The 115343-nt window shown below is 48.9% G+C and carries 102 protein-coding genes and 4 riboswitches (1 of these 106 only partly in view); of the genes, 21 read left to right on the forward strand and 81 right to left on the reverse strand.

All coding sequences use genetic code 11. From position 1 onward, the window contains the following. Window positions 1–176: 176 nt before the first annotated feature. Window positions 177–908: a polyphosphate kinase 2 family protein gene (locus GLV97_RS06435; protein ID WP_160889322.1), complete on the forward strand. Its 732-nt coding sequence runs from the start codon at window positions 177–179 to the stop codon at window positions 906–908. Between the two features lie 56 nt (window positions 909–964). On the opposite strand, the gene GLV97_RS06440 is transcribed toward GLV97_RS06435, so the two are convergent. Further along, complete coding sequence (locus tag GLV97_RS06440) at window positions 965–1522, reverse strand: class I SAM-dependent methyltransferase (RefSeq protein WP_160889323.1); 558 nt, start codon at window positions 1520–1522, stop codon at window positions 965–967. 139 nt (window positions 1523–1661) lie between these two features. Further along, a complete protein-coding gene (locus tag GLV97_RS06445) occupies window positions 1662–2366 on the reverse strand; it encodes a uracil-DNA glycosylase (RefSeq protein ID WP_160889324.1) in 705 nt (234 codons plus the stop codon). A 256-nt stretch (window positions 2367–2622) separates the two neighbouring features. Here GLV97_RS06445 and GLV97_RS06450 point away from each other — a divergent pair, with 256 nt between their 5' ends. From GLV97_RS06450 to GLV97_RS06480, 7 genes are all read left to right on the forward strand, one after another. Continuing rightward, window positions 2623–2868, forward strand: coding sequence for a hypothetical protein (locus tag GLV97_RS06450; RefSeq protein ID WP_160889412.1), 246 nt, complete (start codon window positions 2623–2625; stop codon window positions 2866–2868). Window positions 2869–3090: 222 nt separating this feature from the next. Further along, window positions 3091–3945, forward strand: coding sequence for a hypothetical protein (locus GLV97_RS06455; RefSeq protein WP_160889325.1), 855 nt, complete (start codon window positions 3091–3093; stop codon window positions 3943–3945). A 38-nt stretch (window positions 3946–3983) separates the two neighbouring features. Then, the gene (locus tag GLV97_RS06460) at window positions 3984–5105 is read left to right on the forward strand and encodes a toxic anion resistance protein (RefSeq protein WP_160889326.1); all 1122 of its coding nucleotides are present in this window, start codon (window positions 3984–3986) and stop codon (window positions 5103–5105) included. 217 nt (window positions 5106–5322) lie between these two features. Beyond that, the gene (locus GLV97_RS06465; protein ID WP_160889327.1) at window positions 5323–5667 is read left to right on the forward strand and encodes a PadR family transcriptional regulator; all 345 of its coding nucleotides are present in this window, start codon (window positions 5323–5325) and stop codon (window positions 5665–5667) included. Continuing rightward, complete coding sequence (locus GLV97_RS06470; RefSeq protein WP_160889328.1) at window positions 5654–6688, forward strand: HAAS signaling domain-containing protein; 1035 nt, start codon at window positions 5654–5656, stop codon at window positions 6686–6688. Before GLV97_RS06465 ends, GLV97_RS06470 begins: the two co-directional genes overlap by 14 nt. A 544-nt stretch (window positions 6689–7232) precedes the next feature. Further along, on the forward strand, window positions 7233–8816 hold the full coding sequence (locus tag GLV97_RS06475; protein ID WP_160841343.1) for a BCCT family transporter: 1584 nt from the start codon (window positions 7233–7235) through the stop codon (window positions 8814–8816). A 180-nt stretch (window positions 8817–8996) separates the two neighbouring features. Then, window positions 8997–9686, forward strand: coding sequence for a hypothetical protein (locus GLV97_RS06480; RefSeq protein ID WP_160841342.1), 690 nt, complete (start codon window positions 8997–8999; stop codon window positions 9684–9686). Between the two features lie 135 nt (window positions 9687–9821). Here the strand turns inward: GLV97_RS06480 and cudC are convergent, their stop codons facing one another. The 3 genes from cudC to betB all read right to left on the reverse strand — a co-directional run bounded on the left by cudC (window position 9822) and on the right by betB (window position 13704). Continuing rightward, on the reverse strand, window positions 9822–10379 hold the full coding sequence (gene cudC / locus GLV97_RS06485) for a choline uptake/conversion transcriptional regulator CudC (protein WP_160889329.1): 558 nt from the start codon (window positions 10377–10379) through the stop codon (window positions 9822–9824). Between the two features lie 140 nt (window positions 10380–10519). After that, window positions 10520–12205 (reverse strand): choline dehydrogenase, encoded by a 1686-nt coding sequence (betA, locus tag GLV97_RS06490; protein ID WP_160889330.1) that lies wholly within the window; start codon window positions 12203–12205, stop codon window positions 10520–10522. 38 nt (window positions 12206–12243) lie between these two features. Further along, complete coding sequence (gene betB / locus GLV97_RS06495) at window positions 12244–13704, reverse strand: betaine-aldehyde dehydrogenase (protein WP_160889413.1); 1461 nt, start codon at window positions 13702–13704, stop codon at window positions 12244–12246. A 405-nt stretch (window positions 13705–14109) separates the two neighbouring features. On the opposite strand from betB, the gene GLV97_RS06500 reads away from it, so the two are divergent. Then, window positions 14110–15741 carry a sodium:solute symporter family protein gene (locus GLV97_RS06500; RefSeq protein ID WP_337194084.1) on the forward strand — a complete coding sequence of 544 codons (1632 nt, stop codon included), beginning with the start codon at window positions 14110–14112 and terminating at the stop codon, window positions 15739–15741. Window positions 15742–15898: 157 nt separating this feature from the next. On the opposite strand, the gene GLV97_RS06505 is transcribed toward GLV97_RS06500, so the two are convergent. From GLV97_RS06505 to GLV97_RS06595, 19 genes are all read right to left on the reverse strand, one after another. Continuing rightward, a complete protein-coding gene (locus GLV97_RS06505; protein WP_160841340.1) occupies window positions 15899–16117 on the reverse strand; it encodes a hypothetical protein in 219 nt (72 codons plus the stop codon). 66 nt (window positions 16118–16183) lie between these two features. After that, the gene (locus GLV97_RS06510; protein WP_160889331.1) at window positions 16184–16627 is read right to left on the reverse strand and encodes a hypothetical protein; all 444 of its coding nucleotides are present in this window, start codon (window positions 16625–16627) and stop codon (window positions 16184–16186) included. 178 nt (window positions 16628–16805) lie between these two features. Continuing rightward, window positions 16806–17093, reverse strand: a complete 288-nt coding sequence (locus GLV97_RS06515; protein ID WP_160889332.1) for a YkvS family protein — start codon at window positions 17091–17093, stop codon at window positions 16806–16808. Window positions 17094–17362: 269 nt separating this feature from the next. Beyond that, a complete protein-coding gene (gene rlmD / locus GLV97_RS06520) occupies window positions 17363–18745 on the reverse strand; it encodes a 23S rRNA (uracil(1939)-C(5))-methyltransferase RlmD (RefSeq protein ID WP_160889333.1) in 1383 nt (460 codons plus the stop codon). Between the two features lie 192 nt (window positions 18746–18937). Further along, the gene (locus GLV97_RS06525) at window positions 18938–19843 is read right to left on the reverse strand and encodes a diacylglycerol kinase (RefSeq protein ID WP_160839211.1); all 906 of its coding nucleotides are present in this window, start codon (window positions 19841–19843) and stop codon (window positions 18938–18940) included. A gap of 162 nt (window positions 19844–20005) precedes the next feature. Continuing rightward, on the reverse strand, window positions 20006–21436 hold the full coding sequence (gene gatB, locus GLV97_RS06530; RefSeq protein ID WP_160841336.1) for an Asp-tRNA(Asn)/Glu-tRNA(Gln) amidotransferase subunit GatB: 1431 nt from the start codon (window positions 21434–21436) through the stop codon (window positions 20006–20008). Continuing rightward, window positions 21433–22905 carry an Asp-tRNA(Asn)/Glu-tRNA(Gln) amidotransferase subunit GatA gene (gatA, locus tag GLV97_RS06535; RefSeq protein ID WP_160889334.1) on the reverse strand — a complete coding sequence of 491 codons (1473 nt, stop codon included), beginning with the start codon at window positions 22903–22905 and terminating at the stop codon, window positions 21433–21435. Before gatA ends, gatB begins: the two co-directional genes overlap by 4 nt. A gap of 12 nt (window positions 22906–22917) precedes the next feature. Then, complete coding sequence (gatC, locus tag GLV97_RS06540) at window positions 22918–23208, reverse strand: Asp-tRNA(Asn)/Glu-tRNA(Gln) amidotransferase subunit GatC (protein ID WP_160839217.1); 291 nt, start codon at window positions 23206–23208, stop codon at window positions 22918–22920. A 252-nt stretch (window positions 23209–23460) separates the two neighbouring features. Then, entirely contained in the window at window positions 23461–24972 is a 1512-nt protein-coding gene (putP, locus tag GLV97_RS06545; protein ID WP_160839219.1) for a sodium/proline symporter PutP, read from the reverse strand. 497 nt (window positions 24973–25469) lie between these two features. Continuing rightward, entirely contained in the window at window positions 25470–27020 is a 1551-nt protein-coding gene (gene pruA, locus GLV97_RS06550) for an L-glutamate gamma-semialdehyde dehydrogenase (RefSeq protein ID WP_160889335.1), read from the reverse strand. 874 nt (window positions 27021–27894) lie between these two features. Further along, window positions 27895–29469, reverse strand: coding sequence for a glycoside hydrolase family 32 protein (locus GLV97_RS06555; RefSeq protein WP_160889336.1), 1575 nt, complete (start codon window positions 29467–29469; stop codon window positions 27895–27897). Between the two features lie 520 nt (window positions 29470–29989). Beyond that, window positions 29990–31135 (reverse strand): CamS family sex pheromone protein, encoded by a 1146-nt coding sequence (locus GLV97_RS06560; protein WP_160889337.1) that lies wholly within the window; start codon window positions 31133–31135, stop codon window positions 29990–29992. A gap of 12 nt (window positions 31136–31147) precedes the next feature. Then, entirely contained in the window at window positions 31148–33151 is a 2004-nt protein-coding gene (gene ligA / locus GLV97_RS06565; protein WP_160839229.1) for an NAD-dependent DNA ligase LigA, read from the reverse strand. A gap of 14 nt (window positions 33152–33165) precedes the next feature. Further along, entirely contained in the window at window positions 33166–35400 is a 2235-nt protein-coding gene (pcrA, locus tag GLV97_RS06570; protein WP_160839231.1) for a DNA helicase PcrA, read from the reverse strand. Next, a complete protein-coding gene (locus tag GLV97_RS06575; RefSeq protein WP_160839233.1) occupies window positions 35397–36107 on the reverse strand; it encodes a heptaprenylglyceryl phosphate synthase in 711 nt (236 codons plus the stop codon). The genes pcrA and GLV97_RS06575 overlap by 4 nt, the downstream gene beginning before the upstream one ends. Window positions 36108–36273: 166 nt before the next feature. Next, window positions 36274–36864 (reverse strand): YitT family protein, encoded by a 591-nt coding sequence (locus tag GLV97_RS06580; RefSeq protein ID WP_160839587.1) that lies wholly within the window; start codon window positions 36862–36864, stop codon window positions 36274–36276. Between the two features lie 358 nt (window positions 36865–37222). After that, window positions 37223–37525 (reverse strand): YerC/YecD family TrpR-related protein, encoded by a 303-nt coding sequence (locus tag GLV97_RS06585; RefSeq protein ID WP_027955730.1) that lies wholly within the window; start codon window positions 37523–37525, stop codon window positions 37223–37225. A 12-nt stretch (window positions 37526–37537) separates the two neighbouring features. Continuing rightward, complete coding sequence (locus GLV97_RS06590) at window positions 37538–38512, reverse strand: DUF3048 domain-containing protein (protein WP_160889338.1); 975 nt, start codon at window positions 38510–38512, stop codon at window positions 37538–37540. 35 nt (window positions 38513–38547) lie between these two features. After that, complete coding sequence (locus tag GLV97_RS06595) at window positions 38548–40293, reverse strand: adenine deaminase C-terminal domain-containing protein (protein ID WP_160889339.1); 1746 nt, start codon at window positions 40291–40293, stop codon at window positions 38548–38550. A 74-nt stretch (window positions 40294–40367) separates the two neighbouring features. On the opposite strand from GLV97_RS06595, the gene GLV97_RS06600 reads away from it, so the two are divergent. Further along, window positions 40368–40610, forward strand: coding sequence for a YgaP family membrane protein (locus GLV97_RS06600; protein WP_160841328.1), 243 nt, complete (start codon window positions 40368–40370; stop codon window positions 40608–40610). 177 nt (window positions 40611–40787) lie between these two features. Further along, window positions 40788–40880, forward strand: coding sequence for an EYxxD motif small membrane protein (locus GLV97_RS20320; protein WP_224871459.1), 93 nt, complete (start codon window positions 40788–40790; stop codon window positions 40878–40880). Here the strand turns inward: GLV97_RS20320 and purD are convergent. From purD to GLV97_RS06670, 14 genes are all read right to left on the reverse strand, one after another. Then, the gene (purD, locus tag GLV97_RS06605) at window positions 40839–42122 is read right to left on the reverse strand and encodes a phosphoribosylamine--glycine ligase (RefSeq protein WP_160889340.1); all 1284 of its coding nucleotides are present in this window, start codon (window positions 42120–42122) and stop codon (window positions 40839–40841) included. The two genes, GLV97_RS20320 and purD, sit on opposite strands and share 42 nt — an antisense overlap. 21 nt (window positions 42123–42143) lie before the next feature. Beyond that, window positions 42144–43676: a bifunctional phosphoribosylaminoimidazolecarboxamide formyltransferase/IMP cyclohydrolase gene (gene purH, locus GLV97_RS06610; protein ID WP_160839243.1), complete on the reverse strand. Its 1533-nt coding sequence runs from the start codon at window positions 43674–43676 to the stop codon at window positions 42144–42146. Next, on the reverse strand, window positions 43673–44251 hold the full coding sequence (gene purN / locus GLV97_RS06615; protein ID WP_160839245.1) for a phosphoribosylglycinamide formyltransferase: 579 nt from the start codon (window positions 44249–44251) through the stop codon (window positions 43673–43675). Before purN ends, purH begins: the two co-directional genes overlap by 4 nt. Beyond that, window positions 44248–45252: a phosphoribosylformylglycinamidine cyclo-ligase gene (gene purM, locus GLV97_RS06620; protein WP_160889341.1), complete on the reverse strand. Its 1005-nt coding sequence runs from the start codon at window positions 45250–45252 to the stop codon at window positions 44248–44250. The genes purN and purM overlap by 4 nt, the downstream gene beginning before the upstream one ends. Window positions 45253–45264: 12 nt before the next feature. Continuing rightward, the gene (purF, locus tag GLV97_RS06625) at window positions 45265–46677 is read right to left on the reverse strand and encodes an amidophosphoribosyltransferase (protein ID WP_160889342.1); all 1413 of its coding nucleotides are present in this window, start codon (window positions 46675–46677) and stop codon (window positions 45265–45267) included. Next, on the reverse strand, window positions 46653–48878 hold the full coding sequence (purL, locus tag GLV97_RS06630; protein ID WP_160889343.1) for a phosphoribosylformylglycinamidine synthase subunit PurL: 2226 nt from the start codon (window positions 48876–48878) through the stop codon (window positions 46653–46655). The genes purF and purL overlap by 25 nt, the downstream gene beginning before the upstream one ends. Next, window positions 48862–49545, reverse strand: a complete 684-nt coding sequence (gene purQ / locus GLV97_RS06635; protein WP_160889344.1) for a phosphoribosylformylglycinamidine synthase subunit PurQ — start codon at window positions 49543–49545, stop codon at window positions 48862–48864. The genes purL and purQ overlap by 17 nt, the downstream gene beginning before the upstream one ends. A gap of 1 nt (window position 49546) precedes the next feature. After that, window positions 49547–49792, reverse strand: a complete 246-nt coding sequence (purS, locus tag GLV97_RS06640) for a phosphoribosylformylglycinamidine synthase subunit PurS (protein WP_160839254.1) — start codon at window positions 49790–49792, stop codon at window positions 49547–49549. Beyond that, window positions 49780–50499, reverse strand: coding sequence for a phosphoribosylaminoimidazolesuccinocarboxamide synthase (purC, locus tag GLV97_RS06645; protein ID WP_160889345.1), 720 nt, complete (start codon window positions 50497–50499; stop codon window positions 49780–49782). The genes purS and purC overlap by 13 nt, the downstream gene beginning before the upstream one ends. Window positions 50500–50564: 65 nt before the next feature. After that, window positions 50565–51857: an adenylosuccinate lyase gene (purB, locus tag GLV97_RS06650; RefSeq protein ID WP_160841321.1), complete on the reverse strand. Its 1293-nt coding sequence runs from the start codon at window positions 51855–51857 to the stop codon at window positions 50565–50567. 10 nt (window positions 51858–51867) lie between these two features. After that, window positions 51868–52995 (reverse strand): 5-(carboxyamino)imidazole ribonucleotide synthase, encoded by a 1128-nt coding sequence (purK, locus tag GLV97_RS06655; protein ID WP_160889346.1) that lies wholly within the window; start codon window positions 52993–52995, stop codon window positions 51868–51870. Continuing rightward, a complete protein-coding gene (gene purE, locus GLV97_RS06660) occupies window positions 52985–53476 on the reverse strand; it encodes a 5-(carboxyamino)imidazole ribonucleotide mutase (protein WP_160889347.1) in 492 nt (163 codons plus the stop codon). Before purE ends, purK begins: the two co-directional genes overlap by 11 nt. 107 nt (window positions 53477–53583) lie before the next feature. Then, window positions 53584–53684: riboswitch (purine riboswitch) on the reverse strand. Between the two features lie 81 nt (window positions 53685–53765). After that, window positions 53766–53975 carry an NETI motif-containing protein gene (locus GLV97_RS06665; protein WP_160839264.1) on the reverse strand — a complete coding sequence of 70 codons (210 nt, stop codon included), beginning with the start codon at window positions 53973–53975 and terminating at the stop codon, window positions 53766–53768. Further along, window positions 53935–54513 (reverse strand): DUF2179 domain-containing protein, encoded by a 579-nt coding sequence (locus tag GLV97_RS06670; RefSeq protein WP_160839266.1) that lies wholly within the window; start codon window positions 54511–54513, stop codon window positions 53935–53937. Before GLV97_RS06670 ends, GLV97_RS06665 begins: the two co-directional genes overlap by 41 nt. A gap of 147 nt (window positions 54514–54660) precedes the next feature. On the opposite strand from GLV97_RS06670, the gene GLV97_RS06675 reads away from it, so the two are divergent. Beyond that, the gene (locus tag GLV97_RS06675) at window positions 54661–55086 is read left to right on the forward strand and encodes an Hsp20/alpha crystallin family protein (protein WP_160839268.1); all 426 of its coding nucleotides are present in this window, start codon (window positions 54661–54663) and stop codon (window positions 55084–55086) included. Window positions 55087–55173: 87 nt separating this feature from the next. Here the strand turns inward: GLV97_RS06675 and GLV97_RS06680 are convergent, their stop codons facing one another. From GLV97_RS06680 to GLV97_RS06765, 18 genes are all read right to left on the reverse strand, one after another. Then, window positions 55174–56508: an NCS2 family permease gene (locus GLV97_RS06680; RefSeq protein WP_160839270.1), complete on the reverse strand. Its 1335-nt coding sequence runs from the start codon at window positions 56506–56508 to the stop codon at window positions 55174–55176. A gap of 149 nt (window positions 56509–56657) precedes the next feature. Further along, window positions 56658–56760, reverse strand: a riboswitch (purine riboswitch). A 79-nt stretch (window positions 56761–56839) separates the two neighbouring features. Then, window positions 56840–58378: a glutamine-hydrolyzing GMP synthase gene (gene guaA / locus GLV97_RS06685; protein ID WP_160841516.1), complete on the reverse strand. Its 1539-nt coding sequence runs from the start codon at window positions 58376–58378 to the stop codon at window positions 56840–56842. A 128-nt stretch (window positions 58379–58506) separates the two neighbouring features. Beyond that, window positions 58507–58608: riboswitch (purine riboswitch) on the reverse strand. Window positions 58609–58643: 35 nt separating this feature from the next. Further along, on the reverse strand, window positions 58644–60839 hold the full coding sequence (locus GLV97_RS06690) for a transglutaminase TgpA family protein (protein WP_160889348.1): 2196 nt from the start codon (window positions 60837–60839) through the stop codon (window positions 58644–58646). Beyond that, entirely contained in the window at window positions 60839–62104 is a 1266-nt protein-coding gene (locus GLV97_RS06695; RefSeq protein WP_160889349.1) for a DUF58 domain-containing protein, read from the reverse strand. Before GLV97_RS06695 ends, GLV97_RS06690 begins: the two co-directional genes overlap by 1 nt. Next, entirely contained in the window at window positions 62101–63066 is a 966-nt protein-coding gene (locus GLV97_RS06700; protein WP_160839276.1) for an AAA family ATPase, read from the reverse strand. Before GLV97_RS06700 ends, GLV97_RS06695 begins: the two co-directional genes overlap by 4 nt. Before the next feature lie 393 nt (window positions 63067–63459). Next, on the reverse strand, window positions 63460–64185 hold the full coding sequence (locus GLV97_RS06705; RefSeq protein WP_160839278.1) for an SDR family NAD(P)-dependent oxidoreductase: 726 nt from the start codon (window positions 64183–64185) through the stop codon (window positions 63460–63462). Beyond that, the gene (locus GLV97_RS06710; RefSeq protein WP_160889350.1) at window positions 64182–65426 is read right to left on the reverse strand and encodes an ANL family adenylate-forming protein; all 1245 of its coding nucleotides are present in this window, start codon (window positions 65424–65426) and stop codon (window positions 64182–64184) included. Before GLV97_RS06710 ends, GLV97_RS06705 begins: the two co-directional genes overlap by 4 nt. Beyond that, window positions 65423–65659: an acyl carrier protein gene (locus GLV97_RS06715; RefSeq protein ID WP_337192739.1), complete on the reverse strand. Its 237-nt coding sequence runs from the start codon at window positions 65657–65659 to the stop codon at window positions 65423–65425. The genes GLV97_RS06710 and GLV97_RS06715 overlap by 4 nt, the downstream gene beginning before the upstream one ends. A gap of 15 nt (window positions 65660–65674) precedes the next feature. Then, window positions 65675–66211, reverse strand: a complete 537-nt coding sequence (pseH, locus tag GLV97_RS06720; protein WP_160889351.1) for a UDP-4-amino-4,6-dideoxy-N-acetyl-beta-L-altrosamine N-acetyltransferase — start codon at window positions 66209–66211, stop codon at window positions 65675–65677. Continuing rightward, window positions 66198–66947, reverse strand: coding sequence for a cytidylyltransferase domain-containing protein (locus GLV97_RS06725; RefSeq protein WP_160839284.1), 750 nt, complete (start codon window positions 66945–66947; stop codon window positions 66198–66200). Before GLV97_RS06725 ends, pseH begins: the two co-directional genes overlap by 14 nt. Continuing rightward, window positions 66944–68011: a pseudaminic acid synthase gene (pseI, locus tag GLV97_RS06730; protein WP_160841515.1), complete on the reverse strand. Its 1068-nt coding sequence runs from the start codon at window positions 68009–68011 to the stop codon at window positions 66944–66946. Before pseI ends, GLV97_RS06725 begins: the two co-directional genes overlap by 4 nt. Window positions 68012–68019: 8 nt before the next feature. Continuing rightward, window positions 68020–69081: a UDP-2,4-diacetamido-2,4,6-trideoxy-beta-L-altropyranose hydrolase gene (pseG, locus tag GLV97_RS06735; protein ID WP_160889352.1), complete on the reverse strand. Its 1062-nt coding sequence runs from the start codon at window positions 69079–69081 to the stop codon at window positions 68020–68022. Continuing rightward, window positions 69078–70280, reverse strand: a complete 1203-nt coding sequence (pseC, locus tag GLV97_RS06740) for a UDP-4-amino-4,6-dideoxy-N-acetyl-beta-L-altrosamine transaminase (RefSeq protein ID WP_160889353.1) — start codon at window positions 70278–70280, stop codon at window positions 69078–69080. The genes pseG and pseC overlap by 4 nt, the downstream gene beginning before the upstream one ends. 13 nt (window positions 70281–70293) lie before the next feature. Further along, window positions 70294–71235 carry a dTDP-glucose 4,6-dehydratase gene (locus GLV97_RS06745; RefSeq protein WP_160839595.1) on the reverse strand — a complete coding sequence of 314 codons (942 nt, stop codon included), beginning with the start codon at window positions 71233–71235 and terminating at the stop codon, window positions 70294–70296. An 84-nt stretch (window positions 71236–71319) separates the two neighbouring features. Further along, window positions 71320–72804, reverse strand: a complete 1485-nt coding sequence (locus GLV97_RS06750; RefSeq protein ID WP_160889354.1) for a hypothetical protein — start codon at window positions 72802–72804, stop codon at window positions 71320–71322. Between the two features lie 15 nt (window positions 72805–72819). Further along, on the reverse strand, window positions 72820–73818 hold the full coding sequence (locus GLV97_RS06755) for an SDR family NAD(P)-dependent oxidoreductase (RefSeq protein ID WP_160839291.1): 999 nt from the start codon (window positions 73816–73818) through the stop codon (window positions 72820–72822). Between the two features lie 121 nt (window positions 73819–73939). After that, window positions 73940–75181 (reverse strand): surface carbohydrate biosynthesis protein, encoded by a 1242-nt coding sequence (locus GLV97_RS06760; RefSeq protein WP_160889355.1) that lies wholly within the window; start codon window positions 75179–75181, stop codon window positions 73940–73942. 101 nt (window positions 75182–75282) lie between these two features. After that, window positions 75283–76266, reverse strand: a complete 984-nt coding sequence (locus GLV97_RS06765; protein WP_160839295.1) for a ring-cleaving dioxygenase — start codon at window positions 76264–76266, stop codon at window positions 75283–75285. Between the two features lie 236 nt (window positions 76267–76502). Here GLV97_RS06765 and GLV97_RS06770 point away from each other — a divergent pair, with 236 nt between their 5' ends. Then, window positions 76503–77897: an L-cystine transporter gene (locus GLV97_RS06770; RefSeq protein WP_160841309.1), complete on the forward strand. Its 1395-nt coding sequence runs from the start codon at window positions 76503–76505 to the stop codon at window positions 77895–77897. Window positions 77898–77962: 65 nt separating this feature from the next. On the opposite strand, the gene GLV97_RS06775 is transcribed toward GLV97_RS06770, so the two are convergent. The 7 genes from GLV97_RS06775 to GLV97_RS06805 form a co-directional block, all read right to left on the reverse strand. Then, window positions 77963–83593: a GH32 C-terminal domain-containing protein gene (locus GLV97_RS06775; protein ID WP_160889356.1), complete on the reverse strand. Its 5631-nt coding sequence runs from the start codon at window positions 83591–83593 to the stop codon at window positions 77963–77965. A gap of 111 nt (window positions 83594–83704) precedes the next feature. Further along, the gene (locus GLV97_RS06780; RefSeq protein ID WP_160839301.1) at window positions 83705–84307 is read right to left on the reverse strand and encodes a DUF624 domain-containing protein; all 603 of its coding nucleotides are present in this window, start codon (window positions 84305–84307) and stop codon (window positions 83705–83707) included. Between the two features lie 15 nt (window positions 84308–84322). Next, window positions 84323–85795, reverse strand: coding sequence for a glycoside hydrolase family 32 protein (locus GLV97_RS06785; protein ID WP_160889357.1), 1473 nt, complete (start codon window positions 85793–85795; stop codon window positions 84323–84325). Between the two features lie 22 nt (window positions 85796–85817). Further along, window positions 85818–86672, reverse strand: coding sequence for a carbohydrate ABC transporter permease (locus GLV97_RS06790; protein WP_160889358.1), 855 nt, complete (start codon window positions 86670–86672; stop codon window positions 85818–85820). A gap of 4 nt (window positions 86673–86676) precedes the next feature. Continuing rightward, window positions 86677–87660: a carbohydrate ABC transporter permease gene (locus GLV97_RS06795; RefSeq protein ID WP_160889359.1), complete on the reverse strand. Its 984-nt coding sequence runs from the start codon at window positions 87658–87660 to the stop codon at window positions 86677–86679. Window positions 87661–87739: 79 nt separating this feature from the next. Continuing rightward, a complete protein-coding gene (locus tag GLV97_RS06800; RefSeq protein ID WP_160889360.1) occupies window positions 87740–89092 on the reverse strand; it encodes an ABC transporter substrate-binding protein in 1353 nt (450 codons plus the stop codon). 82 nt (window positions 89093–89174) lie between these two features. Beyond that, the gene (locus GLV97_RS06805) at window positions 89175–90170 is read right to left on the reverse strand and encodes a LacI family DNA-binding transcriptional regulator (protein ID WP_160839311.1); all 996 of its coding nucleotides are present in this window, start codon (window positions 90168–90170) and stop codon (window positions 89175–89177) included. A 311-nt stretch (window positions 90171–90481) separates the two neighbouring features. Between GLV97_RS06805 and GLV97_RS06810 the strand changes: the two genes are divergently transcribed. Further along, the gene (locus tag GLV97_RS06810) at window positions 90482–91810 is read left to right on the forward strand and encodes a copper amine oxidase (protein WP_160889361.1); all 1329 of its coding nucleotides are present in this window, start codon (window positions 90482–90484) and stop codon (window positions 91808–91810) included. Between the two features lie 63 nt (window positions 91811–91873). Continuing rightward, window positions 91874–92851: a class F sortase gene (locus GLV97_RS06815; RefSeq protein WP_160889362.1), complete on the forward strand. Its 978-nt coding sequence runs from the start codon at window positions 91874–91876 to the stop codon at window positions 92849–92851. Between the two features lie 223 nt (window positions 92852–93074). Here GLV97_RS06815 and GLV97_RS06820 read toward each other — a convergent pair whose 3' ends face one another. The 11 genes from GLV97_RS06820 to GLV97_RS06870 form a co-directional block, all read right to left on the reverse strand. Continuing rightward, a complete protein-coding gene (locus tag GLV97_RS06820; protein WP_160889363.1) occupies window positions 93075–95054 on the reverse strand; it encodes a penicillin-binding transpeptidase domain-containing protein in 1980 nt (659 codons plus the stop codon). A gap of 195 nt (window positions 95055–95249) precedes the next feature. Then, complete coding sequence (locus tag GLV97_RS06825; RefSeq protein ID WP_160839319.1) at window positions 95250–95864, reverse strand: sulfite exporter TauE/SafE family protein; 615 nt, start codon at window positions 95862–95864, stop codon at window positions 95250–95252. Between the two features lie 12 nt (window positions 95865–95876). Continuing rightward, a complete protein-coding gene (locus GLV97_RS06830; protein ID WP_160889364.1) occupies window positions 95877–96689 on the reverse strand; it encodes an urease accessory protein UreD in 813 nt (270 codons plus the stop codon). Next, complete coding sequence (ureG, locus tag GLV97_RS06835) at window positions 96686–97300, reverse strand: urease accessory protein UreG (RefSeq protein WP_160839597.1); 615 nt, start codon at window positions 97298–97300, stop codon at window positions 96686–96688. The genes GLV97_RS06830 and ureG overlap by 4 nt, the downstream gene beginning before the upstream one ends. Before the next feature lie 23 nt (window positions 97301–97323). Continuing rightward, window positions 97324–98007 carry an urease accessory protein UreF gene (locus GLV97_RS06840; protein WP_237418584.1) on the reverse strand — a complete coding sequence of 228 codons (684 nt, stop codon included), beginning with the start codon at window positions 98005–98007 and terminating at the stop codon, window positions 97324–97326. Further along, entirely contained in the window at window positions 98000–98449 is a 450-nt protein-coding gene (locus GLV97_RS06845; RefSeq protein ID WP_160839325.1) for an urease accessory protein UreE, read from the reverse strand. The genes GLV97_RS06840 and GLV97_RS06845 overlap by 8 nt, the downstream gene beginning before the upstream one ends. Before the next feature lie 9 nt (window positions 98450–98458). Further along, window positions 98459–100168, reverse strand: a complete 1710-nt coding sequence (gene ureC / locus GLV97_RS06850) for an urease subunit alpha (protein ID WP_160889365.1) — start codon at window positions 100166–100168, stop codon at window positions 98459–98461. After that, window positions 100158–100475 carry an urease subunit beta gene (locus GLV97_RS06855; protein ID WP_160839329.1) on the reverse strand — a complete coding sequence of 106 codons (318 nt, stop codon included), beginning with the start codon at window positions 100473–100475 and terminating at the stop codon, window positions 100158–100160. The genes ureC and GLV97_RS06855 overlap by 11 nt, the downstream gene beginning before the upstream one ends. 12 nt (window positions 100476–100487) lie before the next feature. Continuing rightward, on the reverse strand, window positions 100488–100790 hold the full coding sequence (locus tag GLV97_RS06860) for an urease subunit gamma (protein ID WP_160839331.1): 303 nt from the start codon (window positions 100788–100790) through the stop codon (window positions 100488–100490). A gap of 24 nt (window positions 100791–100814) precedes the next feature. Further along, window positions 100815–101054, reverse strand: a complete 240-nt coding sequence (locus GLV97_RS06865; RefSeq protein ID WP_160839333.1) for a hypothetical protein — start codon at window positions 101052–101054, stop codon at window positions 100815–100817. Next, window positions 101026–102582 (reverse strand): sodium:solute symporter family protein, encoded by a 1557-nt coding sequence (locus tag GLV97_RS06870; RefSeq protein ID WP_160889366.1) that lies wholly within the window; start codon window positions 102580–102582, stop codon window positions 101026–101028. Before GLV97_RS06870 ends, GLV97_RS06865 begins: the two co-directional genes overlap by 29 nt. Window positions 102583–103035: 453 nt before the next feature. On the opposite strand from GLV97_RS06870, the gene GLV97_RS20130 reads away from it, so the two are divergent. After that, window positions 103036–103158 carry a hypothetical protein gene (locus tag GLV97_RS20130; RefSeq protein ID WP_272917329.1) on the forward strand — a complete coding sequence of 41 codons (123 nt, stop codon included), beginning with the start codon at window positions 103036–103038 and terminating at the stop codon, window positions 103156–103158. Between the two features lie 68 nt (window positions 103159–103226). On the opposite strand, the gene GLV97_RS06875 is transcribed toward GLV97_RS20130, so the two are convergent. The 3 genes from GLV97_RS06875 to GLV97_RS06885 all read right to left on the reverse strand — a co-directional run bounded on the left by GLV97_RS06875 (window position 103227) and on the right by GLV97_RS06885 (window position 106120). Beyond that, entirely contained in the window at window positions 103227–103598 is a 372-nt protein-coding gene (locus tag GLV97_RS06875; RefSeq protein WP_160889367.1) for a VOC family protein, read from the reverse strand. A 55-nt stretch (window positions 103599–103653) separates the two neighbouring features. Continuing rightward, the gene (locus tag GLV97_RS06880) at window positions 103654–105231 is read right to left on the reverse strand and encodes a BCCT family transporter (protein ID WP_202410595.1); all 1578 of its coding nucleotides are present in this window, start codon (window positions 105229–105231) and stop codon (window positions 103654–103656) included. Between the two features lie 157 nt (window positions 105232–105388). Continuing rightward, entirely contained in the window at window positions 105389–106120 is a 732-nt protein-coding gene (locus GLV97_RS06885) for a ZIP family metal transporter (protein WP_373562395.1), read from the reverse strand. A gap of 239 nt (window positions 106121–106359) precedes the next feature. Here GLV97_RS06885 and GLV97_RS06890 point away from each other — a divergent pair, with 239 nt between their 5' ends. Then, window positions 106360–107133, forward strand: a complete 774-nt coding sequence (locus GLV97_RS06890; protein ID WP_202410596.1) for a CsxC family protein — start codon at window positions 106360–106362, stop codon at window positions 107131–107133. 52 nt (window positions 107134–107185) lie between these two features. Here GLV97_RS06890 and GLV97_RS06895 read toward each other — a convergent pair whose 3' ends face one another. From GLV97_RS06895 to GLV97_RS06905, 3 genes are all read right to left on the reverse strand, one after another. Continuing rightward, window positions 107186–108280: a hypothetical protein gene (locus GLV97_RS06895; RefSeq protein WP_160889368.1), complete on the reverse strand. Its 1095-nt coding sequence runs from the start codon at window positions 108278–108280 to the stop codon at window positions 107186–107188. A 264-nt stretch (window positions 108281–108544) separates the two neighbouring features. Beyond that, window positions 108545–109279 (reverse strand): CsxC family protein, encoded by a 735-nt coding sequence (locus GLV97_RS06900; protein WP_160889369.1) that lies wholly within the window; start codon window positions 109277–109279, stop codon window positions 108545–108547. 137 nt (window positions 109280–109416) lie between these two features. Beyond that, window positions 109417–110181, reverse strand: a complete 765-nt coding sequence (locus GLV97_RS06905; protein ID WP_160889370.1) for a CsxC family protein — start codon at window positions 110179–110181, stop codon at window positions 109417–109419. Window positions 110182–110395: 214 nt separating this feature from the next. Here GLV97_RS06905 and GLV97_RS06910 point away from each other — a divergent pair, with 214 nt between their 5' ends. Both GLV97_RS06910 and GLV97_RS06915 read left to right on the forward strand, forming a co-directional pair. After that, entirely contained in the window at window positions 110396–111568 is a 1173-nt protein-coding gene (locus tag GLV97_RS06910) for a ParM/StbA family protein (RefSeq protein ID WP_160841292.1), read from the forward strand. 18 nt (window positions 111569–111586) lie between these two features. Further along, complete coding sequence (locus GLV97_RS06915) at window positions 111587–111958, forward strand: hypothetical protein (protein WP_160841291.1); 372 nt, start codon at window positions 111587–111589, stop codon at window positions 111956–111958. 75 nt (window positions 111959–112033) lie between these two features. Here the strand turns inward: GLV97_RS06915 and GLV97_RS06920 are convergent, their stop codons facing one another. After that, window positions 112034–112573 carry a CotY/CotZ family spore coat protein gene (locus GLV97_RS06920; RefSeq protein WP_160839349.1) on the reverse strand — a complete coding sequence of 180 codons (540 nt, stop codon included), beginning with the start codon at window positions 112571–112573 and terminating at the stop codon, window positions 112034–112036. A 154-nt stretch (window positions 112574–112727) separates the two neighbouring features. Beyond that, window positions 112728–112922, forward strand: a riboswitch (cobalamin riboswitch). Between the two features lie 391 nt (window positions 112923–113313). Between GLV97_RS06920 and mmgD the strand changes: the two genes are divergently transcribed. Then, entirely contained in the window at window positions 113314–114423 is a 1110-nt protein-coding gene (gene mmgD, locus GLV97_RS06925; RefSeq protein ID WP_160889371.1) for a citrate synthase, read from the forward strand. 59 nt (window positions 114424–114482) lie between these two features. Beyond that, window positions 114483–115343 carry the 5' portion of a bifunctional 2-methylcitrate dehydratase/aconitate hydratase gene (locus GLV97_RS06930; protein WP_160889372.1) on the forward strand. Its footprint extends 579 nt past the window's final position, so 861 of the gene's 1440 nt are visible here — the first part of the coding sequence; the start codon lies at window positions 114483–114485; its stop codon lies off the right edge, out of view.

Genomic DNA, 115343 nt, shown 5'->3' on the forward strand with positions numbered 1-115343 from the left:
CTGTGCAATGGTTGAGCCACCTAAGTCGTTTATGTTGGTTCATGATCTTCTTTACATCTTTATTATATCACCAGATTTGGATGTGAACGGTGAAAGTTGTGTCTATTTTGTAAACGTTCACAAGATGAATAGATATAGAAGGGAATCTCAACCAGGAATCCAAAGGAGAGAAAACCATGCTGGAATCTGTAGACTTATCCTTGAGCATAGACAAACCGCAGTACAAAAAGGAACTGAAGGAGACACAGCTGAAGTTACTTCAGCTTCAGCGCCCCATCTACGATCAAAAGTTAGGGGCGGTCATCGTTTTTGAAGGCTGGGACGCTTCCGGCAAAGGTGGTGCCATCAAGCGGATTACGAGCGGCCTCGATCCGCGCGGCTTCGAGGTCCATGCGATCGGTGCTCCTTCTACAAATGAAAAACGGCACCATTACCTAAAAAGGTTCTGGAATAAGCTCCCTCCCTATGGGAAAATAGCCATCTTTGACCGCTCGTGGTATGGACGGGTGCTTGTGGAGCGGGTCGAACATTTCGCATCAGGGCAGGAATGGAACCGTGCCTATGATGAAATCAATCAATTTGAACAGCTGCTTTCCCAGGACCGCTATGTGGTAATCAAGATATGGATGCACATATCAAAAGATGAACAGCTGAGACGATTTCAAGAACGACAATCCGACCCACTGAAAAAATGGAAAATCACTGATGAAGACTGGCGAAACCGGTCCAAATGGGACATATATGAAGAAGCGGTGGAAGATATGTTCCACTATACTTCTCCTCCTGAATGTCAGTGGCACATTGTCGAAGGGGAAAATAAGCATTTTGCCCGGGTGAAGACCAATCGGATTATTATCCAGGCCATTGAAAAAAGGTTACAGCACGTCCCTTCTCATCCAAATCCATAAGTGAGGATAATAAAAAACAATCCCTGATAGAGATGTCAGGGATTGTTCTTTCAAGGTCATTCCCCTTTTTTCTTCACGATGTACATATGATACGCGGCGTGAAAGGCAGAATAGTCTGTATAATCATCACAAAGGATTTCCCAGTCAGAATCCATCTCATTCAGCACGCGCTTCAGATGATCCTCCCTCTCCTCTCCCTGAATCATGAAAGTAGCAAGGATGCCGCCGTACCGTAACTCGGATGCGACACGATGGAGCAGCTTTGTTTCTTTTTCCAGGTCCCTTTTATAAAAATGCAGGATGGAATCAAGCAGAACAATGTCGTGGTCGCGGGATACCGGGTACGCATAAAGATCTCCTGCCACCCCTTTGACGTCCAGCTGCTCATCACGGGCGGAATGGTTCATCTGCTCAAGGCCGACTGTTGATATGTCCACCCCTGTCACTGTATAGCCTAACCTTCCTAAACAAAGAGCGTCCCTCCCCTGCCCGCATCCTAAATCCAGCACGTGTCCTTTCGGTTCATAGGACTCAAAGAACTTGATGAGTCCTGGGTAGGGGTCACCGAAGTATTGCGGTTCTTCATAATAATGGTCGTAGATGGGTTTAGTCATTCTTGTCCTCCTAGATCAGTCATGTCGTTCCTAAATTAATATCCTTTCGTGATTCCTTACTGCAGACATTCCGAATATCTTTAATTACCGGGGCATACAGGTTCGTTTCTTCTGCCCACATTCTAATCAACATGCGGCTTTAAGGTCTAGTGGCAAATAACTTCCTACACCCTTCTTTAAACTCCGGCGCACCTCCATAGGAAGGATGACGAATAGGAACGTGTTTCATTCCATACTGATTCAGCTTTTCTTTCGCATATTTCCCAATACAAACTACCTTACTATTGGGTGGACAGTAGTCTAACAAGCATTTCAAATACTCTACGCCTGCTCGTAATTCATCCGCTCTTGGAGGCCGGTTGGAAAGCAGCCCTTTTTCCTCTTGATAAGGATGGAAGGGAAAGACATTCCAAAAAATCACCTTGTAAGCATCGATGTTATTTTCAAGGAGTGTTTTCCATACAATAGAAGCCGTCGGCTCACTAAAACCCTTCTTTCTCCAAGAATTTCTGAAGCCTGGATAATCTGATTCTGGATGGCTCGTTCGCTGCCCTGCTTTCCCTCTGAAAACACCCTGATGCCCTATGTCAGGATGAGTACCAGTAATGATTCTTTCCGATGTCATTGGAATCCCTGAAAAACGCCCACCCTGATACCCTAATGCTTCTGCTACAAAGATATACTCTGCTGTTGTTTTTCTCTGTTCTAAATACCTGGTGAGATGTTCGGCCCTTATCAATGGCGCTTCAGGGTGGATATCAAGGTGTTCCGAGTAATCCTTCCATGGGTTAAACACTCCAGCATCCGTACGGTGTGACTTCATCTCGTCAATGAAATTCAGCATACCCTCATCCTTCCTTCTGCTCTTATGACCAGATACCCTCACGAGCTTGTTAACGATTTCAACATAATGGAAGGATTTCCTTTTCTTTTATTGAAAATCGGTCTGTGAAAATAGGCACATCACCTCTGTTCATGGTATGGTGAAGAAAATAGACGCATACCAAACACAGCCCCCTTCCCTACCCCCAAAGGAGGAATGCTCCGTGGAATATAACCGCGAAGAAGAAGTGATCCGTAACTATCAAAAAGGCGAAAAAATGATGATCCTGGTTTTTGCCCAGTGGTGCATCAACCATGATCTCGATCCCATCACCATTTATACAGAAGCCTATCCCCACCAGGAGAAGAATAAAGAGTTGATCGAAGCGCTGGACCTGACTGTTCCGAAGAAGGAATCCGATCTCATTGATTCAGAAACGATTCTGGAGGTCCTTTCCCTTTATGGAAATGACGACCTTGCTTTTGTCGTCTCTGATTATATCCACCGTAAAAATCTTGAATAATCTTTTCAAAAAACGGTACCCTCCCTCTCGGATTCAGGTACCGTTTTTCATTCCAATGCGGCTAAATATTAAGTTGATATAAATTCATGAAACATCAGGCCGTGTTCTTCCGTATATCCATAGTAAGAGAATCAAAACGTTTATAAAATATATGGTATTCTTAAAGTAATATAAAAACTCGAGGAACAAAGATGAGGAAAGACGAAAAGGGGCTGACAATGCATGGACAACCTCTACTCTTCTACGCTGGAGTATTTGGAAAGAGCATTCATGCCGCATACATCCGAATATCAGCGCTATATCGATTTTCAAACGATGAGAGATATGAAGCAGGTCACCAAAGAGAAACGGCCGGTCTATTTCGATCTGGAAATCAAAGAGCTGGCGGAAATGAACAGAAGGTACATTCTGGATGGGTTTTGGAACGGCATATTCTTCACCGCCGTCCTTCCAACCTCCAATACATTCAAGGGTACGATCGAGTATTACGGCAAGCCGCCGAAAATGCTGATCGGCCGGTTTGAAATGGGCGAGGAAGTCAAAAGCTTCTCCCCTGCGTTCCTGAAGGAAGAGTTCAAAAGAAAAAAAGTGCTCGGGGACACATTACGGGATTTTTCGGAGATTTTGTTTACCTATTTGAATACGTACGTCAACGATATGGATGTATCCATAGAAACTACAACCTTTGAGGATGTTGAAAACCCCATATTTGAGGAATGGGAATTTCCATTTCTCAAAGAGCATCCCGATCTTCAGAAGGAGTGGGCTTCTCTAAAGGAACGGACAGCAAACCAATTTAAACGCCTGGACGAACTCGACATTGAAGACCAGTACGCTCTCGAGACCATGATGGCCAAAGATGTTCCTGACTTCATCGCATCATTCCACCGTTTGTCTGATGAGAATAAGGAAAGCCGAAAGCATGAACTGGTGGAGACGATGTATGATTTAAGTCGGTTCATCGAAACGCTGGAACGGAAAGAAGAGGAAAGCTACGCGCAGAACTTCGCCAGAAGCAAAGGGATTATCGCTTCCAAGTACAACAAGGAAGATGAAAACTTCCTCTCCAGGAAGTGATCACTGCTATGACCGAATCACATACAGGAGGTAGGACTATGAGTAACCATTCCACCTATAGGGACAAAGAAGCGGAACTGAACCATCAGGACCTGCGGGAAGCTATGACGCTGATTAAAAAAGAAGACCTCGACCGATTGAATGAGGAAGCGGAAACCTATGCCGGACGATTCGATGCCTCAAGGGATGACTCCCTCTCCGATGTGATGAGAGAACTCGGAGATCTCGGAGAAAAAGAACAGCGTGTCGCCGGGGAAACGATGGAAACGTTGAAGCGTCCGGTCAACGACCTTATGACCAAGGGTAATAACGACATCCCCCAGTCTTTGCAGGAGCTTGAAACGATCGTATCGGACCTTGATCCGAAGCGTACAGAAGGAAACGGCGTGCAGCGATTCTTTTATAAACTGAGTAAGAAGAAACCGATTGACCGCTACATGAAGAAGTACGAAACCGTCGACTCGAAAATCGATACCGTCGTCCGCAGCCTGCTTGCAGGGAAGGACCGTCTTGAAGAAGACAGCGTTGAACTGCAGCTGCTCAAAGAAAACGCCCAAAAGCGGATTTATGACCTGGACAAGCAGATTTATCTCGGAAAAAAACTGTTTGAGCTGTTGAAGGAAAAAGAAGCCACAGGTGAATATGACCTTGCATTGATTACCGAGGGCAAAGAGAAAATCATTACACGTACGAGAAACATGACACAGATGAAGAGTGTCCTGCATCAAAGTATCTCTTCTGTCGATATCATTAAGAAAAACAATGAAAAGCTGAAGGAATCCATCCGCAATGCGGTAACGCTGACGAAAAATATCATTACCGTCTCCGCCTCCATCCAGCTCGCCTTGAGTAATCAGCGGAAAGTGATCGATACCGTGAACGGCGTAAATAAAGCGACCGAAGACATGCTGCTGTCAAACTCCAGGAATTTGAAGCAGAATGCAGAAGAGACGACACAGATGATGGAGAATCCGGCCATCAGTATGGAAGCTCTTCAGGAATCCTTCGATAACGTGTTTGAAGCACTGAAGACGACCGAGCAGTCGTCGGAGAGGATCATTGCTTCGAGTGAACAGTTCATTGAAGAGATGGACGCCTTGAATGAAAATGTGCGGAAGAAAATTTCACAGACAACCACTCAAAGAGCGCTTCGTGACTGAAGCGCTCTTTATTTATGTATGGCAGTAACCTGAAGTCCAGCACCTCCAAGCAGGACCGGGCGGACCGATGAGTACCTTTCGTTCGTAAGCACCTTTTTCTGAAAGGTGTTTTTTATGGGATTCTTCGTTATGAAAATACAGTTGCACATCCAATACTGTATGACATATACTATGAGTAGATAGTGTTTGTCGTACAGTATACAGAGGAGTGAAGATTTTGAGTCAACTACTGAACTCACTGCTGACCGAACAACGGCGAGGAAATTTGACGTTAGCGGTTTTAAGCCAGCTGCGCACCCCGCAATATGGATACTCTCTCGTAAAACGATTAGAAGGCTCGGGCATCACCATCGAACAAAGCACGCTTTATCCTCTGCTGCGCCGGCTGGAAAAAAAGGAACTCGTCACGAGCAGCTGGGATACATCAGAGTCCCGCCCACGGAAGTATTATGTATTGAGTGATTATGGGGAAAGTATTTTTCAGACCTTGAAGGAAGAATGGAAAAAAGCGACGAACGAATTGTTCCAACTACTGGAGGAGGAGAACAATGAAATGGATTGAGGTCTACTTACAAGAAGTTGAGCGCCGGCTTCCAGAAAAGAACCGGGAGGACATCCTGCTTGAGATTCAATCGACCATTCAGGATATGCTTCCAGAGAACCCTTCAGAAACTGACGTCAAGAACGTCCTTCAGGAACTGGGCGACCCTGTAAAGCTTGCCCACGGATATAGCGAAAAGCCGTTGCATCTGATTGGTCCTCGTTATTATGATCTTTATATCTCCCTCATCAAATTGATCCTGCCGATTGCGATTACCGTTTCATTGATCACTCTACTCGCTGAAAATATCATCGGGAACGTTGAGGAAACGAGCTTGATTGGGATGATTCTCTCCATACTTGGTAAAGGTCTATGGCTGATCCTTTCCGTCGGCATGCAGGTCTTTTTCTGGATCACGGTCATATTCGCCCTGATCGAGCGTGTGGATTTCAGCGCCGAATATGAAGAATCGACGCCCTCGCGTAAAGCATGGACACCGGAAAAGCTGAGAAAAGTCTCTCACACCCCGAGGAAACGTGCGATACCTCAATGGGAAGTTTATGGGGCGATTATATGGACAGCGATCTGGGCCACTGTCTATTTCCACGCCGACCAATTGTTAGGGATCTATGAAAATCAGGGAGAAGGAATGAGCTTCATCACCCCGGCTTTGAACCAGGATGTCCTGCTCAGCTATTGGCCAGGGATTGTCCTTGTCATCGGTTTAGAAATTGCATTAGCTCTTTATAAGCTGTTGAAGAAAGAATGGAGCAAAGATGTCGTTTGGTTCAACACGATTCAAGAACTCCTGTCTATAGGCATTTTCGTTTGGATCATTACGGATGAAAGACTCTTTCAATCAGCTTTCATCAACTACATCTCTGATCTTTTCCAATGGAATTCCGCTCAAGTCGCGGATGGTCTGGCTTGGAGAATCGCCGCCATTTTTATCATTTTTGCAGTATGGAACATCCTTGATGGCTTCATCAAGTACAAAAAAGGTGTGAAGAAGACTAAGCTGACAAATGAATTCAGTCCATAACACAGGAGAAAGGTGACCCATGCTGCCAAGGGTCACCTTTTCCTGTCTGGACCTGCTTTTGTTACAGGAGAGGAGTTTCCTTATCCCCCCGCCTCACTAAAGTTACATTAAATTTTGAAACCAGAACCCAAGTCCTGTGCCTGCATGAAGCTGGAAATAGTATTAAGACAATCTAATTCTTCAACTCTCCTATCGTCCAATATGTACTTTGAAACGCTTTTGTAAGAAGTCGTGGATTTACATAAACGAAGGTGCTTTTCTACTAAAAGCGAAAGCAGACTTCTGTTTCTTCATAGATTTTATGCTCTCCGCTAACTACATCCACTCAGCTGTTAAAAGCTTTAACATCCTATCGATCTTTGCCTTCCTTCCATTTTGACGAGTTGTCCGAATATCTCTATAATTAATCCCTATGTGCCATAAACGTCGTATAACCAAAGGAGCATTCGTTTTCTAAACATCTAAAGAACAAACCCATTGTCCACCATTGATTAACTTCACAATATAGTAACTATCACAGGTTATAAAACCTAGGGGGAAAATAATGAACGAACAAACCGACAGAAAAACGAGAATTGACTGGATTACATTCAGCATCAGCGGAGGCTTTCTCGTCTTATTTTTACTGATGTCTCTTTTAAACAAAGATCTCATGGGAGAATGGATCTCAAGCTCGTTCGACTTTTCTGTTACATTCTTTGGTGTCTTCTGGCAGCTGCTGCTGCTTGCTACCTTCGTAGTAGGCGTTGCACTTGCCTTATCGAAATATGGAAAAGTGAAATTAGGAAAAAAAGATACACCCGAAAACGGCTGGTTCCGCTGGGTGTCGATGATTCTTTGTACACTGCTTGCCAGTGGCGGAGTCTTCTGGGCAGCCGGAGAACCGATTTATCACTTTTTAACAACGCCACCGCTGTTTGCTGATGAGGGAATGACAAGGGCACAAGCCGTTGTCCCAGGGCTGGCGCAAAGCTTTTTCCACTGGGGCTTTACTGCCTGGGCCTGCTTAGGTACGGTTGCTACCATCGTCCTGATGTATGCCCACTACCATAAAGGGTACCCGCTGAAACCACGGGCGATCCTGTATCCGATGGTCGGCGAGAAAATTTTCAACAAGAAAAGTGTCATTGGAGCAGCTGCTGACATCGTCTCTGTCATTGCTGTTGCCGCTGGAACTATTGGACCGATCGGCTTCTTAGGCTTACAGGTCGGTTATGCGCTCAACTATTTATTCAATATCCCGGACACCCTGTTTACACAGTCCATTGTCATTATTTTTCTCGTGACGATTGCTGCCGTTTCAGCCGCTTCCGGTGTAGATAAAGGGATTCAACTGCTCAGCCGCCTCAACGTAGGATTCGCTGTCGTTCTGATGATCGGCATGCTTATTCTCGGGCCGACGATGTTCATCATCGATTCATTCGTCGCCGCTGAAGCTTTCCAAATCCAGAACTTCCTGCGAATGAGTCTTTACCGCGGAGATAGCGGCTGGCTCGGTTATTGGACCGTATTCTTCTGGGGATGGTTCCTCGGTTTCGGACCGGCGATGGCGATGTTCATCAGCCGTATTTCCAGAGGCCGTACCATTCGTCAGCTGATCCTTGCCGTAGCGATCCTCGCTCCGATCGTAAGTAACTTCTGGTTTGCCGTTGTCGGAGGTTCCGGTCTGTTTTACGAACTGGAATCACCAGGAGCCGTTTCAACCGCTCTCAATGAAACAGGCATGCCTGCCGCTGTTATGGCGATTATGGAGCAGGTACCATTCGGAATGGTCATGGCTGCAGGCTTCTTGATTGTCACAATTATTTTCGTCGCAACAACCGCTGACTCGATGTCCTATTCCGTCGCCGTCACACTTACAGGCGATACCCACCCGCCACGTGTCCTGCGCGTATTCTGGGCCTTGTTGTTCGGAGGCATCGCCGCAGCACTTCTAGGTATTGGGGAAAGCAGTATTCAAACGCTGCAGAACTTCATCGTTGTCACAGCTGTTCCCGTTTCACTGCTGCTGCTTCCACCTGTCTGGCTCGCACCGAAAGTAGCGAAACAGATGGCGGAGGAACAGGGACTGATTGCTGAACGCAATATACCTGTATCGGTTGAGGAAAAAGAACGAAAAACTTCATAAATAAACGAAAGCCGCTATTCTCATCTAAACGATAGAATAGCGGCTTTTTTGTCTGTCCAGATGATTCACTGATTCAATTCTACCAACAAATCATTGACTTATATGGAAGAAAATATAAAATTACTAGTAAGATGTCCGCGTTGCCTGTATCAGGCTCCACTACTTTTAAGGGGGAAACTTATGAAACGTTCACTCTTCATCCTGTTTGTCGGTGTCTTCTTGATGGCTTTGAGCGCCTGTGGTACACAAGAAAGTTCAGGATCAGATACTACTGCTGAAGATGCTTCAAGTACAGAAGAAGCAGAACAAGAAAGCGAAAGCAGCACGGCTTCTGAAAACAAAGAGACTGATGCTCCTGAAACCATGACGGCAGAAGAAAACGAGAATAAGGATGCCAAGGTTGGGGATACAGTCACTTCTGAAGCAGGTGAACAAACGATGGTCAGCCGTACCGATGATGTCGGTACATTTGAGAGCGGTCCCATTTCCCTTACTATTGAAAAGGTCAATGGAGTGTCAGGCACCTTAAAAGGTGACGCCGCAGCTCTTATGGATATGGAAGAAATCGAGTACATCCAAGTCGATATGAAAACAAGCAATTCTTCTGAGGATCATATTTCCTTTTATGCTTCCCAGGCTGTGATGACTACGAATACGGGAGAGCAGCTGGAGCCCGACATGCTTATGAGCGATCATATTGATGGCGAATATTTAGGTCAAGTGAACAAAGAAGGCACTTCCTTCTACATCCTGAAGAATTCAAAAGCTGAAGATGTGGAGTCGATTACGCTGTATTACAGTGCAGCTCAGAACGAAAATTTTGAAAATATCGGAGAAAAAATTGAAGTAGACGTAGAACTTAATAAATAATGGCTCCAATAAGAAAAGCTCCCTTGATCGATGAAGGGAGCTTTTCCTATCCTGCTTTGGTTATTTCGATATCCTTTGCACGCGCCGACTCCCCGCTTTCACAGTAGTAAAGAAGAAAGAGTCAGCCACAGTCAATCACTTACTATCTGCATCCGGTTCCTCAACAGGCAGGAAGTCGAATATCTCACCGGAATCGATAGAATCAGACAGACGCTCCAACCACTTGCAGTACTTGCGGTAATCCTCAAGCTGCTCATAATTGATCCTTGCTCGTTCTACCGTCGCTTCGTCCGCCTCCTCATCTTCCATGACCTGCTGAAGAATCTCCCCTGCATAGTCAATGGCCGACAAGTTAAGCTTGGCCTCACGTTCCCACTTGCTTCCGAAAAAGCGGGAGAAATATTTAAAGAAATTCTTCTCCGCCATAAAGGAATCCTTGCGGGACCCTTTCCGCCAAACTTTATGGATGATGCTGACCTCCTGAAGGTTCCGGACGGCAATACTCATACTCGGCTTACTCATCCCAAGGTCGTCCTTCATATCATCAAGCGTCATCGGCTCATGTTTAAAATACATTCTCGCAAATAACCTTCCTGTTGACGGAGTGATGCCATACAGGTCCATTGTTTCAGCGATCGAATTGACAACAGCGCTCTCTGCTTCCTCAATTCGTGACTCCAGGTTTCTTTTCAAAGAACCGCCTCCACTTTCTTCATTACCTTTCAAACGTTTAAATCATTCAATTTCATTAATACGCTCTTTCTATAATATAAATCGAAAGCAGGGGCTATACAAGCCCCTGCCTTCATATGGCAGTATATTCAAGCCGCAACTCAGCCTTTAATCGATCCCGCATCTGCTGGATGGACACCATGCTGGTAATAGTCCATATGCTCAGCTTCAAGCGGTTTTCTGCCTCGGATAATATCCGCCGCCTTTTCGGCAAGCATCAGGACAGGTGCGTGGATGTTCCCGTTGGTGACATAAGGCATAGCGGATGCATCGACGACACGCAGGTTGTCCAGGCCATGAACTTTCATACTCTTCGGATCAACGACGGCCATCGGATCGGATTTTGGTCCCATTTTCGCTGTGCAGCTTGGATGCAGAGCCGTTTCCGCATCTTCTGCCACCCAGTCAAGGATTTCTTCTTCCGTCTGAGCCGCCGGCCCCGGAGAAATTTCTCCTCCATTGAATGGCTTCATTGCCGGCTGGGACATGATTTCACGAGTCACACGGACAGCCTCGATCCATTCACGTTTGTCCTGTTCCGTTGAAAGGTAGTTGTAAACCATGCTTGGATGAGCTTTCGGATCATTGGAGCGGATCTTCAATGAACCACGAGCATCCGAATACATCGGTCCGATGTGAACCTGGAAGCCGTGTTTGACCGGTGCTTTTTCCCCGTCATAGCGCACAGCTACCGGAAGGAAATGATACATCAGGTTCGGATAATCGACGTCATCATTGGAACGGGCGAAACCGCCGCCTTCAAAATGATTCGTCGCAGCAGGACCTTTACGCCCCATGATCCACTGCAAACCGATCCATGGCATCTTCAGCTTGTTCAAGTTCGGCTGCTCAGAAACTGGCTGCAGACTCTCATGCTGGATATACACTTCAAGGTGGTCCTGCAGATTCTCTCCAACTCCTGGAAGATGCACTTTCGGTGTCACTCCTACAGAGCGTAGGTGTTCTTGATCACCGACGCCGGAAAGCTGAAGCATCTGCGGCGTATTGATCGCACCGCCCGAAAGGATGACCTCCCCAGCCCTTACGTAGTGCTCTTTACCATTTCGTTTGAACGTCAAGCCCCGCGCTTTCCCATTATGGATATCTATGTGCTGAACGAAAGCTCTGGTTTTCACGGTAAGATTTTTCCGCTTCATTGCCGGGTGCAGATACGCACGGGATGCAGACATGCGCCGCCCTTTATAGACGTGCTTGTCAAAAGGTCCAAAACCTTCCTGACGAAAACCGTTAACATCCGGCGTCCGGGCATGACCGGCTTCGGCAGCTGCATTGAAAAAGGCTTGGAAAAGCGGATTCGTTGCAGGACCGCGCTCCAATTTCACCGGACCATCATGGCCGCGGTACGGATCGTTTTTATCCGAGCCAAGGGCGTTCTCCAAACGTTTGAAGTAAGGCAGGCAGTGGGAGAAATCCCACTCTTCCATCCCATCGTCCGCTCCCCAGCGCTCATAGTCCTTCGGATTCCCGCGTTGATAAATCATGCCATTGATCGAGCTTGATCCTCCGAGCATTTTACCACGGGCATGCTTAATGCGCCGTCCTTTCATATAAGGCTCAGGGTCAGATTCATATTTCCAGTCATACAGGGATTTACCTGCCGGGAATGGCAGGGCTGCCGGCATCTGAACGAGCAGATCCCAAGCATAATCACTTCGTCCCGCTTCAAGTACAAGGACATCTTTCTTTCCATCCTCAGTCAGCCGGTCTGCGAGGACCGAACCTGCACTTCCGGCACCGATGATGACAATATCATAAAATTCTTTCATGATAACAGCCTCCTTAACATTGTTGTCATGTATTTAAATCAAGCCTTAAACCAATGGATCGGCTCAGGATTCACGTTACGGAAAATATGTTTTGTTTCTGTATATTCTTCAAGTCCCGGCTTACCAAGTTCACGGCCGATTCCGGATTGTTTATATCCACCCCAGGGCGCTTGTGCGAAATACGGGTGGAAGTCATTGATCCAAACCGTTCCCATACGCAGCTTACCTGCTATACGTTCGGCTTTGTCGATGTCCTTTGTAAACACAGCACCAGCCAGCCCATAAATGGAATCATTCGCAAGCTTCACGGATTCCTCTTCCGTTTGGAAACGTTCGATGGTCAATACAGGGCCAAACACTTCCTCCTGCACGATCCTCATATCTGTCGTGCACTCTGTGAAAATCGTAGGCAGGTAGAAAAAACCGTCCTGAAGTTCAGGATTCTCCGGCCGCGCGCCTCCGACAAGCAGTTTTGCGCCCTCTTCCTTCCCGATTTCCACATAATTTTCGACTTTTTCCCGGTGTTCCGCAGAAATGAGAGGACCGGATTGAGTATCTTCATCAAAACCGTTCCCCAGCTTAATACGCTCCGCCCGCTTCTTCAGTTCCTCTACAAACCGATCGTGGATGGAATCTTCCAGAATTAATCTCGCTCCGGCAGAACATACCTGTCCGGCGTGGAAAAAGACCGCGTTCAGCGCCTGATCGACGGCTGTTTCGAAATCAGCGTCCGCAAAGACAATATTCGGATTCTTACCACCAAGTTCAAGCGCGATGTTCTTCACATTGCCACTCGCGGTCTGCATAATTCTCTTTCCGGTTTCAATGCCTCCGGTGAAAGAAATCAAATCAACATCGTGGCTTTCTGCAAGCTCGTTTCCTACCGTTGCCCCCGGCCCCATCACGAGGTTGACGACACCTTTCGGGAAGCCGGTTTCTTCCATCAGTTCTGTTACTTTCAAAGTTGTGAGCGGAGTAATTTCACTAGGCTTCAATACGATGGTATTGCCTGCCGCCAATGCCGGTGCGATTTTCCACGCCGCTTGTAGAAGCGGATAATTCCATGGAGTAATCTGCCCGCAGACACCCACCGGTTCGCGGACAACTTTGCTTTGACTGTCGGGAATCGGGGATTCGATAACTTCTCCGCCATCCTTATCTGCCAGACCTGCGAAGTACCGGAACACACCGGCAATGTCTTCCATATCTGCACGACTTTCTTCTAATGTCTTACCAGTATCCAGCGTTTCGAGTTCAGCAAGTTCTTCTTTATCCCGTTCAATCAGTTCTGCGATACGAAAGACCTTTTGCCCGCGCTCGGCTCCCGGAGTATCACTCCACTCCCCATTGTCGAATGCTTCTCTCGCAGCCGCGATCGCAAACTTCGCGTCCTCAGCATCCCCTTCCGCCACTTGGGCAATGACTTCCTGATTGAAGGGATTGATGATATCTCTCACCTTTTCAGACGCTGCGTTGACCCACGCTCCATTAATATACATGTATTTCAACGTGAAACCTCCTTGTTTTTAATTTATTTATTTTATTTAATTTTTTTTAAACGAAATGAACAATTCGATCGTAACGTAAAATAGGAACCTTGTAAACCTGTAGATGCGATTTTTAAAATCATATAAAACACACAGATGAAGAAAAAGATTTTCACCTTTCTTTATCACTTATCATTATCCCTTCCATCGACGAAATGATCTCCAAGATATACCGAATCGAACTGTTGACAAACTTTCATTCTACGTTAGTGTAAATAGGTGCAGGTATGTTTAATAATTATTAAACGTTTTAAAACAATTAACAGGAACCGGTTCCATAGAAAGTTTTACATCGAAAAAAGAACTGTTCACCTTTCGAACAGTTCGTTAAAACCAATATGTAAAAGGAGTGATTCGGTGCAGCAGACAGTCACAAAACAAGAACAGAAATATGGTAATTCAGGATTATTAGGCTTCTTAGGCTTACTTGCCATCGTCGCCATTTATGTAGGAATTGCAGGTAAAGATGTGAACTGGGGAGCGTTGGCCTTCATGTTTCTCTCATATGCCATCATCTTCTATATAGGTGTCATCACCGCTGGAAAAAAATCCGACAGCGCCAAGGATATGATGGTCGCCGGTCGTTCCATGCCGTTATGGGTCGCTATGTTCACGATGACTGCGACATGGGTCGGCGGCGGATATATCGCCGGGACAGCCGAAACGACGTTTGCCTCAGGAATCGTATGGGCGCAGGCCCCTTGGGGATACGGCCTCAGTTTAATCATCGGCGGGGTTTTCTATGCCCGCAAGATGAGAAGGCACGAATTCACGACAATGCTCGATCCGCTGGAAGTTCGCTTCGGTAAGAAGGTAGCAGGTGTTCTATACTTACCAGCCCTGCTCGGAGAACTATTCTGGAGTGCCGCCATCCTCGTTGCACTCGGAACAACATTCGGTCTGATTCTCGGACTCGATTTCAATACATCAATCATCATTTCCGCGATTATCGCCGTTGCCTACACCTTTGTCGGAGGTATGTGGTCCGTCGCTCTTACAGACGTAGCCCAGATCATCATGATCCTCATCGGATTATTCCTCGTCGTTCCGTTCGCTCTTTCTGAAGCAGGCGGTGTCGGTCAAGCATGGGGAGCTTACAAAGACGGAATGGCCGGGTTTGCGAACCTTCTTCCTCCTCTTGATGGCTGGAACCATCCGGACTGGGGAAATTATTACTGGAACTGGTGGGATTATGCCTTACTGCTTATCTTCGGAGGTATTCCGTGGCAGGTATACTTCCAGCGTGTGCTTTCATCAAAAAATGAAAAGACAGCGATGTGGCTGTCCATCGCAGCAGGTATCCTGTGTATCGTACTAGCCGTACCCGCTGTTATGATCGGTGTCGCAGGCTTCTCTGCCGATTGGGCGAGCTATGGAATCGCAGGACCCGGTTCCGCTTCCGAAATTCTCGCTTACGTCATCAACTATATGTCGCCCTACGGAATTGCGATCATCGCCCTGGGTGCTGTAGCCGCAGCCGTCATGTCATCGATGGACTCTTCCATCCTATCCGCATCATCCATGGCAGCCTGGAACATCTACCGCCCGCTCATCAAGCCGAAAGCGACAGGTAAGGATATTAAAGGCACCATCCGTTTATCCATCATCATTATCGGACTAGCCGCGACCATCGTCGCTTTGAATATCGACAGTGTCTACACACTTTGGTATTTATGTGCCGATCTCGTCTACTGTATGCTTTTCCCTCAGTTGACAACTGCGTTGTTCGATAAAAAAGCAAATACATATGGAGCCGTTGCAGGACTGACGGTTTCTTTCATTCTGCGTTTCGGCGGAGGAGAACCCGCACTCGGATTACCGGCATTTCTTCCCTACCCGATGATTGAAGACGGCGTGGTCCTTTTCCCATTCCGTACGCTTGCAATGGTAGGCGGCCTGCTGACGATCATCATCGTTTCACGGCTCACACAGAAATCATGCCCTCCGCAGCCTTTAACTAAGCTGAAAACAGAGGTAAGAAGCGAATAAATCAAAAAACCCGTCTACGCCTTAAAGCGCGGACGGGTTATTTTTTTACAAAAGGATGAATTCTCAGCCAAGAGATTTCATCCAAGTGATTTTTTGTTTATACGTTCTATGTTTCCCATTCATCAATGCAGGCTGTAGAGAAGCGGGCATTATTTCATCAGGGGTTTCCATCTCCTCCCATGGGCGGATTGTCTCTTGGTCCTGTATGCCTCGTGTTCTCTTCATAGACCTTTTCTCTTCCTCTTTTTTGATGCTTATTCAGTTCATCGCCGTAAAATCGGTTGGTATTCCCTCCGAATTTATCCCGGATCATTCCCCATAAAATAGGCAGACCGAGCAAACTCAGAATGATCAGCAGAAACACGCCTCCACTCATATCCTCCCACCCACTTTCGCTTTGTTCCTTATCTATACGATTAGAAGGGGAATCGGGTTTCATCCTCTATGGGATCATCACAGGAAGCGTGTACGAACCGGTTCCATTCTCCCATTCAGCGAAAACTTCAATCGTATACCGGCCTTCTGAATCCGGAAGAGTCACCTGCTCATTTTCAATCGGAAGCTCCTCCTGCCTTCCTTCATCATCCCAGATAAAAGCGGAGAGTTCCGGTGTTTTTCCACTGCTGAACGTGATTACTGCAGTCTTGTCACCGCCTGACGGTGCCGCTTCGACATTGTCAGCAATCTCGTAAGGTGTTCCGGCATCCGCTGTCACTTGGCTGTCCGAAAACACCCCCTCTTTGGTCCATTCATACGTGCCTTTCGCCATCTCCGTCACTTCTTTATTCATCGTCATAAAACCGTCCGGCGGTTCTGAAGTTCCGGAGCAGGCTGTAAGCAGCGCTCCTGTTAAAATTATCAGCCACAAAGCTGTTATCTTTTTCATTTTTTCTCACCTCTGAAGTTTACTCTACCTATAAAGAGTACACCATTTTGCTGAGGTATGGATAGTTCAAAATACATATCAAACATTCATTCTTATGTGTAGAAGCTGGTCCGCGTATAAAAAAACACCCCACTCGTCGAGTGCGGTGCTTCTCATCCGTATACAGGAGATGCCGGACTTACTTTTTGCTGCGTTTTTTAATGGTATAGTTCTTATGAGCAACCACGGTCTTTTCGAAGTCAAAATTGTGCTCATGGAAATCTTCCATAATAGTAAGGTCACAGACAACGGAGTTTGCCGGATTCGTAGACGTAACGACAGCTTCCAGCTGCTGGCCGTCTCTTTTGAAGGTAATGATATCTCCTTCATTTGCTTTATTTTCTTCTTTTATTTTATCTGCTTCTTCTGCTTCCTTTTTGTTAAAGGCAGCATCTACAAGGCCTTTACTTAGATTTTCATCAGCCATAAGAAATTCCCCTTCCTATTGAGTGTAGTTTCGATTTCGATTATGCCATGAGTCAGGCAGAGGTTTCCTATATCTATACCCTTAATCACGGGCTCTCATTCGCTCTGCTGAATTTAACAGCCATGATTTTTTCACAATGTCTGATTTTCCAGCACCGTTCACACTTTACAATAATGCGGGCCGGTTACGAAAGTCATCAGCTTTTATGAAACTATAAATTTTCTCGTTTTGGTTGAACGTCGTTTCATTACTTCAGAAGTCCTGGAGTCTTACTTTTCTTTCTTCTCCAACCAGGTTACACACTCCACGTGGCTCGTCTGCGGGAACATATCCACCGGCTGGACTTCCTTCGTCTCATAGCTGCCATCTTCCAGCACCTTAAGATCTCTCGCAAGCGTGGATGGATTACAGGACACATAAACGATACGCTCCGGTTCCATATCAAGCATCGCCTTCAACAGCTCTTCGTCACAGCCTTTACGTGGCGGATCGACAACGATCACATCTGGACGAAGCCCTTGGTTGCGCCACCATGGCATCAACTTCTCTGCTTCACCGACGAAGAAGTCGGCATTGTCCATCTTGTTCAGACGCGCATTCTTTTTCGCATCAGTGACGGCTTCCGGTACGATTTCAACGCCATACACTTTTTTCGCTTTCTGAGCTAAGAAAAGAGAGATGGTTCCGATGCCGCAGTAAGCGTCAATGACGGTTTCGCCGCCTCGTAGATCCGCATATTCCAACGCTTTATCATACAACGTTTTCGTCTGAGTCGGGTTGACCTGATAGAACGATTTTGGCGAGATCATGAATTTGATGTCACCGATCGTGTCGTAAATGTACTCGTCGCCCCAGAGGACGTTCGTTTCTTTTCCTAAAATGACATTGGTCCGCGCGCTGTTCACGTTATGAACGATGGACTTCACATTTGGAAAGGCATCACGGATTTCATTGATCATTTCATCTTTATGAGGCAGCTTTTTCGTTTTCGTTACGATAACGATCATAATGTCGTTCGTATTCTGCCCTGTGCGTACCATGATGTGACGCAACACACCTCGGTGGGTCTGTTCGTCATAGGCATCCAGGCCGTGCTTGGATGCGATACGGCGGACGGTTTCCACCATGCGGTCGTTCACTTCGTCCTGAATCAGACACGTATCCATATCAATGATGTTGTGGCTGCGCTTTTGATAGAAGCCGGTCATCAATTCACCGTCTTCCTTCTGTCCGACCGGGATCTGTACTTTATTGCGGTAGCGCCACGGATCTTCCATCCCCATCGTCGGGTGGACAGGCACGTGTTCCAGATGCCCGATTTTCTTCATGTTGTCTTTGACCTGCTTCTGCTTCATATCGAGCTGCATCTGGTAGCTCATATGCTGAAGCTGACAGCCTCCGCACTGATAGAATACATCACACGGCGGCTCCACACGGTGTTCACTTTCCTCGCTCACCTTAAGGAGTTTACCGAATCCGAAGTTCTTTTTCACTTTCACGACCTTCACATCAGCCGTCTCGCCGGGAAGGCCATACGGTACGAAAAGCGGATAACCATCAACTTTCCCTACCCCATTGCCTTCATGCGTCAAATCCTCAAACATCACTTGTATCGTCTCATTCTTCTGTACAGGCGGCTTCACCTTCGCCATCATTCATCCGTCCTTTATCTATATACTCTAACCGTAGTTTATCATATCTTTAAGTGCGGAGTCGCCCCGACAGCTGCGACAAGCATAAGAACAGCTTGTGGAGGCCTGCCGACTTCTACCTCAAACAATCCCCTCCCGAGCACTCACAAACAAAAGAAAAGAACGCCACTGTCCCAACAGCAGCGCTCCCCCTTATTCTTCTTCCTTGAACTTATCTTCTGGTACAAAAAACTCCAGATGCCTGTATAAATTGACAAATTCCCCGGGCAATAATCCACCGAATTCCCCGTCAATATTCAGCTGCATCTTTTCATCCGTCTTCACTTTCACACGGCTGGCCGTGGTGTGGATGAACTTCGGATGGTTCAGGTGATTTCCCTGAATCGCAAGTGTTGCCAGACGGGCAAACTCGGCGACGTTCATTTTTTCGATGATCATCAGATCGAACAGGCCGTCATCCATACGTGCGGACGGAGCCAGTTTCTCAAGTCCGCCGACGGAATTCGTGTTACTGACGAGAAACAGCATGATCTCTCCTTCATACCATTTGCCGTCATACTCGATTTCTACACGGGTCGGACGGATGGATGGCAGCATTTCAATGCCTTTCAAGTAATAGGCAAGCTGACCGATCATCGTCTTCAGTTTACTTGGTACTTCGTAGGAAACTTCGGTGATTTTCCCCCCACCGGATATGTTCATGAAGTACTGGTCATTTACGCGTCCGATATCGAGAGGATGCGTATAATCCTCGAGGATGATATCGACGGCTTTATGGATGTTTCTTGGGATGTGCAAGGCACGGGCAAAATCGTTGGTAGTCCCGACTGGAATGACGCCGAGTTTCGGTTTATGATCCTGTTCGGCAAGTCCGTTGATCACTTCGTTAATGGTTCCGTCGCCTCCTGCGGCTACAACGACGTCGAACTCCTGCTCGACGGCATAGCGGGCCGCCTTGACGGCATCACCGGCACACGTTGTGGCATGGGCGGAGGTTTCATAACCGGACTGTTCGAATCTCTGTAAAATGTCCGGGAGAACCTTGCGAATGAGTTCTCGTCCAGAGGTCGGGTTATATATAATTCGGGCACGTTTCATCATATGACCCCCTTTATCCAAGCTTGTTCCATCATACATCATATCTTTTTTTCCTGTTTTTGCAAACTTTATATAGTATATGACCGTTCGTCCTAAACCATACGAAAGCACGCACCCGGGAGTGCGTGCTTTGTCCCTCTATGATTGAGTCCAGGCTTCAGTTCAGCGCTTATCCATTTCTGCCAGAATGATTTTGTTTACCATCGGCGGGTTGGCCTGGCCTTTGGTTTCCTTCATGACCTGGCCGACGAGGAATCCGAGGGCGCGGTCTTTACCATTTTTGTAGTCTTCGATGGACTGCGGATTGTTGTCCATGATTTTCACGATGATTTCCGTCAGCTGGCCTTCATCGGAAATTTGAACAAGTCCTTTATCCTTAACGATTTTCTCTGGATCGCCGCCGTTTTCCACAAGTTCTGTGAAGACTTTCTTGGCGATTTTAGAAGAAATCGTACCGTCTTCGATCAGCTGAATCATTTTAGCAAGAGATTCAGGTGTCAAAGCCAGGTCGGACAATTCTTTATAGTGCTTGTTCATGTAGGCGGATACTTCACCCATCATCCAGTTGGATGCCTGTTTCACATCAGCACCCTGGCCAATCGCTTCTTCGAAGAAATCGGACAGTTCCTTGCTGTTTGTGAGAACCATCGCGTCATAGGCCGGCAGCTCAAGCTCCTCGATGTAACGCTTCTTACGGGCATCCGGAAGTTCAGGAATTTCCGCACGGATGCGCTCTTTCCACGCTTCATCAATGTAAAGCGGGACAAGATCCGGCTCTGGGAAGTAACGATAGTCATCAGAACCTTCCTTCACACGCATCAGGATCGTTTCTTTCGTCTGCTCGTCATAACGACGGGTCTCCTGAAGGATTTCCCCGCCTTTCAGCAGCTCTGCCTGCTGGCGCTTCTCTTCGAATTCCAACCCTTTTTGAACGAAGGAGAAAGAGTTCAGGTTTTTCAGCTCGGTCTTCGTACCGAATTCTTCCTGACCGATCGGACGAATGGAAAGGTTGGCGTCGCAACGCAGGGAACCTTCTTCCATCTTACAGTCAGAAACGCCTGTGTACTGGATGATGTTTTTCAATGCTTCCAGGTAGGCGTAGGCTTCTTTCGGAGAGCTGATATCCGGCTCGGATACGATCTCAACAAGCGGTGTACCTTGACGGTTGTAATCGACAAGGGAATAGCCGTCGTCGCTGTGGGTCAGCTTACCGGCATCCTCTTCCATATGAAGACGGGTGATACCGATGCGTTTTTTCTTTCCATCGACTTCGATGTCGATATAGCCGTTCTCTCCGATCGGCTTATCAAACTGGGAGATCTGATAAGCTTTCGGGTTGTCCGGATAGAAGTAGTTCTTACGGTCGAATTTCGTATCTTCAGCAATGTCACAGTTCAGGGCCATGGCCGCTTTCATAGCGAAATTCACCGCTTCTTCGTTCAGCACGGGAAGAACGCCCGGGTACCCGAGGTCGATCGGGTTGACGTTCGTATTCGGATCATCCCCGAACATGTTCGGAGACGGGCTGAAGATTTTAGAATCGGTTTTCAGTTCGACGTGGACTTCAAGTCCGATAATCGTTTCAAAGTTCATGAGCGCGCACCTCCAAGGGACGGGCGTTGGGTATGGTAATCAGTCGCCTGTTCGAAGGCGTGAGCGGCACGATAGACAGTACCTTCGTCAAAGTGTTTTCCGATGATCTGCAGGCCGATCGGCAGTCCTTCGCTGGAGAAGCCGCAAGGAATGGAGATGCCCGGAACACCGGCAAGGTTGACAGGAATCGTCAAAATGTCGTTGGCATACATGGTCATTGGATCGTCTACTTTGTCACCGACTTTAAAGGCTGGTGTCGGCGTTGTCGGGCCGACGATGACATCGTAGTCCTGGAACACTTTTTCGAAATCGTTCTTAATAAGCGTACGTACCTGCTGGGCTTTCTTGTAATACGCATCATAGTAACCGGAGCTGAGGGCGAATGTCCCAAGCATGATCCGGCGCTTCACTTCGTCACCGAAGCCTTCAGAGCGGGAGCGCTTGAACATATCCAGCATAGACTCTGCATCTTCGGCACGCTTGCCGTAACGGACACCGTCAAAACGGGCCAGGTTGGCAGATGCTTCTGAAGAAGAAAGCAGGTAGTACGTGGAAAGCGCATATTTGGAGTGCGGCAGGGAAACCTCTTCCCATGTCGCGCCCATTTTTTCATATTCTTTCAAGGCAGCCTGAACCGCTTCTTTCACCTCAGGAGCGACACCCTCGGCAAGGTACTCCTTCGGTACAGCGATTTTCAAGCCTTTCACATCGCCTGTCAGAGACTCTGTGTAGCTCGGCACTTCCACGTTGGCGGATGTGGAGTCCATGTTATCATGACCGGCAATCGTTTCCAGAAGGAACGCGTTATCTTCGACATTGCGTGTGATTGGTCCGATCTGATCAAGGGATGACGCAAAAGCGATCAATCCGAAACGGGACACACGGCCATAAGTCGGCTTCAGTCCGACAACCCCGCAGTAAGCGGCCGGCTGACGGATGGAACCACCGGTATCGGAACCAAGGGAATAAGGGACTTCGCCTGCAGCAACAGCCGCCGCAGAACCACCACTGGAGCCACCTGGGACATAATCCGTGTTCCACGGGTTACGCACAGCAGCGTAGCTGGAGTTTTCGTTGGAAGAACCCATCGCGAATTCATCCATGTTCAATTTACCAATGGTGACGGATTTCGCGTCGTTCAGCTTGTTGATAACGGTCGCGTCATACAAAGGATCGTTCAAGTTGGACAAAATCTGGCTGCCGGCTGTTGTACGGAGACCTTTCGTTACGATGTTGTCCTTCACACCGATCGGCAGACCGAACAGCTTTTCAGCTGCCGTTCCACGCTCCGCATCCAGTTCCGCTGCTTTCGTCATGGCAGCTTCTTTATTCAGTGTGATGAAAGCCTGAATCTCTTCATCCACTTCGTCAATGCGCTTGTAGGATTCCTCTACAAGGTCCGTCACTGAGATTTCTTTATTATGTAGCTTCTCCTGAAGCTCTTTTAACGTGTACTCAAATAAAGACATCGTTGAACCTCCTTATTCCAAAATGGATGGGACTTTGAATTGTCCGTCCTGTTTGTCTGGTGCATTTTTCAGTGCATCATCCTGAGTGATCCACTTCTTCGGCTCGTCCTTACGCATAACGTTTTTAAGGTCAAGGACGTGGGTTGTCGGCTCAACGCCTGTTGTATCGAGCTCATTCAGCTGTTCGGCATACGTAATGATGTCATCCAGCTGCTTCGTGAATGTTGCTGCTTCTTCATCCGTGATCGCAAGACGCGCAAGATTCGCGACGTGCTTCACTTCATCTTTACTGATTCTGGACATAATGCGACCTCCATTTCGATCTCACATAATATATGATCATACCAAATTTAAGAATCCATTTTCAACGTACGTAACACACCTTTTCTATCTTAACATATCCACCGTCCCCTGTCTTTTTCCGTGCGGATGGAAATTGACCGCCGTTTCTGACAGAAAATTGAACACCAGGATGGGAGGCATCCCCTCTTTTATGGAGCTGTTCAAACATAAAAAATCCCCGGTCCAGTGACCGGGGATGATGATACTAGAAGCTCAGCGTCTCGCTGCTTCATTGAATTCTTCAACGATTTCTTTCGGCGGTGTACCCATCAGACTGACAATCACCGTAGCAAGGGTGCTCAACAGGAATCCTGGTACAATCTCATAAAGATCGAAGATACCGCCGCTCAGGAAGTCACCCCAGATAACAACAGTGACGGCACCGACGATAATACCGGCGAGCGCCCCGTTACGGGTGATGCCTTTCCAGAACAAGGACAGGATGATGATCGGACCGAAAGCGGCACCGAAGCCAGCCCATGCATAGGATACAAGGCCAAGAACAGTACTGTCCGGGTTACCGGCAAGAAGCACGGCAATCAGAGCGATACCGGCTACGGCAACACGTCCGACCCATACCAATTCTTTTTCTGTAGCGTTCTTACGGAACAATGCCTTGTAGAAGTCCTCTGCCAGTGCAGAAGAAGATACAAGAAGCTGAGAATCAATCGTACTCATGATTGCAGACAAGATGGCTGCCAATAGAATACCCGCGATGATCGGGTGGAACAGAATTTGTGAGAACGTAATGAAGATCTTCTCAGAGTCGGCAAGCATCTGGATGCCGCCTTCAGTAATGACTTCAGCATTGAACGTGGACAAGTCCGCCACATCAGCTGTGTTGATGTAGGCAAGTCCGAACAAACCGGTGAAAATGGCACCGTAAAGACCAAGGACCATCCAACCGATTCCAATCAGGCGGGCTTTCGGTACATCTTTAGGTGAACGAAGCGCCATAAAGCGGACAAGAATGTGCGGCTGACCGAAGTAACCAAGTCCCCAGGCTAGGGAGGAAATGATAGCCAGAGCACCGACACCCTGCACCATGTTCAAGTGGGATGGATCAATCTGGGCAACAGCGTCTGTCGCTGCGTTCCATCCACCAAGCTCAGATACAGCCACAATCGGCACAGCGATAAGCGCAAGGAACATCAGAATTCCCTGGACGAAGTCTGTCCAGCTTACTGCCAGGAAGCCTCCAAGGAACGTATAAGAGATTGTGACGATCGCACCGAGCCATAAAGCCTGTGTATAGCTTAAGGCAAATGAAGCTTCAAACAGCTTCGCACCGGCGACCATACCGGAGGAAGTATAGAAGGTGAAAAATAATAGAATGACAAATGCAGATATAACACGCAGCACGTGGGAGTTGTCACGGAAACGGTTCTCAAGATAGTCAGGAACAGTAATCGAGTCATTCGCAACCTCTGTAAATACACGAAGACGACGCGCGACAAACTGCCAGTTCAAGTAGGCACCGATAGCCAGACCCACACCGATCCAAGCTTCAGACAATCCGGAAGCATAAATCGCACCCGGCAGACCTAACAGCAGCCAGCCACTCATATCAGAGGCACCGGCGGATAGTGCGGCTACTCCTGGTCCTAAACGACGACCGCCTAAGACGTAATCGGACAAATCAGATGTCAGACGATATGCGGCAAATCCGATACCCAGCATACCGATTAAGTAAATAATAAACGTTATTAACGTTGCAGTACTCATGGTTTGTTATTCGCTCCTCTCAGTGAATAGGGAAATAAGTGATAGAATAATTAGTATTGGCATTGGGACAAACAACCAGAACCAGGTCGCCCCGGCGATGGATGCTGATGCTGCAGTCGCGAGCTCAAACAAGTGGTTCACCTCCTTCAAGGCTTGTCATATACAGTGTTATGCATTTGTACCGACTTCTGGTTCCTGAGTCACAGAAACTCAGGAAAACCAAACACGGATACAACTATATCATATAACTTTTGACTGAACATTGCAAAAATTTACATATTTTTACCTATTTGAATAAATATCCGCAAATACCGCATAAAGATACGTATATACGATGTTTTGATGATATTCATTCACAAAATTTCTTCAAAAAAATTTCACCTCTTTGGTTAAAATAGGGAATTATCCCCTTTTCTCTGCTACTTTAGTATGTACCTTCTATTTATAAAAAAACCCCTCCTCTTATGATCGATAACAGAAGGGGGCCGTCCTGTGGTTCACAGCATCTCAGACGACGTTTTTCCCTGCATGTGCTGAAGCAGGTAATCCGGTCCACCCGCTTTCGAGTCGGTTCCGGACATGTTGAAACCACCAAATGGATGATAACCGACGATCGCCGCTGTACATCCACGGTTGAAATACAGGTTACCGACGTGGAAGTCTTCCCGTGCTTTTTCAATATGATCGCGGTTGTTCGTAATAACTGCCCCCGTCAGACCGTAATCCGTCTGGTTTGCGATCTCGATGGCTTCATCAAAATTCTGCGCTTTCGTAAAGCCGACAACAGGACCGAATATCTCCTCCTGCATAATCCGTGCATCTGGAGCAAGATCGGCAAAAACAGTCGGCGCTATAAACCATCCTTTACTGTCATCCCCTTTTCCTCCGGTCATTAATCGTCCTTCACTTTTTCCGAGATCGATGTAGCTCATAATCTTGTCAAAGGCACCCTGGTCGATGACTGGTCCCATATAGCGGCTGTTATCGGATGGATCGCCCCAGCTCACGTCCTCCTTCGTCTTTTGAACAACGCGGTCAAGCAGCTGATCGTAAATATCCTCATGAGCAACGACACGGGAACACGCCGAGCATTTCTGGCCGGAAAAACCGAAGGCAGAATACGTAATCGCATCTGCGGCCAGTTCCAGGTCCGCATCCTTATCGACGACAATGGTATCTTTTCCGCCCATCTCAATAATCGTCCGCTTCAACCACTTCTGTCCCTTATGAACTTTCGCGGCCCTCTCAAACAAACGGGTGCCCACTTCACGGGACCCCGTGAAGCTGATGAAGCGTGTACGTGGATGATCGACAAGATAATCGCCGACTTCCTTCCCGCTTCCTGGAATATAATTGATGACGCCGTCCGGAAGCCCGGCTTCCTCTAGAACCTCCATCATCTTATAGGCAATGATCGGTGTCGCACTGGCCGGCTTCAATAAGACGGTATTGCCGGAAACCATCGCCGCGACCGTCGTTCCACACATGATGGCGAACAGGAAGTTCCACGGGGAAATGACGACACCGACGCCGAGGGGTATGTAATGGAACCTGTTGTTTTCAATCGGACGGGAGTTCACGTCGATCCCCTTATCTATTTCAAGCATTTGACGCCCATAATACTCCAGAAAGTCAATTGCCTCGGCTGTATCCGCATCGGCTTCCTTCCACGGTTTCCCGCCCTCTTTGACGAGGTGGGCTGAAAATTCGTGCTTCCGGCGGCGGACAATGGCCGCAGCCCGGAAAAGAATATCCGCGCGGTACGACGCCTTCGTCTTCCGCCACCACTCAAACGTCTCATCAGCCACCTGATGGGCTTTTTCCGCCAGGTCCTGATTGGCTTTCGACACTCGGCCGATCACTTCCTTTTTATTGGCTGGGTTGACGACTTCGATCTTCTCGTCGGTCATTACCCGCTCCCCGCCGATGATTAACGGATAATCTTTTCCAAGGTCTGCCTCCACCTGCTTCAATGCAGTCTCCATGGCTTTTCGATTTTCTTCCAGCGCGAAATCTGTGAATGGTTCATGTTTGTAAGGGACCACCATAAAAAACGCCTCCTTGAGAGTAAATGGGTGTACATTTAATTTTCTAAAAATTACTACAATTAGCACATCCACATTTATTCTACCGTACCTGTATCCCTTATTCAAACGGAATATCCCGTTCTATTCCCCTCTAAATCCCGGGCCGGTTAAACATTCTCAAATTCCCTGAGCATCGTACTTCCTGCTTCCGTTCCCTCTTTGATCTTTCTAAATTCCTTCCGTTATACAGCATAAAAAACCTGTGTTAACCAGTTAGAGTGGTCCATTTGCAGGGTCACTTTCCGCTTATCGGTGGATGAATGCCGCGGGCACGGCCTCAGCTAACTTGGTCAGGAAGATCGCCTGCCCAAGTGGATCTTCGGCCCGTGCTGTTCCCGCAGGCATCACCACCTAACGCTCCTCGTGCCGACGTTAGCATATATCGAAGAGGGATTGTACCCTGCTCAGGTTCGCAGATTCCAAAGAACGGCATGGGCTGCGCTATTGACGCTTGCAAAAGAAAAAGGGAAAGAAGAGGCGCTGATGACGGCTGCCTGCCGGAATATGAAAAAGACTGCCCGCCATCCAGCAAGGGTGAGCGGGGTGAAGGGGAGTCTTTTTCGATTTTAAAGAACTAACAAGGAGCGGTGCCCCTTCCACTCCTGCGGAAGAACGAGTGGGCCGAGATCACCGAGCGTGGGTTTTGCGAGGAAGCTCGGGAGCTCGTCCGCGGAAAGGGAAGGGGCTTACGCTCCTGGCGGTAAGAAAGAAAAAAGCTTGTAAAGAAACAGGGGTTTCTCTACAAGCTTTTTCTTTGTTGTCAGGTCATGCTTTCCCTGTACCGTTCACCAGGACCGGTTAGGCAGGGAAGCATTGATAAGCCGGACGTCACCGGTTACCACGCTGAAGGTCGGTCGTAAATTTGGAGCGATTTGATGTTCACATCCCCTTCTTTGCTGTAGATTTCAAGTCCACTGCTTTCAGGGAATGGGAAAATCCTCGTCGTTAAGACCTGCTGTCCATCATTCGCAAACACCTCCACAGAGGACCGGTCTACGAAGATGTGCAGTTTAACGGTGCCATCCTCTAATCGGGAAGGCGCCCGGTAGACACCAGCAAACGAATCGTGGAAATCGGTTTTTCCTGAGTTCAGACGATCGGTGAATACGACGTCGTTTTTCGTATCATATCCGACTATGGTTTCTTCCTGCATATCCGGGGAATATCGAATGCGGAATCCGAATTCCCCAGAGGATCCAGGTTCCATTTCCGCTGTAATCTCATAGGTTTCTTCTTCAAAACCATCAATCGTCTCTGAACCCTCCAGCTCGATACCAGCGGCTTCATATAAAAGCTCTCCACGATGATCTTTCAGTTCATCGGCGGGCTGCTGGATCAGCTGCACTTCTCCGTTGTTGTCTTTTTGAAGAGTGACCTCCCTCGGAAGCGACATCGCTCCCCGCCACGGGTCGGTTGGAAGGCTGGAGGCATACGTCCAGTTACTCATCCAAGCCATCCATACCACACGATCATCCATGCCGTTAAAGGCCTGGGCTGCATAAAAGTCCGTCCCATAATCCACCCAGTTGATGTCATTGGACTTCTCCTGTCTTGTAAATACAGCACCGTCAAAATCCCCGAGAAAATACTGGCCGCCTGAACCGCCGGCGATACTGCCCGGATTCATATCTACCTGCAGCACCCAGCGGGTATCTTCCTCATCTCCATCTACTGGAAGTTCAAAGAGTTCAGGCGTTTCCCAGACCCCTCCCTGGGCTCCTGTATCGCCGAACTCACTTAAGTATTCCCAATCCACCAGATTCTCCGATCCATAGAACATTACCTTTTTTCCTGCGGCCAGCAGCATGATGTATTTTCCTGACTGCTCATGCCAGATAACCTTGGGATCACGGAAGTCCTCGATGCCGGGATTCGGTACGACCGGGTTTCCTTCGTGCTTCTTCCACGTCCTTCCGCTGTCCGTACTATAGGCGATCCGTTGATCCTGAACATTACCGGCACTCGTATAAAAGGCGATCAGACCCCCTTCTTCACCTGGGAAGAGTCCACTTTTATTCTCTTTGTCGGCCATGATACTCCCTGAGAAGATCATGCCATGCTCATCAGGCGTAAGCGCCACCTCCTGTTCCTCCCAGTGAACGAGATCCTCACTGACTGCATGTCCCCAGCTCATATTTCCAAACTGATCCCCGTCCGGATTGTATTGATAGAACAAATGGTATTCGCCTTCGTAATACACCATTCCGTTCGGATCGTTCATCCAGTTTTCCGCCGGCGTATAATGGTATTGGGGACGGAGCGACTGATCATAAGAGATCTCCTCCCGTTCAGCCGCCTCCTCCTTTTCACTGATCTGCTCGGCCGGCGACACCGTCAGCATATAAATGACCAGGGACAGAATGAGGACGACCGCACCTGTCAAAGCTGTAATTCGTTGGCGTGTAGACATATACTTCAAACCTCTCTCTTAAAATCTCCGAGCTTATCTTATAGGGAGAGAAGCTTTCTTTCAACTAGTATCCGGCAGCAGTTCTTTAGACCCTGCCCCCGCATCACAGCAAAGATGAAATCCTTTTCCCGGGACATGGAAACGGGTTCAACCCTCAAGGAAAAATGACTAAAGAACCAGAAAAACCGACCAAGGTCATTAAATAACCATACCTCCATTTACAGGGTACGGTTTCAGTTTGTTGAAAACCTGGTATTTTTCCAGAATCGCAGACCATTCTATTTCCGTGCACGAACGTTTTCAGGATCTTACATCTCCATGCAGCAAGGGCACGAGGAGCGTTCGGTGGTGACACCTGAGGGAACAGCACGTACCGAAGATCCACTTGATCAGATGGTTTTTCTGACCAAGTTAGCTGAGATCGCGCCCGCGGCAAGCATCCACCGATAAGCGGAGCGTCGCCGTCAACCCTTCATAAGTGAAGAAAGCCGTACCCTGAAAATCAGGGTACGGCTTCCTTTTATTTATAGACATGCACAAACGGTTCTTTTTCCCCTGCGTTTTTAACAATCAGGCTTTCCGGCTCGTCCATGCTGTGAATGTTCACCTGCACACCATAGTGGTCCGGGAACATTTCAACGACGAGACTGTAGACATACTGGGTAAAACCAACAACCTCGGACTGGGACTGGAACTCAATCGGAATTTCAATCGTAACCTCCCGCAGGTCATTGTTTACGTAAAAACCATTTCCAATCATACCGACGAAGTTCGGAAAGTAATCGGACACTTCCTTTCTGAAGTCCGAAAATACCTGGGAATCATCAAAATGATCCGTTTCCGCTTCACTGGATGGGAAAAGCACGTGCTTCTCGTCAATGCTGTCCCAGCCGCCAATGGAATTGGATGATTCTTTCACATATCCCTTGCTCAGGAAGTTGCCCGGTACTTTCGAGCTGGCTTCTTCTTCTTCATATAAAGCGAATACAACCGGTACATCCTTCAATTCCTCACGTTCGCGGATACGCTTAAGAATCTCCTCGGCATACTGCTTCCCTTTTGTCAGAAGCTCGTCCGTCGAATGGTTTTCTGAGTAATTCTTCCCGTCCGGTGTCTGGAAATTGTACACCGTCCGGAGAGAAATACCAATGGTGAGGCCTTTCAATTCTACGACGTTTTCTTCCTTCTTCACTAAGTAATCCTGTTCGACGATATTGGAAATATATTTCGGACTGTCACGGAATTCTTCTTCAGATGCCTCATCTTCATTGAGCTCCGGGTTCAGTCCACCTTCAGCGTCGCTCTCACGGGAAAGCCAGTTGAAAAGCGTACCGTCCGACAAATACTGGCCGGGCTGGAAAAAGTAGTCCTCCGGATCATAGTATTCCTTGGAATGACGGCGCAGGCCGCTCTCGAATTCATCGATATCGAGCCGGTTGCCCATCTGGTTCGTGGTGACTCCACGGGCGGATGACACCTTCGGACTGCTTTCGGTCAAAATCATCCGGTAATCCGTCTCAGACATCGTATAGTTGGGAACGATGGCCGATTGGTTATTGTTCTCATCGGTTGTTTCCTGTATGACTTCCTCTCTATTATCAAAAACAGGCGTACACGCGCTCACGAAAAGCACCGAACTAAGTAACAGTGCGTGCATCTTCCTCATGCTTTCCACTCCCTAATTGTTTAAAGCTTCTCTAAACTGCTCTTCATCCCAGATTTCAACACCGAGATCTGCCGCCTTCTTGTATTTCGATCCGGCATCCTCGCCGGCAATCAGGAGATCGGTCTTGGCACTGACGCTCCCCGTCACTTTTCCGCCAAGCTCTTCGACAATTTTCTTCGCTTCCGAACGGCTGAAGTGTTCCATTTTACCTGTCAGGACAATCGTCTTATCCTTGAACGGCGAATCCTCCGGCTGATCACTCTTCTTCGCACCGAGGTATTCCATGTTCAAACCGAGTGACTTCAGCTCGTCCAACAGTTCGTTGACCTGCGGCTTGTCAAAATAGCTGGCAATCGAATCGGCCATTTTGCTTCCAATTTCAGGAACAGCCTCAAGCGTTTCTGTATCTGCCTGCTTCAGCGCATCCATATGCTCAAAGTGCTGCGCAAGCGTACTCGCTGCTTTGGAACCGACGTATCGGACGCCAAGACCAAACAGCAGACGCTCCAGGGAGTTCTCCTTGGACGCTTCGATGGCATGCAGCAGGTTTTCCACCGACTTTTCCCCCATACGGTCCAGCTGCAGCAGTTCTTCACGATCCAGCTTGTACAAGTCGGCAATATTATGGATCAGGTTCTCCTGAAACAGCTGGGCGATGACTTTTTCACCGAGGCCTTCAATGTCCATCGCCGTCCGGGAGACAAAGTGGATCAGTCCTTCCCGAAGCTGGGCCGGACAGTTCGGGTTGATGCATCTGAGAGCGACTTCTTCTTCAATCCGGACAAGTTCGCTTCCGCATTCCGGACACGTTTCCGGCATGTAATACGGCTCCTCTTCTCCTGTGCGCTGATCGGTCAGTACCCGGACAACTTCCGGAATAATATCGCCGGCTTTTTTAATGACGACGGTATCCCCGATGCGGATGTCCTTTTCACGGATAAGATCCTCGTTGTGGAGAGAGGCCCGCTGCACGGTCGTTCCGGCAACTTTGACGGGTTCAAGAATCGCCGTCGGTGTAACAGCCCCGGTTCGTCCAACGCTTAATTCGATATCGGTAAGTTTTGTAACGGCTTCTTCAGCCGGGAATTTGAACGCTGTCGCCCAACGAGGGCTTTTAGCCGTAAAGCCGAGCGCCTCCTGCTGATCAAGGCGGTCCACTTTGATGACGATGCCGTCAATTTCATAGTCGAGATCCGGACGGCGTTCGACCCAGCTGTTCACATAGTCGATCACTTCATCGATATTGGTACACTTCTGCCATTCCGGGTTGGTTTTCAGCCCCAGTTCTTTCATGCGTTCCAGCCGGTCACTGTGCGCGTCTGTCGGATCATCCTCCCAGACACCAATGCCGTATAGGAAAATATCAAGGTTCCGTTTCGCGGCAATTTTCGGATCCAGCTGACGGAGCGAACCGGCTGCGGCATTACGCGGGTTGGCAAACGGCTCTTCCCCGCCGGCTTCCTTCGCTTCATTCAAGCTTACAAACGAGCGCTTCGGCATATACGCCTCCCCGCGCACCTCAAGGGTGACCGGTTCCTTCAGACGGAGTGGAATGCTGCGGATGGTCCGCAGGTTCTTCGTAATGTCTTCGCCTGTCGTTCCATCGCCTCGTGTCGCCCCACGAACAAACACACCATCTTCATATTTCAGAGAAACGGCGAGTCCGTCGATTTTCAATTCGCATACATAGCTTACCTCTGCGTCTGTGCCGTTTTTCACACGGCGGTCAAAATCCCGGAGCTCCTCCTCGTTAAAAGCGTTGCCGAGGCTGAGCATCGGAATATCATGCTGCACCTTCACGAAGGCATCGAGAGGTTTACCACCGACACGCTGGGAAGGAGAATCCGGAGTCTGCAGCTCCGGGAATTCCTCCTCCAGGTTCATCAGCTCCTGCATTTTTTTATCATATTCGTAGTCAGAGACCGACGGATCATCGAGCGTATGGTATTGATAGCTGTACTGCTCCAGTTCCTGTCGGAGTGCCTCGATCCTCTGCTGCGCTTCACTTGCGTTCATACTCATTCACTTCCTTACGCTTTCGTAATCGGAGCATATCGGGCAAGCAGCCGTTTGATGCCTGTCGGTGCCGGGAATGCGATATCGAGTTCAAGCGCGTCTCCCTCACCCTGCACTTTGACGACGGTGCCGGTTCCCCATTTTTTGTGTGTCGCTTTATCTCCAGGCTGCCAGCCGATCTTCTCGCCTCCGGTCGATTCCTTCTTCTTCGGCTTCTTGGCCGAACGCTTCGGCGGCTCCTGGGTCTGCCTGCCGAACGGGGCCGTTTCACGCTTCTTGTTGAAAAACGGCAGTTCTTCCTTCTGCTCACGTCCGTCGACCAGCTCTTCCGGAATTTCATGGATAAACCGGCTGATCGGGTTCATGTTTGTCCGTCCATACAACGTACGCATTTTCGCATGGGTCAAAAACAGCTGCTTCTCAGCACGGGTAATTCCCACGTAAGCGAGGCGGCGTTCTTCTTCCATTTCCTCCTCATCCATTAACGCACGGCTGTGCGGGAAGACATTCTCCTCCATACCGATGAGAAAGACGACGGGAAACTCCAGCCCCTTTGCGGAGTGAAGCGTCATAAGCGTGACGGTATCATCACTACTAGGGTCCTCATTCATGGAATCGATATCCGCAATCAACGCAAGATCCGTTAAGAAAGCCACTAATGTTTTATCTTCAGCGTTTTCTTCAAAGTTCTTCGTTACGGATTTGAATTCCTCAATGTTTTCCAGACGGCTCTGAGCTTCAATGCTTTTCTCGTTCATAAGCATCTCTTCATAGCCGGTTTTATCGATGACCTGCTGGACCATATCGGTCGCTGATAGAAACTCCTGCTGCTCGCTCCAGTTCTGGACCATTTTACGGAAGCTCATGATCGCCTTGGCCGCTTTCGCGCTGACGCCGACAAAGTCGACTTCCGCTGCTGCTTCATACAGCGAAATATCGTGATCGGCCGCATAAGCCATCATTTTGTCCATACTCGTCTTCCCTACCCCGCGCTTCGGCTCATTGACGACACGCTGAAAGCTGAGATCATCATTCGGGTTGGCAATGAGACGCAGATAGGCAAGGAGGTCCTTGATTTCCTTACGGTCGTAGAACTTCGTACCGCCGATCATCTGATATGGGATGCCTGCTTTGACGAATGTTTCCTCGATCGTACGCGACTGGGCATTCGTCCGGTACAGGATCGCCGTATCCTGATAACGGAATTTCCCCTGCCTTACGAGGTCGCCGATTTTATCCGTAACGAAAAGAGCTTCCTCACGCTCTGTGCCGGCCTGGTGATAATGGATTTTTTCGCCGCCTTTATTGTCGGTCCAAAGGCGCTTCGGTTTCCGGCCGGAGTTTTTATCAATAACATTGTTGGCCGCATCGAGAATCAATTCTGTGGAACGGTAATTCTGCTCCAGGAGAATCGTCCGTGCATTCGGATAATCACTTTCAAAGTTTAGGATGTTTTGAATATCCGCTCCGCGCCAGGCATAGATCGACTGGTCGGAATCCCCGACAACGCACAGGTTCTGATACCGGCTCGCCAGATGCTTGACGAGCTGATACTGCGCATGGTTCGTATCCTGATACTCATCAACGTGGATGTATTGGAAGCGGCGCTGATAGGTTTCCAGCACTTCCGGCACTTCATCAAACAAACGGAGCGTCTGCATGATCAAATCGTCAAAATCGAGCGACTGGTTTTTTCGCAGTTTTTTCTGGTAGCCTTTATACACTTCCGCCACCTGCTCCTCATGCGTACTGCCGGCCTGCTTGGCATAATCTTCCGCTGTCATGAGTTCGTTTTTCGAATTACTGATCGCTCCGAGCATCGCCCGCGGATCCCACTTTTTCGGATCAAGGTTCAGTTCCTTCAGCACCTGTTTGATGACAGAAAGCTGGTCACTGGAGTCCAGAATAGAGAAATTGCGGTCATAGCCGATCCGGTCGATGTCCCGCCTTAAAATACGGACACACATCGAGTGGAACGTCGACATCCATATCTTTTCGCCGTCATTTCCGACAAGAGATTCCACACGCTCTTTCATTTCGCGTGCGGCTTTGTTTGTAAATGTAATCGCCAGAATGTTGCGGGGCGCTACATCTTTTTCACTGAGTAAGTAGGCAATCCGGTGGGTCAGCACCCGTGTCTTACCACTTCCGGCACCTGCCATAATAAGCAGCGGGCCTTCTGTATGGGTTACCGCATTGCGCTGTTCTGTATTCAAACCTTGAATCAAAGCATTCAACGCCTGAGTCATGAACGTCCACCATCCTTCTTCTTTGTTGATTTGACTGCTTCCACCGTTTGAAGAGCCACTTGTATATCGTCATAGATGACATTTCCAACGACGACGACGTCTGCGGCGGCTGCCATTTCCGAAGCCTGCTGCATCGTCCGGATGCCGCCGCCGTAGACGAGCGTCGTTTCCTCCAGCGCATCCGCCACTTGCTTTACAAGAGCTGAATCACCGTAGGTCCCGCTGTATTCCATATAAAAAACCGGGAGGCGGAAAAGATGCTCGGCCATCCGGGCATATGCCAGCACGTCCGCTTGATCCGGCAGAGAACAGGACGTTTTTTGAAACACTTTAGCCTCGGGGTTAAGGACACAGTACCCTTCTGTCAGCATATCCGTCCAGTTGATCATATCGCTGTATTCTTTGACTGCTTGATGCTGCACATCAAGCATCCACTTTTTATCTCCGCTGTTCAGCACCATCGGAATGAAATAAGCGTCAAAATCCGGAGCCACTGCTTCAACATCGGACACTTCCAGCACACAGGTGACGTCATACGCCTCCACCCGTTCCTGGAGATCGGTGACATTTTCAAAGGTTACGCCATCGGTACCGCCGATCATGACAGCATCCGTACCAGATGTGCAGATGTCTTTTAAGTCTTCTTCCGAAATCGTTTTATTTGGATCCAGTTTAAACACATGATCCCACTTGCTTATATTGTACATTTCCGGCCTCCAAAACAACAGTTATCCATTAGTCGATTATAACAAAATTTTCTCACCGGGTTGAGGGTTTCCCTCAGAGTGTAAATATTCTGTGAAAGAAAGCGGGAAAAGTCTGCTCGACACAACGAAAAAGACGGCCGGGATTATTCTCGGCCGCCTTACATATTCAAGAAGCAGGGTGTTCGGGAAGGAGACGGGAGGAGGTGAAGGTCATCGTCACAAGACCCACACTCAAAATCGTAATCGCAGAAAGAAGCAGGGTTTCCATCGAAAACAGGAGCCCCCCTGCCCCGATAATAACCGCGTCAATGGCCAGAATAACGAATCCAACGTTCACCTTCATCCAATCGGCAATCATCTGCGCCAACAGGTCCGTCCCTCCAGTGCTCGTATGATGCCGGAGCATCAAACCGATGCCGCCGCCGACAAGAGCCCCGCCGATGATAGAGCTGACAGCAGGATCGAGCGGCAGGTGATAGGCGCGCAGCCCCTGAAGCACATCAATGGAAAACGAGGAAACCAGCAGGCCGTGCAGGCTGTTGTAAAAGTACATGCGGAAATGAAACCAGGCAAGGGTGAAAATCGGGATGCTGAAGCAGATAATCGTCAGCCCCACTTTCATCCCCCATATGTAATTGGCGATCATACCGATACCGATGATACCGCCGTCGAGAACATGGTCGGGAATAAGAAAAAAGTTGATGCCAAGCGAAAGAATCAAGCTTCCAGCAACGATCATGATTCCTTTCTTCACCATCTCTTTCACCGGCCCGTCCCCCTCACCCTAGTCTATGCGCGACCACCGTTTTTAGAAGACGAAAAAAAGATGCCTTAACTTTCTTCTGATGTCCTATGACTGGTCACGTTCCGCTTATCGGTGGATGCTTGCCGCGGGCACGGCCTCAGCTAACTTGGTCAAGAAGATCGCTTGACCAAGTGGATCTTCAGCTCGTGCTGTTCCCGCAGGCGTCACCACCGAACGCTCCACGTGACAGCCACATAATGAGCAAAAAGAAAGGATCATTTTCTATGAAGCAAAAATCCGTTCCTGAATGTTGAAAAACACTAGTTTTTTCTACCCGCTAAAAAAGACTGCCGTAACGGCAGTCTTTTCTCTATTCTGTACGTTTTTCATGGACACGGTCGAGCGCTTTTGTATACGCGTCGTTGCCGTAGTTCAAGCAGCGCTTCACACGGGAAATCGTCGCCGTCGAAGCTCCAGTTTCCGTTTCAATTTTATGATAAGTGTAGCCATCTCTCAGCATGCGGGCCACTTCCAGACGCTGAGCCAGCGACTGCACCTCATTCATCGTTGCCAGATCATCGAAAAATTCATAGCACTCTTCAATGTCCTGTAATGAAAGAATCGCTTCAAAAAGCTGATCCAGCGTTTTTCCGCGCAATTTATCGATTTGCATTCGGATTCCTCCTCAAAATTGAACCGCTGCGGATTCAGGTATAATGTTCACCCATGTATTTCCCGGGACGAACGGCACCTGTTCTCCCCCTTCATATGGGAGCAGCCGTCCGTCTGTATTTCTCCACTCCACCTCTTTCATCGTCCCTTTCTGCAAAAGGTAGCTGCGGCCGCCGGAGGTAAGATCAACCTCACGCCGTCCGGCTTTATCGATGATTTGGTGGCGGGCCTCTATAATCCATACGTTATCGGCAGCGATCTGTTCCATCGTTAAACGATCCACGGACGGATTCCCGTCACTGAAACGGAGAAACCCCTCGTCGGAATACTGCCAGTGAACTTGTGTCCTGCTGCCGTAGGTAATGACGACATCTTCAGCAGGACGGCCGTCCGGGCGTCCATCCTTAAACAGCAGAGGGTTCGGCGGGGCCGTATCCACCCAGTCATTTTCCTCGACCACACGATCCAGACCTTCTGTCCAAAGGTAGGAATTATGCGGGGCGGAACGGTCCGGGGACCGGCGGAACAGCCAGCCATTATTGTCATAAACAGCACCATCCACAGCGTCCATGCTGCTGTCAGCAAGCTGCTGATATATGGAATGGGACGCTCCGTGATAGGCGTAAAGAGCGTCATATCCATAGGCCAGCTCAAAATAGTATGGACGGGCGCTTCGCACCGGCCCGATTGTATCAGGAATGTCACTATGGAACAAAGCGAGAAAACGGGTGATCTGTCCTTCAGCAAGCACCTCATAGACGAGATCCGCATGACTGAGACCGGACTGGGGCCGGGCTTCGGGATGGTTATTAACCATCACACCAAGCGCACGCCCGTTTTCCTTCCCTGCAGTGGATTCCCCTGTTAAAGGAAAAACATCCCCGGCAGGGGCTGGGATTTCTGCTGCTTTTTCCCCGGGAGTCTCTCCCGTCGATTGGCAGGCAGTAAGACCGGCGGCAAGCAGACAGATAAGCAGCAGCTTTTTCATAGATGCACGTCCTTTAGATCATTCCCACTTATATTTTAACGCATTATCGAAGGAAAGAGTACCTCTTTCTTTTTCACATCGATGATTCCAAGTGGTGTGATCCGGATAAATGGAAGATGCGTGGAAGACAGAAATAAGAGCGTATAGACCGGATCTGAGAAGGCAAATCCATAGGCTTTCAAATGGTTTTTCAACGTTTCCTCTTCTTCCATCAGTGTATTCATCGGCTCGTCGGACATGACTCCACCGAGTGGAAGAGCCAGTTCAAAGATGACTTCCCCTTTGTCGACAAGCACAACGCCGCCACCGATATCTTTCATCCGGGCAAAGGCGGTCTGCATATCAGCTTTCGATTTTCCGGTCAGGACAATGTCCCCTGTACTGCTGTATGAACTGACAAGGGCCCCGAGTGAGGTCGTGAAACCTTTGATCAACGTGTTGACCTTCCATTCGCCTTCACGGTCCATCAGCATGAGAAATCCTTCGGAATGATCCTCCGGCAGCCGTTCCACGCCCGTGTCGGTATCTACTGCATAAGGCTTCATGATGACGTCGTTGATCATTTCCAGACCGACCGGCATGGAGAACTGCAGATCTTGTTCGGTCAGCTCCCAGTTCAGGGCCAGCTGATCAATCCCGTTTTTCTTCCATTCCACCTGGGACGGTGCTTCTACAGCCTGTCCATCCTTTTTCACCCATTCACCTTTAGCAAGAACAGAATGAGGCGTCGGATTATCTGGACTTGATAAGAAGTTCAAGTGAGCGACCCGTCCGGCATTCAGACTGCCGACACGGTTCTCAATCGTAAAATGACGGGCGGAATTGTACGTGGCCATCATATAGGCATCAATATCGGGTACACCGGCATCGAGAGCAATCTGAATGCATTGATTGATCAGTCCTTCACGATAAAAGCCAGGCGTAGACCCATCCGTCGTATACATCATATGGTCGAAGTGCTGGTGCCCTTTTTCCATAAGCCCCTGTAAAATATCCGGCAGATCAGGGCGGATCGAAGAGTAACGGAGCCCTGTCTGATAACCGATGGCGAGACGACTCAGCACATCCTCTGCTGTCATCGACTCGTGCTCGGAATCCATGCCGAGCAGACGCATTTTTACGAGTGTTTTCTCCGATGCGCCGGGCAGATGGGCTTCCAGCGGCTTGCGGGACCGTTTCGTTTGCTGCATCCAATGAAGAATCTGTTCGTCCCCGTTATATAAGACATCCGGCCAGGCCGTCAGCTCCCCGCCCTGAATGACGGCGTCGTGCTCAATCCACGATTCGATCTGCTCATCAAACGCCTCTCTGTCATCATCCTTCAATACGGACTGGGGATCAAAACGCGCCCACCAGTACATTGAAGCAGGCAGGTTCATAAACTCTTCAAGCAGAGAAAACGCTTTCTCTTTGTCTGTTAAAAAAAGCCACATCAAGTTGTCATTAATGAGCGTTGTCGTTCCCGTGGCCGCTGCATATTCTCCAAGGCTCTGGGGATTATATAACTGGAATGGATGGGCATGCGGTTCAATATAACCCGGGACAATCCAGCTGTCCCTGCCATCAATCATTTCCGTTCCTTCTGTATGGGCAGGAAGCTCCTGACCCGTATAAATGATGCGGTCTTCATAAATCCAGATATGACCGGTCATCCACTGTTTTAAATACACGTTCAAGTAGGTTGTATTGGTAATCAGTTTCGTCGGCGCGACTTTACCGTCCATGACAGCTGCATGTTTCCGCAGCTGACGGTTGCGCCAGCGAAAGCGTGTTTCGTTCATGGAGCGTACCTCCCTGATTTCATTATGTTCTATCGTAACACAGGATATTCCAATCTGCTAAGGAGGAACCTGTTATGAAACCGAATATCAGCCTGATCAACAGCATGATCCGGATTACAGCAGGCTTCAGCATGCTTACGTATTTGACGATCCGCGGAGCGCGGAATGAGGAGTCCTCCTCCCATCCGTTTCTGATCATGATGGCTTCCCTGAAAATTGCGGAGGGCATCGTGCGCTTCTGTCCTCTCACCGCTTTATACGAAGAAGCGGCCGTAGAGACAGATGGAAAGGAAGAAGCATGGCCGCAGAACCTCTAGAACGACTCCTGAAAAGGTGGAAAAGCTTATGATGTTCCTGCCTCTTCTCTATCTTTTCAGCCGGTATAAAAGAAAAAAAGAGGAACAGACAGAAAAAACTGCAGGATAACAAAAAGAGCGGGGGAATGCCCCGCTCCTGTTCATAAAGGATGAAATGATGTGTACTTTTTAGAATATGTGACTGATGTCGGTTTTGTCATTCTTACAATCATCGGGACGATTGCCGCGTTAGGAGCGGTGTTTCTTCGTTCCCGCAGAAAAAAGAGTTGACCGGCCGATGTCACGGCGGTAGAAAAAGTCATCAAACGTATCGAATACTTGAAGAGAGCGGTAGGCGTTGTTTAGCGCTTCTTCGGTATGTTCACCGAGACTGCCGGCAAGAAGAACCCGGCCCCCGTTTGATACATACCCTTTTTCATCGAGAGCGGTCCCCGCATGAACAAAAAAGGTATCCTCATCCGCTTTCAATTCTGGAAGAAGGCGGCCTTTTTCATAGGCTCCCGGATATCCTTTAGATGCGACCACTACCCCGGCACAGGACTGGTTCTTCCAGGTAAGTTCCGGATCCTTTCCGGCCAGAACATCCAGAAGGACCTGCAGGAGGTCGTTTTCCAACAGCGGCAGAACCACCTGTGTTTCCGGATCACCGAAACGGGCATTGAATTCAATCACCTTTGGACCTTCGTTCGTTTCAATCAGACCGGCATATAAAATCCCCGTGAAGGAACGGCCTTCCTCTACCATCGCTTTGGCGGCTGGACGGACAATCGTTTCAAGGGCCGCATCATAAGAGTCATGGGACAGAGTCGGTACAGGAGCATACGCGCCCATTCCACCGGTATTCGGACCTTGATCCCCTTCAAAGGCACGCTTATGGTCGCGCGCCGGAACCATAGGATACACATTCCCCCCACGGACGAAGGCCATTAAGGAAAACTCATCCCCATCCAGGAATTCCTCGATCACTACCTCGTGACCCGCTTCCCCGAAGCGGCCGTCTCCGAGCATTTCCTCCACCGCCTTGTCTGCTTCTTTGACGGTTTCTGCTACAACGACCCCTTTGCCGGCAGCAAGACCGTCGGCTTTGACGACGATCGGTGCGCCTTTTTCAGCGATATACGCTTTCGCCTCGTCCGCATCCGTAAAGGCTTCATAATCAGCCGTCGGGATGTCGTATTTTTTCATGAGCTGCTTGGCAAAACGCTTGCTCCCTTCAATAAGAGCCGCCCGGCCGCTCGGGGCAAAAACAGGCAGCCCCGCCTTTGTGAACGCATCAGCCAGACCGTCTGCAAGCGGATCTTCCGGGCCGATGATCGTCAGCCCGACGTCCTTTTCCTCCGCAAACGCCACGAGCGCTTCATGATTTCCTTCATCAATAGTGACGCACTCGGCCTGTTCAGTCATGCCGGCGTTTCCGGGAGCAGCAAATAACCCCTCCACCTGGTCACTTTCGGCAAGCTTCTGGATAAGGCTGTGTTCCCGGCCGCCGCGCCCAATTACTAAAACGTTCATCATCCTTCATCCTTTCTTTATTTAATGCTTAAAGTGACGCATTTTCGTAAAGACCATGGAAATGCCGTGCTTATTACAGGCATCGATCGAATCCTGATCGCGTTTCGACCCACCCGGCTGGATGATGGCTGTAACTCCAGCAGCCGCGGCCGTTTCAACCGTATCCGGCATTGGGAAAAAGGCGTCGGAGGCAAGAATACTTCCTTCAGCTTTCTCACCGGCCTGCTCAAGAGCGATTTTGGCTGCACCAACCCGGTTCATCTGTCCGGCCCCGACACCGAGGGTGCGGTCCCCTTTGGCTACGATGATCGCGTTGGATTTGACGTGCTTCACAACTTTCCAGCCCAGCTTCAGATCTTCCATTTCCTGCTGGGAAGGCGCGCGTTCGGTCGCCACTTCCAAGTCCACTTGATCCAGGGATCCTTCGTCCGTATCCTGGACAAGCAGTCCGCCGTTAACGGTCGTCAGCTTATGGGAAGGACGGTCGGATTTCTTCATATCCACCTTGAGTAAACGCAGATTCTTTTTCTTTGTAAGAATGTCGAGCGCTTCCTGGCTGAAGGCTGGAGCGATGATGATTTCGAGGAAAATCTCCTTCAGCTTGGCGGCTGTCTCTTTGTCCACTTCCCTGTTCAGGGCGACAATCCCTCCAAAAATGGACACGGGATCTCCTTCATAGGCTTTCACGTAGGCATCATACAGGTTTCCGCCGACGCCGACGCCGCAAGGATTCATGTGCTTCACAGCGACAGCCGCAGGCTCATTGAATTCAAGAACGACTTCAAGCGCCGCATTGGCATCCTGGATATTATTATAGGAAAGCTCCTTGCCGTTCAGCTGCTCCGCTTCTGCGAGGGACGTCCCCTCCACGGCTGCTTTCTTATAAAAAGCAGCACTCTGATGCGGGTTCTCCCCGTAGCGGAGTGACTGGACTTTTTCATATGTAACGGTATACGTCTCTGGATAGGCTTCTTCGGTCAGATCAGAGAAGTAACCGGCAATCACCGCGTCATAATTGGCGGTATGGCGGAACACCTTCGCAGCCAGGCGGCGGCGTTCTTCATAGGAAAGCTCTCCCTCGTTCAAGCCTTCGATGACTGTTCCGTAATCGGAAGGATCGACTACGACCGCTACATCTTCAAAGCTTTTCGCCGCTGCCCGCAGCATTGTCGGCCCGCCGATATCGACGTTTTCAATCGCTTCCGCTTCCGTCACCCCTTGTTTAGCAATCGTCTCTTTAAATGGGTAGAGGTTCACCGCTACAAGGTCAATCGTCTGGATATCGAGTTCATCCAGCTGTTCCATATGCTCTTTGTTGGACCGCTTGGCAAGCAGACCTCCGTGGACAGATGGATGCAGCGTTTTGACACGGCCATCCATAATTTCCGGAAAATCGGTCACCTCAGAAATCGAAAGTACCGGAATGCCCGCTTCTTCAATGGTGCGTTTTGTTCCGCCCGTAGAAACGAGCTCATAACCCAGCTCATTCAGACGGCGGGCGAAGTCTGTTAATCCCTGTTTATCGGATACGCTCAACAGTGCACGTTTTTTCATTTGTATTCCTCCTTGGGTAGTAAAGACTGGATGACTTCTGGATAAAGGCGGTGCTCAACGGTCTGGATGCGGCGCTGGACGTCTTCTTTGCTGTCATCTCTATGGATATGGACAGGTTCCTGGGCAATAATCGGGCCGGTGTCCATGCCATCGTCGACAAAATGGACCGTTACCCCCGTCACCTTCACCTGTTTGTCGAGCGCCTGTCCCACTGCATCTTTCCCAGGAAAGGCGGGAAGAAGGGACGGATGTATGTTCAGAATTCTTCCTTCATAAGGAGCAAGCAGGGTCGGTCCGATCAGACGCATATAACCAGCAAGAACAATCCAATCCACATTCCTGGAGCGCAGGTCCTCGAGAATCGCCGCCTCGTAGGCAGCTTTATCTGAAAAAAGCTTCGGTGTATACACGACGGTATCGATTTCATGCCGCTGCGCCTTTTCAATCACAGCTGCCCCGACCCGGTCACAAACGAGCAGCGCGACGCGGGCATCGAGGCTTCCTTCATCAATGGCCTTCACAATAGCATCGAAATTGGAGCCGGTACCGGAAGCAAATATCGCCAGCTGCTTCATAAGAGCTGCACCCCCTGGTCACGAGTGACACGTCCAATGACCGCTGCTTCAGGACAGGCCGATAACGCCTGTTCCACTTCTTCTCCGCTGATGACCGCTGCCATCCCGATGCCCATATTGAAGACCCCGTACATTTCTTCTTCCGTGATGGAACCCTGATCCTGTAAGAACCGGAACACAGGCGGGACGTCCCAGCTGCCCTGTTCAACAGCAGCTCCGAACCCTTCCGGAAGCATGCGGGGGAGATTCTCATAAAAACCGCCGCCGGTAACGTGGGCCAGTCCTTTGACCTCGACCGCTCCGCGAAGTTTTTTGACCGGATCGACGTAAATGACGGTCGGTGTTAAAAGCACTTCACCAAGGGGCTGTTCCATGCCGGGATACACCTGTTCCAAATCAAGGTCGGCCACGAGTTTTCGTACAAGCGAAAAGCCGTTGGAGTGGATGCCTGAAGAAGGCAGGCCGATGATGACGTCCCCTTCCTGAACAGAGTCACCAGTAATCAACTTGTCCTTATCAGCCATACCGACGACAAAACCGGCCAGGTCGTATTCATCTTCCTCATACATGCCCGGCATTTCTGCCGTTTCTCCACCTACAAGGGCAGCACCAGCCTGTTCACAGCCGTCCGCAATGCCTTTGACAATCTGCTCGATACGGGCGGGATCATTCTTACCACAGGCGATATAATCGAGAAAAAGCAGCGGGTCCGCGCCCTGAGCCGCAATATCATTGACACACATCGCTACGACATCCACTCCTATCGTATCATGTCGGTCGAGTTCGAAGGCCAGTTTGAGCTTCGTCCCCACCCCGTCGGTCCCTGTGACAAGCACCGGATGATTGTACGTCATGCCGCTGATATCAAACAAGCCGGCGAAGGCTCCGAGCCCGCCGATGACTTCCCTGCGCATCGTCCGGCTGACATGCTTTTTCATCCGTTCCACAGCTTCATAACCGGCTTCGACATCGACACCGGCCTGTTTATAGGATTGACTCATCTGTATACCTCCCTACGCTTTCTCATATGGATGCATCGTGTTCGGATAGATTTCGGTCGGGTAATTCCCCGTAAAGCAGGCCATACAGCCGCCGTGCTTCAGAGATTCCTCTCCCTGATAGATGCTTTCATTCAATCCTTCTGTCGTTAAAAAGGCGAGACTGTCCGCACCGATCTGTTCTTCCATCTCCTGAAGGGAATGGTTCGCGGCGATCAGTTCTCCACTGTTGGATGTGTCGATTCCGTAATAGCACGGGTTCTTGATCGGCGGGGAGGCAATTCTGACATGGACCTCTTTCGCTCCTGCCTCTTTGAGCATCTTTACAATCCGCCGGCTGGTTGTTCCACGTACAATGGAATCATCAACCATAACGACTTTTTTCCCTTCGACGATCCCCCGGACAGCGGAAAGCTTCATCTTCACACCCTGCTCTCTCAGCTCCTGGGACGGCTGAATAAAGGTCCGGCCAACGTAACGGTTTTTGATGAGACCGAGCTCGTAAGGAATACCTGAAGCCTCCGCATACCCGATCGCAGCGGAAATACTGGAATCCGGTACCCCTGTCACAACATCCGCATCAACAGGCGCTTCTTCAGCCAATGTTTTTCCCATCCGTTTGCGGGAGGCGTGCACATTCTTCCCGTCCACATTGCTGTCAGGGCGGGAGAAGTAGACGTATTCCATCGAGCAGAGCGTACGCTGGATCGGTGCTGAAAACCGAATGGAATCAATGCCGTCATCAGAAATGACGAGCATTTCCCCGGGATCGATTTCCCTTTCATACGTCGCACCGACAATATCGAAGGCGCATGTTTCTGAAGAGACCACCCAGCTGCCCCCTAAATGGCCGAGGCTGAGCGGACGCAGACCGCGCGGGTCGTTAGCGACGAACATCCGGTCTTCAGTCATTAATAAAAAGGCGTACGCCCCTTTGATCATAGAAAGGGCTTCTGTAATCGCCTGCTCCAGCGGCAGATGACGCGCCCGCTTAATCAGGTGGGCGACAACTTCTGTATCCGATGTCGTCTGTAAAATGCTGCCCTGTCCTTCCAGCTGATTTTTCAACGCCTGTGCATTCACAAGGTTCCCGTTATGAGCAAGGGCGAGTCCGCCGGTTTGTGAACGGAACAGGAGCGGCTGGATATTTTCATAGCCGCCATCGCCTGCTGTCGCGTAGCGCACGTGACCGATGGACGCATGGCCGTGCAGGTCTTCCAGCTGGTTTTCGGAGAATACTTCATTGATCAGCCCGTGTCCCTTGGCGAGCTTCAGCTGCCCGCCGTCTGTCGTTACAATGCCCGCGCCTTCCTGGCCGCGGTGCTGAAGAGCGTGGAGACCATAATAGGTCAGCTGGGCAGAGTCCGGGTGGCCCCAGACACCAAAAATCCCGCATTCTTCATTTAAGCCTTTGATTTCACCAAGCATGAAAGAGCTCCTTTCCAAGCTGTTTTCAGCACAGATGTCTGTTCCTCCATCACAACGTCTTTCTGCTTCACTATATACATGCCGTCCCCTGTCACCGTTCCGATTTCACGCGCTCCGGCAGCCGCCTGTTCAAACGCTTCTTTATTTTCCGGACGGATGGTTACAAGAAAGCGGGACTGGGTTTCTGCGAAAAGCGCGGACGTGAGGTCGCCCTCGAGCGTGACGTCACAGCCAAGTTCCTGATCAAATAGAGTTTCCGCCAGAGCTACAGCCAGCCCTCCTTCGGAAACGTCGTGTGCGGACTCGACAAGGCCTGAACGAATGGCTGTCAGCAGCTGGTTCTGGCGCTGCGCTTCGATTTCCAAATCCAATTCCGGTGCTTTCCCGAAATGACGTCCTTCCAACAATCCCTGCAGTTCACTTCCGCCGAATTCCGCTTTAGTTTCACCGATGACATAAAGGAGATCACCGGCGGCTTTGGCATGCGAGCGGGTAATATGGCTGATATCCTCAATTAAACCGACCATACCGACAATCGGCGTTGGATAGATGGCCTGTCCGCCGAACGATTCATTGTAAAGACTGACGTTCCCGCTGATGACCGGAGTGCCGAGGGTGCGGCAGGCCTCACTCATGCCGTCGACGCTTTTTTCCATCTGCCAGAAAATTTCCGGGTTTTCCGGAGATCCGTAGTTGAGGCCGTCCGTAATGCCTAGCGGCCGTCCGCCGGAGCAGACGATGTTGCGTGCCGCTTCCGCCACGGCAATCTGACCTCCCACTTCCGGATCGAGGTAAATGTACCGGGAGTTACAATCGGTCGTCATCGCAAGCGCCTTGTTCGTTCCACGCACACGCAGAACCGCGGCATCAGAACCCGGGGAGACGACCGTATTCGTCTGGACCATGTAATCGTACTGGTCATACACCCACTCTTTACTGGCGATCGTCGGCTGCTGCAGAAGCTCAAGCAGGGTCTTCGTATAATCCGACACCACCGGCTTGTAATCCTCCATACGTTGAAACTCTTCATAGTAACCAGGCACCCGGGACGGCTGATGGTACACGGGAGCATCCTCTGCAAGGGAATCGACCGGAACATCGGCAGCTACTTCGCCGTGATGTTCCAGGCGGAATCGTTTCGTATCGGTCACCTCACCGACCGCAACGGCTTCAAGATCATACTTCCGAAAGACAGCGGCAATTTCCTCTTCCCTGCCCTTCTCTACAACTAAAAGCATCCGTTCCTGTGATTCCGAGAGCATCATCTCATAAGCCGTCATATTCTCCTCGCGCTGTGGAATGTGATCCAGATTCATCGTCATACCAGTCCCTGCTTTACTTGCCATCTCACTGGCAGAGGAGGTTAAACCAGCGGCCCCCATATCCTGAATCCCGACGAGGGCGTCATGATGGATGACTTCCAGACACGCTTCGATGAGCAGCTTTTCCATAAAAGGATCGCCGACCTGGACCGATGGACGTTTCTCTTCAGATTCTTCCGACAATTCTTCCGATGCGAAGGTCGCACCGTGGATGCCGTCCCGACCGGTTTTGGCTCCGACGTACATGACCGTATTTCCAACACCGGCAGCAATCCCCTTTTGAATATCCTTATGATCAATCAATCCGACACACATCGCATTGACGAGCGGGTTGCCGTTATAGGCATCGTCAAACTGGACTTCCCCGCCAACCGTCGGCACACCTACACAGTTGCCGTAGCCGGCAATGCCGCGGACAACTTCTTCAAACAAATACTTTACCCGCGGACGCTCCAGCGATCCAAAACGGAGAGAATTCAGCAGGGCTACCGGACGGGCGCCCATGGAGAACACATCGCGGAGAATACCGCCCACCCCCGTGGCTGCTCCCTGATAAGGCTCAACAGCGGAAGGATGATTGTGGCTTTCGATTTTGAAGACCACCGCCTGATCATCCCCGATATCAATGATCCCGGCACCCTCTCCCGGACCTTGCAGTACGTGCGGCCCTTCTGTCGGGAATTTCTTCAACAGCGGTTTAGAGTTCTTGTAGCTGCAGTGCTCCGACCACATGACCGAAAACAAGCCGATTTCTGTATAGTTCGGACGGCGGCCGAGAATGTCTACAACCGAGGTGTACTCTTCGTCGGTCAGCCCCATATCTGCATATAAGCGGTTCTGTTCAATCGTTTCCGGACTGATTTCAAGCGTTGATGGCATAATGTTCCCTCCAGTAGGTCAAAATCGATTGAAATAGGCGCAGGCCGTCATCGGTACCGAGCAGGGCATCGACCGCCCGCTCCGGATGCGGCATCATACCGAGGACATTGCCTTGTTCATTGACGATACCGGCAATATCACCGGCGGATCCGTTCGGGTTCGTCTGATACGTAAAGACAATCTGCTTGTTCTCCCGAAGGCGTTCCAGCGTCGGTTCGTCACAGAAGTAATTGCCGTTCCCATGGGCAATCGGAACAAGGATTTCTTCCTTCTCTTCATACTGCAGTGTAAACGGCGTTTCTGCGTTTTCTACGATAAGCGTTTCGTTGTGACACATGAACTTCAGCTTTTCATTCGGCAGCATCGCTCCCGGCAGCAGACCGGTTTCCAATAGGATTTGGAATCCGTTGCACACACCAAGCACCGGCTTCCCGGCTTCTGCGGCAGCACGGATCTGTTCAACGATGGGAGAGGTCGCTGCAATCGCTCCTGAACGAAGGTAATCCCCGTAAGAGAAGCCGCCGGGCAGAAGCACAGCGTCATAGTCTGCTAGATTTGCTTCCTGATACCAGACAAGATCCGCTTGTTCACCAAGTTCATCTTTGACGGCATGGTACATATCACGGTCACAGTTCGATCCTGGGAAGACGATGACGGCAAATTTCACGTCAGCCAGCCTCCTCTATCGTATACGAATAGTTTTCAATCACTGGGTTGGCCAGCAGCTGGTCACACATCTTGTCAATTTCGGCTTCCAAGTCTTCCTTATCATCGACGAGGACCTCCATATACCTGCCGACACGGACATCATGAACATTGTTGTACTCCAGGGATTTCAAGGAATGCTGAACGGCCTTGCCCTGCGGATCGAGCACCCCTTCTTTCAGTGTGATATGAATCTTTACTTTGCGCATACGCTCTCCTCCAGTCGTTGTAAAATCCGTTCATACGTATCTGTTAAACTGCCAATCTCCTCGCGGAAGACGTCCTTATCCATTTTCGTGCCTGTTTCCAAGTCCCAGAGCCTGCACGTATCCGGGGATATTTCATCAGAAAGGACGAGACGGCCATCTGCGAGAAAACCGAATTCCAATTTAAAATCGATCAGCTCGAGGCCCGCCTTCTGGAAAATATGGCTCAAGTGTTCATTGATCAGCAGCGCCTGTTCCTTAATAAAGAGGAGATCCTGTTCGCGGATCCCAGTCAAATGGTACGCGTGGACATCATTGATCAGCGGATCATTCAGTTCATCGTTTTTATAAAAGAGTTCGAGAATAGGTGGTTGAAAGAGTGTTTGTTCAGTGATGCCGAGACGGCGGGTGATGCTGCCTGCGGCTTTATTGCGGACAACGACTTCGAGCGGAACAATATCCGTCTTGTAGACGAGCTGCTCAGTTTCGTTCAAAGCTTGAATGAAGTGGGTCTTGATGTGTTGTTGGTGTAAGGATTGGAACACTTTAGAGGTAATCAGGTTGTTCAGACGGCCCTTGCCGGGAAATGACTCTTTTTTCTTTCCATTAAAGGCGGTCGCATCGTCTTTATAAGATAGGATCAATTGCTCAGGATCATCGGTATGATATACACGCTTCGCTTTTCCTTCATATAAAAGGGAACCTTTCATAAAAGCAGCACCTCACTTGTTGGGGGATTGTTAGGGAAGGACCTGCATCCGCAGGCCCTTGTTGATTACAAACCAATACGATCGAAAATACGGTCCACCTGTTTGAGGTGGTGCTTATAGTCAAAGCAGGCATCCAGCTGTTCTGACGACAGGGTCGATGTGATCTTTTCGTCCGCTTCAATCAACTCACGGAACGGAATGCCCTGCTCCCAAGCCTCCATTGCCTTCGGCTGGACTAGGTCGTAAGCCTCTTCACGGACCATGCCTTCATCAATGAGGGTGAGCAGTACCCGCTGGGAGAAAATCAATCCATAGGTTTTTTCCATATTTTCCTGCATCCGCTCCGGGAAGACCGTCAAGTTCTTCACGAGATTTCCAAAACGGTTCAGCATGTAGTTCAGGGCGATCGTTGCATCCGGAAGAATGATCCGTTCTGCGGAAGAATGGGAAATGTCCCGTTCATGCCAGAGAGGGACGTTTTCAAACGCGGTCAGCATTTCTCCGCGCAGAACGCGGGCCATCCCTGTCATGTTTTCCGAACCGATCGGGTTCCGTTTGTGAGGCATGGCAGAGGAGCCCTTCTGCCCTTTGGCGAAATACTCTTCCACTTCACGCGTTTCTGTCTTCTGAAGGCCGCGGATTTCGACAGCGATTTTTTCGATGGATGTGGCAATCAGGGCCAGCGTCGACACGTAGTGCGCGTGACGGTCACGCTGCAGCGTCTGGGTGGATACAGGTGCAGCACCAAGCCCAAGCTTGTCACAGACGTACTCCTCTACAAATGGATCGATGTTGGCGTACGTACCCACCGCACCAGAGAGTTTCCCGACTTCAATCTGTTTGATCGCCAGGTCGAGACGCTCGAGGTTCCGCTTCATTTCTTCATAATAAAGCGCCATTTTCAAACCGAATGTCGTCGGCTCTGCATGAACTCCGTGGGTACGGCCCATCATGACGGTATGTTTATGTTCCTGTGCCTTCTCACCAAGAATATCAATGAAACGGACCAGGTCGCGGCGGATGATTTCATTCGCCTGCTTCAGTTGATAGGACAAGGCGGTATCGACCACGTCCGTGGATGTGAGTCCGTAATGGACCCATTTGCGCTCTTCTCCGACCGTTTCTGAAACCGCGCGCGTAAAGGCTACGACATCATGACGCGTCTCCTGTTCGATTTCATGTATGCGGTCAATAGAAAAGGATGCTTTTTCCCGCAGCTTTTCTACATCCTCTTTCGGAATGATGCCAAGTTCACTCCATGCTTCACAAGCCAGCAGTTCAACTTCAAGCCAGGCTTGATAACGATTTTCTTCCGTCCAGATCGCTCCCATTTCAGGGCGTGTATAACGTTCAATCATAGTCTTCCTCCTACCAATAATGAATCTGATTTTGTTCAATGCGTTCATCGATCTCTTCGAGTGTGTCACCGATGAAGGTCAGGTGCCCCATCTTGCGTGTGGTACGGGCTTCTTTTTTCCCGTAGTCATGAAGGTGGCAGCCTGTATAATATTCAATCCGGTCATTCAGAATGCCCCGGTGCTTTCCGAGTACATTGATCATCACGGCTGCGCCGAAGGTATGTACCGGCAGCAGCGGCAGCCCGCAGATCGCGCGGATATGCTGTTCGAATTGCGAGACACTGCACGCTTCTATCGTGTAGTGTCCGGAGTTATGCGGACGCGGCGCCATTTCGTTGATGTAAATATCGTCGCCTTTGACGAACATTTCCACAGCAAACGTCCCGACAATGCCGATACGTTCGGCCAGGGCTTCAACTGCTGCTTTTGCCTTATCAAGGACGACGTCCGACGCCTGCGCCGGCACCCGTGTTTCGTGGAGAATCTGCTGTCTGTGGATATTTTCTGCAAGAGGAAAATAAACCATACTCCCATCCTGTCCACGGGTGAAAATCTGGGAGATTTCGAAGTCGAAAGTGATCCACTGTTCCACGATATACGTGCCGCCTTCCTTCAAAAAAGAAGGTAGATTCTCAAGGTCCGACTCCTGTTCCAGTTTCAGCTGCCCTTTACCGTCATATCCTCCGCTGATCGTTTTCATAACCGCCGGATAGCCGATCGTTCCGACAGCCTGTACCGCTTCCTCCGACGTATGGACGATGCGGTATTCCGGCACAGCAAGGCCGGCGTCTACAGCGAAGACTTTTTCTTTTTCACGGTTCTGTGTCACTTCGAGGGCAAGCGTGCCCTGGGGAAGCTTGTCTGCCTCGGCAAAAAAGCGGGAAACGCCGGCATCCACGTTTTCAAATTCGTACGTGACGACCTGGCTGACGGTTTTGAGCCGCTCTGCTCCTTCAACGTCATCATAGGCAGCGACAATGTGGTGGTCGGCAATCGGTGCACAGGGACAATCTTCGGACGGATCCAGCACAGCAATGCGGTATCCCATATGTCTGGCAGCGAGCGCCATCATTTTTCCAAGCTGGCCGCCGCCGAGTATTCCGATCGTCTGGCCTGGACGGATGACATTAATATTCATCGAGCTCCCTCCTCATATGTTCGACTTTCTCCTTCATCCGGCTGCGGTACGTCTCCAGCCGTGCAGCTGTTTCTTTATCAAAAGCACCGAGCATTTCTGCAGCGAGAAGTCCAGCGTTCTTAGCCCCGGCTTTTCCAATCGAGACGGTGGCTACCGGAACGCCGCCGGGCATCTGGACAATGGAAAGAAGTGAATCCATGCCTTGGAGCGATTTTGATTCCACGGGTACTCCGATGACAGGGAGAGTCGTTTTGGAAGCGACCATCCCGGGCAGGTGGGCCGCCCCGCCTGCACCAGCGATGATGACCTTCAACCCTTTCTCCCGTGCGGTTTCACTGTAGGTGAACATATCCTCCGGCGTCCGGTGGGCGGATATGATTTCCTTTTCGTAATCGACCGCCAGTTCATCCAGTACGCTGCAGGCTTCCTGCATCGTATCCCAATCCGAAATACTTCCCATAATGATTCCAACTTCAGCCATGCGCTCTCCCTCGTTTCTTTGTGAAGTAACATAAAAAAAGCCTGCCCGACCGCTCAATCAATGAGAGGAGTCGAACAGGCATACGTCGGCCATGGCCGGCCGGGCGCCGCTGACATAACTCCCCCCATAGTCCGGGACTTTACGGTTCCCAGGTAGAGACGTGCGGGCCATATCCCCGCCTTATATGAGGTCGTCTATGCAATTCTATCTTTATCATATCAAGAATATCTTCCAGCTGTCAACGCCATTGTCGAACAATGACTTTTTACGAGTGGTTAATTGTTCGGTTTTAGTGCTTGACCGCTTGAAATACGATCGTTTTTCCTACAGGCTCCATGACTTTTTCCCCGTTTCGGATTTCTTCACGGAAAATCGGCTCTTCCATGCGGCGGACCGGCATGTAGCCTTGCTTCTTCATACGATCGAGGCAATCATCGATCGTTTCATTTTCCTGGACTTCAAAACGCATTTTGCTGTTCCTGCTGTTCTTTTTGGGCATCGCGGATCTTTCCTCTCTTTACAGACTTCACCCAGAAGCCTCCGTGGATCTGCTTTGGTTCATAGGCAACAATGAAGGCTTTCTGGTCAATCATACGGATCGTTTCATATAAACTGAGCTCGTATTTACGCGGAGTCAGGATCTGCATGGCCAGACGGTCCCCCTCCATGCCGTATGCATACCAGCTCGTCACCCCGTACCCTTTTTCCCGGAGCTGACGGGTGAATTCGATATCCGGGTTCGAGGAGATGACGTTAACTGTAATATACCCGAGGGCGAGCTTCTCTTCAATCTTCATACCGACAATCACACCTGTACCGTAACCGACGGCATAGGCAATGACATTTTCAATCTGGTCCAGACGATCAAGAACGATGCCCAGTCCGTAAATGTACGTGACGATTTCAAACATTCCGATAAACGCTGCGAAATAACGCTGTCCTTTTAATGTAAAAATCATGCGGAGAGTGAAAAAGGATACATAAACGATGTTCACCGCTAATATGATGGCGATGAGCACAAGTGGGTTTTCAAACAATACAGACAGCCTCCTTTGCCCGGGGTTGCGATTACGAAAAATACGGACACCCGGACCGGTTCTCTTGCATACACTATAAACCATGAGAATAAAGGGGCACAACCGCTTTTCACCGCAATTACAGACAAATATTGGAGGTGCAGGCTGATGGACCAGTTCAAGGATTGGAAAGGAAACTTCGACCGCTTCTTCGGCCAGGAATTCTGGGGTGGCTTCGAAGGGATGATGAAGCCATCCATACCAGCTGTGAACATGTATCAGTACGACAATGAACTGCTCTGCTTCGTCAATATTCCCGGGATGGACCACCCGAAAAATGTCGATGTTCTCGTCGACCATGCCACGTTGACATTGAAAGGGAAAATTGAGATCAACAACCGGGGCGGACATCAGATCAAATCAGAAATTGCGGACGGAACATTCGAACGTTCCATCGACCTCCCCTACCCCGTACGGCACGACAAAATTGAAGCCACCTACAGGCACGGGCTGCTGGTCATCCAGCTCCACCGCCACATCCCGAACTCGTCAAGACAGAAACCGATCACCATCAGACACCTGGAGGATGAATAAAACCGGCGCCTGAAAAAAGGCGGCCGGTTTTTTTATACCTTGACGGGGAGGTCATAAAAGAGTGCGGAACTCTTTTCATAGACATCCTTATGCAAGGAAGATGAAATATAAAACGAAAATGACAAAAAGGAAATACATGATCGGGTGGATTTCCTTGGCCCGTCCTTTTAAAATCATCGTAATCGGATAGAAGATAAAGCCGATCGCAATTCCGGTCGCAATGCTGTAAGTCAACGGCATCGCTGCGATCGTAAAGAAGGCAGGTACAGCAATTTCAAACTCATCCCAGTCAATACTCTTCAGCGTCGACGCCATCAAAACCCCGACAATGATCAAAGCCGGTGCGGTCACTTCAGCCGTTACAACAGCAAGAAGCGGAGAAAAGAACAGAGCCAGGAGGAAGAATCCGGCGGTCACGACAGAAGCAAAGCCCGTACGTCCACCTGCTCCGACACCGGCGGTGGATTCAATGTAGGACGTCGTCGTCGATGTCCCTACCACTGCACCGACCACGGTAGCGGCGGAATCGGAGAACAGTGCACGGTTGGCTCTTGGCAGTTTATTCTCTTTCATAAATCCGGCCTGAGTCGCTACAGCGACCAGCGTACCAGCCGTATCGAAGAAGTCGACGAACAGGAACGTCAAAATGACAACGAGCATTTGAATGGTGAAGATATCACCGAAATGCGTCAGCGCAGCTCCGAACGTCGGTGCCACACTTGGCGCCGGGCTGACAATCCCGCTCAACCCGGACGGCGGATCGATCAAACCTGTGAAAATCCCCATCAGTGATGTGAGCACCATTCCGTAGAAAATCCCGCCCTTTAACCCGACAGCAAGCAGGATGACGCTGACGATGATTCCGAAAACAGCCAGAAGCGTCGGACCGGCAGTCAGATCCCCAAGCTGTACAAGGGTCGCATCACTGTTCTGCACAATTCCGGCATTTTGAAAGCCGATAAAAGCTATAAACAACCCGATTCCCGCTCCAACTGCAAGCTTAAGGTTTCCTGGAATGGCATCAATGATCATCGTACGCAGGCCGGTTACGGTTAACACAATAAAGATAAGTCCAGAAGCAAGTACGCCGGCAAGCGCGGTTTCCCAAGGAATGCCGAAGCCGAGAACAACCGTATACGCGAAGAACGCGTTCAGCCCCATACCGGGAGCAAGAGCGATCGGATATTTCGCAAACAAACCCATAATCAACGTACCTACTGCTGCTGCTACGGCTGTAGCTGTGAATACGGCTCCCTTATCAATCCGGGTGACTCCTTCAGGAAGAGCCTCAATGCCGTCCAGCGCAAGTGTAGACGGGTTGACGAACAAAATGTAGGCCATAGCGAGAAACGTTGTCAGCCCCGCCATGAATTCAATTCGGTAGTTCGTCCCCATTTCTTTAAACTTAAAAAACTTACTCATGTATAAATCCTCCCCTTTTTTGTCTTCCGTCGTCTTACTTACCGGGTCTCTCTGTATTTTTTCGACCCGTCTCCCAAAAAAAAGACACTCCGGATAAAATCCAGGAGTGTCTGTAGATACGAGGATAAACGGACGTCTGCACGTGCAGGCAGGCGTCCATTCACCAGCGTAGTCAGACCAATTTACGGCGGTCTGGTAGAAACTCATGGGCCTTATCCCCAAAATTATACGAAGGTGATGCGTTATTGAATTGTCTTCATCTTACAATGTTCGACAAAGGTTGTCAACATCATTTCCGAACATTAAACGAATAATTAAACCGAATGTTCGATTATTCCCACTCGATCGTTGCAGGCGGCTTACTCGTCACATCGTACACGACGCGGTTGATGTGGTCGACCTCATTCACGATACGTGTGGATATTTTCTCAAGCACATCCCACGGAATACGCGCCCAGTCCGACGTCATACCGTCAATGGACGTAACAGCACGGATACCGATCGTATAGTCGTAGGTACGCTCATCCCCCATGACACCGACAGAGCGGATGTCCGGAAGCACTGTGAAATACTGCCAGATGTCGCGGTCCAGACCCGCTTTTTTAATTTCGTCGCGGAGAACAAAGTCAGATTCTCGTACGATTTCCAGTTTCTCCTCTGTCACTTCCCCGAGAACACGGATAGCCAGGCCGGGCCCGGGGAACGGCTGACGCCAGACGATATGTTCAGGTACACCAAGCTCGGTGCCCAGAGCACGCACCTCATCCTTGAACAGCGTATTCAAAGGTTCGATGAGCTGGAACTCCATATCTTCCGGAAGGCCGCCGACATTGTGGTGGGACTTGATCGTCTGCGCCGTTTCTGTACCGCTTTCGATAATATCGGTATACAGGGTTCCCTGCGCAAGGTAATCGATGTCCTTCAGCTTTTCCGCTTCATCATCAAACACATAAATGAACTCATTTCCGATGATTTTCCGTTTCTTTTCCGGATCCGATACACCATCAAGCTTGCTCATGAAACGTTCCTTGGCATCAATTTTAATAATGTTCATGTTAAAGCCGTCGCCAAGCGTACGCATGACATCATCCGCTTCATTTTTACGAAGCAGTCCGTGATCGACGAAAATACAAGTCAGCTGATCTCCGATCGCCCTATGGATCAACGCAGCTACAACAGAAGAGTCCACACCACCGCTTAACGCGCAGAGTACTTTACGGTCGCCTACCTGCTCACGGATTTTTTCCACTTCCATTTCAACGACGTGTTCCATCGTCCAGTCGTCCTTCGCTTCACAGACGTCGAAAACAAAGCTGCGCAGAAGGTCGTTTCCATACTCGGAATGGCGGACTTCCGGGTGGAACTGCACACCGTACATCTTTGCCTCCTCATGACTGATGGCAGCAACAGGGCAGGAGCGGCTCGTCGCATCGACACGGAAGCCTTCAGGAGCTTCGATCACTTTGTCACTGTGACTCATCCATACGGCCTGCTCTTTTGGTGTCTTGCGGAACAACACAGGGTCTTCTGTGATGTGGATGTCGGCTTTTCCGTATTCGCGTTCCTTAGCCCGCTCCACTTTTCCATTGAAATGATGCGTCATCAGCTGCATGCCGTAGCAGATGCCGAGCACCGGGATGCCCAGTTCAAATATCTGCTCATCACAGCGGAAGCTGTTTTCCCCGTACACGCTGTTCGGCCCACCAGAGAGAATGATACCGCTCGGGTTCATCTCTTTGATTTTCTCTATGCTCATCTTGTGTGAATGCAGTTCACTGTAAACTCCGAATTCGCGGATTCTTCGTGTAATCAACTGGTTGTACTGGCTTCCAAAGTCCAGCACAAGAATCATGCCTTGTACGTTTTCCATAACTGTTCCACTCCCTGTACCTGAATTGGTGCTGCCTGGTTCTCTCTTCCCGTGCCATAAAAAAATGGACTCCTGCCTCTTGTACGTCGCATACAACGAAGGCAGAAATCCATCCATGTCAAGACATGTCATGTGACTTCCACCTTCATAGTCAGGGCATTTACGGTGCCCCGGTAGAGACTTTCGGGCCTTATTCCCGAGGATATACGAAGGAAGAACTGTATCTGATAATTTTCACTTATTCTATCAACCGTCTACGAAGGAATCAAGACAATGCCTTTTTAATTAAATTTTCCCATAATTCCGTTACTTTCCGCCACTGAGCCTGCTGGGGTTCATTTCCATAGATCACACGCTCATAACTATTCGTCAGCCGCTGCATTTCATTGGACTGGAAGTGCTGGTCGACTTTCATGGCATAATCACGGAGGGTTTGATCCGGCTTCCGTTTCAATCCCTTATGATTCAGCACTTTCAAAAGAAAATGATACGCCTTTTCATACGTCTCTTCAGCTTCGCTGCGGCGGTAGCGCCGGATCAGTATCGCAGCCATCCACCGGTAGCGGGTGACATAAAGAAGGATGCCGGCAATCAAAATGATGATCCCCGTCAGAACCGTCGTAAAGATCTTCGATCCGGAAGAGGAGTCTATATCCGAACTGCCGGATTCCGCCTCTTCCTCCTCCACCTGCTGCGGACTGCCCATCATATCATCTTCGGTTTCATCCTCCGTTCCTGCTGCCGGATCGTCTTCCGTATCCTCCACATCGACATCCGTGTAAAAATCAGCGTTGTTACTGAATCCCTGGGTCGGCTCAAACGGAACCCAGCCGACATCAGGGAAATACACTTCCACCCAGGAGTGCGCATTTCCACTAGTGACTTCATACACATTCTGTACACCGTCACCAGCGTCATTTTCGATGGAATCGATTCGTTCACCGCCTGTGAAGCCTTTCACCCATCGTGCGGGTATCCCTTCAGATCGGAGAAGGACGACCATGGATGTCGAGTAGTTGTCACAGTACCCAATCTGAGATTCAAACAAAAATTGATCGACATAGTCTTCGTCATCACCGGGTACGGGAACATCCGTCGTTGAATACTCAAAGCCGTTCGCCGAAAAGTAACGCTCTACAGCCTTGGCCTGGTCATACCGATTCTCTTCTCCTTCAACGATCTGGGAGGCCAGATTACGGACACGCTCCGGAAGACCATCCGGAAGCTGCAGGTATTGATCCTGGATTTCCTGTGGATCATTATTTCCAGATTCACGCAGCTGGCTGTACTCAAAAGAAGGGAACTCGTATGTCAATTCAGCTGTGTTGATTTTTGCGGGAGCATCGCCCTGGTACGTATCCATCTCCCCTGTATGGTTGTGAACGCGGAGATTAAAGTCATCCCCGGCAGTCTCCAACGATGTGATTCCATAGGGATAGACCAGCTTTCGAAACGATGCGAACCTCGTCATTTCTATCTGCGCTGTCTGTGTTTCGGTTTCCACTTCGTCCGTGAACGTGGAAAACGGAATGTCAGAAGGGGCCGCTGTGGTGACCGGCTGCTCCAACGTATCCGTCCACCCTTTTCCTGTGTACGTATCCTTCGATTCAATCCGCCAGTAGCGGTCCCCGTCAACGGTCGCTGTGAAAATCGGCGTGTCGTCCTGCACGAACGATCCACCGAGCTGGCTGTCATCCTCGCCATACCCAACTTTCTGGACCGTCCGACCTCCCCCGGACCCTGCACCACCAGCGGCGCTTTCCAAATATGGAACCGGATCGGGCCACTGCGGAGCAAACTTCGGAGACGCGTAAGCCGCTGCGGAGGAGAACAAAATCACCCCGATCAGGGGGAGCAGCCATACTTTGGCTTTATGAAGCCCTTTGAACAAAATGGACTCTTTATCCATTTCTTTGGCAAAGCTCGAAAGACCGATGGCAGCCATGCCGATGACGAATGTCCGGATAATCGCCCAGCTGCCATCATACACCGTAAATGTGTCAACAATGGCCACGAACAAGATCGTCAAAAGCACGAAAAAGAACATCCGGCGCGCAATGACGAACCAGTAATAAAGAAGATAGCTCATGAGCCATAGTAAAATAAGAAACAGCAGACTGCGGAAAAGCGGTGTCATCTGCCACCATTCCTGACCACTGATCATTTGTATATTAAAAACGACCTGTTCATAAAGGACCGCGAACCAACCCGGAGAAAAGATCATCTCCCCGATGTAAAGTCCGTCCAGAATAAACGCCACACCCAGCCCCTTTAAAGGCATCGACAGATACCAGGGGACTTGTAAAAAGGAAACAAAAAAACAGAACGCCGCAAAAATAAAGAAAATCCTGACGTCATCCGTCTGGGAAATCATTTCAAGCGGACGGAGCCATTCACAGAACAAAAGAAAACCAATGCCATAGAGGATCATCCGGTACACGGTTGATTGACGGTCCTGCATTATGTGTTCACCTCGAATTCCTTTTGTGTCATCTGTTCTTCGGATAAGAGGTTGACGACAATACCCCGGCTCTTCAGCTGCTTGATCAGCTGATGGTCCTGGAAGGTCAGCCGTTCATGCGGGCGGACATAAAAAAAGACAAGCCGCTTGCTTTTCTTTGCCAACTTCATAAGCGCCGCCTGGACATCCCGGTCCAGCTGATGGCTGACGACCATAAGCAGAACACCACTGGGCACAGAGGGGCGTTCCCGTTCGAGCTGACTGGCAAAGGACAGCTGTCCGACCGGCCTTACACGGGCCAGATGCCCCTGGATCTGCTGCTGACGCGCGGGATCCTGATGAAAAGGGAAGTGTCGGCGGTCTTCACCGAGCGTCATGAACGACAGTGGAGAAGACTGCTGATCAAACTCTTTCACGAGGGAAGCCGTAAATTCAACCGCTCCTTCAAAGCTTAAAATGTCCATACCCTGATGGAAGCCCGTATTTAAGATCATCAGCATTTCCACGCTTTTTTCCTGTTCGAATTCTTTCGTCATCATTTCGTTTTTCTTCGCTGTCGTTTTCCAATCCACCCAGGCAAAGCGGTCGCCCGGCATATATTCACGGACCCCTGTGACGATGTTGGTATTTTTTTCATTGAGTTTAAAGGAAGGACTCGTCCCCTGTTCAAAGCTGTAGACGCGGTCTTTCATTTTCACAGGACGCACGTATGGAAACACGAGGAGTTCATTGGTGTGCTTATACACCTGTTCTTTTTTGACAAATCCGAAAAAGTCCCCCGTTTTCACACGAACCGCCTTGAATGTGTGGGCCCCGCGCGGTACTTTTGGAAGTTCATAGCGGTACGTAATCCGCCGGCTGAACCAGGGAAAGACCACTTTCTTGATATTCCTCTGTTCGTAAAAGGGCTCCGCTTTCGTCATATCCTTATATTTATCGAGGTGTTCATCCACCTTTTTCAACGATGGCGGGAGATATTCCTCAATCACACAATAGTAGATCGGAAAGGGGAACCGCCGCCTCAGCGTTACTTCCACCTCCACGGTTTCCCCGCCAAGCGCATAACGCTTCGAGAGCTGATGCTGCACCTTCCACTTCTGAATGGGATAGAAGAGCACACCAATCATGTAGAGAAGAAAGGGGAGAAACGCATAGAATAGAAACCAGCTTACAAATCCGCCTTGAAACATGGCGTACGAAAAGAGGGCCGCAAACAACAGAACAACGACAGCCCCCTTGGCAGCAAGGCTGAACGCCTGCCTCATTCCCCGGTCGTCCTTTTCACAGGAATTGAAGTAGCCGTCAACAGTTCCTCAATGATGGAAGCTGACGTTTTCCCTTCAAACCTTGCTTCGGATGTTAAAATCATCCGGTGGCCGAGCACATACGGAGCCATAAACTGCACATCATCCGGAAGCACGTAGTCACGGTCGTGCACAAACGCGTAGGCTTTGGAGGCTTTCATTAAGGAAATCGATCCCCTCGGACTCACACCTAAATACACACCCTCATGCTCTCTTGTGCCTGTAACCAGATCGACGATGTAGCGGTTGACGGAGCTGTCGACATAGACCTGGGCCGTTTCCTGCTGAAGACCCACGAGCTCCTCTCTCGTAATAACAGAAGAGATCTCTTCAATCGGGTGGCTGCTGGAGGTGCGAGCCAGCATCTCCATCTCCTGCTTTGCGGTGGGATAGCCCATTTCCATTTTCAAAAGAAAACGATCCAGCTGGGCCTCTGGAAGTGGGTAGGTTCCTTCATATTCAATCGGGTTCTGCGTAGCCATCACAAAAAACGGCTCCCCAAGCTGCACCGTACTCCCATCAACGGTAATGCTGGTTTCCTCCATCCCTTCCAAGAGGGCGGACTGCGTTTTCGGTGACGTCCGGTTGATTTCATCAGCCAGGACAATGTTTCCCAGTATCGGACCCGGCCGGAACTCGAACTCCAAAGTCTTCGGATTATAAATGGAAACACCGGTCACATCTGACGGCAGCAGATCCGGTGTAAATTGAATTCTCTTAAAGTCACAATCCAAGGATTTCGCCAGCGTTTTGACAAGCATCGTCTTCCCTACTCCCGGAACGTCCTCAAGCAGGACATGCCCCTTCGCCAGCAGGGCAACAACACTCAGCAGTGCTGCTTCTTCCTTTCCAATCATCACTTTTCTAATATTATTAAGGACTTCCGTTACTTTCGGCTGATAGAGAAACGTTTGTTGTGACATTTGATGTACCCCTTCCTCCCTGACGCACTATTTTTCAGAATTATCACGCTCATTTCCACTATACTATATCCCTATCTATTGAACAAAGGAAAGAAGCTGATGGGAAAAGTAAGAATAAAAGGGATCTATATCCTTTTCAATAAAAGTTAAAAAACATTATATATGTAATAAAACGAATCTAAAGACCTACGGTTTTTTCGGACAATTTAGTTAACTTATCCCCTTTAATATGGTATCTTTAGTTTGAGCCATCTGAAGTAGAGATATAAAAGAACATAAGAGACGAAAGTTTGTATAGGTATAGGTGGCGGAGGCTCCAGCATTCAGCTGGAGCTTACTTATGGGTTTAGCAGCCCCGGCAATAAACCGCAGATCCAAGGGATCTGCGGTTTATTATATTGTTCCATTATCTACATGTATACCTGTACCTGTGATTGAAGACGACTGCTCAGATAAAAGAAAGAGAACGGTACTGACAACACTGGCAATCTCCGTTTCTTTTTTCATCGCGTTCCTTTTGTAAATTCTATCTTTCTGCTCATCTGTTAAAGACGCACTCATAGCTGTATCCATAAATCCAGGGATGACACAGTTGGAACGGATTCCCCGAGCTCCCCATTCCCGGGCCATATTTCTAGAGAACGCTTCGATCGCTCCTTTGGTCGATGCGTACATGCTCAATCCTTTATAGCCTGTGTGTGCACTGATCGAAGAGATGTGAACGACCGATCCTTTCGTTTTGTTCAAAAGCATATCCCGTATGACGTATTTAGTCAGATGCATCGGCGCCAGTACGTTGATCCGGAACATTTTCTCAAGCGGATCGACGCGGAGGTTGGAAATGATGTCATCATAAGCGGAAGCTGAATTGTTCACAAACCCATAAAGCACGCCCAGCGGTTTCAGCTTCTTTAAATACAACGTTTTGATTCCTTCTACATCATCTAAATCGTAGCAGAGATGCACAAATCGATCTCCGCCAAGCTGCTGCAGGTCTTCCACTTCCGCTCCCTTCGAACGGCTGATGCCGATCACGCCATATGTCCCTTCCAACAAAATCCTTCTGGCGATTTCCTTCCCCACTCCTCTGGATTCCCCTGTGACGATGATCCACTTCATTCTCTGACCTTCTTTCCCGTGCGGGTTTTCCGGATCTCTTCGACAAATGTCAGCATCCGCGGTACTTTCCACGGCTGAAGTGTATCTGCTGCATGCTTCCGAACCGCCTCCTTCACTTGATCCTCTTCAGCGTCTGCCGCCTTTACGAGTTCAGCGGTGAGCAGGTTTCCGGTTACACTATTTTTCTTCCCTTTCACCACCGCATCCTCTACTCCCGGAACCGCCGTCAGCACAGCTTCGACCTCCAGCGGATTTACCCTGTACCCTCCGACATTAATAAAATCGGAATTTCTGGATACAAAAACAAATTGATTTTCACCGATTTCCTGTACAACATCTCCGGTATTGAGCCATTCTCCAACGTCCGCTGCATTTTCCAGCGCACCGACTAACGAATGGTGGATGAGCAGCTCCTGATGTTCATTGATTTTCACCAAGTCTTTGATTGAGGAGGATAAAGTGAACGTGCGGCCGTTTCCGGCAAATACGCTCCCGGCTTCTGTGGACGCGTAGACATTCCTGATTTGGGCATGAGGGAAGGTTTGCTTCATCTTTTCTGATAATCGTTCGTCAAAACCTTCGCCTCCAAAAGTGACGCGCTTCACGCCCGGGTAAACTTTAGACTGAAGCCGTGGAAAAATATTGCGGTAATAGGTGGCTGTTGCGGATAGATGGGTAATTTGATAGTGATCGATCAGATCAGGGAGCTGCTTCTGCTCTTCACCAAAAGCATAAATCATTGGATTTTTGTTGTTGAAGGCTTGAAAAAAGACCTGCAGGCCGGCCATATGCGTCGGGTTATAAGCAAATCCCCACACCTGATTTTCCCATCGGCTGCCGGTTTTCACCTGCCGGGTTAACGCGTCATAACGGTGGGTCACTTTTTTTGGGCGTCCTGTTGTACCTGACGTATATAAGGAAAGGGTCCAGTTTTTTGGACGAAGAAGGGCCGTGACATCCTCATAGGACGGCGGATGTTCCGACCGTCGATCAATGAGGGACGGCTGAAGGTCAGCCGATTGAATGCCCATCTTATTTAATTCTTCTTCAGAAAAATCCCCATCCAGGAGCTCCACCGGATAGTCGAGCCACAGGCTGTGGACGACGCTCACAAAGATTTGGTATGGTTCATTCCCCTTCACGAAAATCCTGGAACATTTCTTTCCCCTGCTTCCCACATCTTTCAGCAGCTGTTCGTACGTATAATGACATCCTCCTGCAGCCAGAAAAAGATCTTTCATGACTGCTGATGTCCCTCTATTTTTTTAACGACATCGCCTATGGTTTCGACAAGACCGTCCTCGAAAATGTCCACGCTGAATTCACTTTCCACCCGGACGGTTAATTCAGCGAGCATCAAGGAATCCATGTTCAAATCGTCCCGGAGATGCAGATCCGGATCCAGGCGGTCAGGCGCGGAAAGACCATTATCTTGGAACATATCCATAAAGATCTCGGCTAGTTTTTCCTGCACGTCTATTCCCCTTTCTCATTCGAATGCTCCAGTATATTTTTTAAAGAGGTGCCCTTTCTTTTCCCAATCCGATTTAAGAAGCTCCATCAGATGGACGTCGTGGCTTTTCCCGTGCTTGATCACATGTTCCTTACGGGTACCGACCATTTGAAACCCATGGAACATATTGAGTTTGACGACCTTGTCGTTCCCTTCCATCACCTCAGCCGTCAGCTTATTTAAAGAGAGATTGGTAAAAACATGGTTATATAGATAGAGAGGAAGGATCCCGCCATAGATCCGGTACTTTTCCTCGCCTATGTAATAACCGAAAGTGGCTCGTTTATGGAGGTGATGGATGTCGCTCAGGGAAATAACGCCGACCGGCACCGCATCGATGACGGCCACCCAGTAGAGGTCGGTTTCGGATTGGGAAATGGACTCGAACCAGGCTTGATGCTTTGTTCGGTCACCATCGATATCTGTATACATGTACCGGGTTACAAATGAAGAGGTTCTCCACTTTAAAACCAGATCGAGATGATCTTCTTTCAACCTCTCAAATTGAATCATCAGAATTCTCCTTTTTCTGCTGGATGTGACGGTTGATCCTGCTCCATTCCGGATGAGCCTCCAATAAGGTCAGGCAGTCTTCCAGGCAGAAATGCGGGGTGTCCGGATAAAGGTGCTCAATGATCCTTGCCACCAGTTGGAAATCTTCCTCTGTATCCACCGTCCATCTGTGGCCGCTTTCGTCCCTGTGGTACATCAGATGATTGTGTTTGAACAGACGAGTATCACGGATCATTCCTGCTGTAACGTGTTCTCTTGTATAGGCATCATCGGCAATTAAATGAGAATGGTAGAGGGCTTTAAAGGTGAATACTTCTACATCCAACCCCCTTGGGTACGTCCGGATTTTCGTATTGGATACATACGGATACTGCGGGTAATGATCGAGAAAAAAGGATGTGACGTCATCGATAACGGCGGGGTCCATCAATGGACAGTCACCGGTGATCCGGATCACTACATCCGCTTCGTAATGAGAGGCGGTCATATAAAACCGTTCCAACACGTCCTCTTCTGAACCTCTGAAGCAGGCGGTTCCGATCCGGCTGCATAAGCGTTCAATCTCGTCATCTCCCGGCTTTACCGTCGTACTTACAACAAGCTGGTCGATGCAGGACGCCCTTTGGACACGTTCCACCTGATACTCCAGCAGCGTCTTTCCCCCCACCTTTCTCAACACTTTTCCCGGCAGGCGTGTGGAACCCATCCTCGCTTGTATGACAGCTACGATCTTCATTCATCTTTCCGCCTTCCGGTCAGCATCCGCCAGCTTAACGGGGTGCCTTTAGATATCGCGTAAGGCGCCCGATTCCCCAGGAAAACGTTTTTATACTTAGGGAGAAGACCATAGCCGGGACGGACCGCCCGAACATTCTGATCGGTAAAAAGATCTCCTTTTTTCATATCCTCTGCGATGTAAAGAGACCGCCGGTAATTCTTCGCTCTGAGATCTTCTTGTGTATCTCCGTACGAAATCCGCCCCAACCCCTTCCATACGTTTTTCGATTCTTCCACAAGCTGCTTCATTTCGGAGGGTTCAAGGGAAAAAGAAGCATCCACGCCTCCTTCAGACCTGTCGAGGACAAAATGCTTCTCAATGACCGAAGCGCCGAGCGCCACACTCCCTAAGGCCACACCGATACCAAGCGTATGATCGGAGAGACCGACTGGGCAGGAAAAGGTCTGTGCCATATGAGGGATCGTGGTGATATTGGAATGATCGGGAGGGGCCGGGTAGGTGCTTGTGCATTTGAGCAGAGCGAGCTGGCTGCCTCCGCTTTCCCTCACCGTTTTCACCATATCCTCTACCTCACTCAATGAGGCCATGCCGGTGGAAATAATGACGGGCTTTCCTGTTTTCACGACCTTTTCAATTAAGGAAAGGTCCGTATTTTCAAAGGAGGAAATTTTATACAAAGGTACGTGGCACGCTTCCAAAAAGTCGACAGCCGTTTCGTCAAACGGTGTACTGAAACCAATAATCCCCGCATCCCGGCATTTGTTGAACACCTTCTCATGCCATTCCCACGGGGTTTTCGCTTCTTCATACAGGTCGTATAGCTTCTTCCCATCCCATTTGCTTTGTTTGTCCTTAATCGTAAAGTCCGGACGGCTGCTGGAAAGCGTCATCGTCCCCGGCTTATACGTCTGAATCTTTAATGCATCGACTCCGCATGCAGCCGCGTGGTCCACCATTTCCAGCGCTTTTGCCAGCGATTGGTTATGGTTGCCGGACATTTCAGCAATGATAAACGGCGGATAACCGCTCCCTATGTGTCGTCCATGGACACTGAATGCCATCGGGGATCTCAACCCTTCTTCCCCCCTGAGGATTCAGGAGAGTTATTCCAATTTAATAAACAATCCGCTGCACGACCAGGCCGGTACGCTCCCATGATGCGGGAAAATCGATCAGCCATTTCCCGGGCGGCATCCGGGTGTTGAACAAGTGTTTCAACAGCGGCTCTCAAACGATCCACATGCACTTCTTCCGCCTTCCCCACATATCGAATGGCCTGCTTCTTTTTAAGGGCATCGATGGTTTCCCTTTGATTAGCGGCTGTCTGGATGACAACCACCGGGAGATTCATATAACAGCACTCCCAGATGGATGAGCCGCCGGCTCCTATGACGAGGTCAGCCTTTTCCATCAGCTGTGCCATGTGACTGGTCTGCACATGAAGTGTCATGTGCGGAAATCGGGAAGCGTACTGCTGGATGGTCTGTCTCTTCTCATTCGCTCCACCGATGACAATGGTCACAGTCAGAGCAGTCAAATGTTGAACGGCTTCCATCGCTTTCATCGTCTGTCCTGAAGGGTCCGTGCCACCGAAACTGATCAGGAGATGGCGGATCATGCTCCTCCGCCTCTGTCCTGCCTGGAGAAATTCCTTTCTAAGAAGAAGGTATTCCGGACCAAGAAGCTGGACGGCCGACGGAGGCACCCATTGGTTATACCGTTCATGCAGGTTGGTATAAGCATTCTGATCGAGCAGTACATCACAGAGATGCGGCCGGTCAGCCAGATCATCAATGACCATCAGCCTTTTCACCAACGGCTTCAGAATCTTTTCCCACCTGGCGTCCAACTGGTAATGGTCCACAATCAGCCAGTCTACCGGGGGCAGGGATTGAAGCAGCTCTTTCGTCTGTTCTGCGTCCTTTGTAAAGGAAAATTCTCCGTCGTCCTCCAGCAGATGAACAGGAAAAGACCGATGCTCCGCCATTTTCCTAAGTCCCTCCGGACAACTCCGGCATATAAAAAACACCTCGGACCCGCGGTCCCGGAGCTCTTCCGCCAGGGTCAGACAACGCATCATATGCCCGGTCCCCCACTGGACCGATGCGTCGGCCCGGACCGCTGCCCTCATGAACCAGATCCACCCTGATAATAGTTCAAAACTTTGCGGACGGCTTCTATGACATCATCCAGATCCTGCTGGCCCATGGCGGGAAAAAGGGGGAGTGTGAGGAATTGTTGATACAGCTTTTCCGCCGTTGGACAACAGACCTGATCATAGCCGTGCTTCTGGTAGTATGGGTGCTGATACACAGGCATGTAATGGACGTTCACTCCGATATTCTCAGCCACTAATGCTTCAAAAATTTCTTTCCGCCGATCCGTCAGTTCTTTATCAAGCTTAAGGATATACAAGTGCCAGCTCGACCGGCCTCCCTGTTCTTGAAAAGGGACCGTAACGCCCTTTATATTCCTGAAGGCCTTGTTATAATAGTCCGCATAAGCCTCCCGCATCAATGTGAAGCTATCCAGTCGATCCAGCTGGCTTTCTCCGAGAGCGGCCTGTATATCAGTCATCCGATAGTTGAATCCGAGGAACTGCATTTCATATTCCCATGGCGCCCGTTCCTTTATATAATCAGGTGCGTGTTTCGTAATCCCATGGGTGCGGAATTGAACGAGCTTTTTGTACCAGTCTTCATCATTGGTCGTAATGATTCCACCTTCCCCGGTCGTTACGGGTTTGACGGGGTGAAAACTGAACATCGTCATATCACTGACCGCCCCGATTTTTTCATTACGGTAAGAAGCCCCCAGGGCATGGGCAGCATCCTCAATGATCACGAGGTTATATTTGTCGGCCACTTTTCTTATCGCGTCATAATCGGCCGGCTGTCCGGTGAAATCCACAGGAATGACCGCTTTCGTCCGCTCGGTAACAGCGGCTTCGATATGTTCCGCTGTAATTAAATAGGTGCGGGGATCCACGTCGACGAAGACCGGCGTTCCACCACAGTACAAGATACAGTTGGCACTGGCAGCAAAGGTAAGGGGTGAAGTGATGACTTCATCTCCCTCCCTGATGCCGGCTGTAAAACAAGCGGCATGTAATGCTGCTGTCCCACTCGAAAAGGAAACCGCGTATTTCGCCCCCGTACAGGCTGCGGTTTTTCTCTCAAAACCAGCTACGGCAGGTCCTGTCGTTAAATAAGGACTATCCAAAATCCGTTCCACGGCCGCTTTGTCTTCCTTGGAAATCCACTGCCTTCCATAAGGCAGAAACAAATCACGTACAGGCTTTCCCCCAAATACAGCAAGCTTGCCTCCCACCTGCCCAACTCCTTTACATGCGGTTGGATTTGATCCATTCCTCTGTCCGGCGGATGCCTTCCTCCAAGCCTACTTCAGGCTCCCAGCCAAGGATCTTTTTCGCTTTGGAATAATCACATAACAACTTGGAAATCTCACTTTGCGGATGGATGTGCTCGATATGAGTAATGGATGTACGCCCATCGGCAATCAGTTCAGCCAGTTGATTCACCGACACATCACGGCCAAGACCTGCGTTCAAAATTTCCCCATAGGCTTCCTCATGGAGCCCGGCTTCCACCACAAACCTCGCACAATCCTCGGCATAAAGAAGATCCCGGGTCTGCTCACCGTTTCCATATATCTGAATCGGATCTTTATTCAGCTTCTTCTTTATGAAAATAGGAACAACCCCGCCTTCGCCCCCTGTCTTTTGATAGGGACCGTACGTGTTGAAAGGGCGTACGATCGTGACAGGCATCTGATACGCATGATAATAAGACAACACCATGTTTTCTGCGGCAATTTTAGAACCGGCATAAGGGGAGGCGGGTTTCACCGGATCCTCTTCGGTAATCCCCTGCGGATTGGAAGCTTGATCATAAACCATACACGTGCTCATAAACACGAACTTCACGTTGTGCTTTCTGCAGCTTTCCAGCAGATGAAAGGAAGCAACGGTATCGTTATAGAACGTTGTTTCCGGATCGTCAATGCTGTCCTGGACATTGATACTTGCTGCCAGATGATAACAGATATCCATAGAGTCATTGACGACCTGTTCAATCACCTCTTCCTTACGGATATCATCGTGATAAAAAGCTTTGAAACGTTTATGGGAAAGGAACTCCTCTATGTTTCCCACGTCTCCGTTCGACAAATTATCAATCACCCAGACGTCGTGCTGATCTTCCAGTAATTTCTTCACGACCCATCGTCCGATAAACCCTGCTCCACCTGTAACGAGTACGTTCAGAAGACTCCCTCCTCCTTAAAAAACGGCATTCCTATATACATATATTGCTGGATAGCCGCAGGTATGTAAAAAAATCACAGGGCATCATCTGTTCATAAGCCCTGTGATAAAGGATAAAAGCCGCCCTTCCGCGCCATTGCCGAGCGGATAGGCGCGCTGTTTGAAGGATGTCATCAACGACTGATCCCGGGCCGTCACCGCCCCACGCTTACAAAAAGCCTTGACCAGCCCTGCCAGAAGGACAGGGTCATCCTGTTTCAATCGACCCAGCAGGTCAAAATAACCGCTGTACCCATAATAATTGTTATTGAGGATAAATACCGGCTTTCCAGCCATAAGACCTTCAAGGCCGGTCGTTGAATGGTAACAGACCACAGCGTCCGCGAGCTGGATCAGGTCACTTAACGGCTGATTTTTGGAATAAAAGGTGGAAGGGAATTTTTTGGTCAGTTCATGAGGGGTATGGTCAGGAAAATCTTTAATGATCATATTGGCAGGGTTTGAAATCGTGAGATCCCTCAGAAACGACTCCCACTTTTTCATTTGATTGTTTCTCCGTACAACGATGAGCAGGTTTTTCTTATGGAGGGGAAGACCTAGGTTTTGTTTGAGCCTGGCTTTATTGGCCTTTACTGCTTTGTATACTTCATCAAACCGAGGGTGTCCCATCATCACGACCCTCTGTTCCGAAACGCCCCGGGATGTGAACCATTGCTTCTCATAATGTCCATAGACCAGTTTATAATCAGTGAGGCACGGAAGATATCCGAACGCATCGGAAATGATGCCGTGCTGCAGGGCAGCTACAGGAACGTGATGAACAGCTCCTAAAATAGAAAAGATCCGGGACTCCATATACTGCGAATACGGAACAATGACACACCCCACTTGTTCCCGCTGTAAGAGAGCTCCGATTTGTTCCACCCGGTGAACGACCTGGTCAATCTGCTTCATCAAAGTGGTTTCAAAGTAAGGAATGCTGTACACCGGGTGGCCTTCTGCCTTTTTACGCTCCAGAATCCCCCTGGCTTCTTTCTGGAGACGCAGCACTTCCTTATTTACGTCCACCTTGTATTCATCAAAATAACGGGGAGGAAGAACGGGGGATACCTTCTTTTTCCCGCCCGGCGTTCTCTTCACTAACACCGATTGATCCAGTGATTTGACCGTCGGCTTTTTTCTTTCTTTTTTCGGACCAGTATTCCGATCGACGAGATACAGCGTGTCGAAGGCCCGGCTGAATTTCAATAAAGTGGAAGATGGAAGTCTGAGAAGTCCATATCCGTCATATAACACGAGTTTCTTTTTCTTTCCACTTGATTTTTTCTTTTTAAACCGGGCTTTATAACTGTCAAAACGGTGCTGAACAACCCGCGCGTCTGTTACATGGTTGCGCAGGAAAGAAACCCACCCCTTCTGCTGGTAGATTTCTGTAAGTCCTTTATTGCCCTGTATCAGCCCTCTGTAGTAACAAAGGTAGGGAATGCTGTGCCCTTGATAATGAAGGGATTCAAAATCATCCAGAAAGTCCAGATATACCGACCAGTATTTTTGTTCAATAAGATCCATGGCCGCTTTCCTTCCTTAAATTAAATTCTGTTTCTGAACAATCCTGCGCAGGTCTTCTTTGGAGACCGGGTTCTGGTCACTTGAACTGTACGTTCTGACTTGAGCTCTTACGGCATCCGGATAGGTCCGCTGCGTCTCCCCTGGAATGACGTACATATCATCAAATTCCCACGCGGTGGTGGATTCTTCAAAGGTCATCAATTCCTCATACATTTTTTCGCCCGCTCTTAACCCGATCTCCTGAACCGTGATGTCACAGGGGTTCAATCCATACTTGATGCATACTTCCTCCCTGACCACTTCGATGAGATCCTGAAGAGAAATCACCGGCATTTTCAGAACGAAAATTTCTCCTCCCTGGGCTCTGGTCAGCGAACGGATGGTTAAGGAGGCTGCTTCATCAATGGTCATCATGAACCGGGACATCCGGTCATCCGTCACGGTAATCCGTTTCTTTTCTACCATCTGTTTCACAAATAGAGGAATGACAGACCCCCTGGATCCCATGACATTTCCAAAGCGGACACTGGCGAAGATCGTATCTCCCTCGGATTTATTCTGATCCGACGATAAAAGGAGACGTTCAGCGATCAACTTCGAGGCCCCGTACGTATTTGTCGGAGATATCGCTTTATCTGTACTGGTAAATACGACTTTTTTGACACGGCGGGCCTTCGCTGCCCGCACGACATGCCGCGTCCCTGCTATGTTCGTCAAAACCGCTTCGTAAGGATTGTTTTCACAGAAGGGGACATGCTTCATAGCCGCCAGATGAAACACATAATCGACGTCAGCCATAGCATCATAGACGGTTTCATAATGACGGATGTCTCCGAGGATAAAACGTACGCGCGTATCTGATTTTATTTCCTTTTCCATTTGGTACTGCTTATATTCATCACGGCTTAACACCTTGATATATTTAGGGGATTCCTTCAAAAGTGCGGTCACAATCCGCTTTCCGATTGTGCCCGTCCCACCAATCACCAGAATGCCCTTATCTTTATAAAACACTCTCTTTCTCCTTCCCTCGTATCTTTCTACCTGGTCATGCTTATGTATATGCTATTTTTATAGAAAGGTGAAAATAATAGATAGAAACCCAGCAGGACCGGTTTTTCCCCGAGTCCACGGATTACAGGGACTCGAGGAGGTATAACCGATCCGACAAAGGGTGGATACGATAGAGAGGGTTCTCTTTGGTAAGCTTGTTCAGCCCGGTGAAGAAGCGGTCAATTTCTTCTATTGAAAAGGATGGGAATAACCGTTTCATCTTTTCCCGGTGATCTTTGACGAAACGGACTCTTTTTAATGAAGGAATAGAAACCTCTGCCGGCTTCTGGTTGTTCAACACGTTCAGGATAGCCGCACAGGCGGAAGGAACAGCCGGATGACCATAATAACGGAAAAATAGATCGGGAAGTTCAGGCTTTGTAGACTGTTGGAGGATTTTTATAACTTCGTTGTCTGTGTACGCATGAATACTCAGCCGATCGGGGAAATCCATCATGCCTGATGGATGAGTGACCGGCTGGTAGGAAATGACGGGCTTTCTCAGCACTACTCCTTCAATGCCGGTCGTACAGCCATTGTGAATGACAGCCTCTGCAGCGAGAATCCAGTGAATCACACTGCCTTCGCGGAGGATGTGAATATTAGTGAATCCTTTAAAAGCTTCCTTATAAACGTCGAGGCTTTCCCCCGGATGGGGGCGGAAGATCACGTTTTTATCAGGATAGGTCCGGCTTAAAATACGAGCCAGCTGAATAAAAGAATGACAGAGTCTTTTTATTTTCTGCGTTTCCGGCAGAGCGGGGTTTTCCCTTAAACCGCCTCTCGGATTGTAAAACGTAAACCGGGTATTGATGAGGAAATAGGAGCCGTAAACCGCCTGAATGGCTTTCACATCCGGGTCATACAGTTCTCTATAGACTTCATTTAACAGGTCGAATCTCGGGTTACCGGTAACCGTACAGCGGTTCCCCATCTCAGGATAAGCGTTTGTCAGGACCTGTTTTTGATGCTCTCCCCAGCAGCACACATGATCGAGCTGGTCGATATGAGCCTTCCTCATCCGCTGCCTGATGTACCTCGAAGCGTCTGGGATGAAGAGCCCCTCTTCATCCAGTTCCACGATTTTATGATGATATTTCTTTAAGGATTCCACCACTCTCCGGGCATACCCTTTCGGATAACCTTTGGCAAGGAAAATACCGGCCGGCAGCTTTTCGGCTGCCTGCTCCACCATCCGGTGCTCCCCAATCACGACATGGTACCCATGATTTACAGCATGATAGGCGAGCAGTAACTTCGCATCCTGTTCCCTCACTTTGGTTTCGATCGGTAGATACAGCCACTTACGACTTCTGCTCCTCATAGCGCTGCCCCCTGACATGTGAATAAAACATACGTATGTAACCATCTCTATTCCTATGCTGAAAAAACCCCGGGGTGCACGTCCCCCGGAGTTTTTGCCGTTCATTCGTATTCTTTTTCGATGGTCTTTGTACTTCTGACGGTATCTATCGGCCGGACGTAGTTCTCAATCTCCTCACGCTTCGGCTGCAGCTTCGGTGGGAGGGAGAGCATTTCACCCAGGGTTTCATACGGCTCATCACCCATAAAACCAGGCCCGTCGGTCGCAAACTCGAACAAAATCTGCGGGGCTGCCTTCGCATAAAGAGAACCGAAATAATGACGGTCCACAAAACCGGACGTACGGAAACCGAACTTCGGAAGATGGTCCATCCATTCTTCGAGCGCCTTACGGTCATGCACGCGGAAAGCCGCATGGTGGACCGTTCCGAAGCCCTGCCGCGCATCCGGGAGGACAGCGTTGTATTCGACAATCACGGCAGCTCCGTTTCCACCTTCCCCGACTTCGAACCTCGTAAAGGCTCCTTCTTCTGCGGTTTGGCGGAAACCCATCACTTTCCGGAGCATTTCCTTGAAGTAATCCGCTTTATCTACGCGGACATACAACGGGCCTAATCCAGTAATCGCATACTCATGTGGTACAGGTCCATTCTGCCATGGAATCCCGGCGGCCACCCCTTCGTCTTTTTCATCCGAAATTAATTCATACGACTGATCATCGAAGTCGACGAACGGCAGAACCTTGTTCCCAAACCGCTCCTGAATCCCCTCGTGCTTCACATCCAGACGGTCAAAGCGTCTGACCCAGTAATCCAGAGCGTCATCGCCGGGCACCCGGAACGACGTTGTCGAAATTTCATTCGTTCCATGAGATCCTTTCGGGATGCCCGGAAAATCAAAAAACGTCATATCCGTCCCGGGATTTCCCCGATCATCCGCAAAAAATAAATGATACGTTTCAATATCATCCTGGTTGACGGTCTTCTTCACAAGACGCATCCCAAGCACATAAGTGAAGAACTCATAATTCTTTTCCGCACTGCTGGTAATCGCGGTGACATGGTGAATCCCTTTCAGTTCGTTCATGTCCATTCCTCCATTTATTTGTTCATCCGTTTGAAATTATCTCAGTTTCAAGATAAATATACCTTGCAGATAGTCAGATGTCAAATCCACTGTTCTCAGTCAATCTCAACCTCTCATAAGTTAGATGTAGAAAGTTATGGAAAAAGCATTGACTTTTAGTGAAAAATTGGATACTTTATAAACCTTAGTAATTTTATCAGTTTTATAGGATAAACCATTAAAGGAGGTCTTTTTTTATGGAAACATTTCTTGTTCTTTTGAACATTGTACTTATTTCAGCTCTTATATTCGTATTGATCCGTATGCAGCAGAAACACGTCTCCTTCAGTAAGCGTGTCTTCAGCGGTCTTGGTCTCGGTGTGCTGCTTGGGGTTTATCTGCAGACCGTATTCGGTGCCGACTCTGCCGTCACCTCCCAGACAACAGATTGGTATAACATCGCCGGACGCGGCTACGTGAGGCTGTTGATGATGATCGTCATCCCGTTGATCATGGTTTCGATCATCCAGTCCATCATCAATTTAGAAAAAACATCAGAACTCGGACGCATTTCCCTCTGGATTATCGGAACATTAGTCGGAACAACCGCCATCGCCGCCCTTGTCGGTATTGGAAGTTCCTTTGTCTTCGATTTGAACGCCAGTGAGATTGAAGCCGGCCAGGCCGAGTCGGACCGCGGAACATATTTGGAAGAAACGCTGACAGAAGTTCAGGATCTGTCCACACCTGAAAAGATTCTGGAATTCATTCCGGCCAATCCCTTCCTCGATATGACCGGTGATCGTGCCACGTCCACCATCGCTGTCGTCATTTTCTCTGCGATTGTCGGTATTGCTGTTCTCGGTGTGCGCCGCAAGCAGCCTGAACATGCCAAAACCTTCATCAATGTCGTCAACGCTTTTTATGCAGTCGTCATGCGTATTGTTACCCTCGTTCTACGCCTGACACCCATTGGTATTCTTGGTTTGATGGCTACAACGGTTGCCCAAACCAATATCGCCGGTATTTTAGAGCTTGGTAAATTCGTCCTCGCCTCCTATGCCGCCCTTGCTGTCATGTTCATCATCCATCTGGTTCTGATCGGAGCGTTTGGTTTGAACCCATTTACGTATTTGAAAAAAGTTCTTCCGGTTCTCACCTTCGCGTTCACGTCCAGATCCAGTGCCGGAACGATTCCATTAAATATATCAGCTCAGAAAAACAGCCTTGGTGTTGATGAAGGAGTTGCCAACATGTCGGCGTCCTTTGGAGCAACGATCGGGCAGAACGGCTGTGCCGGCATCTATCCAGCAATGCTGGCCGTGATGATTGCACCGTCTGTCGGAATTGATCCACTCAGCCCAGGATTCCTCGTGCAGCTTGTGCTGATTGTCGCCATCAGCTCCTTTGGTGTTGCAGGTGTCGGAGGCGGAGCGACCTTTGCTGCCTTGATTGTTCTTTCTTCCATGAACCTGCCTGTCGCACTTGCGGGACTGCTCATTTCCGTAGAGCCGCTGATTGACATGGGCCGGACGGCACTCAATGTCAACGGCGCTATGACATCAGGGACATTGACTTCACGTGTCTTGAAAAAGTTGAATATCAAACGCTTCAACGATAAGGAAGCCGTTGAAAAAGATATTGCTGTTTAAACCAAAAAAGGTTCTGCTCCCAAGAGGGGCAGAACCTTTTTCTTATCAACCAACGGTTTCAGGATCTAGGACAAATGGTGTTCAATCACATCCCGCACCTGTTTTCCAGTCGCATGTTTATTTACCCTCTTCATGACAAACCCCTGGACTTCCCCATAGTCAGACTCATCTTCCGCTCCGGTTTCTTCAATCGCATACTGAACAAGGAACGGAAGCTGTTGATCAGTCAAGGTATAGTCTTTCTTTTTCAAACGAAGTTGATCCAGAAGGAAACCCAGCATGTCCGCCCTGATCAAGTCCAGCTCTCCTTTGCCGGCTGCCTGTTGTTTCTTTACTTTTTCATAAAGATCGATTTTCTTATCTAAATCTTTACTGGTGGTTAACGGCATATCTTTCAACTGTTGAAAAAGTTGAGCCTCCTCACTTAAGGCTGTGGGCACATTCACATCATCCACGTTGATATGTCCCCATCCACCTGTGGCCCGGTCAGTTACGCGGATCAACAGCTGCTCTCCGATAAACTCGGAGGCATCCCATTCGACACGGCGGTAGGTTTCTGCATTTCTTCCAGTGGCCTCTTTCAGCACTTGATCGTCGGAAGCCCTGACGAGTGCGACGGACAGTTCTTCGACATTTTTTCCTCCACCGATTAGAAAATCAATTTGTCCGCTCCCGGAGAGTTCAAATACTTCGGACTCCATCACACCAGTAGCTGCATCTCCGCCGGCAGCATCCAGGAATCCCCACAAGTGGAAGCGTTCGAGATCTGTGGAATCCTCCGCCTGACCAAACGGACCGCCCCATCCCCAGTCCTGTTTTGCTGTAATATGGGCATCCGAGAAAGCGTCCCCCTCCACAACATTCCATCCCGATAAATCACCATTTTGAAAGTCATGGTTCGGCAGTTCCCCATGAGGAGGTACCGTCGGCTGCTCCTTCTCATACACCGGTTCGACTTCACCAAATGCTCCGTTCAATTCCCATACGTCCATAGAAACAACTTCCACTTCTCCCCCTTCACTCCAAAGTTCAATGCCGAGGGCGTCATAACTCGTTGGATAAACACGGGACGTTATACTCTTCTGCTCATTGGCATAGGCTTCAACCATGGAACGATCCAGATAAACGTGGAGATTCCAGTTCCCGTCTTCCAACAATAGCTCTCCACCTTGGATTCCCTTGCTGACATCAGGATTCAAACTGGAGTCGTTCCGGTCAATCGCAAAGTGCTCTTCTGATTGATCATAGAACAGCAGGGTTTCTTCCCCGCTTTCCTTACTCTGCCGAACCTTCAGTCCTGCTTTATCCGCCTCTTTCATATCGATCTCGAGAACAACCTCCAACAAATCTCCTTCTACATCCTCTATCTGTTCATTTGCCTGCTCCATCGACTGATTCTTCATGGAGACAAGCTGGCTGCCACGCAGCGTTTCCAGCTCTTCGATCGGTTTCAATCCAAGATCCCCCCTACGACTTAGAGAAAGTTCAACGGGAAGGCCGGCATTATGAGCCCATCCAGCATCATAATGTTCCTGCTCGCTTCGCTTATCCTGGGCGATGCTGAATAAAAGCGGTGTGCCATCCTCATCAATCATGCCGCTTGGACCTGTGAAGTGCTCTCCATAATCAAACTGCCGCGGTTCTTCATGATCCGGTACAAATTCCAGTTTGGCCGCATCCCATGTCCCCACCCAGTAGAACGTATATTTCACATTGTGAGGGCTGTAGCCGTCAAACCATGGATTGATAAAGAAAGCATACTTTTCTTTTCCTGTGTCATCTTTACCGATCGGAAGGAAGACCGGAAGTTCCCACACATCCCCGGTTTTCGGATACGTTTCCGAATCTCCTGTGAAAAACGGTTTTTCATACGTCCAATTCTTTAAATCCTTGGACGAATACAACAGAGCCGTCCCCCCGACTTGATCAATTCCGGATCCCATTAATTGATACCATGTATCGCCGTCTTTGAAGACGAACGGATCGCGGAACTGCCCATACATGACCTCCCCGTCTTCTGCGGGCAGATTTTCCTCCTGTACAGTGACAGGCTCATCCAGCATCCGCCAGTCTTTCAATAAGGGATCCTCTGGATTCTCACTGACGGCAAGACCAGTCATCTGGTTCGGGAATCTGCTGTCATCACCGGCCGTGAAGAATAAGTAAGGTTCACCGTTATCCACGACAGCACTTCCGGACCAAACCCCGTCCGGTGCCACCGATCCTTTCTCCGGTGCCAGAGCCTCCGGCATTTCTTCCCAATGGACGAGATCCTCACTCACCGCGTGCCCCCAGTGAATCTGATGCCAATACGGTCCTTGAGGGTTCTTCTGATAAAAGATGTGGTATTTTCCACCAAAATAGAGCGGGGCATGCGGTTCATTCATCCAATGCTCAGGCGGCATGAAATGATACTGTGGACGATGCTGATCCCCGGCATAACGGTTACGATCCCAGTACAGCTCCGGTTTAGGAAGTTCCCCTCCCTCCATACCGCCGACCGTATCATCAAAAGATTTTTTCAGTTGTTCGGTCGTTTTAGCTTCATTGGAAATCTTCACGTCATCCATCAATCCGTGAAACATGTTGGCTTCAAAAACCCCGTTTAAGAGAGCGGCCTTGTTATGCTTTCCTATGAGTAAATCTTCTTCGGATGAGGCAAGAGAACCGGATGGCGTCGATGATTCTCCGACAAGTTCACCATTGATATAGACGCGCAGCTTCTGCTCACGATGGTCAAATACACCAGCGACATGAGACCATTGATCTTTTTCAATCATATGGTCACCGGAATCCACTTCCACCCATTCCCCTCCAATGCCTGCCTTGAAAGCCAGAACTCCGTGACGACCCATCCCGAGCACATATCCTTCCTTTTTCCCTGGATCGTGCTGATTGACGATGGCCGACACCTGATTCAGGTCCCCCCATTCATAGGATCTCGGGGCCACCCAGCCCTCAACCGTTAAAGCATCTTCGGGCTGAATTACATCCTCTGCCTTCTGCGTCACCCATGTGGAGTACCCATCAAACAACAGCGCATTGTCCTTTAACCCTTTCCGCCATAATGGGTCGGAATCTGCTTTATATTCAGCCTCATTAAATACATAATGGACGGGATCTACTTCGCTGCTGACAGCTTCTTTAGTGACAGCCCCCTGCTCCTCATCAAACGGATAGTGGACGAGTGTGCCGGTCTGGTTGACCTGGAAATGATCGACATTAATATGTCCCCACCCGCCGGCGGCGCGGTCCACAATTTTCAGGTATACCTCTTCTCCCCTATAATCGGAAGCATCCCACATAACTTCGTGATAGGCCTCGCTGTCTTCCCATTTTTCATTGGAAGCTTTAATCAATTCCTTATCATCCGAAGCTCTCACTAAGGCCACATACAGTTTATCAGGATTGTTTCCACCACCGATTAAAAAGGAGATTTCTCCTGTGCCTGACAAGGTGAAGACATTGGAATGCAGCACACCTGTCTGGTCGTCCCCATTTCCCAAAGCCCCCCACAGATGGTAATCCCCGTTATGATTAAAAGGGCCTCCCCAACCCCAATCCGTCTGGTCGGTGATACTTTGATCAGTAAAGGCCTCTCCTTCCACTGCGGTCCATCCCGTAAGATCACCAGTTTCAAAGTCTCCATTGATCAGCGTGTTGGTTTCCGGACTTCCTTCATGGTAAACCTGGAAGTCATCCACATTCAGATGACCGAACCCTTCTGTATGAAAATCCACCACTTTGATATAAAGGGTTTCACCTATATAATCAGAAGCATCCCAGGAAACACGCCGATACTTTTCATCATCGGCTCCTGTAGCTTTAAACAATTCCTTCCCATCTTCAGCACGGACAAGGGAGACATACAGCCGGTCAAGATCCTCACCACCGCCGACTAAGAAGTCCACTTTCCCCTGTCCGGACAGTGTAAAGGGAGCGGACTGAAGCGTCCCTGTACGAAAGTCGGAATCCGGAACATCCTCCGAAAATCCCCACAAATGGTAGTCCCCTTCATGATCGAAGGAGTTTCCCTCCCAATACGTCTCTACTTCGGATACACCTGAGGAAAACGCGCTTCCGGCCGCTGTCCACCCGGTCAGATCCCCTGTTTCAAACCCCCCGTTTTCCAAAGTTTCCGGAGAAAAGGCCGGCACTTCGTCCAAAGCTTTTTCGGAAGGAGCTGATTTCAGAGGAGTTATACGCAGCATGGTCACCGCTGCTTCTCCGTTCCGGCTGTAAGCATGGAGTTCTGACTGGGATGTATCTCTGAAAATCTGATCGGTCCATACCGACCTTCCGTTATCTGCGAACATTTCAATCGAATTCCGGTCAATGATGATAGACAGGTCCACCGTTCCATCCCCGCTTTTCATCGGTCCGTTATGAACAGCTGCGAAATGCTCAGAAAAATCACTTTCCCCTGAAGCTGTTCGGTCAAGAGCCATTTTTTCCTCTTCTGGAAATATGGAAATCACCGTTTCCTCTCCACTTTCATTCGTAAGCTTCAGTCCAAGTTCTGAAGCTGTTGTCTTTTGCATATCAAAGGATGCTTCAATTTGGATGAGATCCTCCACTTCACCAAACGATTTCTCCCCGCTCAACGTTTGTTGTTCCCACTCCTTTCCTTCCTCCTTCAACTGACCAAACTCCTCTGCCGGCTGCTGCTGGATGCTGTACGTTCCTCCTCCCTCGTCCAGGAGAGTCAACTCACGTGGAAGGGACATGGTACCCCTGGAACCGTCGGAGGGAATTTCCTGTCCATACTGCCAATTGTTCATCCATCCGATCAGCACGGTTCTGTTCTGTTCTTCAGGTAGATTGTTCCATGTGACCCCGGCATACATGTCTGACCCAAAATCAAAAGGAACAGGTCCTTGTTCGGACTGAAACTGTGAACCGTTGAATTCACCGATATAATATTCCATCCCTGAGCCGCCTGCTTCGGCACCTTCACTGATGCTGACTATCAAAGCCCATTTATACTCATTTTCCTTTCCTTCCACTGGGAGCCGTACAAGGTCCGGGCACTCCCAGACACCTTCTCCACCGCTTGGGCGCTCGAACGTATCGACATGATCCCACGTCTTTAAATCTTTCGACTGATAGAATTCAATGGACTGTCCTCCGGAAAGAAGCATCACCCATTGTTCAGTTGCTTCATGCCAGAATACTTTTGGATCCCGGTACACATCCTTCCCCTCAGGCCTGTCAATCACAGGATTGCCCTCATACATGGTCCATGACCTTCCTTTGTCATGACTGTAGGCAAGACTCTGGATCTGACCGCCATTTTTCTCCTGCGTAAAAAGAGCGACCATCGGTGCCGTTGACCCGTTCTTAAAGCCCGAGGTATTTTGTTCATCTACAACAACACTCCCCGACCAGATGAATCCTTTCTCATCTGGAAAAAGAGCTGGAGAAAGCTCCTTCCAGTTGATGAGGTCTTCACTGACGGCATGCCCCCAATACATAGGCCCCCACACATTACCAGCAGGGTTGTGCTGATAAAACAAATGGTATTCCCCATCGTAATAGACGAGACCATTGGGATCGTTCATCCAGTTCTCATCCGGGGAATAATGAAAAGCAGAGCGATAGGCAGACGTTTCCGCTGTCACCACCGCCGGCAACAGCACACCCATTACGAAAAAAAAGAACAACACAAATACAATCTTCGGGAACCTCCAAGTCAATCGAATTCCTCCTTTATTTTGTAAGCGCTGTCATTTTGTTATAAAAATTTTTCATTTATCATCACATTACACGTATACAAAAGGAGACGGCTCACCACCGCCTCTTTCTGATTATGAAACAGCATCCAAACGCAGTTGATTCGTAAACAAAGCCACTACCAAGAAGAGAATAAGGTTCACAGAATAGAGAGGTAAAATCCCTGGGACATACCGGATGCACACCAACAGCAGTACGATCCCGGTGGACAATGAAACAAGCCGGCCCGGATAGCACATGAGCAGATGAAAGGCGCGTCGAAGCGAAGGCATTGTCTTTTCACCGCTGCCCAGCGGGAGAAGCGTCAGCATAAGCAGAAGAAAAAGGCCGGACATAAGAAAAATGGTGCCGCTGACAAACAGGTAAAATAGAATTCCCTGAAACTGCAGACTTGTATATAAGTTCAGACCAAGGAGAATAAAGACGAGGGATCCTCCTGTAAAAACCGTATTGGAAGAAAAGAAAGACTTTCGATAGATACGTCGGAAATAGGAAAGCGACGCCGGCCGCTCTCCTGCCACCCACTCCTTCAATAAAGCTGAAGCAGCAGCTGAAGCTGGAAACACGCCGAAAACGAGCAGCCCTGCCATGCTGAATGTCAGCCATAATATGTTGAGAACAGCCAGCCGCATCAGCCAGTCACAGCATTGATAAATAACAGCGCCGGTTCCTTTCATGAATATTCTCTCCTTTCAGGAATGGTTTTCTGCCCAGATCGAGGGCCGTTGATCAATGACCATGTCCTTCACGGCCGCATACCCTTTTATACTTTCCAGCTTCATGAGGTGGGACAGGCCGGTTTGAGGAAAGTACAGATTTGTCATACCGATCTCTCCAGTATTTACAAACATTTCCACTGACGAAAAATCACAAACGACCGTCAAGGTAACCTCATCGAGACTGCCAGCTATGTCAGCTGTGCATACGGCAGCGTAATGGTCGGAAAAAGCAGGCACACATTCATCCCGGACCACATACGCCCTTCCTTTTTCGACACCAAAGCGATATCCGCCTTCACCCGTATGAAAAACCGTACCTTCCACATGGGAGTCTGCCTGGAGCTCCAAGGTGATTTTCCATACAAAGGGGGCATCAGGCTGTGATTGAATGTGCGGAGATCCAGGGAGCAGTTGAACCCCGCTGCCTGGAGCGCTGTTGTCCATAGATTGGATCGAATCAGCCACCGGCATCTGCTTCAGCACACTCTTCCCGGAAACCTTTGTAAGCATCAGTTCTCTCGGGAGGGTCATCGCACTTCTCCAAGGATAGGTCGGTACGTCGTTGGCGTACTGCCAGTTACTCATCCAAGCGATAATCACACGCCGGTCACGAAGGTCTGAAAAAGACTGGGCAGCATAAAAGTCTTTCCCGAAATCAAGCCACTTGACTTCATCCTGCTGCTGGTCAGGGAAAAAGGCAGACCCGTCAAAAACTCCCGTAAAATACTGTGTCCCTGAACCTCCGCATGGTCCTCCGGCATCAATGCCGATCATCAGGACCCACTCTTCAACTCCAGTCTTTTCATTGATCATAGGAAACAAATCAGGGCACTCCCATGTCCCTTTCTGTTCTCCCCACCCTTCCCCAAAAGAACTGGCAAAGGTCCACTGCTTTAGATTTTCCGATGTAAACAGCTGCACCTGTTTTCCAGCAGCTAATACCATCACCCATCGGGAAGAGGACGAATGCCAGAACACTTTCGGATCACGAAAGTCTGCAATGCCGGGATTCTCCAGTACAGGATTTCCGTCATATTTAGCCCACGTCCGTCCACGGTCTTTACTGTAGGCAATGCTCTGCCGCTGAAGGTCACCATCAGCACTTGTATAAACAGCGACCAGTCCTTTACCTCCGTCAAAAAAACCGGTGGTATCCTCATGATCAACCACTGCACTCCCTGAAAAAATCATCCCCTGCTCATCCGGATGCAGAGCGACAGGCAGGTGCTCCCAAGTCACCAGGTCCCGGCTTACCGCATGTCCCCAGTGCATCGGCCCCCACTGTGTACTGTACGGATGGTATTGATAAAACAAATGGTACTCTCCCTCAAAGTAGACGAGTCCGTTCGGGTCATTCATCCACATCTGCTCGGGTGTAAAATGGAGGTGAGGGCGGTACTTTTCTTTATAATAGCCATGGGCCGGCATCGTTTCGTAATGTGTCATAACGGCTGCACACTCCTTCCTGTTAATTCTTCGAACCTGTATGAGTCAGGCCCTGAACATAGTAACGCTGTAAAAACGTGAAAATTAAAAGCATAGGAACCGTTGCAATCGTAAGAGCTGCCATGACCTGCCCCCATTTAATCGGCGGTTCGTTCATGAAGTATTGAAGGCCGATCTGAATGGTACGCATGCTTTCATCCGATGCCACAACAAGCGGCCACAGGAAATCGTTCCAATGATTGATGAACAGCACAATCGCTACGGTTGCAAAAACCGGCTTCGACAGCGGAACAATAATCCGGAAGAAAATGCCGATCTGTGAGCATCCATCAATTTTAGCTGCCTCTTCCAGTTCTTTAGGGAAATCAAGAAAGAACTGTCGGAAGAGAAACATCGCAAAGGCATTCGCGATAAACGGCACGATTAATCCTGTGTAGGTATTCACCCATCCGAGATCATACACAAGAACATACAATGGAAGGAAAATGCTCTCCGGCGGGATGATTAAAGTAGCGATGATCACCCCCAGCCAAAAACCAGCCAGAGGAAACCGGAACCTTGCAAGAGCGTACCCTGCCATCGAATTTACGACCAGTCCGAACACGATAATGCCTGTCGTATAAATTAGACTATTGATGATATACCGAAGCAGATCCACACGTTGGAAAGCTGCGATATAGTTTTGAAAATAGCCGCCTTCCACTTCACTTGGTGCTGGAGGCAGAAAAGCCTGCAGAGACTTCATATCCTTGAAAATCTGAAACTCGTTTTTCAAAGATGAAACCAGCATCCAAATAAGCGGGAATAAAAATATAAAGGTCAATAGAATTAAAGACGTATACAAAACTACGGTCTGCATCTGTTTTTTCCTTTTCATTTCCCTACCCCCTCTCTTCCCGGACAAGGACCCGCTGAACAATGGTGATCACAAGGACAATAACGGTAAAGACGACAGCCATCGCCGAAGCATAACCGACATCACGATAGTTAAAGCCAGTTTCATAGATATGGTAGACGAGAGACTTCGTAGAGCCGAGCGGTCCTCCCTGTGTCATGATCATCGGCTGGACAAGGAGCTTAAAAGCAGCAATACTGATGGTTATGAAAATGAATAAGGCAATGTTTTTCAGACCGGGCAGGGTCACATGCAGAAACTTCTGCCAGCTGCTTGCTCCGTCAATATCAGCCGCTTCATACAAATGATTGGGGATATTTTGAAGGCCGGATAGAAAAATCATCATTTGAAAACCAGCGCCCTGCCACACAGACATGACAATAATCGAATTCATCGCTTGATCCGGGCTGGTCAGGAATGGCTGCGGCTGGATTCCGACTAAACCAAGGAGCTGGTTGATCAGCCCTTCATTCGGGTTGTACATAAAGGTCCACAAAATCGATACAACAACTAAAGACATGACGACTGGTGAGAAAAAAGCGGTTCGAAAAAATACCCGGAAACGGATTTTTTTGTTAATCAGCAGTGCAAGGACCAGCGCTACAGCCAGTTGAACCGGTACAACAATCACCGAAAAATAGACTGTATTCCAAAAGGCCTGCCTGAACTCTGCATCCTGCAGAATGTATGTGAAATTTTCCAGGCCGATCCACGAGATATCGTCCGGCTTTAAAATATAAAAGTCTGTGAAGCTGTAATAAAAGGCTGCCCCCATCGGGTACAGGAGAAAGACGCCCAGAAGGATCAAAGCCGGAGCAAGAAAGAAATATCCTGTAACGGCTTCCTGAAAAGCTTGAGACTTCCTTCGTTTCTGTTTCTTAGGGGATGGTACTTTCTGCAATGGCCTGCGGGTGTGAGACGGCGTGCGATCACTGGTCAGGGATTTCGCTGAGGAACTGTTCCCACTCATGGATGGTTCTCCTTTCTTAATAAAAGCTGAAACTCGATTGAAAAGGATTCAGAGCCTGATCAGGCTCTGAATATGAGGATTATTCTTCAAAACGTTTCAATTCCCGCTTCACACGCTGGACCTGCTGTTCCACAACGCTTTCTACATCCTCACCGAGGGCAGCGGCATGGAAAGACTGGGCAAAAGCATCGGTAAGAACCGGATACGCCGGTGTCGATGGTCGGGCATGAGCGGTTTCAATGACCTGCTCTTTCATCACACTCCATGGTCTCTCATTAAATTTATCCATATTTTCGAAAGCGGATTTTTGCGCAGGAGGCATACCGGTTGCTTCGGAAATCTTGATCGCCGCTTCTTCATTAGTCATCCACTTCATAAGTTCAGCCGCCTGCTCAGGATGTTCTGTATTGTTCGTAACCGCATAAGCCATACTTCCCGATGGGGAAACCCTTTCATCTTTATACGGATAAGGCATCATCCCCCAGTTCAAGCCGGCGTCCTCTGCAGATACAGCAATCCACGGACCACCGAGAGCAAGAGCAGCCTTCCCTTCTTCAAACTGCATTTCACCAGGACTTTCCGTCACAACCCCTTCTTCAAACAACGACTTCACGTACTGAAGCGATTCAAGGGTTTCGGGACTGTTTAAGTAACCATCCACTTCTGTGCCATCTTCAGAAATCAAGCCACCTCCGTTGGACCAGGCTAAAGGAGCCCCCATAAATGTCAGCCACTCCCCGACTCCATAATTCATGAACAGATTCAACCCGTATTGATCATCGTTCGTCAACGACTTCGCATGATCCATCAATTCATCCCACGTCCATGCTTCTTCAAGCGATTCCGCCGGCTCAATCCCCGCTTCCTCTAAAAGGTCTTTGTTGTAGTAGAGCATAACGGACGCTTCCATGGCTCCAAGAGAATACAGCTGGTCATCGTACGTCCCCTGCTGGATGATTGAATCTACATATTGGTTCTTCGTTTCCTCATCGATATAATCATCAATCGGCTGGATAACCCCCGCATCCGCAAAACTTGCGACATATGGACCGTCCACAGCCATCACATCCGGAAGATTTCCGGCTACGAGGGCTGCGTTTATACTGTCGCTGTACGCACTGGCTCCATCATCAATGATCACCTCTGCGTTTACGTGAATATCTTCGTGTGCCTCATTAAAGCCATCAATCAAATCAATATACGCTTTCGTTTCATCCTCCCCGGTCTGGTGAATCCAGAAATCCAACACGACATCTTCGTCACCCGACGCTTCGACAGTCGTTTCAACAGAACCGGTTTCGACTGTATCACTGGATGCATTTTCACCAGAACCTGCTCCGCCGTCCCCCTCACTATTCGCTGTGCTGTCACTTGAACATGCGGCCATAAACAACAGGATCAGCCCAAAAACTACGTATCCGAACCTTTTCATCCCAACATTCCTCCCTAAAAGATTAAATGCCTTCGCAAACGTTTACGTAATCGTTTACTTTATGGTGAAAAAGAGAAGGCCCTTAATAAGAACCTCTCTGTACCAACTCTGAGTCCAAGATGATTTCCTGGTGCTCTCCTTTATATCCATCAATTCTTTTTAATAACTGCTCTACGGCAGTCTTCCCTAATTCAAAAGCCGGCTGTCTGACCACGGACAGTGGTGGAGAAGTCACTTTCATCCAATCGTAGTCATCATAGCCGATGACCGCCATGTCATCAGGAATAGCTATGTTCTGCTCCTGAAGGTAAGAGACCGCCCCCATCGTCATCACGTTGTTGGCGATAAACAAAGCCGTTACACCAGCGCGGTGAAGCTTCCCGGCCAGCGAATACCCTTCCTTGAATGTAGCAGGGCCCTCCTGCATATACCCTTCTTCAATGGTCAGCCCCCGCTCCCGCAGTGCCTCTTTATATCCTTCCAGACGCTCATCACTCGTCGTAATACCAAGACTTCCTGTCACAAATCCAATTCTTTCGTGACCTTTTTCAATTAAAGCCGTTACGGCTTCATACGCTCCACGGCGGTTGTTTACGAGAACCCTGTCTCCTTCACCTGTACTTGGATGACGATCAATAAAAACGACAGGATAGTTACCGGAGAATTCCTCCTTGTAGTCATACTCCCTGCCGTTGACCGGGGCAATGACAAGCCCATCAATCAACTGGGTATTGAAGACCCGGATCTGATCTCTTTCCGTTTCCGCCTGTTCATTAGAATTACTAAGAATAAGATTATAGCCGTTTTCCTTTAAAACCTGCTCAATACCATTGGCTACAGACATGAAGAAAAAGTTTGACGTATCCTCTGCCACCAGAGGAACAAGAAGTCCGATCGTACTGGACTTTTGACTTCTTAAGCTGCGCGCAATCCGGTTTGGCTGATAGTTTAGATCCTTCATAGCTGAATATACTTTCTGCTTTGTTGCTTCTGCGACATACCGTGTCTCATTGATCACATGGGATACAGTCGCTGTAGAAACCTTTGCTTTACTGGCTACATCTTTAATCGAAACCATGGCTGACTCCTTCTCCCTGCGGGCAAGTAATCGTTTACGTAATCGTTTACCTTAACTAGACTATATACTCAGAAAGCGCTTACGTCAACACAATTTTCATCTTTTCTTCCTTTTTCGAACACGCCTTCTCCCCTCATGTACGGAAGAATATACGAAGTTCCGCCCCAGCGTCAGGGAGCAAAAAATGACAACTCAGCTGATTCTTTACAGACTCCTTTCACGAATTTCTATATTTTTTCCGGGAAATTGTGATCCAATATCCGCCCATCTTCGTTAGCTGTGTAAGAAATCAATTAAAGGAGAGTGTACACATGAAACAAATGAAAAGAATTCTGGTCACATTGATGGCGCTGATGCTGCTTGTCCCATCCGTCGCCATGGCCGATCACCACAAATCAGCACAGACGGAGGCGGCCGATCTAAGATCGACGCTTGATCAATTATTGTCCGAGCACTTTGTGCTTGCTACAACATTTATGATGAAATCGTATGAAGACGCACCGGACGCTGATGAAGTATGGAATAAGCTTGATCAAAACGCACAGGATATGACACCAGCGATCGCTTCCATTTATGGAGATGAAGCAGCTGCACAGTTTGAAGAAATCTTCCGCGGACATAACGATTATTCCGATGGTTTTGTAAAAGCTGCGAAAAACGATGATCCAGAAGCCCGTAAGATGGCCGAAGAGGAAGTTGAAGAATTTACAGAAGAGTTCAGTACGTTCCTTGCAGCAGCAACCGAAGGAAATCTTTCCAAAGAAGCCGCTAAGGAAGTATTAAAAGCTCACGAACAAGACGTTGTTAACGTTTTTGATCACTATGTAAACGAAGACTACCAGAAATCCTACACGGCTTTCCGTGAAGGTTTCAACCGTATGTTCGACATCAGTAAGGCGCTCTCTTCTGCCATTGTAACGCAGATGCCGGATTCCTTTAATGGAACAAAAGCAGATACACCAGCAGCAGATCTGCGTTCCAACATGAATGCTCTTGCTTCTGAACACTTCGCTTTAGCCGTTCTTGAAATGCAGAAAGGCTTTGACCAGGCGGAAGACTACGATTTCGTAACATGGGCTGAGAACCAGCACACCGCTGATTTCAAAGCTGCTATCGGTTCCATTTATGGGGAAGAAGGCGCGGCCCAGTTTGAAAAAGTATGGCAGCAGGATCATATCAACGCCCAGTCTGATGTGATTACAGCAGCTCTTGAAGAAGATGAAGAAGCAAGGAAAATGGCTGAACAAAGCTTGATGGCCTTCTCTGAGGACTTCGGTGCCTTCCTTGGTACAGCTACCGAAGGAAACCTTCCAAAAGAAGATGCTGTTGAAGCGGTATGGGCTCACGAGGAAGATGTCCTTCAGACCTTCGATCACTACGTGAATGAAGACTATGCAGCCACTTACGACTCTTTCCGTGAAGGATATGCTTTCATGTTCGGAATCGGGGAAACATTGAGCAGTGCTGTCGTGACACAGATGCCGGATCAATTCGGTGGAGAAGTTATGCCGGAAGAAATGCCTAAGACAGGCTTTGGTGGAGCGAGCGATCAAGGGATGAACACATGGATGTGGATCGCCTTCGGAGTTATCGCTGCAGCTTCTGCCGGTTTCATTTCCATCCGCAAAGCCAAGCAGTAATGCTTACCATGGAAGAAGAGCCTCTGCTCTTCTTCCTTCCTTATGATAGAGAGGTGACAGTCCATGAAGCTCGATTGGAAAATGTACTTCACAATACTGGGCCTGACAGCGCTCGTTATGGTCGCCTATGAATTCAATGCGTTCACTTTTTGGAAGGACGATTCGGATGTTGTCCGGATTGAAAATGCTTCACAGGCGTCCTATCAAGAAACGGATGTACCGGAGGATCAAAAAGAAGAGATTTTGGACGGCGAATTTACAGTGATTAATAAAAACGGAAATATGAGGTCCGCTGACGTCGTAAAAAATCAAAAGCAGGAAGAAACAGGGATCACCCCTGCCACCATCTCCATCCCTGCCATTGATGTAGAAGCTGCTGTAGAATCGGTCGGTATTCTGGATAATGGACAGATGGGCGTACCGGAGGACCCGCAGAAAGCCGGATGGTTTGAACCGGGGACGGAGCCCGGCAGTACCGGGAACTCTGTTATCGCGGGCCACGTGGACAGCCGGACAGGTCCTGCTGTTTTTTATGACTTGGATCAACTCGAAAAAGGAGACGAGATTACCGTCTCCGATGAAAACGGGGAAGAAAAGACCTATGTAGTCGAAAAACTCGAAAGTTATCCGATGGATGACTCTCCCATTGAAACGATTTTCGGATCTTCCGATGAAAAACGTCTCAACCTTATCACCTGTACAGGTGAATTTCTCAGCAGTATCGGAGGGCACGCGGACCGTCTCGTCGTGTATTCAAAACTGAAGGAACCGACGCAGAATCAGGAGGATATCCAGCCCCCTTCCAACGTGCAGATCCAGGGAACGATGATTACCTGGCATGCCGTACGTGAGGATTATGTAGCAGGATACCGCGTCTACCGCAGCCAGGACGGGGAAACATTCGAAAAGGTCGCCAGTATTTCCAAACATGAACGGAAATCCTATACCGATCCCGAAGCAGCCGATTACTCCTACTACGTAACGACCGTCAATGAAGAAGGCACAGAATCGAAGCCTTCCAATACAACAGGAACAAAATAAACCACGTCTTCCAGTCAGACGTGGTTTTCCGCTTGTCATAGGAAGGGACGATCTTTTGTTTAACAGAAGATCGTCCCTTTTTTTCAACTCCTCATTAGATGGGGGGGGGGGGCGCAGCATGTTCATTGGTGACACCTGCAGGACCAAAGTCGCCCCCTGGCAGGCAGCCACGGATAAGCGCAACGTAATCATCTACATACCGTTTCTTCCGGAAGCGGTTACTCTATTTCAAATTTTCGAAGACATTCTTCACTTTAGGCACCACATCGTGACTGCCTTCTTCTGTATCTTCCATCATCATCGCCACAAGCAGATCCTGATCCTCGGTATCCCAGGCCACAAACCATCCATTCACAGGTCCCTCTTCATCCGGGGATTTCTTCAATTCCGCTGACCCTGTTTTTCCTGCAAGAGAGATGCCTTCCACAACCGGCTCATAGGCGGTCCCGTTTTCATTCTGGACGACCGCTGTCAAATCATCACGGATCAGAGCAGCCGTTTCCGCGCTGACGACGTCTTCTTTCCAGGCCTGAGGTTCTTCCTCATTCAGCAGAAGCTGCGGTTTGATCAGTGTCCCATCGGTAATGAACGGCGTGTAGGCAGCAGCCAGGTGGACAGCGCTCATCTGGACCTGGCCCTGCCCATAGGCGGTCGCCGCAAGCAGAGATTCACTTTCAAATGTATCTTCGTTCATCAACTGGGATGCTTCTATCGGATAGGAAAACGGCAGATCCTCACCAAAACCAAATCCTGCTGCTTCCTCCAGGAAAGAGTCTCCACCGATGTCCACGATCTGACGGGCGAAGTAAATGTTATCCGACCGCACGAGCGCATCGCGGAGATTTACCCGGCTGTCTTCGGCTGCTCCCGGTACACGGGTGACAGAATAGCCGGCATCTGCCTCATACGTTTCCCCGGATATCGACAGCTCCTCTTCCGGATTAATCGTTCCTGTTTCCAATCCAACTGCTGCAGTGATCGGTTTAAATGTTGAGCCCGGCGAGTACGTTCTTGAGAACTTGTTCAAGGTCACTTCTTCTCCTCCAAGACCTAAAGAAAGGGCTGTCGGATCGTAAGAAGGAGTGCTCACAAGAGCCTCCACCCTTCCGGTTTCAGGGTGGATCGCCGCAGCGGTCCCCGATTCGTCTTTCAATTGCTCATAAACTTCCGTCTGGACATCCGACGAAATAGTCAGCGTGACGTCTTCACCGTCCTCCGCTTCCTGTTCTGCGAGCACTTCTTTCGTTTCATTTGTCTCATCGGCAATATACACACGCCAGCCCGGTTCGCCACGGAGCTCATCCTCCATGACCAGTTCTAAGCCGGATTTCCCGATGTTATCGTTCACACTGTAGCCTTCCCCTTCTCGTTCTTCCATCTCTTCAGCCGTGATAGTACCCATATAGCCGGTCAAATGCGCGGCTGCTTCTCCTAAAGGATAAACACGTGCTTCTTTTCCATCATTGATCATGTAGCCTCCTGGCAGCTCTTCAAGAGCCGTCAGTCTCTCCTCATCATCTTCAGGGATCATCGCAAGCGGCACGAACACATCATCCTTCACCCAGGACTGCTCCAGTTTCTGATCGATTTGTTCAACAGAGAGTTTAAGAATGTCCGCAAGCCCTTCCTTCAAAGCTTCTTCCTCTTCCATCTTCCCTGGTACGATACCAACTTCCTTCACCGGACCTTTGACAGCCAGCCCCTGCCCGTCCCGGTCAAATATTTCCCCGCGTTTGGAATCCAGTCGGGTGACCCTCACCGTATCGCCTTCTTCCATTTGGGGGAAGATGAGGTCAGGCTGCCATTCCACCGCCCAGCGGTCTTCCTCTTCCCCTTCTTCATAAACAAGACCCGCCTGATGGCTGAATTCAATCGCGCCGGCTTTGGAATCTACCGAAGCCGTATATTCGTAGGAAGGTGTATCCTCTTGATCATAGCTTTCTTCCTCTTCGGGAAAATCATATGTAATCGATACCTCCTCAGCGCTGATCCCTTCATAAATATCTTGATAGCGGCTGACAAAATCCTCTTTTGTAATCGCTTCTTTCGATGGTTCACTTAAATAGCTGTACATCGTTTCATACTCTTTCTGTTCCCATGCGTCCATATACGCCGAGAACGCGTCCTGCGGCTCCGGCTGACTGCTGCAGGCGGTAAGTGCGGCAGTGAGCAGAAAGACGACTAGGATCATCCATTTTTTCATCAAATCTCCCTTTCATATTCTGTAATCAGACAAATTTTTCTAATTTCTATTATACCAGAGACAAACATAGGAAAAAGAAAAACGCCCGGCTTATACCGGACGTTGGAAGATCGAGAATGTATTTTCAGTATGCATGTTCGAACATGCAGATCAGCGAAGAAAAATTGGACGTTCTCTTAAACCTTATGTATCCCCTTATCCGAAATAGATGCTTGATAAATAATAAACACCGTATACAGCGCTGATGATCCCTGCGGCCTGAGTCAATCCTTTATTTATCGTCCACTTTTTAGTCGTAAGTACAAAAGGAAGACCAATTACAGTTGTAAACAAAAGCATCCCCACGATTGTTCCGGCTCCAAAAATAAAAATAAATGCGGCTCCCTCAGCTGCGCTTTCCACAGAGCTGAGCGTTAATAGTACAAGGGCTGCACTTCCTGCCAGTCCGTGTACAATCCCCATAAACACGGAGGTCTTATAACTGCGCCCTTCTTGTTTTGAAGAAGACTTTTTATAAGAAAGAAACGTTGTTGCTCCAACTAAAATCAACATCACTCCAACGAGAGCTTCGAGCGACTGTGCCCACGTTTCGGGAATCTGCTCCTGCATGAGGATGACCGCCATCCCAAATACAAACATGGTCAAGGTATGCCCGATTCCCCAATAGATACCGGTCATCGCTGATTGAAGCACTTTCCTGCTTTTTGCCGCGGATGTCGATACAGCAATCACATGATCCGGCTCCAACGCGTGCTTAATACCAAGCGCCAGTCCCAGTCCTAAAACAGCTAACAAACTCATATCTTCCATTGTAGATCCTCCTTAATACTTCCGCCAGATGATTTCTTTTTTCTTTAATAACGTTTCTCGATAAAAGGTGTGAACAGCAGCTGTCACAGTCTCGAGCTGCTGGGTATTATCCCCCAGCATCCGTATGACGACGCCCCCTTTATCCATCGATGATAGACCAAAACGGACATAAGGAAACTGCTGCTCCAGGTGTTCAGACAGCTTTTCAACAAAATCCACTCCTGCCTCCTTATGAAAGAGAACAACGGATCCAACATGCGAATGCCCCTCCAGTTCCAATACCCCTTCTACTCCTAGTCCAGGATCAAGCAGCAGGTGATCATATAGAACCAGGGTGCCCCCGGAGGTCACCTTCAATTTGTTCCGGTACCAATCATACCGGAATGGCTCCCCATTATGGGACCACCCCGGTGTTACAATATCGTTGTAGAAAAAGGATGACGTTTCATCGATATCAACGATTGTCGTTTGATTGAACCGGGCTCCCTCATACATGATAAGAGGATCCATACAATAATCGAGGGTACTGCCGGCTGCGAGACGAATCCTTGTCACCTGCTCCACCGGCTTCGATATTGTTTTGTACACTTTGGATGCCGCCTGACTCGTTACGCTCAACTCCGCTCCTTCTTCCAGTGTCACTTCATTCACATAAGAATCTCCGTCTACATAGCCTCCGCCGATATGAATCATATAAACAGACAACGTTTCCTCATCCAGGTAAACGGGACGGGTGAATTTGAAAGCTCCCTCATAAAAACCAGACAGGATCGTTCGACTGTGGCGCTTTTCTCCTTTCAAGTGAAGGACGCCGGTGTGTGTCATGCCTGCAGTCCTTTAAGAAAAGCGTGTTCATGTATCCATTCAATGACTTCCGAAAGCCCCTCTTTCGTTTTTAAGTTGGTAAACACGAAAGGCTTCTGTCCGCGGGCTGTAATCGTATCCTGTCTCATCACATCAAGGTCTGCTCCGACATGCGGGGCAAGGTCGGTTTTATTAATGACAAAAAGGTCGGATTTAATCATCCCCTGTCCACTCTTTCTGGGGATCTTCTCCCCTTGAGCCACGTCAATAATATAGATGGAGAAGTCCACCAGTTCCGGGCTGAACGTCGCTGCCAGATTATCCCCGCCGCTCTCGACGAAAATTAAATCCAGGTCATGATGACGCTCCTTCAGCTCATCAATAGCCGCAAAGTTCATCGAAGCATCCTCACGTATCGCTGTATGAGGACAACCTCCGGTTTCCACTCCAATGACGCGGTCACCAGGAAGCACTCCATTCTTAAGTAAAAACTGCGCATCCTCTTTTGTATAAATATCGTTCGTGATGACAGCCATATTCAATTCATCCTTCAACTCACGAGTGAGCCGTTCGACAAGCATCGTTTTTCCCGCCCCTACAGGGCCTCCCACTCCAATACAAATCGGTTCCATCATTTCATTCCTCCCAATCATTTTTAAGACATAAACAACCGTACGTGCAGACGTTCGTGCATCATCTGGGCGATTTCCAGCCCCGGACTTCCCGCTCCCAGATCCTCGATCGAAGCTTCCTTGATACGCCGGACTGTTTTTTGTATATGGGGCTGCAGAGCGACGAGGATTTTCTGCCCATCCGTCTGTCCGATGGGTATCCCTCGCACAGCGTTCTGCACCATTGAGCTCAATGAGGTGAATAAAAACGTCTCCAAGGCTGCTGATCCAGATACTTCCATTGATCCATAAACGACGGCGAACACAAGAGCTGGGTGTCCATAACCTTCTTTTTCCATCAGCCACTTACGATACTGCTCCAATGGAGGGGAAGGGTACAAATCAAGACACAGCTTTGCCAGCCGCTTTCCCACCCGCTGATTGCCCTCCCTGGTTTCTCTTGCTGGTGTAGACGCATATAGAAGGTGATCCAGTTCGAGGATGAGATCCACTCCACCATTTTTAACTTCCTGATAAGCCAGCCAGAAGGCCAGACCGTCATTGAACGCCAGCTGCCGATCCAAAAAAGCGGCCAGGGCTTCCTTGAAGCTCCCTGCATCTGTGATGACATCCTGCTGAATATACGTTTCAAATCCAAACGAATGTGAGAAAGCTCCGGATGGAAATTGCGAATCGCTGAGCTGCAGCAGGGGCATCCAATTAATCATCATGACTGTGGCCAATGTACCGGAATGGCTCAGGCACCTTCCGTTCTTCCCTGGAGTAGTCCAAGCCTTCATTCTCTAACAGTTCTTCGATTAAATAGTCATACTGGACAAGCATTTCCTCCCCCTCGAACTGAGCAGGAATGTGCCGATTACCCAGCTGATGAGCAATGTCTCCCATTTCGCGGATATCATTAGGTCGTATAACAAGTACATCATCCTTATGTACGCTTACGACAATCATATTTTTCTCATCGATATGTAAAATGTCCCCATCGGAAAGCTCTTTGTTTTTACCCAGCCGGATACCGATTTCACGGCCGTGGTCCGTTGTTACACGCTGGACTCGTTTGAGAAGCTGTTCACTTTCCAGCTTTACATATTCGACGTGCGGGGCCCGTTTTTTTGTTTCTGAAAGATTGCCTGCTACCTTTTCAATAATCATCCAATCACCTCAAAATAAGAAATACCGCTGCCCCATGGCTACCGTCTCTGCAGGTTCACAATGGACCGTCTCCCCATCCACTTTGACGACATAGGTCTGCGGGTCTACTTCAATGGACGGCGTTTCGCCGTTATGAATCATCGATTTTTTCGTTAAGTTCCGGACTCCTGATATCGGCCGGACGATTTTTTCCAATCCAAGTGTTTGATGGACTCCCTTTTGATAGGCGGACTGAGATACAAATGTCATAGCTGTAGAGGCTTTCGCTTTGCCGAGGGAACCGAACATTTCTCTGTACATCACCGGCTGTGGGGTGGGTATGCTTGCATTCGGATCACCCATTAAACTCTGGGCAATCAGGCCGCCTTTTAAAATCAGCTCAGGCTTCACTCCAAAAAATGCTGGATCCCAGAGCACCAAATCAGCAAACTTCCCTTCTTCTACAGAGCCGACATAGTCAGATATGCCATGCGTTATCGCCGGGTTTATCGTATATTTCGCTACGTAGCGTTTCGCACGGAAATTGTCACTGTGCTCATGGTCCCCCTCTAAAGGTCCGCGCTGTTTTTTCATTTTATCGGCCGTCTGCCACGTCCGCATGATTACTTCCCCGACTCTTCCCATCGCCTGAGAATCAGAGGAAATCATGCTGAACACTCCAAGGTCATGCATAATATCCTCTGCCGCGATCGTTTCTTTACGGATCCGGGAGTCCGCAAATGCGATATCCTCCGGAACACTCGGGTCCAGATGGTGACAAACCATCAGCATATCCAAATGCTCTTCCAGCGTGTTCACGGTGTAGGGGCGGGTCGGATTTGTGGACGATGGAAGAATATTGGAATATCCGGCTGCTTCAATAATGTCAGGAGCATGACCGCCGCCGGCGCCCTCTGTATGATAGGTATGGATGACGCGGCCCCCGATAGCTTCCAGCGTATGTTCTACGAATCCACCTTCATTCAGTGTATCTGTATGGATGGCCACTTGAACGTCAAATTGATCAGCCACCTGCAGGCATGTATCAATCGTCGCCGCTGTCGTTCCCCAGTCCTCGTGAAGCTTCAGTCCTACGGCTCCAGCTTCAATCTGCTCCTGAATGGCTTCTGGACTTGTGGTATTTCCTTTTCCTAAGAAACCGAGATTCATCGGAAATTCTTCTGCTGCCTCGAGCATCCTCTGAATATTCCATGATCCAGGGGTGCAGGTGGTTGCCTTCGTGCCTGTGGCAGGTCCTGTCCCTCCTCCGATCATTGTTGTAACACCGGAAGACAAAGCCGTTTCAATCTGCTGGGGTGAAATGAAATGGACATGGGCATCAATTCCACCTGCCGTTACAATCATCCCCTCAGCTGCAATGACCTCTGTAGAGGCCCCGATTACGATATCGACACCATCCATCAACAGTGGATTCCCTGCTTTCCCAATCGTTTGGATCCACCCATCCTTTATACCGATATCGGCTTTGATTATGCCGGAGTGATCCAAAATGACCGCATTGGTAATGACCAGATCGACAGCTTCATCCCTTAATGCAAGAGGGTGCTGCCCCATCCCGTCACGGATGACCTTGCCTCCTCCGAATTTCACTTCATCTCCATACGTGGTATAGTCTTTTTCCACTTCAATAAAAAGGTTCGTATCAGCCAGCCGAACCGCATCCCCTTTTGTCGGTCCAAACATATCGGCATATTGACGACGCGGCATCTCAAAGCTCATCTTCAAGCCTCCCATTGACAAGTTGGTTCAATCCATATACTTTTCTTTCTCCGGAAAAAGCAACGAGGGGGACTGTTTTTTCATCGCCCGGCTCAAAGCGGACAGCCGTGCCGGCCGGAATGTTTAAATGGCGTCCACGCGCCTCTTCACGGTCAAACCGCAGGAATGGGTTCACTTCAAAAAAATGAAAGTGGGAGCCGATCTGCACCGGCCGGTCTCCCCGGTTTAAAACGGTGACTTCCACCACTTCTTTCCCTTCATTACACCGGATGGTTTCTGACCTCAGGACAAACTCACCTGGTTTCACTGGATTTCCTCCTCATCGTATAGGTTCATGGACTGTGACCAGCTTGACACCATCAGGAAACGTTGCTTCCACCTGGATATCAGGAATCATTTCAGGAACGCCTTCCATCACATCTTCCCGGGTCAATACAGCAGCTCCAAACTGCATAAGCTCAGCCACCGTTCTTCCATCCCTGGCTCCTTCCACCACTTCATAAGTAATGATTGATACCGCTTCAGGGTAATTCAACTTCAACCCTCGCTCCTGCCTTCTTCGTGCCAAATCGGCGGCAAGTACGATCATCAACTTCTCTCTTTCCCGTGACGTCAGTTTCATAGTTTCCTCCCCAATCTCTTAGTCCTACCCGGCTTTCCGGTCCCTTACCAGTTCAATGACAGGCCTCAGTGTAATCATCACTCCTGCGATGATCAGCCACCCAAAGGACAAGTATGTCCACCCTTTAAAAAATTCAAGGCTGTACTGGTACCCCGTCAAAAACATAATGCCTGGAAAAATAATGATGAACACGGCCGTTAAGGATAAAGCCCACCTTGTACAAATAACAGCATCTTTACTCAGCTGACGCTCGTTTTCGCTCATAAGACCCCTCCTCTACGGAATCTGTTTCTTCATCAAAACTGTGGAACTTATCTTTCAAGGAATCGAAATCAAACGTTTGATTCGCATAAAGAGCATGACCAATGGATATAGCTCCACTCACTAAGAAAACTGTGATATTACCGAAGAACATCGGCTCCAGCTCCCCAAGCGACTGCACGCTGATTTCACCATAGATAGTGGAGGCGGAAACCAGCCATGCTGTAACCCCAAGCACAAGCCCGGAAGCCGCACCGTAAAAGGTCCCGGCATTGGTCGCCTTTTTCCAAAGCAGACCGAGGGTGACCGGGATGACTGCACCGCTGACAAAAATCCCCATCGCCATATAAACAAAGCTCAGACTTATGCCAACCTTAAACAGGAGAATAGAAAGAACCCCCATCATTAAACCGAATCCAAGAGTAACTTTTCTCGACATTGATAATAACTGTTCACTGGAAGCATCCGGCCGGATTGACGTCCGGTAGATATCCGTGACAATGATGTTCGTAATAGCTGTCAGTTCGGCGGCTCCTGTAGACATAACAGCCATGAACAGCATGGCTAAAAATAAAATGGAACCGATGCCTCCCAGCAGGTAGGCGGCCATTTCCGGAGCTGCAGCATCCGGTGTCGATACCGCCACCCCAAGACCAGCCGCGCTGACACCAAGAAATGTAGCAATTGCAAACGGAATGGAAAACCAGGCGAGTCCTCCGTATATGTAAGCTTTGGAAGCGGCACTATCCTTACTTGCAATTGCCCGCTGCCAGTATGCCTGATCTACAAAAACCGCTCCAAAATTACCAATGATATTGACCATCCCGAACAAAAGGCCTGGAATAGACGCCATCGTCAGCATCGAGGCGGAGGAAGGCATGTTCTGAAGTCCTTCATAAATTGGATCAATGCCGAACTTCACATAGATGGCGGCAGCGAAAACAGCCAGAATGCCAAAAATCATAACGGTGTTGAAATAATCAGCGATGAAGGACGCTTTCAACCCACCAATCATGGTGTAGATCGTGAATGTAAGAGGGATCAAGAAGGCTGCGGCATAAACATTCATACCTGTCAAAGAGTTTAGAGCAATGGCTCCTCCAAGAACGACCATCGCGGTGACAAGAATGTTGGTCATCAATGCAAAGCCCATAATCAAGCGGTGGTTCTTCTTATCAAAGCGCTGGGCAATGAATTCAAGAAAGGTGTGAGCTTTCGGAGCCCGCTTCTTCAAGTTGATAGCCACAATTGCGAAAAGAAGCACCTGGATACAGGCACCAGCGGCATACCAGTACGGTCCGCTGATGCCGTACTGAAACCCTGTAGCCGAGGACATCATTAACGTAGCCGCCCATGTCCAGGCAGCAATGATAGACGCACTTGCCAGACCGACACCAATGCTTCTGCCAGCAGTACTGAACTGTTCAGCGGTCATTTTCTGTTTTTTTCTGTGCTGCATCACAAGCGTTACGATAGTGAAAAACAATCCAAAAACGAGCAGCAACGAATAACCAGCGTAAGTGGGAAGCATATTTTTCCTCCAATATTCTTAATATGCTGAATAATACAACAAATGCTTACGTGGAATCAACACCTCATGTTAGAAAAACTGACATACACATGTTAAGTAAGCGCTGACAACTCAGACGTACCATCGTTTCGAAAAAAAGGAAGAAAAAAACAAAAAAAAGACGATCGAATGGTATCGACCGTCTTTGACTTTCGAGAAAAATCATCGAAGTCTTTCTGTATAAATCTTCTTACTCAGATAAAAGCCGCCTGTTGAACTGGAAATGTAAGGATGTTCCTGAAAAAAAGATGGCCGCCACCCCCCCCTGCCGATAAAGGCTGCTTTTCACATATTCAGGATTGCTGGATACGTCTCTTACATCAAATCACGTTGTATAAAAAGGGACCGCTCCAATGTCAAGTAAAGCACCGCCCCTTTCCGCTCATGATTTAGTGAGATTATGAGGAGCGTTCGGTGGTGACGCCTGCGGGAACAGTACGAGCTGAAGATCCACTTGAGCAGGCGGATTTCCTGCTCAATTCAGCTGAGGCCGTGTCCGCGGCAAGCACCCACCGACAAGCGGAACGCGATCATTAGAACGACGAAGCAGCTACACCACTGAAAAAACAAAAAAGACGATCGAATGGTATCGACCGTCTCCAGCTTTATCTATTAAATTCAATAATGTTGCCATCGGGATCTGTGATGTACACCTGATGCCATTCTGTTTTATTGACAGGCTTATTCAGCATCTCCACTTCATGTTTTTCCATCCGTTCAATAAACGCTTCAACATCACGGACCCTTACCGCAAAATGTCCATCACGGGAGTCAATGTCTGTTGTCCCGCGCAGCGTTTGACCTTCTTCATAAGCAATCAAGTGAATCTGCGTTGCCCCTACCTGATACCAGGCGCCGGGAAAGTCGAAATCAGGACGGTCCGGACTTTCTTCAAAACCGAGCACCTCTCCGTAAAAATGTTTGGCTCGATCAATATCCGTCACAATGACAGATACGTGGTGCAGTGATTCATACATGTACAGGTCCCCCTTTAAAAGTCACTCTGCTATCAGTGTAATCCACTTTGGCAGACTATTCCACCTTGCGCTTCGCTTCATAAGCCGTCGACGGCTTATCTTTTTGACGCACGTTCGTAAGCCAGGCTTGATCGGTATCGATCATTTTCTTCGCTGCGTAAATGAGAATAAATTGGATGACGATGATCGGCAGACCCATAATTCCTGAAACGACATTCAGAGGCGCCAGACCGCCGATCCGCATCAGAATCAGGGCAAAAGCGGTAATGACAGCCGCAATGATAATCCGCAGTATCTTCGGCGGCTCAAAGCGGCTCATATCCCTCGTACTTGTATAAGCAGCAATCGTATACGTTGTCGAATCAAGGGTCGTGGTCAAGAAAATCAGCGCAACAATCATAAAGATGACTATAGCGATTTCACCGAAAGGAAGCGTATTTAAAATCTCCGGTATCGCCGCCATACGTGCTTCTTCTTCCACAAAGTTCAGAATATCAAGGTTTCCAGTCAGATAACGGTGGACACCAAGCCCGCCAAGCACCCCTGTTGCCAGCCAGGAAAGCAGCGTTGGAGCAAGCAGGTAGGTGAGAATCATTTCCTTGATCGTCCGCCCCCGTGAAATTTTTGCTGCGAACACACTGTGAAGCATGGCCCAGGTAGCACTGTAGGCAAACCAGAAAATCGTGTTGCTTTGAATATGTGAGGTTTCCCCCTGATAGACGGATTCGGTGTTCAATGAAAAGTCCAGGTAATTGGTCAACAGCATGGATACGCTGTCCGTAAAGTAGTTCAGGATGAAAACACCGGGACCACCGACGAGAATAAACAACGCTAAAAATCCGGCAATATACATGTTCCATGTACTCAACCGCTTGATTCCTTTTTCAATGCCCAGGTAAGCACTCAGGGAAAATAAAAAGACCCAGACGATCGTAACAATAATCGTCAGTGTGAAATTCACCTGGATACCGAGCAGATGAGAAAGGTTCTGCGTAATAATCGGCGCACCAAGTCCGAGCGTTACAGCTGCTCCGGAAAGGATACTGATTAAAAACAACACATCCAGCAGCCGGCCTCCGATACCGTCTGTGAATTTATCCCCGAACAGAATCCGGCAGGCTTCTGAAATCCTCATTAACGGGCGTTTTTTCACGTGCAGTATGTACCCCATGGCTGGTGCGATCATGACGAAAATAGCGAATACTTGAAAGCCCCATAAAAACATACTGTAGGCATTTCCCCACAGCAGAGCCTCCGCAGAACCAGCTTCCACTCCTGCGGGCGGGTCGTTGGCGACAGATGTCCACTGCAGCATCCCTGTCCGCATGATCGTCGATCCGACTCCCATCGCGACTAAAATCGAAGCGTATTCAAAAAGGGTGAACCGTGGTTTCTCCTTTGGATCCCCAAGCACCACTTTTCCGTATTTGGAAAAGGATAAATAAAGTCCTGCGGCTACCAGTAAAATGCCGTACCATAAGTATCCCCAGCTGAATGATGCCACAATCGAATCAAAGACCGTATTCATAAGTTCTAAAGACTGTGATTCATACAGAGCGAAAGGGATACTGATGGCGGCCATCAGTAAAAGTGATGGAATGAATATTTTGTAATCAATCATCTTTTTATTCATGCTATCTCCTCCCAATTTCTGCATACCCGCTGAAAAACGAGATATAACGATATTTTCCCAATAAAATATTTCCAACGTAAAAACACTCCTTTCCCCCCTCACTAACAAGGGAAAAGGAGTGAAGATACAAAAAGACCGCCATGTCCTCCGGCAGGTGTCAGCGGAACCATTCCACAATACCGATCATGCTGAGCAGACCAAGCAGAAAGGAGAATGTAGCCAGGCGCTCATAGCCATGGCCGTGGGTTTCCGGAATCAACTCTTTATAAACGATAAACAACATGGCACCAGCTGCAAAAGCGAGTCCATAAGGAACGAGAAACAACGACATATGTACGACGTAAAATCCGATAAAACTGGAGACGCACTCGATTCCGCCTGTAAGCAGCGCCATAAAGATAGCTGTTCGTTTAGGAACGTGCTGATGAAGCAGAAATAAAGCCACAAGGAATCCTTCCGGCGCGTTCTGAAGGCCCATGGAGAAGGCAACAACTACTCCGAGATGCTCGACTTGACTGGCCAGACTGGCGCCGACCGACAATCCCTCCGGAATATTATGCAGCGTCATCGCCGCCACGAGCATCAACGATTGGTGCGGGAGTACGGGGTCCTTTCGCTTATGATCCATATCCACATGCGGGAGAAAATATTCAAGCAGGTTCAGGATCAGCGCACCTCCAAGCACACCGAAACAAAGGATCGTCAAATTCGTCAGTTTCAAAGAAGCCGGGATAAGGCCATACGTTGATGCTGCCATCATCACACCAGCCGTATAGGCGAGTATGCTGTCCATTTTCCGATGGGATACCCGTCGGATCAACAGGACCGGAAGTGCTCCCACTCCCGTAGCCATGGCGGACAACACCATGATGATAAACGCTCCTTCCAACGTCTCCCCCTCCTTCTGTCAAACCACTGTTTTCTAGTATATGTACAGGCCATCGGAAAAGAACTTCCTATACCAGTATAGAAAACTATCATTTTTCCGCTGGTTGTTGACCTAAATTCAAGATCTGCCGGCACCTGTCCATGCCAATTGTTCATAGAGAACATATAGTAGTACTGAGTCAAAAGAAACTTGTCTAATAGAGAGAGCTTTTGGCACAATCTATCAAGGAGTGAACATGTATGAGAAAAAACACAGGATGTGGAAAAGGACACAAAAAGTGTCCGGACCTGCCTGCCAGCGACAAAGCGAAATCGAAAAGCCTCTACACAGAATCTGCATCTTTCGGCGGTGGTGAAGAGCAGACGGTCGTGCTCGGAGATGTCATCATTCAGTCGTTGACTGAAGCGGATTTTCACTTACCGACACCTGCACGTGCGATTAAAAACATTGAGAAAAACATGACGTTGACTCAATGTAAGGCCATTCCAGTAGTTGGACGCCGCGACCGTGTAAAACTGTTTGTAGAAGGAGTCATCCACAAAAACATCCAGTACGTGGAGGATGCTTTCGGATACGTGCGTGACTACAGCATCGATATCCCGTTTAAAGCTTATGACCTTGTTAACCTCCAGGAGGATATTGATTACCCATTCGGCTTCGAATACAGTGTTAAAGAAAATGTTCTTCAGTACCGTGAGCTTTCGGATGACGGTATGGGATCTGACCGCTGTGAGTTTGGATCAGTGACGTTTGAAATCAATAACGAACCGATCCATTGCAAACTGCTTGCCCATGCTGTCAACCAACTTGACCTTGTCAGCGATTTTGACAAGTGGGGACGCTTCAACAAAGTGACCGAAAAGATGGACATTGTCCTCGTTATCAAGTTGACCCAGAAACAGCAGCCTGACTTCCCGGACACTCTTCCATCACCAGATGATGATGGAGACACGCAGGCAGCTGCTCTTCCACAATCCGCCTTCAATCAATTTAGAAATTACCTCGGACGTTAATCTATAAAAAAGAGGATTCCTTCCTGCGGAATCCTCTTTCTTTTTGTGCCTTCTACTCCAGCACCTCCAGCAGACGGTACTGCTGCTGATAAAGATAAAGCTTCCCTTGAAAGACGCCCTGCACATACACCTCTCCATCTTCCCACTTCTGTTGGTGAGTGATGAAAGCTGTTTCCACCACTTCTTTTTCCACAGAAGAAGAATAGGTATGATGAATTTCCATATGGATCTCTGCTTCTTCAGACTCGTATTCTTTTTCAAAACTGGAAGGGAGTTCCGGTGGAACCACCCATTTCACGTATACCGTTTGCTCAAATGGGAGGAGTACATAATCCCGCTTGATCTCACCATTCACCTGATAATCGATGGTTACACGATACCGTCCATACAAAACCACAGAGGCGTTGGGGTAGATACGCATGTCAATATTATTCAATGTCCATGCTGTTTCTGTAATGGAGTCAAAGTCATACCCTGCGGCAAACGTTTCCTGGATGTTCCATTGAAGAGGAACATTTGTTAAAAGGACAGGCACTTTCACCATCCTTTCCTCCCCGTCCTCTTCCTCGATATCGTCTGAACAACTACAAATAACCGCACTGCTTGAGGAAGAAGATGACGAAGAACTGGAAGAAGATTCGCATTCGAACATGTCATCAACCGAACTCGCTTCAAAAGGATCCTCACAGCTTTCCTCCCCCGTAAAGGAAGAAAAATCGGTACCACCATCTGCAGAAAAGAGGTCTCTCTCATCCTCTGCTTCTACGTCAGCAGAAGAGGGAATCATCGATTCCGACAAAGCTTTCTGAGAAAGGTAATGATGCTTGAACTCACTGGAAGACTCTTCTATGGAAGCTGCAATATCACCAAGGATAGAAGGGTGTTCTTCATCATCAGAGACCTGCCGTTCGTCTTGGAAAGAGTCATAGGATTCATCCAGAAGAGCAAAAATTTCAGGCAGAACATCCGGGTTGTCCTCTGCCTCTGCACCTTCAAAAAAATTCTCACTGGATTCGCCCAGCATAGAAGTGAACCCTTTTTCAAGGGTGGACCTGCGCTTTCGCACTTCCGCTTCATGCATCTGTGCGTCATGGTAGTCTGCCATCCTGTCGTTCTCCCTCCCTTCATCCCCCTCCGGCTTAAACAAGACCATTTCCTCCTTTTCAACAGTGGTAGAAGGAAGGAACAGCGGACCCCCTGCCTGGTCATCACCGCTCTCTGTGATCCATCCATCAGAAACCGGGCCTCTGTCCGGCCGAAGCTTTTTTCTGTCCTTCGGGTTAACCCAATGCGTCTGTTTAAAAGTTATCACATCACGTTTCACAGCCTATGGAAGGCCATCCTCCCTCCCCCTTTCTTGTATGAGGATACCTCGTTGAAACGCGGATGATTGCTCACTTACGATCAACCCTCACATCATACAGTCATCGTTTGTCGTAGAAGCGACACGGATCTGCTGCTTCTGCAGAACATTCAAACAGATATCCAGCACCATTTTTTCTTCCATCTGAGTGAAAACCCCTTCATGAAAAGGAGCATGACCCGGAAGCGGCATACGATCCAGCGCTTCATCCCACTCCACAATCCTGCTGGACAGAAGCTCGCAGAATGGCAGCTCATTATAAAATTGACTGCTTTCCTGATGATACTGGGAGATATCATTCCCCATCAGTTCATCCTTTTCAGGAAAACCGTCCGGCAGCGTTTTGGAACGGATGAAATCGAATTCTTCCCTTGTATTGTTTTTAGGCATCACCGGCATCGAGAGAAATTCATTGATTTCCGTCACCTGCTCAAATGGGATATCGACAGTAAAGGAGTGGAGATCTGACGCGACACTTGTTTCTGTCGGCAGTTCGATTTCACTGCAGGGACTGGCGTATTGAATATTTTTGCGTACAAAACCTTTGATGAACAGTTTCTTAGATGGCAGCAGCAGTCGGCACTGAGTTAAGTGCACGCGTTTCTTAATATCTTTGATCTCGAGCACCGGCTCTGGAAAAGTGATTGTTTCACTTACGTAAATCTGCAGTTTCAATTCCGCCAGCACGACTGGAACCTTGGTAATGATTTTTCCGATACTGACGTGCGGCTTCCTTTCACAGTGATGCGCCAACCCATCCTCTTCTTTAAAAACACCCGTCATTTGTCTGCCCCCTAAACAAAAGATACCCACATCGTATGTAAGACCTTTTTCTGTGTCTGGGCTCTTATCCTGATTTCAAAACATTGGTGAAACAGTAAAAAAAGATGACAGCCCTTATGGACTGCCACCTTCTTCGATTACAGAGCGTCTACGCGCACCTGCTGGTTTTGAAGCACTTTGATGGTGAATCGCACCTGCATTTTTTCTACCATGTGTTGGAAGTATCCTTCATCAACCGGTCCGTCGCCGATAAATTGACGATCGGTCGCTTCGTCCCACTCAAGGATCTGACTGGAAACAAGCTCACAGAATGGAAGTTGATTGTAACCCTGGAAGCTTTCCTGATGGAATTGGGAAAGGTCGCTGGACAAATACTGATCTTTTTCAGGATAGCCGGTGCCAAGGTCCTGGGCTCTGAAGAAATCGTATTCATCCCTGCGATTACGAAGTGGAAGCTGAGCTGGTGACTCAAGATCAACAGTTGTCATGCACTCAAATGGAACTTTTACAGTAAGAGACTTGATTTCAGAAGAGATGCATTCCCCATCAGCGTTGTGGGAAGGTGTCGCGTATTGGATGTTTTTACGTACATAACCTTTCAGGAACAATGGGAACGGACCTGCAGAAAACTGGTCATCGTCGGCGCCTGTGGACGTACGAGTAAGCAGACGGCACTGGGTAATAATCACCCGTTTTTTAATATCTTTAATTTCAAGAACCGGATCAGGGAATGAAATGTTGGCGACGAGGTTGGTCGTCACATTATAGGCTCCCAGCTCAACCGGAATTCGGACGATACGCTCCCCAGTTGGAGTGATCGCAGTATCCGTACTCGTATTTGTACACTGTTCAATAGAAGCAGATTCATTCAGGTTTACACAATGACGGTCATTTTTTCTCATTATATTTTCCTCCTTTATAGTAACCTCACTGTAGTCTATGCTCTATGATTTCGAAGGCATGGTCAGTTGCATTAGTATAAACGTGGAACTTTTAAGACAAGTCCGGATAAAAGATTCATAGAAAAGAAGCGCCCAAATCTATCAGAGGGACAGAAGAGGAGTACTGGCACAGCCCGGAAAGCTGCGCATATGCTTTAACGTCAGGAGGGAGAAAATGAAAAACGAGCATATTTTCTCTGTAGATATCGGGAACAGCTGGTATAAGATCCTCGCATCCGATGATGGGGGATTGATGGATTATCAAATACCGAACGCCATTGCTTTATTTGACGAAGAATTTTACGAAATGCCGTATGACGAAGAAGACGTCGATTATGAAGAAAACATGATTGTGGAAATTAAAAGTCCGGCCATTCAGGACCGCCGGGATATTTATTATATCGGCAAGTCAGCGGTCAAACAGAGAAATGTCAGCCTGACTTCTTTTAACAATCAGAAGGTCGATGAGGAACGGACGTACATCCTCCTCTTTGCCGCGGCTGCTTACCACGCCCTGCTTGGCAGTGGTTCAGAAAAAGATGTCGATTATACGATTGACCAGCTGGCTGTTTCTCTGCCGACGACGCAGTACAAACGCAGAAAGGATACCCTGAAGAGCCGGCTTACCGGGACCCATACAATCATTTTTCATAAAGTCCCCGGTCTCAGAGAGCCAAAGGAAGCGGTCGTTACCCTTCATATTGAAGATGTCATCGTCGGTGCAGAAGGAGCTCTCGCTTATTTAGCTCTCACCCGCGATCCAGAAACGCTCGCTGTCTCTGATGAGTCCCTTGTAAAGGAATCGGAACGCGGCATCATTATCGGAGATCTGGGAGGGGATTCCGTTGACTTTGTCGGTATCAAACATAATAAACCGGTCGCTTCCGTGGAAGGTGAGCCCTTCGGCATCAACCCTTTTCTCGATACCATCATACAAAAAGTCAGCCAGAATGAACTGTACAGCTTCAATTCCAGATCAGAGCTGGAGGAAAAGCTGGCGCGAGGCCAGTCGGAATGGTATGTAGAACCTTTTGCCGGCGTAAAAAAAGACATCAGCCGATACATTCTTCCCCAGCTGCGGCTGATGGCTGTGAAGTACTTGGAACACTTCGACCGCGTCCGCACAAGTTCCCACGAAATCAAAGGGGCTGCCCGCTACATCGCCGTCGGAGGCGCAGCCCAGATCGCCGAACGCCAGATCCGTGAAGCCGCTGTCGCATGGAGCGAAAAAGGACGGCCGATTGAATTGTTGTTTCCGGAAGACATGGCCAAATTGAATGTGCGGGGGCTGATGATTCTTGCTGGCATGCAGCTCTTCAGTAAAAAACAGACCGCTGACAGGTCCTAAGAGCGAGAAGGTGAAACGATGTCACACACCTACCGTGATTATTTCAACGAAACCGTTGTCACCATTCCAGACAAATATATAAACGTCAGAACCGGACACTCTGAAGCTGTTGAGGCGAAAGTGAGGAAGGAACTGGCCTATCATGCGGAAAATAATACGCTCCAGCACTTTCTTCTTTCTGCCCTGCATCAGTACTTATCCGCACCAGGAGAAGGACGCCCCTCCGGAGAAGATCCTGTACTCAGAGAGCTCCGCACGATCAAGGAGATGCTCACGAGAGGCACCCGGCCTTCCGGCGCTCCAAGCAGCTGCTCCGCCCCCGCGCTTCATTCTTCCGGTTTGATCGATCAAAAAGAACTGGAAGATATGTTGGAAGCCTTCGGAGGATAAATCAGAAAAGCCGGCTGAGGCCGGCTTTTCTAATGGAATTGATGCATGGCGGCACTTGATTGATCCTTTTCCAGATTAATGGAGACGGACAGCCGGGAGACAGGTAACCGCGCAGAAGCAGGATAAATCCACAGTGATGCAGATGCCTGTACCTACAAGGTCACGAACCGCCTTCCCATCAATCTGGCTGCATGCAGAATGTCTGTGCTTTCCGTCGCTCTTCCAGTCGGATTTAAAAACAAGCAGTTCAAGAACCGCACATCCTTTATGAACGTCCTTCACTTTAAACAAGTGTGTATGGACACACTTGAATGTTTCTTTTTCTGCATGACATGAATAGGTCGTCACCCCTGTTCCCTTAAAAGGATCACAGCCGCAGTACAGGATGACAGGCACGGTGTTTTTCTTTACTTTACGATCACCCAGCAGGGAGTCAATCGACTGCTGGCATGACGTGTGGCAGCTGTCATCTTCCACTTTATCCTGAGCGTAAACAATCGCCTCCAGTACATCTTCCACACAGTTTTTGTAATGCTTCATTTTTTTAGACTTTCCACAGTGGTCTTTATGTTTATGGTCATAACTGTAACTTGAGCTTTCATAATCATAACTCATCGTTTTCACTCCTTATTCATTCAGTCCTGATAGTATACGCCGCTCTTCTCATTCCGTTTGATATGTGCGCCCATGCCATCCGGAATAACTTTTGCGGGTTTTATAATAAAATTGTTTATTTTCCAAATCTTTGCTATATTGAAAGAGAAAATTGAATAGCGTTGTAGATACAGGTTCCTCTTCTTTCACAGAAGAGGATTAATAGGGAAACCGGTGAAAATCCGGTGCTGTCCCGCAACTGTAATTTGGGAGCGGTCCTTTCATACCACTGTCTTCACACATGAAGATGGGAAGGTTTCGGACTGCAATGACCATAAGCCAGGAGACCTGCCTGTATCAGCAGACATCAAAACCTACGAGGATAGGAGGTGTTAAGTGCGGTCGAATGGTTTCCATATGGGCAGTTTTCTGCCTGTCTGTTTCCTTTTTAATACGTAAACTTAACAACTTCTCACAGGAAGTTGTTTTTTTGTGGTCGTTATTCTGTTAGGGATGAGATAAATTCCCGTTGTCATCGCTGAAGGAAGATTTTATAAACCAATTGAGATCCAGCATCATGCTCCAATTCAGTTGTGGGACACGGCAACCATTGGACCGTATGTATCAAACCCTTCACTCCGGGCTTAGGGATGAAGAGGTCAGGTATCTGAAAGAAGCTTATCAACAGGTTCGCAGAGAATTGATCGGCTGAGACCGCTGTGCTTTATTGTAAGCGTTTACTCGTATGAAGGAGGAACGATATGGATAAAATGACAACGTTTCAACCTGGATTGAACGGAGTGATTGCTGCGGAAACGAAGCTTTCCTACCTGGATGTAGAGGCAGAGGAAATTGTTATCCGCGGGTATGATTTGATTGAGCTGGCTGAAAAACAGCAGTACATCGACCTGATCCAACTGCTTCTACACGGCCGCCTCCCTACCCTTTCGGAACAACAGGAGCTGGAGGCAGCCTTAAAAGAAGAAGCCCACCTTTCCGACAGTTTGGTTGAAATATTAGGTAAGCTTCCTAAAGGCACTCATCCAATGGATGCATTACGGACCGGTATTTCCGCTCTCGCCGGATACGATAAAAACCTCGGTGAACGAATCAACCTGGAGAAAACTGTACTTCGTCTACTGGCTAAAATACCGGCGATTACTGCCGGCAGTTACCATCTGCTGCATCAGCAGAGCATCGTCGACCCTGATCCATCGCTGTCCTACAGTGCCAACTTTCTGTACAGGCTGACAGGACGCACGCCGGATGAGCAGGAGGCTGCCATCTTTGACCAATCCTTAATGGTGTACAGCGAACATGAAATGCCGAATTCCACCTTCACCGCCCGAGTGATTGCCTCCACCAATTCCGACTTATATGGAGCGCTCACAGGCGCCGTTGCTTCTCTTAAGGGGAACCTTCACGGCGGAGCCAATGAAGCCGTCATGCATATGCTGCTGGAAGGTGGTTCTGTCGAAGGTTTCCGGCGTCTTTTGCTCGATAAGCTCTCTCGCAAAGAAAAAGTAATGGGCTTCGGGCACCGGGTGTATATGAAGAAAATGGATCCCCGCGCTGCCTTGATGAAGGAAGCCCTCCGGAAGCTTGCGGCTGAAAAAGACAGAGAAGACCTGCTGGCGTGCTGTGAAGCAGGGGAAGAATTGATGAAGGAAGAAAAAGGATTATATCCGAACCTGGATTATTACGCAGCTCCTGTCTATTACCTGCTCGGCATACCGATTGATCTGTACACGCCGATTTTCTTCGCGGCCCGTACGCTTGGCATCTGTGCTCATGTGACCGAACAATATGCGGACAATAAATTGTTCCGGCCAAGGGTTCATTACACAGGGCCACGGGGACTGCATCCATAAATCTTAGAGAGGGGCCCTCCCTCTTTCATCCAATTTTCAAACGAAGGTGGAGATAGACGATGAATGAAACAAAAGTACAGCATACTGGTGTCGACGCAATCCTGGAAGAAATCGCTTCCTACGCCGTTGATGGGGAAATTACGAGCGAAGAGGCGATGGAAACGGCTCAATACGTTTTAATGGATACGCTTGGATGCGGCTTTTTAGCGCTCCGCTATCCGGAATGCACCAAGCATCTGGGGCCGATCGTACCCGGCACGGTGGTTCCTGACGGGTCCAGAGTTCCAGGGACATCCTATGTGCTCGATCCGGTCCATGCTGCGTTTAACATCGGGTGTATGATCCGATGGCTGGACTATAACGACACATGGCTTGCTGCCGAATGGGGGCACCCTTCCGATAACATCGGAGGCATCCTTGCAGCGGCTGATTATATCAGCCGGTCCTCCTTGAGTTCCGGACAGGAACCCATGACAATGCATGAGGTCCTGGAATACATTGTGAAGGCTCACGAAATTCAAGGCATTCTTGCCCTGGATAACAGTTTGAACCGGGAAGGCCTTGATCATGTGCTCTATGTGAAAGTAGCGACGACAGCTGTCGTGACCGCTATGCTCGGTGGAAAAAAGGAAGATGTGACAAACGCGGTGTCCCAGGCATGGCTGGATAACTCCAGCCTTCGCACTTACCGGCATGCACCGAACACCGGATCAAGAAAATCCTGGGCCGCCGGAGATGCCACAAGCCGCGGTGTCCGTTTAGCTCTGATGACAATGAAAGGTGAAATGGGCTACCCTTCAGCTCTTTCTGCACCTGGATGGGGATTCCAGGATGTCCTGTTCAGCGGGAAGGAACTGACGCTTCAACGGCCGTTGGGCTCTTATGTGATGGAGAATATTCTATTTAAAATTTCCTTCCCT

The sequence above is a fragment of the Halobacillus litoralis genome (genome assembly GCF_009856355.1).
Lineage (GTDB): Bacteria > Bacillota > Bacilli > Bacillales > Halobacillaceae > Halobacillus > Halobacillus litoralis_B.

Bases quoted from the DNA above. Each gene is read 5' to 3' on its own strand.
- pseG (WP_160889352.1), bottom strand. From the start codon at position 69,081: ATGAGGGCAGCGGTCCGGGCCGACGCATCGGTCCAGTGGGGGACCGGG.
- GLV97_RS06860 (WP_160839331.1), bottom strand. From the start codon at position 100,790: ATGAAACTGACGTCACGGGAAAGAGAGAAGTTGATGATCGTACTTGCC.
- GLV97_RS06595 (WP_160889339.1), bottom strand. From the start codon at position 40,293: ATGAACGAAACACGCTTTCGCTGGCGCAACCGTCAGCTGCGGAAACAT.
- GLV97_RS06580 (WP_160839587.1), bottom strand. From the start codon at position 36,864: ATGGTGAAGAAAGGAATCATGATCGTTGCTGGAAGCTTGATTCTTTCG.
- GLV97_RS06450 (WP_160889412.1), top strand. From the start codon at position 2,623: ATGATGATCCTGGTTTTTGCCCAGTGGTGCATCAACCATGATCTCGAT.
- GLV97_RS06445 (WP_160889324.1), bottom strand. From the start codon at position 2,366: ATGCTGAATTTCATTGACGAGATGAAGTCACACCGTACGGATGCTGGA.
- purH (WP_160839243.1), bottom strand. From the start codon at position 43,676: ATGAAAAAACGTGCACTGTTGAGCGTATCCGATAAACAGGGATTAACA.
- GLV97_RS06750 (WP_160889354.1), bottom strand. From the start codon at position 72,804: ATGGATCTTATTGAACAAAAATACTGGTCGGTATATCTGGACTTTCTG.
- GLV97_RS06790 (WP_160889358.1), bottom strand. From the start codon at position 86,672: ATGAAAAGGAAAAAACAGATGCAGACCGTAGTTTTGTATACGTCTTTA.
- GLV97_RS06555 (WP_160889336.1), bottom strand. From the start codon at position 29,469: ATGTCTACACGCCAACGAATTACAGCTTTGACAGGTGCGGTCGTCCTC.
- GLV97_RS06725 (WP_160839284.1), bottom strand. From the start codon at position 66,947: ATGAAGATCGTAGCTGTCATACAAGCGAGGATGGGTTCCACACGCCTG.
- GLV97_RS06815 (WP_160889362.1), top strand. From the start codon at position 91,874: ATGAAGCTCGATTGGAAAATGTACTTCACAATACTGGGCCTGACAGCG.
- purL (WP_160889343.1), bottom strand. From the start codon at position 48,878: ATGCCATCAACGCTTGAAATCAGTCCGGAAACGATTGAACAGAACCGC.
- GLV97_RS06665 (WP_160839264.1), bottom strand. From the start codon at position 53,975: ATGCCCAAAAAGAACAGCAGGAACAGCAAAATGCGTTTTGAAGTCCAG.
- pcrA (WP_160839231.1), bottom strand. From the start codon at position 35,400: ATGACTCAGGCGTTGAATGCTTTGATTCAAGGTTTGAATACAGAACAG.
- GLV97_RS06480 (WP_160841342.1), top strand. From the start codon at position 8,997: ATGAAACGTTCACTCTTCATCCTGTTTGTCGGTGTCTTCTTGATGGCT.
- GLV97_RS06780 (WP_160839301.1), bottom strand. From the start codon at position 84,307: ATGAAAGGAACCGGCGCTGTTATTTATCAATGCTGTGACTGGCTGATG.
- purN (WP_160839245.1), bottom strand. From the start codon at position 44,251: ATGAAGCAGCTGGCGATATTTGCTTCCGGTACCGGCTCCAATTTCGAT.
- GLV97_RS06575 (WP_160839233.1), bottom strand. From the start codon at position 36,107: ATGTACAATATAAGCAAGTGGGATCATGTGTTTAAACTGGATCCAAAT.
- GLV97_RS06870 (WP_160889366.1), bottom strand. From the start codon at position 102,582: ATGCTTCCCACTTACGCTGGTTATTCGTTGCTGCTCGTTTTTGGATTG.
- GLV97_RS06805 (WP_160839311.1), bottom strand. From the start codon at position 90,170: ATGGTTTCGATTAAAGATGTAGCCAGTAAAGCAAAGGTTTCTACAGCG.
- GLV97_RS06710 (WP_160889350.1), bottom strand. From the start codon at position 65,426: ATGAAAGATCTTTTTCTGGCTGCAGGAGGATGTCATTATACGTACGAA.
- GLV97_RS06680 (WP_160839270.1), bottom strand. From the start codon at position 56,508: ATGAGTAAGTTTTTTAAGTTTAAAGAAATGGGGACGAACTACCGAATT.
- GLV97_RS06900 (WP_160889369.1), bottom strand. From the start codon at position 109,279: ATGACGGGTGTTTTTAAAGAAGAGGATGGGTTGGCGCATCACTGTGAA.
- GLV97_RS06440 (WP_160889323.1), bottom strand. From the start codon at position 1,522: ATGACTAAACCCATCTACGACCATTATTATGAAGAACCGCAATACTTC.
- pruA (WP_160889335.1), bottom strand. From the start codon at position 27,020: ATGGTGGTCCCTTACAAACATGAACCATTCACAGATTTCGCGCTGGAA.
- mmgD (WP_160889371.1), top strand. From the start codon at position 113,314: ATGGATAAAATGACAACGTTTCAACCTGGATTGAACGGAGTGATTGCT.
- GLV97_RS06600 (WP_160841328.1), top strand. From the start codon at position 40,368: ATGAAACCGAATATCAGCCTGATCAACAGCATGATCCGGATTACAGCA.
- GLV97_RS06675 (WP_160839268.1), top strand. From the start codon at position 54,661: ATGGACCAGTTCAAGGATTGGAAAGGAAACTTCGACCGCTTCTTCGGC.
- ureC (WP_160889365.1), bottom strand. From the start codon at position 100,168: ATGAGCTTTGAGATGCCGCGTCGTCAATATGCCGATATGTTTGGACCG.
- GLV97_RS06705 (WP_160839278.1), bottom strand. From the start codon at position 64,185: ATGAAGTGGATCATCGTCACAGGGGAATCCAGAGGAGTGGGGAAGGAA.
- GLV97_RS06470 (WP_160889328.1), top strand. From the start codon at position 5,654: ATGAAATGGATTGAGGTCTACTTACAAGAAGTTGAGCGCCGGCTTCCA.
- ligA (WP_160839229.1), bottom strand. From the start codon at position 33,151: ATGAACGCAAGTGAAGCGCAGCAGAGGATCGAGGCACTCCGACAGGAA.
- purM (WP_160889341.1), bottom strand. From the start codon at position 45,252: ATGAGTCAATCCTATAAACAGGCCGGTGTCGATGTCGAAGCCGGTTAT.
- purD (WP_160889340.1), bottom strand. From the start codon at position 42,122: ATGAACGTTTTAGTAATTGGGCGCGGCGGCCGGGAACACAGCCTTATC.
- GLV97_RS06525 (WP_160839211.1), bottom strand. From the start codon at position 19,843: ATGAAACGTGCCCGAATTATATATAACCCGACCTCTGGACGAGAACTC.
- GLV97_RS06920 (WP_160839349.1), bottom strand. From the start codon at position 112,573: ATGAGTTATGATTATGAAAGCTCAAGTTACAGTTATGACCATAAACAT.
- purC (WP_160889345.1), bottom strand. From the start codon at position 50,499: ATGAAAGGTTCCCTTTTATATGAAGGAAAAGCGAAGCGTGTATATCAT.
- GLV97_RS06515 (WP_160889332.1), bottom strand. From the start codon at position 17,093: ATGGCTGATGAAAATCTAAGTAAAGGCCTTGTAGATGCTGCCTTTAAC.
- GLV97_RS06590 (WP_160889338.1), bottom strand. From the start codon at position 38,512: ATGAAAAAGCTGCTGCTTATCTGTCTGCTTGCCGCCGGTCTTACTGCC.
- GLV97_RS06800 (WP_160889360.1), bottom strand. From the start codon at position 89,092: ATGAAAAGGTTCGGATACGTAGTTTTTGGGCTGATCCTGTTGTTTATG.
- GLV97_RS06915 (WP_160841291.1), top strand. From the start codon at position 111,587: ATGTCACACACCTACCGTGATTATTTCAACGAAACCGTTGTCACCATT.
- purF (WP_160889342.1), bottom strand. From the start codon at position 46,677: ATGCTTGGTGAAATCAAAGGCTTAAATGAAGAATGCGGGATTTTTGGT.
- GLV97_RS06460 (WP_160889326.1), top strand. From the start codon at position 3,984: ATGAGTAACCATTCCACCTATAGGGACAAAGAAGCGGAACTGAACCAT.
- pseH (WP_160889351.1), bottom strand. From the start codon at position 66,211: ATGATTCAATTTGAGAGGTTGAAAGAAGATCATCTCGATCTGGTTTTA.
- putP (WP_160839219.1), bottom strand. From the start codon at position 24,972: ATGAGTACTGCAACGTTAATAACGTTTATTATTTACTTAATCGGTATG.
- GLV97_RS06825 (WP_160839319.1), bottom strand. From the start codon at position 95,864: ATGGAAGATATGAGTTTGTTAGCTGTTTTAGGACTGGGACTGGCGCTT.
- GLV97_RS06585 (WP_027955730.1), bottom strand. From the start codon at position 37,525: ATGCAAATCGATAAATTGCGCGGAAAAACGCTGGATCAGCTTTTTGAA.
- GLV97_RS06905 (WP_160889370.1), bottom strand. From the start codon at position 110,181: ATGAGAAAAAATGACCGTCATTGTGTAAACCTGAATGAATCTGCTTCT.
- purB (WP_160841321.1), bottom strand. From the start codon at position 51,857: ATGATTGAACGTTATACACGCCCTGAAATGGGAGCGATCTGGACGGAA.
- GLV97_RS06875 (WP_160889367.1), bottom strand. From the start codon at position 103,598: ATGTATGAATCACTGCACCACGTATCTGTCATTGTGACGGATATTGAT.
- gatC (WP_160839217.1), bottom strand. From the start codon at position 23,208: ATGTCCAGAATCAGTAAAGATGAAGTGAAGCACGTCGCGAATCTTGCG.
- GLV97_RS06795 (WP_160889359.1), bottom strand. From the start codon at position 87,660: ATGAGTGGGAACAGTTCCTCAGCGAAATCCCTGACCAGTGATCGCACG.
- GLV97_RS06785 (WP_160889357.1), bottom strand. From the start codon at position 85,795: ATGACACATTACGAAACGATGCCGGCCCATGGCTATTATAAAGAAAAG.
- GLV97_RS06910 (WP_160841292.1), top strand. From the start codon at position 110,396: ATGAAAAACGAGCATATTTTCTCTGTAGATATCGGGAACAGCTGGTAT.
- gatB (WP_160841336.1), bottom strand. From the start codon at position 21,436: ATGAACTTTGAAACGATTATCGGACTTGAAGTCCACGTCGAACTGAAA.
- pseI (WP_160841515.1), bottom strand. From the start codon at position 68,011: ATGGCATTCAGTGTCCATGGACGACACATAGGGAGCGGTTATCCGCCG.
- GLV97_RS06505 (WP_160841340.1), bottom strand. From the start codon at position 16,117: ATGAGTGGAGGCGTGTTTCTGCTGATCATTCTGAGTTTGCTCGGTCTG.
- betB (WP_160889413.1), bottom strand. From the start codon at position 13,704: ATGTATATTAATGGAGCGTGGGTCAACGCAGCGTCTGAAAAGGTGAGA.
- guaA (WP_160841516.1), bottom strand. From the start codon at position 58,378: ATGGAAAACGTACAAGGCATGATTCTTGTGCTGGACTTTGGAAGCCAG.
- GLV97_RS06765 (WP_160839295.1), bottom strand. From the start codon at position 76,266: ATGAACGAACTGAAAGGGATTCACCATGTCACCGCGATTACCAGCAGT.
- GLV97_RS06475 (WP_160841343.1), top strand. From the start codon at position 7,233: ATGAACGAACAAACCGACAGAAAAACGAGAATTGACTGGATTACATTC.
- GLV97_RS06840 (WP_237418584.1), bottom strand. From the start codon at position 98,007: ATGATTAATTGGATGCCCCTGCTGCAGCTCAGCGATTCGCAATTTCCA.
- GLV97_RS06695 (WP_160889349.1), bottom strand. From the start codon at position 62,104: ATGAGGCAGGCGTTCAGCCTTGCTGCCAAGGGGGCTGTCGTTGTTCTG.
- GLV97_RS06890 (WP_202410596.1), top strand. From the start codon at position 106,360: ATGAGAAAAAACACAGGATGTGGAAAAGGACACAAAAAGTGTCCGGAC.
- GLV97_RS06690 (WP_160889348.1), bottom strand. From the start codon at position 60,839: ATGCAGGACCGTCAATCAACCGTGTACCGGATGATCCTCTATGGCATT.
- GLV97_RS06455 (WP_160889325.1), top strand. From the start codon at position 3,091: ATGGACAACCTCTACTCTTCTACGCTGGAGTATTTGGAAAGAGCATTC.
- GLV97_RS06820 (WP_160889363.1), bottom strand. From the start codon at position 95,054: ATGAAAAAATGGATGATCCTAGTCGTCTTTCTGCTCACTGCCGCACTT.
- betA (WP_160889330.1), bottom strand. From the start codon at position 12,205: ATGAAAGAATTTTATGATATTGTCATCATCGGTGCCGGAAGTGCAGGT.
- GLV97_RS06560 (WP_160889337.1), bottom strand. From the start codon at position 31,135: ATGAGGAAGATGCACGCACTGTTACTTAGTTCGGTGCTTTTCGTGAGC.
- GLV97_RS06880 (WP_202410595.1), bottom strand. From the start codon at position 105,231: ATGAATAAAAAGATGATTGATTACAAAATATTCATTCCATCACTTTTA.
- gatA (WP_160889334.1), bottom strand. From the start codon at position 22,905: ATGTCTTTATTTGAGTACACGTTAAAAGAGCTTCAGGAGAAGCTACAT.
- ureG (WP_160839597.1), bottom strand. From the start codon at position 97,300: ATGGAACCGATTTGTATTGGAGTGGGAGGCCCTGTAGGGGCGGGAAAA.
- purK (WP_160889346.1), bottom strand. From the start codon at position 52,995: ATGAATATTAATGTCATCCGTCCAGGCCAGACGATCGGAATACTCGGC.
- GLV97_RS06510 (WP_160889331.1), bottom strand. From the start codon at position 16,627: ATGAAAAAGATAACAGCTTTGTGGCTGATAATTTTAACAGGAGCGCTG.
- GLV97_RS06760 (WP_160889355.1), bottom strand. From the start codon at position 75,181: ATGAGGAGCAGAAGTCGTAAGTGGCTGTATCTACCGATCGAAACCAAA.
- GLV97_RS06845 (WP_160839325.1), bottom strand. From the start codon at position 98,449: ATGATTATTGAAAAGGTAGCAGGCAATCTTTCAGAAACAAAAAAACGG.
- GLV97_RS06435 (WP_160889322.1), top strand. From the start codon at position 177: ATGCTGGAATCTGTAGACTTATCCTTGAGCATAGACAAACCGCAGTAC.
- purE (WP_160889347.1), bottom strand. From the start codon at position 53,476: ATGGCTGAAGTTGGAATCATTATGGGAAGTATTTCGGATTGGGATACG.
- GLV97_RS06810 (WP_160889361.1), top strand. From the start codon at position 90,482: ATGAAACAAATGAAAAGAATTCTGGTCACATTGATGGCGCTGATGCTG.
- GLV97_RS06865 (WP_160839333.1), bottom strand. From the start codon at position 101,054: ATGAGCGAAAACGAGCGTCAGCTGAGTAAAGATGCTGTTATTTGTACA.
- GLV97_RS06770 (WP_160841309.1), top strand. From the start codon at position 76,503: ATGGAAACATTTCTTGTTCTTTTGAACATTGTACTTATTTCAGCTCTT.
- rlmD (WP_160889333.1), bottom strand. From the start codon at position 18,745: ATGGCGAAGGTGAAGCCGCCTGTACAGAAGAATGAGACGATACAAGTG.
- GLV97_RS06830 (WP_160889364.1), bottom strand. From the start codon at position 96,689: ATGACACACACCGGCGTCCTTCACTTGAAAGGAGAAAAGCGCCACAGT.
- GLV97_RS06700 (WP_160839276.1), bottom strand. From the start codon at position 63,066: ATGTCACAACAAACGTTTCTCTATCAGCCGAAAGTAACGGAAGTCCTT.
- purS (WP_160839254.1), bottom strand. From the start codon at position 49,792: ATGCGCAAAGTAAAGATTCATATCACACTGAAAGAAGGGGTGCTCGAT.